This is a genomic window from Acinetobacter sp. ACNIH2, from assembly GCF_002934965.1.
GTDB lineage: Bacteria > Pseudomonadota > Gammaproteobacteria > Pseudomonadales > Moraxellaceae > Acinetobacter > Acinetobacter tandoii.
In genome coordinates, this window is record NZ_CP026412.1 from 1,206,702 (window position 1) to 1,322,044 (window position 115,343).

Annotated in this window: 103 protein-coding genes, 4 tRNA genes, 3 rRNA genes and 4 pseudogenes (2 of these 114 cut by a window edge); 38 read left to right on the forward strand and 76 right to left on the reverse strand. The window is 39.8% G+C overall.

The window, feature by feature from the left end:
• Positions 1–20, reverse strand: partial view of a TorF family putative porin gene (locus tag C3F34_RS05660; protein WP_104442297.1) — the 5' end (the start) only. It extends 751 nt beyond the left edge of the window; 20 of the gene's 771 nt are visible here — the first part of the coding sequence; its start codon is at positions 18–20; the stop codon falls past the left edge of the window.
• 1,228 nt (positions 21–1,248) lie between these two features.
• Between C3F34_RS05660 and C3F34_RS05665 the strand changes: the two genes are divergently transcribed.
• Entirely contained in the window at positions 1,249–2,574 is a 1,326-nt protein-coding gene (locus C3F34_RS05665; protein ID WP_104441225.1) for an OprD family outer membrane porin, read from the forward strand.
• 102 nt (positions 2,575–2,676) lie between these two features.
• Here the strand turns inward: C3F34_RS05665 and ppa are convergent, their stop codons facing one another.
• Together ppa and C3F34_RS05675 are read right to left on the reverse strand one after the other, a co-directional pair.
• Positions 2,677–3,201: an inorganic diphosphatase gene (ppa, locus tag C3F34_RS05670; RefSeq protein ID WP_016168518.1), complete on the reverse strand. Its 525-nt coding sequence runs from the start codon at positions 3,199–3,201 to the stop codon at positions 2,677–2,679.
• A gap of 111 nt (positions 3,202–3,312) precedes the next feature.
• Entirely contained in the window at positions 3,313–3,711 is a 399-nt protein-coding gene (locus C3F34_RS05675; protein ID WP_104441226.1) for an MAPEG family protein, read from the reverse strand.
• Positions 3,712–3,819: 108 nt separating this feature from the next.
• On the opposite strand from C3F34_RS05675, the gene C3F34_RS05680 reads away from it, so the two are divergent.
• Positions 3,820–4,206, forward strand: a complete 387-nt coding sequence (locus C3F34_RS05680; protein WP_016168520.1) for a hypothetical protein — start codon at positions 3,820–3,822, stop codon at positions 4,204–4,206.
• A 46-nt stretch (positions 4,207–4,252) separates the two neighbouring features.
• On the opposite strand, the gene C3F34_RS05685 is transcribed toward C3F34_RS05680, so the two are convergent.
• From C3F34_RS05685 to C3F34_RS05710, 6 genes are all read right to left on the reverse strand, one after another.
• On the reverse strand, positions 4,253–5,929 hold the full coding sequence (locus C3F34_RS05685) for a long-chain-fatty-acid--CoA ligase (protein ID WP_016168521.1): 1,677 nt from the start codon (positions 5,927–5,929) through the stop codon (positions 4,253–4,255).
• Positions 5,930–6,080: 151 nt separating this feature from the next.
• Positions 6,081–8,300, reverse strand: coding sequence for a DNA topoisomerase IV subunit A (gene parC, locus C3F34_RS05690; protein ID WP_044738761.1), 2,220 nt, complete (start codon positions 8,298–8,300; stop codon positions 6,081–6,083).
• Between the two features lie 262 nt (positions 8,301–8,562).
• The gene (locus tag C3F34_RS05695) at positions 8,563–9,882 is read right to left on the reverse strand and encodes an MFS transporter (protein ID WP_104441227.1); all 1,320 of its coding nucleotides are present in this window, start codon (positions 9,880–9,882) and stop codon (positions 8,563–8,565) included.
• A gap of 214 nt (positions 9,883–10,096) precedes the next feature.
• Entirely contained in the window at positions 10,097–10,741 is a 645-nt protein-coding gene (locus C3F34_RS05700; protein ID WP_044738759.1) for a trimeric intracellular cation channel family protein, read from the reverse strand.
• A 63-nt stretch (positions 10,742–10,804) separates the two neighbouring features.
• Positions 10,805–11,272 (reverse strand): YchJ family protein, encoded by a 468-nt coding sequence (locus C3F34_RS05705; protein WP_044738758.1) that lies wholly within the window; start codon positions 11,270–11,272, stop codon positions 10,805–10,807.
• A gap of 71 nt (positions 11,273–11,343) precedes the next feature.
• Positions 11,344–12,927 carry a TerC family protein gene (locus C3F34_RS05710; RefSeq protein ID WP_044738757.1) on the reverse strand — a complete coding sequence of 528 codons (1,584 nt, stop codon included), beginning with the start codon at positions 12,925–12,927 and terminating at the stop codon, positions 11,344–11,346.
• A gap of 329 nt (positions 12,928–13,256) precedes the next feature.
• Between C3F34_RS05710 and C3F34_RS05715 the strand changes: the two genes are divergently transcribed.
• On the forward strand, positions 13,257–13,877 hold the full coding sequence (locus tag C3F34_RS05715) for a TIGR00730 family Rossman fold protein (RefSeq protein WP_026441098.1): 621 nt from the start codon (positions 13,257–13,259) through the stop codon (positions 13,875–13,877).
• A 74-nt stretch (positions 13,878–13,951) separates the two neighbouring features.
• Here the strand turns inward: C3F34_RS05715 and C3F34_RS05720 are convergent, their stop codons facing one another.
• Positions 13,952–14,917 carry a hypothetical protein gene (locus tag C3F34_RS05720; protein ID WP_044738756.1) on the reverse strand — a complete coding sequence of 322 codons (966 nt, stop codon included), beginning with the start codon at positions 14,915–14,917 and terminating at the stop codon, positions 13,952–13,954.
• A 310-nt stretch (positions 14,918–15,227) separates the two neighbouring features.
• Between C3F34_RS05720 and mdtD the strand changes: the two genes are divergently transcribed.
• The 4 genes from mdtD (at position 15,228) to C3F34_RS05740 (ending at position 19,413) form a co-directional block, all read left to right on the forward strand.
• A complete protein-coding gene (mdtD, locus tag C3F34_RS05725; RefSeq protein WP_016168529.1) occupies positions 15,228–16,619 on the forward strand; it encodes a multidrug transporter subunit MdtD in 1,392 nt (463 codons plus the stop codon).
• A 76-nt stretch (positions 16,620–16,695) separates the two neighbouring features.
• Positions 16,696–17,466 (forward strand): GH25 family lysozyme, encoded by a 771-nt coding sequence (locus C3F34_RS05730; protein ID WP_016168530.1) that lies wholly within the window; start codon positions 16,696–16,698, stop codon positions 17,464–17,466.
• 120 nt (positions 17,467–17,586) lie between these two features.
• Positions 17,587–18,642, forward strand: a complete 1,056-nt coding sequence (dinB, locus tag C3F34_RS05735) for a DNA polymerase IV (protein WP_104441228.1) — start codon at positions 17,587–17,589, stop codon at positions 18,640–18,642.
• Positions 18,643–19,056: 414 nt separating this feature from the next.
• Positions 19,057–19,413 (forward strand): RidA family protein, encoded by a 357-nt coding sequence (locus C3F34_RS05740; protein ID WP_044738755.1) that lies wholly within the window; start codon positions 19,057–19,059, stop codon positions 19,411–19,413.
• A 40-nt stretch (positions 19,414–19,453) separates the two neighbouring features.
• Here the strand turns inward: C3F34_RS05740 and C3F34_RS05745 are convergent, their stop codons facing one another.
• The 3 genes from C3F34_RS05745 to C3F34_RS05755 form a co-directional block, all read right to left on the reverse strand.
• Positions 19,454–19,999 carry a DUF2726 domain-containing protein gene (locus C3F34_RS05745; RefSeq protein WP_044738754.1) on the reverse strand — a complete coding sequence of 182 codons (546 nt, stop codon included), beginning with the start codon at positions 19,997–19,999 and terminating at the stop codon, positions 19,454–19,456.
• Positions 20,000–20,322: 323 nt separating this feature from the next.
• The gene (locus C3F34_RS05750; protein WP_044738753.1) at positions 20,323–22,719 is read right to left on the reverse strand and encodes a YgiQ family radical SAM protein; all 2,397 of its coding nucleotides are present in this window, start codon (positions 22,717–22,719) and stop codon (positions 20,323–20,325) included.
• A gap of 271 nt (positions 22,720–22,990) precedes the next feature.
• Positions 22,991–24,358 carry an MFS transporter gene (locus C3F34_RS05755; protein ID WP_104441229.1) on the reverse strand — a complete coding sequence of 456 codons (1,368 nt, stop codon included), beginning with the start codon at positions 24,356–24,358 and terminating at the stop codon, positions 22,991–22,993.
• 246 nt (positions 24,359–24,604) lie between these two features.
• On the opposite strand from C3F34_RS05755, the pseudogene C3F34_RS05760 reads away from it, so the two are divergent.
• Positions 24,605–25,142: pseudogene (locus C3F34_RS05760) on the forward strand (NADPH-dependent FMN reductase).
• A gap of 161 nt (positions 25,143–25,303) precedes the next feature.
• Here the strand turns inward: C3F34_RS05760 and C3F34_RS05765 are convergent.
• The 9 genes from C3F34_RS05765 to def form a co-directional block, all read right to left on the reverse strand.
• On the reverse strand, positions 25,304–25,801 hold the full coding sequence (locus C3F34_RS05765; protein WP_104441230.1) for a hypothetical protein: 498 nt from the start codon (positions 25,799–25,801) through the stop codon (positions 25,304–25,306).
• A gap of 898 nt (positions 25,802–26,699) precedes the next feature.
• Positions 26,700–26,814: ribosomal RNA gene (gene rrf, locus C3F34_RS05770) — 5S ribosomal RNA — on the reverse strand.
• A 213-nt stretch (positions 26,815–27,027) separates the two neighbouring features.
• A 23S ribosomal RNA gene (locus tag C3F34_RS05775) occupies positions 27,028–29,919 on the reverse strand.
• Between the two features lie 395 nt (positions 29,920–30,314).
• Positions 30,315–30,390, reverse strand: a tRNA-Ala gene (locus C3F34_RS05780).
• A gap of 48 nt (positions 30,391–30,438) precedes the next feature.
• Positions 30,439–30,515 (reverse strand) — tRNA-Ile (locus C3F34_RS05785).
• A 61-nt stretch (positions 30,516–30,576) separates the two neighbouring features.
• Positions 30,577–32,113 (reverse strand): 16S ribosomal RNA (locus C3F34_RS05790).
• Together the 16S, 23S and 5S rRNA genes with 2 tRNA genes alongside form the textbook arrangement of a ribosomal RNA operon.
• 728 nt (positions 32,114–32,841) lie before the next feature.
• Complete coding sequence (locus C3F34_RS05795) at positions 32,842–34,884, reverse strand: TonB-dependent copper receptor (RefSeq protein ID WP_104441231.1); 2,043 nt, start codon at positions 34,882–34,884, stop codon at positions 32,842–32,844.
• A 67-nt stretch (positions 34,885–34,951) separates the two neighbouring features.
• On the reverse strand, positions 34,952–35,380 hold the full coding sequence (locus C3F34_RS05800; protein WP_104441232.1) for a DUF2946 family protein: 429 nt from the start codon (positions 35,378–35,380) through the stop codon (positions 34,952–34,954).
• An 89-nt stretch (positions 35,381–35,469) separates the two neighbouring features.
• Complete coding sequence (gene def / locus C3F34_RS05805; RefSeq protein ID WP_044739598.1) at positions 35,470–36,003, reverse strand: peptide deformylase; 534 nt, start codon at positions 36,001–36,003, stop codon at positions 35,470–35,472.
• A gap of 119 nt (positions 36,004–36,122) precedes the next feature.
• Between def and C3F34_RS05810 the strand changes: the two genes are divergently transcribed.
• Genes C3F34_RS05810 through C3F34_RS05820 form a run of 3 tightly spaced genes read left to right on the forward strand, consistent with a single transcriptional unit; the run spans position 36,123 to position 39,043 of the window.
• Entirely contained in the window at positions 36,123–37,277 is a 1,155-nt protein-coding gene (locus C3F34_RS05810; protein ID WP_044739597.1) for a LysM peptidoglycan-binding domain-containing protein, read from the forward strand.
• A gap of 12 nt (positions 37,278–37,289) precedes the next feature.
• Complete coding sequence (gene dprA / locus C3F34_RS05815) at positions 37,290–38,435, forward strand: DNA-processing protein DprA (RefSeq protein ID WP_044739596.1); 1,146 nt, start codon at positions 37,290–37,292, stop codon at positions 38,433–38,435.
• A gap of 38 nt (positions 38,436–38,473) precedes the next feature.
• Positions 38,474–39,043, forward strand: a complete 570-nt coding sequence (locus C3F34_RS05820) for an L-threonylcarbamoyladenylate synthase (protein ID WP_104441233.1) — start codon at positions 38,474–38,476, stop codon at positions 39,041–39,043.
• A 391-nt stretch (positions 39,044–39,434) separates the two neighbouring features.
• Here C3F34_RS05820 and C3F34_RS05825 read toward each other — a convergent pair whose 3' ends face one another.
• Positions 39,435–40,364, reverse strand: a complete 930-nt coding sequence (locus C3F34_RS05825; RefSeq protein ID WP_228155332.1) for a DMT family transporter — start codon at positions 40,362–40,364, stop codon at positions 39,435–39,437.
• 135 nt (positions 40,365–40,499) lie between these two features.
• On the opposite strand from C3F34_RS05825, the gene C3F34_RS05830 reads away from it, so the two are divergent.
• The 4 genes from C3F34_RS05830 to C3F34_RS05845 all read left to right on the forward strand — a co-directional run bounded on the left by C3F34_RS05830 (position 40,500) and on the right by C3F34_RS05845 (position 43,221).
• Entirely contained in the window at positions 40,500–41,258 is a 759-nt protein-coding gene (locus C3F34_RS05830; RefSeq protein WP_104441234.1) for an AraC family transcriptional regulator, read from the forward strand.
• A 106-nt stretch (positions 41,259–41,364) separates the two neighbouring features.
• Entirely contained in the window at positions 41,365–41,910 is a 546-nt protein-coding gene (locus C3F34_RS05835) for a glutathione peroxidase (protein ID WP_016165593.1), read from the forward strand.
• Between the two features lie 171 nt (positions 41,911–42,081).
• A complete protein-coding gene (locus C3F34_RS05840; protein ID WP_104441235.1) occupies positions 42,082–42,498 on the forward strand; it encodes an RcnB family protein in 417 nt (138 codons plus the stop codon).
• 150 nt (positions 42,499–42,648) lie between these two features.
• Complete coding sequence (locus C3F34_RS05845) at positions 42,649–43,221, forward strand: hypothetical protein (RefSeq protein WP_044739591.1); 573 nt, start codon at positions 42,649–42,651, stop codon at positions 43,219–43,221.
• 54 nt (positions 43,222–43,275) lie between these two features.
• On the opposite strand, the gene adhP is transcribed toward C3F34_RS05845, so the two are convergent.
• The 12 genes from adhP to C3F34_RS05905 all read right to left on the reverse strand — a co-directional run bounded on the left by adhP (position 43,276) and on the right by C3F34_RS05905 (position 53,119).
• Entirely contained in the window at positions 43,276–44,307 is a 1,032-nt protein-coding gene (gene adhP, locus C3F34_RS05850; RefSeq protein WP_044739590.1) for an alcohol dehydrogenase AdhP, read from the reverse strand.
• A gap of 230 nt (positions 44,308–44,537) precedes the next feature.
• Positions 44,538–44,831, reverse strand: coding sequence for a hypothetical protein (locus C3F34_RS05855; protein WP_044739589.1), 294 nt, complete (start codon positions 44,829–44,831; stop codon positions 44,538–44,540).
• Positions 44,832–44,909: 78 nt separating this feature from the next.
• A complete protein-coding gene (locus C3F34_RS05860; protein ID WP_016165598.1) occupies positions 44,910–45,329 on the reverse strand; it encodes a F0F1 ATP synthase subunit epsilon in 420 nt (139 codons plus the stop codon).
• A 26-nt stretch (positions 45,330–45,355) separates the two neighbouring features.
• Positions 45,356–46,750, reverse strand: coding sequence for a F0F1 ATP synthase subunit beta (atpD, locus tag C3F34_RS05865; protein WP_004684425.1), 1,395 nt, complete (start codon positions 46,748–46,750; stop codon positions 45,356–45,358).
• Positions 46,751–46,776: 26 nt separating this feature from the next.
• Positions 46,777–47,646: a F0F1 ATP synthase subunit gamma gene (atpG, locus tag C3F34_RS05870; RefSeq protein WP_016165599.1), complete on the reverse strand. Its 870-nt coding sequence runs from the start codon at positions 47,644–47,646 to the stop codon at positions 46,777–46,779.
• Positions 47,647–47,734: 88 nt separating this feature from the next.
• Positions 47,735–49,279, reverse strand: coding sequence for a F0F1 ATP synthase subunit alpha (atpA, locus tag C3F34_RS05875; protein WP_016165600.1), 1,545 nt, complete (start codon positions 49,277–49,279; stop codon positions 47,735–47,737).
• Between the two features lie 62 nt (positions 49,280–49,341).
• Positions 49,342–49,878, reverse strand: coding sequence for a F0F1 ATP synthase subunit delta (locus C3F34_RS05880; protein ID WP_016165601.1), 537 nt, complete (start codon positions 49,876–49,878; stop codon positions 49,342–49,344).
• Between the two features lie 12 nt (positions 49,879–49,890).
• Complete coding sequence (locus C3F34_RS05885; RefSeq protein ID WP_016165602.1) at positions 49,891–50,361, reverse strand: F0F1 ATP synthase subunit B; 471 nt, start codon at positions 50,359–50,361, stop codon at positions 49,891–49,893.
• A 40-nt stretch (positions 50,362–50,401) separates the two neighbouring features.
• Entirely contained in the window at positions 50,402–50,647 is a 246-nt protein-coding gene (gene atpE / locus C3F34_RS05890; RefSeq protein ID WP_000424060.1) for a F0F1 ATP synthase subunit C, read from the reverse strand.
• A gap of 85 nt (positions 50,648–50,732) precedes the next feature.
• The gene (atpB, locus tag C3F34_RS05895) at positions 50,733–51,608 is read right to left on the reverse strand and encodes a F0F1 ATP synthase subunit A (RefSeq protein ID WP_016165603.1); all 876 of its coding nucleotides are present in this window, start codon (positions 51,606–51,608) and stop codon (positions 50,733–50,735) included.
• Between the two features lie 102 nt (positions 51,609–51,710).
• The gene (locus tag C3F34_RS05900) at positions 51,711–52,109 is read right to left on the reverse strand and encodes an ATP synthase subunit I (RefSeq protein WP_104441236.1); all 399 of its coding nucleotides are present in this window, start codon (positions 52,107–52,109) and stop codon (positions 51,711–51,713) included.
• Between the two features lie 170 nt (positions 52,110–52,279).
• Positions 52,280–53,119 (reverse strand): metal ABC transporter solute-binding protein, Zn/Mn family, encoded by an 840-nt coding sequence (locus C3F34_RS05905; RefSeq protein WP_104441237.1) that lies wholly within the window; start codon positions 53,117–53,119, stop codon positions 52,280–52,282.
• A gap of 138 nt (positions 53,120–53,257) precedes the next feature.
• On the opposite strand from C3F34_RS05905, the gene C3F34_RS05910 reads away from it, so the two are divergent.
• From C3F34_RS05910 to znuB, 3 genes are read left to right on the forward strand one after another with little or no spacing between them, the layout of a single operon-like run.
• The gene (locus C3F34_RS05910; protein ID WP_104441238.1) at positions 53,258–53,755 is read left to right on the forward strand and encodes a transcriptional repressor; all 498 of its coding nucleotides are present in this window, start codon (positions 53,258–53,260) and stop codon (positions 53,753–53,755) included.
• Complete coding sequence (znuC, locus tag C3F34_RS05915) at positions 53,728–54,519, forward strand: zinc ABC transporter ATP-binding protein ZnuC (RefSeq protein WP_104441239.1); 792 nt, start codon at positions 53,728–53,730, stop codon at positions 54,517–54,519. The genes C3F34_RS05910 and znuC overlap by 28 nt, the downstream gene beginning before the upstream one ends.
• A 3-nt stretch (positions 54,520–54,522) precedes the next feature.
• Positions 54,523–55,323 (forward strand): zinc ABC transporter permease subunit ZnuB, encoded by an 801-nt coding sequence (znuB, locus tag C3F34_RS05920; RefSeq protein WP_104441240.1) that lies wholly within the window; start codon positions 54,523–54,525, stop codon positions 55,321–55,323.
• A 37-nt stretch (positions 55,324–55,360) separates the two neighbouring features.
• On the opposite strand, the gene C3F34_RS05925 is transcribed toward znuB, so the two are convergent.
• Positions 55,361–55,984: a LysE family transporter gene (locus C3F34_RS05925; protein ID WP_104441241.1), complete on the reverse strand. Its 624-nt coding sequence runs from the start codon at positions 55,982–55,984 to the stop codon at positions 55,361–55,363.
• Positions 55,985–56,148: 164 nt separating this feature from the next.
• Between C3F34_RS05925 and C3F34_RS05930 the strand changes: the two genes are divergently transcribed.
• Positions 56,149–57,069 carry a Dyp-type peroxidase gene (locus tag C3F34_RS05930; RefSeq protein ID WP_044739585.1) on the forward strand — a complete coding sequence of 307 codons (921 nt, stop codon included), beginning with the start codon at positions 56,149–56,151 and terminating at the stop codon, positions 57,067–57,069.
• Between the two features lie 208 nt (positions 57,070–57,277).
• Here C3F34_RS05930 and C3F34_RS05935 read toward each other — a convergent pair whose 3' ends face one another.
• Positions 57,278–57,853, reverse strand: a complete 576-nt coding sequence (locus C3F34_RS05935; protein WP_104442298.1) for a hypothetical protein — start codon at positions 57,851–57,853, stop codon at positions 57,278–57,280.
• A 69-nt stretch (positions 57,854–57,922) separates the two neighbouring features.
• On the opposite strand from C3F34_RS05935, the gene C3F34_RS05940 reads away from it, so the two are divergent.
• Positions 57,923–58,399 carry a helix-turn-helix domain-containing protein gene (locus C3F34_RS05940; protein WP_004677047.1) on the forward strand — a complete coding sequence of 159 codons (477 nt, stop codon included), beginning with the start codon at positions 57,923–57,925 and terminating at the stop codon, positions 58,397–58,399.
• Positions 58,395–58,934, forward strand: a complete 540-nt coding sequence (locus C3F34_RS05945; RefSeq protein ID WP_126038012.1) for an IS630 family transposase — start codon at positions 58,395–58,397, stop codon at positions 58,932–58,934. The genes C3F34_RS05940 and C3F34_RS05945 overlap by 5 nt, the downstream gene beginning before the upstream one ends.
• Before the next feature lie 34 nt (positions 58,935–58,968).
• On the opposite strand, the gene C3F34_RS20540 is transcribed toward C3F34_RS05945, so the two are convergent.
• From C3F34_RS20540 to C3F34_RS05970, 7 genes are all read right to left on the reverse strand, one after another.
• Positions 58,969–60,222 (reverse strand): hypothetical protein, encoded by a 1,254-nt coding sequence (locus C3F34_RS20540; protein ID WP_228155334.1) that lies wholly within the window; start codon positions 60,220–60,222, stop codon positions 58,969–58,971.
• A gap of 245 nt (positions 60,223–60,467) precedes the next feature.
• Complete coding sequence (locus C3F34_RS20545) at positions 60,468–61,247, reverse strand: hypothetical protein (RefSeq protein WP_228155335.1); 780 nt, start codon at positions 61,245–61,247, stop codon at positions 60,468–60,470.
• 77 nt (positions 61,248–61,324) lie between these two features.
• A complete protein-coding gene (locus tag C3F34_RS20550; protein ID WP_228155336.1) occupies positions 61,325–61,501 on the reverse strand; it encodes a hypothetical protein in 177 nt (58 codons plus the stop codon).
• Between the two features lie 74 nt (positions 61,502–61,575).
• Entirely contained in the window at positions 61,576–61,950 is a 375-nt protein-coding gene (locus C3F34_RS20555; RefSeq protein ID WP_228155337.1) for a hypothetical protein, read from the reverse strand.
• A complete protein-coding gene (locus tag C3F34_RS05960) occupies positions 61,937–65,251 on the reverse strand; it encodes a type VI secretion system Vgr family protein (protein WP_104441242.1) in 3,315 nt (1,104 codons plus the stop codon). Before C3F34_RS05960 ends, C3F34_RS20555 begins: the two co-directional genes overlap by 14 nt.
• A gap of 196 nt (positions 65,252–65,447) precedes the next feature.
• A complete protein-coding gene (locus C3F34_RS05965) occupies positions 65,448–67,148 on the reverse strand; it encodes an NAD-dependent malic enzyme (protein ID WP_104441243.1) in 1,701 nt (566 codons plus the stop codon).
• Positions 67,149–67,578: 430 nt separating this feature from the next.
• Positions 67,579–67,863: a DUF2798 domain-containing protein gene (locus tag C3F34_RS05970; protein ID WP_104441244.1), complete on the reverse strand. Its 285-nt coding sequence runs from the start codon at positions 67,861–67,863 to the stop codon at positions 67,579–67,581.
• A gap of 185 nt (positions 67,864–68,048) precedes the next feature.
• Here C3F34_RS05970 and argS point away from each other — a divergent pair, with 185 nt between their 5' ends.
• Together argS and C3F34_RS05980 are read left to right on the forward strand one after the other, a co-directional pair.
• Complete coding sequence (argS, locus tag C3F34_RS05975; protein ID WP_104441245.1) at positions 68,049–69,839, forward strand: arginine--tRNA ligase; 1,791 nt, start codon at positions 68,049–68,051, stop codon at positions 69,837–69,839.
• 246 nt (positions 69,840–70,085) lie between these two features.
• A complete protein-coding gene (locus C3F34_RS05980; RefSeq protein ID WP_044739578.1) occupies positions 70,086–70,700 on the forward strand; it encodes an SPOR domain-containing protein in 615 nt (204 codons plus the stop codon).
• A 51-nt stretch (positions 70,701–70,751) separates the two neighbouring features.
• Here C3F34_RS05980 and C3F34_RS05985 read toward each other — a convergent pair whose 3' ends face one another.
• The 3 genes from C3F34_RS05985 to C3F34_RS05995 all read right to left on the reverse strand — a co-directional run bounded on the left by C3F34_RS05985 (position 70,752) and on the right by C3F34_RS05995 (position 72,828).
• The gene (locus tag C3F34_RS05985) at positions 70,752–71,396 is read right to left on the reverse strand and encodes a glutathione S-transferase (RefSeq protein WP_104441246.1); all 645 of its coding nucleotides are present in this window, start codon (positions 71,394–71,396) and stop codon (positions 70,752–70,754) included.
• 70 nt (positions 71,397–71,466) lie between these two features.
• Positions 71,467–71,865, reverse strand: a complete 399-nt coding sequence (locus C3F34_RS05990; protein ID WP_044739576.1) for an OsmC family protein — start codon at positions 71,863–71,865, stop codon at positions 71,467–71,469.
• 15 nt (positions 71,866–71,880) lie between these two features.
• Positions 71,881–72,828, reverse strand: coding sequence for a pirin family protein (locus tag C3F34_RS05995; protein ID WP_044739575.1), 948 nt, complete (start codon positions 72,826–72,828; stop codon positions 71,881–71,883).
• Positions 72,829–73,132: 304 nt separating this feature from the next.
• Here C3F34_RS05995 and C3F34_RS06000 point away from each other — a divergent pair, with 304 nt between their 5' ends.
• On the forward strand, positions 73,133–74,416 hold the full coding sequence (locus tag C3F34_RS06000; RefSeq protein WP_104441247.1) for a GGDEF domain-containing protein: 1,284 nt from the start codon (positions 73,133–73,135) through the stop codon (positions 74,414–74,416).
• 23 nt (positions 74,417–74,439) lie between these two features.
• Here C3F34_RS06000 and C3F34_RS06005 read toward each other — a convergent pair whose 3' ends face one another.
• The 6 genes from C3F34_RS06005 to C3F34_RS06025 all read right to left on the reverse strand — a co-directional run bounded on the left by C3F34_RS06005 (position 74,440) and on the right by C3F34_RS06025 (position 78,143).
• On the reverse strand, positions 74,440–74,754 hold the full coding sequence (locus C3F34_RS06005; protein WP_044739574.1) for a DUF3861 domain-containing protein: 315 nt from the start codon (positions 74,752–74,754) through the stop codon (positions 74,440–74,442).
• A 187-nt stretch (positions 74,755–74,941) separates the two neighbouring features.
• Entirely contained in the window at positions 74,942–75,019 is a 78-nt protein-coding gene (locus tag C3F34_RS20805; RefSeq protein WP_416333160.1) for a hypothetical protein, read from the reverse strand.
• Positions 74,988–75,173, reverse strand: coding sequence for a hypothetical protein (locus C3F34_RS06010; RefSeq protein ID WP_044739573.1), 186 nt, complete (start codon positions 75,171–75,173; stop codon positions 74,988–74,990). Before C3F34_RS06010 ends, C3F34_RS20805 begins: the two co-directional genes overlap by 32 nt.
• 16 nt (positions 75,174–75,189) lie before the next feature.
• Positions 75,190–75,720 carry a PadR family transcriptional regulator gene (locus tag C3F34_RS06015; RefSeq protein WP_104441248.1) on the reverse strand — a complete coding sequence of 177 codons (531 nt, stop codon included), beginning with the start codon at positions 75,718–75,720 and terminating at the stop codon, positions 75,190–75,192.
• A gap of 247 nt (positions 75,721–75,967) precedes the next feature.
• Positions 75,968–77,536, reverse strand: a complete 1,569-nt coding sequence (gene guaA / locus C3F34_RS06020) for a glutamine-hydrolyzing GMP synthase (protein ID WP_044739571.1) — start codon at positions 77,534–77,536, stop codon at positions 75,968–75,970.
• A 181-nt stretch (positions 77,537–77,717) separates the two neighbouring features.
• Positions 77,718–78,143, reverse strand: coding sequence for a DoxX family protein (locus C3F34_RS06025; RefSeq protein ID WP_044739570.1), 426 nt, complete (start codon positions 78,141–78,143; stop codon positions 77,718–77,720).
• A gap of 190 nt (positions 78,144–78,333) precedes the next feature.
• On the opposite strand from C3F34_RS06025, the gene C3F34_RS06030 reads away from it, so the two are divergent.
• Entirely contained in the window at positions 78,334–78,975 is a 642-nt protein-coding gene (locus C3F34_RS06030) for a DedA family protein (RefSeq protein ID WP_044739569.1), read from the forward strand.
• A gap of 3 nt (positions 78,976–78,978) precedes the next feature.
• On the opposite strand, the gene C3F34_RS06035 is transcribed toward C3F34_RS06030, so the two are convergent.
• The 5 genes from C3F34_RS06035 to C3F34_RS06055 form a co-directional block, all read right to left on the reverse strand.
• On the reverse strand, positions 78,979–79,569 hold the full coding sequence (locus C3F34_RS06035; protein WP_104441249.1) for a LysE family translocator: 591 nt from the start codon (positions 79,567–79,569) through the stop codon (positions 78,979–78,981).
• Positions 79,570–79,783: 214 nt separating this feature from the next.
• Positions 79,784–80,176, reverse strand: a complete 393-nt coding sequence (locus C3F34_RS06040; protein ID WP_104441250.1) for a hypothetical protein — start codon at positions 80,174–80,176, stop codon at positions 79,784–79,786.
• Between the two features lie 14 nt (positions 80,177–80,190).
• A complete protein-coding gene (locus C3F34_RS06045) occupies positions 80,191–81,030 on the reverse strand; it encodes a ParA family protein (protein WP_104441251.1) in 840 nt (279 codons plus the stop codon).
• Between the two features lie 84 nt (positions 81,031–81,114).
• Positions 81,115–81,504, reverse strand: coding sequence for a SirB2 family protein (locus C3F34_RS06050; RefSeq protein WP_104441252.1), 390 nt, complete (start codon positions 81,502–81,504; stop codon positions 81,115–81,117).
• 15 nt (positions 81,505–81,519) lie between these two features.
• Entirely contained in the window at positions 81,520–81,828 is a 309-nt protein-coding gene (locus C3F34_RS06055) for a BolA family protein (RefSeq protein ID WP_016165636.1), read from the reverse strand.
• A gap of 199 nt (positions 81,829–82,027) precedes the next feature.
• Here C3F34_RS06055 and C3F34_RS06060 point away from each other — a divergent pair.
• Positions 82,028–82,103, forward strand: a tRNA-Gly gene (locus C3F34_RS06060).
• A gap of 39 nt (positions 82,104–82,142) precedes the next feature.
• A tRNA-Gly gene (locus C3F34_RS06065) sits at positions 82,143–82,218 on the forward strand.
• Between the two features lie 451 nt (positions 82,219–82,669).
• On the opposite strand, the gene C3F34_RS06070 is transcribed toward C3F34_RS06065, so the two are convergent.
• Complete coding sequence (locus C3F34_RS06070; protein WP_084792783.1) at positions 82,670–82,879, reverse strand: helix-turn-helix domain-containing protein; 210 nt, start codon at positions 82,877–82,879, stop codon at positions 82,670–82,672.
• Positions 82,880–82,989: 110 nt separating this feature from the next.
• On the opposite strand from C3F34_RS06070, the gene C3F34_RS06075 reads away from it, so the two are divergent.
• From C3F34_RS06075 to C3F34_RS06095, 5 genes are all read left to right on the forward strand, one after another.
• Positions 82,990–83,205: a hypothetical protein gene (locus tag C3F34_RS06075; RefSeq protein WP_004684369.1), complete on the forward strand. Its 216-nt coding sequence runs from the start codon at positions 82,990–82,992 to the stop codon at positions 83,203–83,205.
• A 12-nt stretch (positions 83,206–83,217) separates the two neighbouring features.
• A complete protein-coding gene (locus C3F34_RS06080; RefSeq protein WP_104441253.1) occupies positions 83,218–84,402 on the forward strand; it encodes an Arm DNA-binding domain-containing protein in 1,185 nt (394 codons plus the stop codon).
• Positions 84,392–84,643: a hypothetical protein gene (locus C3F34_RS06085; protein WP_104441254.1), complete on the forward strand. Its 252-nt coding sequence runs from the start codon at positions 84,392–84,394 to the stop codon at positions 84,641–84,643. The genes C3F34_RS06080 and C3F34_RS06085 overlap by 11 nt, the downstream gene beginning before the upstream one ends.
• A gap of 65 nt (positions 84,644–84,708) precedes the next feature.
• On the forward strand, positions 84,709–85,257 hold the full coding sequence (locus tag C3F34_RS06090; RefSeq protein ID WP_104441255.1) for a DUF1376 domain-containing protein: 549 nt from the start codon (positions 84,709–84,711) through the stop codon (positions 85,255–85,257).
• 10 nt (positions 85,258–85,267) lie between these two features.
• Entirely contained in the window at positions 85,268–86,014 is a 747-nt protein-coding gene (locus tag C3F34_RS06095; RefSeq protein ID WP_005137612.1) for an ATP-binding protein, read from the forward strand.
• Positions 86,015–86,651: 637 nt separating this feature from the next.
• Here the strand turns inward: C3F34_RS06095 and C3F34_RS20700 are convergent.
• The 12 genes and pseudogenes from C3F34_RS20700 to C3F34_RS06150 all read right to left on the reverse strand — a co-directional run.
• On the reverse strand, positions 86,652–86,819 hold the full coding sequence (locus C3F34_RS20700; protein WP_252149998.1) for a transposase: 168 nt from the start codon (positions 86,817–86,819) through the stop codon (positions 86,652–86,654).
• A 38-nt stretch (positions 86,820–86,857) separates the two neighbouring features.
• Entirely contained in the window at positions 86,858–87,139 is a 282-nt protein-coding gene (locus tag C3F34_RS20705) for a transposase (RefSeq protein ID WP_252717864.1), read from the reverse strand.
• Positions 87,072–87,467 (reverse strand): transposase family protein, encoded by a 396-nt coding sequence (locus C3F34_RS06105; protein ID WP_158654335.1) that lies wholly within the window; start codon positions 87,465–87,467, stop codon positions 87,072–87,074. Before C3F34_RS06105 ends, C3F34_RS20705 begins: the two co-directional genes overlap by 68 nt.
• A gap of 159 nt (positions 87,468–87,626) precedes the next feature.
• A pseudogene (gene ppk1 / locus C3F34_RS06110) lies at positions 87,627–89,705 on the reverse strand (polyphosphate kinase 1).
• 112 nt (positions 89,706–89,817) lie between these two features.
• Complete coding sequence (locus tag C3F34_RS06115) at positions 89,818–91,086, reverse strand: MgtC/SapB family protein (RefSeq protein WP_104441257.1); 1,269 nt, start codon at positions 91,084–91,086, stop codon at positions 89,818–89,820.
• 49 nt (positions 91,087–91,135) lie between these two features.
• Entirely contained in the window at positions 91,136–92,728 is a 1,593-nt protein-coding gene (locus tag C3F34_RS06120) for a Na/Pi cotransporter family protein (RefSeq protein WP_005137626.1), read from the reverse strand.
• Positions 92,729–92,869: 141 nt separating this feature from the next.
• Positions 92,870–93,994: an ABC transporter permease gene (locus tag C3F34_RS06125; RefSeq protein WP_005137627.1), complete on the reverse strand. Its 1,125-nt coding sequence runs from the start codon at positions 93,992–93,994 to the stop codon at positions 92,870–92,872.
• Position 93,995: 1 nt separating this feature from the next.
• Positions 93,996–96,752, reverse strand: coding sequence for a ribosome-associated ATPase/putative transporter RbbA (gene rbbA, locus C3F34_RS06130; RefSeq protein ID WP_005137628.1), 2,757 nt, complete (start codon positions 96,750–96,752; stop codon positions 93,996–93,998).
• Positions 96,749–97,807: an HlyD family secretion protein gene (locus C3F34_RS06135; protein ID WP_005137629.1), complete on the reverse strand. Its 1,059-nt coding sequence runs from the start codon at positions 97,805–97,807 to the stop codon at positions 96,749–96,751. Before C3F34_RS06135 ends, rbbA begins: the two co-directional genes overlap by 4 nt.
• A gap of 18 nt (positions 97,808–97,825) precedes the next feature.
• Positions 97,826–99,223, reverse strand: a complete 1,398-nt coding sequence (locus C3F34_RS06140) for an efflux transporter outer membrane subunit (protein ID WP_005137632.1) — start codon at positions 99,221–99,223, stop codon at positions 97,826–97,828.
• Between the two features lie 4 nt (positions 99,224–99,227).
• Positions 99,228–99,923 carry a TetR/AcrR family transcriptional regulator gene (locus C3F34_RS06145; RefSeq protein WP_005137634.1) on the reverse strand — a complete coding sequence of 232 codons (696 nt, stop codon included), beginning with the start codon at positions 99,921–99,923 and terminating at the stop codon, positions 99,228–99,230.
• A 204-nt stretch (positions 99,924–100,127) separates the two neighbouring features.
• Positions 100,128–100,610: pseudogene (locus tag C3F34_RS06150) on the reverse strand (IS1595 family transposase); the annotation flags it as partial.
• A gap of 47 nt (positions 100,611–100,657) precedes the next feature.
• On the opposite strand from C3F34_RS06150, the gene C3F34_RS06155 reads away from it, so the two are divergent.
• Together C3F34_RS06155 and C3F34_RS06160 are read left to right on the forward strand one after the other, a co-directional pair.
• Positions 100,658–101,134 (forward strand): helix-turn-helix domain-containing protein, encoded by a 477-nt coding sequence (locus C3F34_RS06155; RefSeq protein WP_004677047.1) that lies wholly within the window; start codon positions 100,658–100,660, stop codon positions 101,132–101,134.
• Positions 101,130–101,669, forward strand: coding sequence for an IS630 family transposase (locus C3F34_RS06160; RefSeq protein ID WP_126038012.1), 540 nt, complete (start codon positions 101,130–101,132; stop codon positions 101,667–101,669). The genes C3F34_RS06155 and C3F34_RS06160 overlap by 5 nt, the downstream gene beginning before the upstream one ends.
• 9 nt (positions 101,670–101,678) lie before the next feature.
• Here the strand turns inward: C3F34_RS06160 and C3F34_RS06165 are convergent.
• Positions 101,679–101,870, reverse strand: a pseudogene (locus C3F34_RS06165) (IS1595 family transposase); the annotation flags it as partial.
• A gap of 198 nt (positions 101,871–102,068) precedes the next feature.
• Between C3F34_RS06165 and C3F34_RS06170 the strand changes: the two are divergent.
• The 4 genes from C3F34_RS06170 to C3F34_RS06185 all read left to right on the forward strand — a co-directional run bounded on the left by C3F34_RS06170 (position 102,069) and on the right by C3F34_RS06185 (position 110,243).
• The gene (locus C3F34_RS06170; RefSeq protein ID WP_104441258.1) at positions 102,069–103,487 is read left to right on the forward strand and encodes a phosphate--AMP phosphotransferase; all 1,419 of its coding nucleotides are present in this window, start codon (positions 102,069–102,071) and stop codon (positions 103,485–103,487) included.
• Positions 103,488–104,051: 564 nt separating this feature from the next.
• A complete protein-coding gene (locus C3F34_RS06175; protein ID WP_104441259.1) occupies positions 104,052–104,723 on the forward strand; it encodes a hypothetical protein in 672 nt (223 codons plus the stop codon).
• Positions 104,723–107,047 carry a hypothetical protein gene (locus C3F34_RS06180; RefSeq protein WP_104441260.1) on the forward strand — a complete coding sequence of 775 codons (2,325 nt, stop codon included), beginning with the start codon at positions 104,723–104,725 and terminating at the stop codon, positions 107,045–107,047. Before C3F34_RS06175 ends, C3F34_RS06180 begins: the two co-directional genes overlap by 1 nt.
• On the forward strand, positions 107,031–110,243 hold the full coding sequence (locus C3F34_RS06185) for a tyrosine-type recombinase/integrase (RefSeq protein WP_104441261.1): 3,213 nt from the start codon (positions 107,031–107,033) through the stop codon (positions 110,241–110,243). Before C3F34_RS06180 ends, C3F34_RS06185 begins: the two co-directional genes overlap by 17 nt.
• 571 nt (positions 110,244–110,814) lie before the next feature.
• Here C3F34_RS06185 and C3F34_RS06190 read toward each other — a convergent pair.
• The 4 genes from C3F34_RS06190 to C3F34_RS06205 all read right to left on the reverse strand — a co-directional run.
• Entirely contained in the window at positions 110,815–113,547 is a 2,733-nt protein-coding gene (locus C3F34_RS06190; RefSeq protein WP_158654336.1) for a hypothetical protein, read from the reverse strand.
• A 260-nt stretch (positions 113,548–113,807) separates the two neighbouring features.
• Positions 113,808–114,470 carry an IS1595 family transposase gene (locus C3F34_RS06195; RefSeq protein WP_104440784.1) on the reverse strand — a complete coding sequence of 221 codons (663 nt, stop codon included), beginning with the start codon at positions 114,468–114,470 and terminating at the stop codon, positions 113,808–113,810.
• An 18-nt stretch (positions 114,471–114,488) separates the two neighbouring features.
• Positions 114,489–115,013 carry a hypothetical protein gene (locus tag C3F34_RS20475; protein WP_213064796.1) on the reverse strand — a complete coding sequence of 175 codons (525 nt, stop codon included), beginning with the start codon at positions 115,011–115,013 and terminating at the stop codon, positions 114,489–114,491.
• On the reverse strand, positions 115,013–115,343 hold the end of the coding sequence (locus C3F34_RS06205; RefSeq protein ID WP_104441263.1) for a hypothetical protein. The gene runs 548 nt beyond the window's last position; the window shows 331 of its 879 coding nt (coding positions 549–879); its start codon lies beyond the right edge, outside the window; its stop codon occupies positions 115,013–115,015. The genes C3F34_RS20475 and C3F34_RS06205 overlap by 1 nt, the downstream gene beginning before the upstream one ends.

The window sequence follows — 115,343 nt, forward strand, 5'->3', positions numbered from 1 at the left end:
ACTTTTAATGTGAATTTCATTCTGAGGTTCCCCCACATCGAATTACGACGTTTTGCTGTAATTAATAAACTCAGAAATGTATTAGCAAGCGCTATGCCAACTTTAAAAAATATTTGTACATTGCTGTTCGCTGTCAAATATTGAGAAACTTCAGGCTGAACTATCAATTTCCATAGTGATAGCGTTTTATAAACCATACGCTGTGTCTAAAAAGTTCTGAACTTGATCGGCCATACCATAAAACGACTCAACATATCTGTAACGTAAAAAGACCGTAAATTTCATATAAAATAATAAATAACAAGTACTTACAAAAATTATTCTTTCATTTATTATCAAAACTTCTCAATAAGGCTGATCAATATTCCTCATCGGGATAGCTCAAATGATCAGCATCACCCCCTATCGAAAAAGCGTTGGATACATCACTCAGACCATTCATAGTTCTTATATTGTTCCGTTGAAAAGGCATAACTCGCTAAATAAACAGTATAAAATTTATTTTAAGCTTACCAATCAATAAAGTCGTGTAAGCCCCGTATGGCATTTATATTGTTCTCAATATCATTAAATTCACATTCATCATGGTATTTGTAGCAAAAAAAAAGAGACTGGGGTGATGAGGTACATTTCTGTTTGGCTTTTACAATGAAGAACACATTGGATTGGCAAAATTTAAATCAACAGCGCTAACTGAGCATGAAAATGCTTTATTTTTGTTCACAAGTTAATTTTTACACCCTAAATTGTACAAAATACATGCACTATAACTGACCATGTCCGAATTTAGAATTTAATGCGAATCACAATATAATCCAACATTCCATGCTACGCATTCAGCGCAAATTGCTCTGCACCTAAATGAAACATTTCTCATTTTCATTTAGAAATTGAATTGATTCATAAAAGCAATACACAATCTGAATATAAAACGATCAATTAAGTCGATAATGAAGAAAAAATAAACAAAAGAATATGTGATTTTTCTGTGTTTGATCGAAACAAAAACAGTGGAAATTTTCCATTTAATAAAATATATTTTTATTATGAATTAAAGGCTTAAACATAAATAATGTTTATCACTAGCAAAACAACAAGAAAGCAATTTCGTCAAGTAGCTCGTAACAAGAATGAAATAAAATTAATAAAAATCTATCTTTTTTATAGATTAATTATACAATTTATTAAAATTTCGAGTTATGCCAAAAAACGAAATTCTGAATCTATCTTTTTTTGAGGTTGTTTCTTATGCCAAAGGCGCAAAAACTTACATTAGCAGTATTAATTCAGGCTGCCCTTATTACTACAGCTTATGCAAGCGAACAAAGTGAAGCAAAAGGATTTGTAGAAGATGCTGAAGGATCAGTGTTGTTCCGCACTGGTTATTTATCTCGTGACAAAAAACATGGTACAGCAGATACGAGTTCAGCTGCTCAAACTGCAATGGTTAAAATTGAATCTGGTTATACCAAAGGCCTTGTTGGTTTTGGTGTAGGTGTAATTGGTGATGGTTCATTCAAACTTGGCGAAAATAACCACGCTGGCAATGGGATGATTCCATTACACAATGATGGTGCAAAAGATGCAAATGGTCATGTTGATGCTTATGACCACTGGGCTCGTGGTGGCGGTATCGTAAAAGCACGTATCTCTAATACTGAAGTTCGTTATGGTACTCAAGTACTCGACTTGCCAGTACTTGCAAGCAATACTGCGCGTCTAGTTCCTGAATATTTTGAAGGTGTTTTAGCGACTAGCCGTGAAATTAAAGGTTTAGAGCTTACTGCTGGTAAATTCACTAAAAACCAATATTCAGACCAAGTAACCACTGATGGCAATGAATTAGATCGCGCAGTGGTTTGGGGTGCAAAATATAAATTTAATGATCAATTAAATGCATCTTACTATGGTACTGACATTAAAGACCGTTTAGAGCGTCATTATATCAATACCAATTACAAGCAAGCGTTGGCAAACAATAGCTCATTAACTTATGACTTCAGTGGTTACCACACTGAATGGGATAAGGGCGCGAATAAATATTTGTATTCTCAAATTGGTTCAGCAAACGATTCTTTTGACAACACCATTTTTGCATTTTCTACGACCTACAACACTGGTCCACACAATGTAATGGTTGCGTATCAACAAAACAGTGGTAATACTGGTTATGACTATGGCTTAGGTAAAGGTGTTGGTGATGGCCATCAAACAGTTTACTTACCAAACTCTTACCTTTCTGACTTCATTGGTAATGATGAAAAATCACTTCAACTTCAATATAGCCTAGATTTTGCGAATTATGGTGTACCTGGTTTAACGTGGACTACTGCATTTGTTTATGGTTGGGACATTAAAGCAACTGACAATAAAGGCACTATGATCAGTGATAATGAACAAGAACGTGAATTCTTTAACCAAGTCAAATATACAGTTCAATCTGGTTTTGCTAAAGATTCAAGCTTACGCTTACGTCACTCATACTACCGCGCAAGCGACAACTACCAAAGCAACTACATTGGTGACACCAACGAATGGCGTATCTGGTTAGATATCCCTGTAAAATTCTTCTAATTTGAAGTCATTTTCAGAGATTTAAAAAAACCTGCACAGTGTGCAGGTTTTTTTATGAGTTCAGAAAAATAAATTCATCTAAACCCTTATTTTATTGAGAGATTATTTTGCAGCTTCAATTGCCTTAAGCACTTCTTGCTTAGCAACTTCAGCACCTTCCCAACCTGTTAACTTCACCCATTTGCCTGGCTCTAAATCTTTGTAGTGAGCAAAGAAATGCTCCACTTGCTGAATTAAAAGCGGAGGAAGATCAGTATATTCCTGAACATCTTTATAGATTGGAGTTAATTTTTCGTGTGGAACTGCGATAAGTTTCGCATCGATACCACCGTCATCTTCCATGTTCAATTTGCCCACAGGACGGCAACGAATGACTGAACCTGGCTCAACTGGATGCGGTGTTACAACAAGCACGTCAAGCGGGTCACCATCTTCAGACAAAGTATTTGGTACATAACCGTAGTTCGCTGGGTAGAACATTGCTGTACCCATGAAACGGTCTACAAATAAAGCGTCAGAATCTTTATCAATTTCATATTTGATTGGCGCTGCATTTGCAGGAATTTCAATGATGACATAAATGTCATTTGGTGCATCTTTACCCGCAGGGATATTGCTGTAACTCATAGCATCACTCTTTAACGATTTAAATTATATTGAGACCGAAATTAAAGTCTTCGGTTTAATCACGGAGCGATTATACATCTGCCCCGCAAAAATAGGGAATATGCACGTTCATTAGCTGAGTTTGATCACCAAAATCAGCAGTGAAATTGGACACAATAAAGATAGACACCAGACAATTGAACGCAATGTGGCCCAATTGGCCAAATAACACACCCCATAGATGACACGTAAGACCAAATAAGCAATACCAAAAGTCATAATCACAGATTGTGACACAACCATATATTCCGCCATTAAAACAGCAGCAATAAATAAAGGTAATCCTTCAAAACTATTTTGTTGTGCGGCATTGGCACGTGCAGCAATACCTGTTGAATTGTTCAAAAACTCACGCGGATATTGATTGTCTTTGACCTGAAAACCACTCGCAAGTCTAGCAATAAGACTAAAAACATAAGGTAATAAACATGCAATTAAGATGAGATAGACAATACCGCTAATACTGTGCATCAATTGAGTTCTCGTGAGAGTATTAATTAGCCTTATCATAGCATGGCAATTCTAGAATATTTTTTGTTAAATATAGTGTTTTGATTACCAAGCCATTCGGGAATATCTATGTCATTTAATGCGGAGCAGCACAAACTGTTCGATGAACTGGAAAAACAGCGCCAACATCAACGGCAGATGGATCGTGTACTCGCTATTGTGTTCCCTATTGTTGCTTTTTTACTCACAGTCATTTGTGCCAACATGAATATCTGGTCAACTGTCTGCACCTTTATTTTGCTCTGGGTTGCATTTTGGGCTGTAGGCATTCGTCGCCTGCCCCTCTGGCATTGGGTGCTGATTACCCTGATTTACTGCTTGGTGGATAATTTCTTGAGCTACGGCACTTTTAATCGTTCTGGCTTTAGCCGTCAGTTCGGCACCATCTTTATTTTTATTGGTATTGCAGGTGTAGGCCGCCCTTATTTTGACCGCTGGCTGATGAAGAAAAAATAAGCCATAGCAAAAAAAAGCGCCCTGAGGCGCTTTTTTATACAAAATTCTATGCAGTCTTACGTAAATCTTTACGTAAAATTTTACCTACATTTGATTTTGGTAATTCTTCCATAAACTCTACATAACGTGGGCGTTTATAGCCTGTTAAGTTCTCTTTTGCAAATTCAAGAACTTCTTCAGTGGTTAAAGAGGCATCTTTTTTCACAACAAACAATTTTGGTACTTCACCTGATTTTTCATCAGGTACACCAATTGCAGCAACTTCAAGCACTTTTGGATGCTTGGCAATCACTTCTTCAATTTCAGAAGGATAAACGTTGAAGCCAGACACTAAAATCATATCTTTCTTACGGTCAACAATTTTGGTGTAGCCGCGATCATCCATTACACCGATGTCACCTGTACGGAAGAAACCATTCACCATCACTTTGGCAGTTTCATCTGGACGATTCCAGTAACCTTTCATCACCTGAGGACCACGAATACAGATTTCACCTTGCTCGCCCAATGCAACTGGATTGCCATCATCATCTAAAATTGCAATGTCAGTTAATGGTAATGGAATACCAATCGTGCCACTGAATTCATCCGAAGCAGGTGGGTTTGCTGTTGCTACAGGTGAAGTTTCAGATAAGCCATAACCTTCAATAATGTTCGTACCTGTGACTTTCTTCCACGCTTCTGCAGTCGATGGAAGTACGGCCATACCACCGCCCATAGCCATTTTAAGTTTGCTGTGGTCGAGCTGTTTAAACTCTTCATTATTGACCAAAGCATTAAATAAGGTATTTACTGCTGGGAAGAATGTTGGTTGATATTTGCGTAATTCTTTCATCACCGCAGGTAAATCACGCGGGTTCGGAATTAAAACATTGGCTTGACCTTTATACATACCGTACATAGCACAAACCATAAACGCGAAAATATGATACAGCGGCAAAGCACAGAAAATACGGTCATCTGGCTGACCATCTTGAGCACCAAATTTACTTTGGAAAATACCATCACACTGTAATAAGTTAGCCACAAGGTTACGATGGGTTAACTCAGCACCTTTGGAAACACCCGTAGTACCACCAGTGTACTGTAAAACAGCCGTATCACTGAGGGTTAGATTTGGACGTTTATAGTTGCTTGGGCTTACTTTTGACATAGCCGCGTTAAAACGGATATGACCTGGAATATTCCACGCAGGAATTTGCTTACGTACTGAACGCAACACAAAATTCACTAGAGTCCCTTTTAAAGTACCCAACATGTCACCGACAGAGGCAACCACGACATGTTTTACTGGCGTTTTACCAATAATGCTCTGATAAACCGAAGCAAAGTTTTCAATAATGACTAAAACTTCAGAACCTGAATCATTTAATTGATGTTCAAGTTCACGCGCAGTGTATAGCGGATTAACGTTCACAAGCACCAGACCTGCACGCAATACACCAAGAGCAACCACTGGATATTGGAGAACGTTTGGCATCATGACTGCTACACGAGAACCTTTCGCCAAACCTAAACTTTGTAGATAAACAGCAAATTTACGACTCGCTTCGTCAAGTTCACTGAATGTAAGCGCTTTATCCATAAAGATAAAAGCATCACGTGAACCAAATTTTTGGAAATTACGCTCAAATACATCAACCAAAGAGGTGTTCTCTGGCGGTAATTCTACAGTTTCAGGAATTCCTGTCTTGCGGTATTCAGCGAACCAAATCTTTTCCATAATCCCAATCTCTCCAATCTATAGTCCTTAAAATATGCAGCTTTTTTTTCGGGTTTGTGTGTGTTTATTTAGCTTGTTGATGCACATTCCCGTATCCATTTTCACGAACACAGCCACATATATAACTTATTTCGACAAATACATGCTAGTTTTATCTCTGAACCAACAGTCTATTTGCTTTTTGATATCCACGTGGTAACAGTTGCCCTTTTGTCGCACGCTTGCCCATGTATTTTTGTAAATCATCGCCTTTTATTTTAAGTTGTTGCTGGCCTGCAACCACTTGAATTATTTCATCTAAATTTAAGGTTGTCATAGATATAATTTGATCTTTATCTTCAAGTTGTATCAATTTATTACCTTTACCTTTATTCAGGATTGGTAATTCTGACAAATCGATAATGAGTAACCGTCCAGCCGAACTTAATAATGCCAAATGGGTCGCGCTCTTTAAAGGATATAACGGTAATGGTTTGGCATCCTCTGGAATTGTCAAGAAGGCTTTACCTGCTTTAGCATTGGTATCAAGCTGTTTGGCTTGGGTCTTAAAGCCGTAGCCCTTCGTACTCATCGCTAAAATTTCTGCTTCATCATCTTCTATTAGTACTTGAAGGAAACCTACCCCACTGACAGGTGAAAGCTTGGAACTCAAAGGTTCACCTAGACCACGGGCGGAAGGCAAACTATTAATTGCCAGTGCATAACTGCGCCCCGTCTGATCTAAGATATAAACTTTTTGATTAGACTTGCCTTGTGCGTGACTGCGGTACTGATCGCCCGCACGGAAATTCAGGTTCTCGGCATCAATATCATGCCCTTTCGCACTGCGAATCCAACCTGCTTCTGACAACACCACTGTTACAGGATCAGCAGGCATCAAATCTTGCTCGCTAATGGCTGTTGCTTCCGCACGTTGTACAATTGGCGAACGACGATCATCACCAAAACGTTTCGCATCTTCTTTTAATTCGTTAATAATCAGTGATTTTAAAGATTCTGGATTCGCCAATTGTTCACGAATAATGGCAGCTTTGGCTTCCAGTTCTTCTTGTTCACGGCGAATTTCCATTTCTTCTAATTTCGCCAAATGGCGTAATTTTAATTCTAAAATGGCCTCGGCTTGAATCTCATCAATGCCAAAATGTGTCATCAATTCCGCTTTCGGATGCTCTTCTTCTCGAATAATTCGAATCACAGTATCGATATCTAAATATGCGATGAGCAGACCAGCTAAAATATGCAGGCGTTTTTCAATTTTATTTAAATGATATTGCAGGCGACGTGTGACTGTTTCTTTCCGAATTTCGATCCATTCCAATAAAATACGACGAATCGATTTCACTTGCGGACGACCATCTGCACCAATCATATTCATATTGACGCGATAGCTAGATTCTAAATCGGTTGTGGCAAATAAATGACTCATCACCGCTTCTGCATCAATTCGGTTCGAGCGCAGGACAATAACCAATCGAGTTGGATTTTGATGATCCGACTCATCACGAACATCACTCACCAATGGCAATTTTTTCGCTTGCATCTGATCAGCAATTTGTGTGATCACTTTTGATCCTGACACTTGGTAAGGCAAGTCGGTAATCACAATTTCATTTTTTTCAATGCTGTACACCGCACGCATACGGTAACTACCACGACCTGTAGTTTGAATTTTAAGTAATTCACTCGGAGGGGTAATAATTTCAGCTTTGGTCGGTAAATCAGGAGCAGGAATATATTCTGCGACTTTCTCATCGCTTAAATTTGGGTTACGAATCAGGGCGATTGTACCTTTGACCACTTCACGCAAGTTATGCGGTGGAATGTCAGTGGCCATACCGACCGCAATACCTGTTGTACCATTTAACAGAATATTCGGCACACGAGCAGGCAAATTGACAGGTTCTTTCATTGAACCATCAAAGTTATCTTGCCAGTCACAGGTGCCCTGTCCCAATTCTGCCAACAATACCTCACTGTACTGTGACAATTTGGCTTCGGTATAACGCATGGCAGCAAAGGACTTAGGATCATCAGGTGAACCCCAGTTGCCCTGACCTTCGATAAATGGATAACGATAGCTAAACGGTTGTGCCATCAACACCATGGCTTCATAACATGCCGAATCACCATGTGGATGGTATTTACCCAATACATCACCCACAGTACGTGCAGATTTTTTCGGTTTACCACTTGGTTTGAGTCCAAGCTCACTCATGGCGTACACAATACGGCGTTGAACAGGCTTTAAACCATCACTGATGTGAGGCAAAGCACGGTCCATAATCACGTACATGGCATAATTGAGGTAGGCGCGTTCAGTAAATTCTGCGACGGAGCGGTTTTCAGTTGCGTGATGCGCAAGGTTCGTCATAACAACCTTTCATCCTAATCAAATCGTTTTTTTATCTAAGTTCTTATGCTAAGTCTCAGACTGTGACTGCACAAGGGTGTGCCATCTACTACCACGACAATTTGTGTCTTAATGGGTCTCTGATGTCGTAAAATTATCCACTTTTAAATAAATGATCAACTTATAATTTTTTATTTTCACAGCAATAGGTTTAACACAAGTTCAGCCAATAAGCCAAAATATAGAATGGCGACAATTTTGCCACCCAAACGATCTGCCAATTCTACATGCCAATTGATTCTAAAGTTTTGCCTTTGGTTTCTTCACCTAAAACCAAAATGACCAATGCTACAGCAAGCAAGACTGCGGTAAACATCATAAATACATGATGAAAGCCATTGCTCTGCACCATCATTTGCGTCACTACCAGCGGCGCCACGATGCCGCCCATACGCCCAATCGCAGAGGCCCAACCCGAACCAAAGGCACGAATATTGGTCGGATATTGTTCTGGAGTATAGGTATAGAGTACACCCCATGCCCCCAAATTAAAGAACGACATCAAACAGCCCCAAAACATAATCAAAGTGACAGTATTTGCCTGTCCAAAGAAGTAAGCCGAAACAGCACATAAGCCAATAAAACCGGCCAATGTCCATTTACGTCCTAGTTTCTCGACCAGCCAAGCGGCTGCGATATAGCCTGGAAGTTGTGCCAAAATCATCACCAGTACATATTCAAATGACTGCACAATGCTATAACCTTGTTTGACTAACAGGCTGGGTAACCACGTGAAAATGCCATAATAAGAATAGACAATGCCAAACCAGATCAGCCACAGCATTAAAGTACGTTTTGCAAAAGGGTTTGACCACAGTTGTGAAAAAGATACGCTTTGCTTGGCGGCAACTGGTTTTACTTCAATCTGCTGAATGACTTCCACGCCACATTCACGCTCCAGTTTTTGCACCAAAGCATGGGCTTCTTCAATCCGTCCACGGTTAATTAAATATGGTACTGATTCAGGGACTTTCTTTAAAATCATAAACACATATAGCGCAGGCAAACCGCCAATTAAGAACGCGACATGCCAGCCATAACTCGGAATCACAAAATAAGACACCAAAGCAGCCACTAGCCAGCCCAGTCCCCAAAAACTTTCCAGCAATACAATAAATCGTCCACGCACCTGTGCAGGGATGTATTCACTGACCAAAGTCACCGCAACAGGGAGTTGTCCACCAAGCCCTAAGCCGACAATAAAACGAAATACCAACAACCAAGTCAGATTTGGGGCAAAGGCACACAACGCTGTGGCAATACTAAAAGTGACCAAAGTCACCGCAAAAACATTGCGTCGCCCCCAACGGTCAGCCAATGCTCCTGAACAGACCGCACCTATCGCCATACCGACAAAACCAATCGACACCACCCAGCCTTTTTCTGCGGGACTCATACTCCACTCGGTTGCCATCTTGGTCAGAATGAAGGAAATCAGTCCTGTATCCATGGCATCAAACATCCAGCCCAAGCCAATCACCCACAGCAAGGTATAGTGGAACTTTCCAACAGGTAAACGTTGTACACGTGAAACTAAATCCATAGTGATGACTCAAGTTAAGATGAAGAAAATAACAACATTGAAAAGAACTGCTATGCAATTTTATGTTGTTACAGAAGAAAAAATACCACGCAGTCTATTTTAATAAATTCTGTTGAGCGATGGGGAAATGAAATTTATTTTATATTTTAAGTATATGCCCAAATTTGGCTTTGGGCATTATCATTTTAAATTTTGGCAAAATTGCAATCGTTGATTAATGCGTATCGGTTGAAGAGGCAGAATCGGCATCATCATCTTTATAAATAAATTTCGGCATTTCCAGACCAAAATAAATCGCAATCAGACGTAAAGAAAATCCAAAAATCAGGGTTGAAATCACCGTCAACTCTAGGGATAGTCCAATTTCCAGACAGACCCAATAACAAATCACCGCGACAAAAGAAATACTGGCATAAAGCTCACGACGGAATACTAGAGGTACATCGTTACACAAAATGTCACGCAAAATCCCGCCAGATACCCCCGTCATAATACCTGCCACTGCGGAGACCACAAAACCATGTCCCATCGACAAGGCAATTTGACAACCAATAATGGTAAAGCCGATCAGACCTAATGCATCTAATACCAAGAAAATATTGTGCAAATGGCGCATCCACTTGGCAATCAAAATGGTAAACAACGCTGCACAGCAAGTCAGGACCAAATATTCAGGATGCTTGACCCAAGTCAAAGGATAATGTCCGAGCAATACATCACGGACCGACCCACCACCTAAAGCGGTCACACAGGCAATCAGAATTACCCCAAACCAATCCATACTACGTCGACCTGCAGACAGTGCTCCAGTCATGGCCTCAGCCGTAATCGCAATAATATAAATTATGGTCAGTAACATCGCCCTGCGCTTCCATTGAAGGGTTAAGATGCGGGCTATTCTAAGCCAAATCTAAACTGAACGTTATAAAAATTGTGCACAACATTGCTTAAATTTTTTACCCGAGCCACAAATACAGGGTTGTTTCATGGTGATGAGTTGCTCTGTGGTCGGATCAAGGAAATACCAGTGCCCTGCCTGTTTCACAAAATGTGAAACTTCATGATGTGTTTGGGCCTGTTGCCCATCATGATAATGTGCTTTGAATTCCACTTGGGCATGGCTCTTGTCGAGTTCTTCCTGTGCTTGTACCACTCCTAAACCTAACCATTGATTAGATTCACTCCACGCTTTAATGGCAGGAACATCCAAAGCCTGCTGTTGCCCCAATGCCGTGGTCTGCACAATATAGTCAATCTGCTGTTTGGCAAATGCACTATAACGCGAACGCATCAACTGTTCCGCGCTGAGTGCCGTACGTTGTCCTAAATGCAAAGGCTGACAACACTCGGCATATAATCCTAAGCCACAAGGGCATTGTTCTTCTGACATACATTTTCCCAATAAAATAGCCCGCAGTGCGGGCTATTTTAACTGAAGTTTAAACGCAGGTTTCTATAGCGTTAATCATCTTTTTCCACGATGTGTTTTGGAATCACATGAACTTTCTCAATTTTATGACCATCCATCGTCACGACTTCAAAAATAAAGCCATCAGCTTCAATACTAGAACCATTTTCAGGCAAGCGGCCTAAATGGAACAATAAATAACCCGATAAAGTTGAATACTGTTCTGAGTCATCCACCAAGTTTTTGCCCAATAACAAAGAAACATGGCGAATATCGGTCGAACCTTCCAACATCAAACTGCCATCTTCTAGGCTTTCTGCCGCGGTTTCCAATTCATCTTCATCAGGGAATTCACCTGCAATCGCTTCAAGAACATCAATTGGCGTGGCAATCCCTTCAATTGAACCATATTCGTTCAACACAATCGCCAACTGTAATGGCGCTTGACGCAATTGTTCCATCACCATCAACACTTGTGCATTTTCATGGACGATTACTGGGTCACGTAAATGCTTCTCGAAATTTAATACCCCAGTTTCGATGTATTCATTCATGACTTTATGCGTCAGAACTACACCTGCAATATTGTCCAGCTCACCATGTGCCACAATCAAACGAGAATGGGTCATACTCAACAATTGTTGTTTGATCGCTGCTTCATCTTCATCTAAATCTAGCCATTCCAGTTCAGGACGTGGAGTCATGACAGATTTGACTGGACGTTCGGAAAGCCCTAATACCCCTTGCACCATAACACTGTGATACACCCCATTTTCCTGAGCAAAGACTTCATCAGCAAAAGCGCGGGTTGCCAAGACATCTTCGTTTTGATGTTCAGGTGCATCACTGGCATTTTTCCCCCCCAACATACGCAGTACTGCTGAAGCTGTGCGATAACGTAAATCGTTGGTGGTGACCATTTTTTCCTGATTTTTCTTCACCGTTTGGTTCAGGAACTCGATCATGACCGAGAAACCAATTGCGGCATATAAGTAACCCTTCGGAATATGGTAGCCAAAACCTTCGACCACCAAAGAGAAACCGATCATCATCAAGAAACACAAACACAGAATCACTACAGTCGGATGTCTGTTCACAAAATCCATGAGTGGCTTGGATGCCCACAACATAATGCCCACAGCGATGATGACCGCAATCATCATTACAGACAGATGTTTCACCATGCCCACAGCGGTAATTACGCTGTCTAAGGAGAACACTGCATCTAAAATCACAATTTGGACAATCACCATCCAGAAAGTCGCATGTACAGGATTTTCTTCCTTTAAGACAGGCTTTCCTTCAATCCGCTCACGTAATTCCATAGTGCCTTTAAACAGCAAGAAGACCCCACCCAGCAGCAAGATTAAGTCTCGCCCAGAAAACGGATGTTCAAAAATATGGAATAACGGATTGGTGAGCGTCACCACCCATGCAATCGACGCCAATAAAATTAAACGCATACCTAAAGCTAAAATCAGCCCGAGAATACGTGCGGTATTGCGTTGTTCAGGTGGTAATTTTTCTGCCAAAATTGCAATAAAAACGAGGTTATCAATCCCCAATACAATTTCAAGCACCACTAAGGTCGCTAAGCCTACCCATGCAGAAGGATCAGACATCCACTCAAAAATCATTGAATGCTCTCCTTCATCAGGAATTCAGGATCAATAGGGCGAGTTTTAAGTGCAGATTGGCTCTGCATCTTCTCTCTTATTATGGCAAAAATGTGTGTTCGTTTAGTGCGACAACAGTCACGACTCATGTTGATTCATTTGTTGTAAAACAGAAGCTCAGTATAGGCAAGATCAGTACTAAATTCATCTTTTTTTAGACAATGCATATTTTGCGTCACCAAGCAACAACATAAAAATAGCCACAACAATAATACGCAACATCGCCTTGTCATATTTCTTACATAAGCTAGAGCAGCCAACAAGAAAGTGATAAGGTAAAATAGAGAATGATGAATAGCGTATTAAAAATGACTGTAAAACATGAAAAAGTAACAACGAAAACTTCTCAAGCCCTCATTGCGCTCTACTGCGGTTCACGTTCTGGTAATCATCCCATTTATAAAGAAAAGGCGATTGCACTGGCAAGCGCCATTGCAGAACAAGGTTTCGGTCTCGTGTATGGCGGTGCGAGCATAGGATTAATGGGTCAAGTTGCCGATACTGTAATTGAACATGGCGGTGATACCGTAGGGGTGATCCCTGAATTTATGTTGGATTATGAAATTGCGCATAATCAACTGACAGAATTACATGTGGTCAAAACCATGCATGAACGTAAAGCCATGATGGCAGAGCGTGCCAGCGCTTTTGTTGCCTTACCTGGTGGCTTAGGCACATTTGAAGAAATTTTAGAAATAGCCACTTGGGGGCAACTCAATCAACATCAGAAACCCATGATACTGTATAACGTCAACAATTTTTATGATGCCTTAATTGCTCAACTGGATCATGCTGTACAAGAAGGCTTTTTACCGCCGCAACATCGTGCCAAACTAATTGTGTGTAATCATGCCGAACAAATTTTAAATGCACTGAAGAACCTGCAAGCACCTGTACATTTCGTGATTTAGTCAAATTTACTTATAAAAAAAGCGAGCCCTTCATGCTCGCTTTTTTTGACTTGATTGAACGTTTACCCGAAATTTCAACCTGAAATGTGTTGATACAACCAAGGTAATCCAGTTGCCAACAGTACACTGATAGCCAAGCCAAACATTAATTTCATGGCATCTTTACTAACATTACGTGAAGTCCGATATTTATTGACTTCCGCCAAATGCATGGACAACGCAAACTCACGTCCTGCCAGCAAGCCCAAGAATACCCATGTGGTACTCATTGGGATATTACTCCACTCTTTAAACACCAGCAAAATGATGGCATACATAAAGTCGATAATCGTGGCTGCGCGAATATCTGCGACCCCAGTTTTGGTATCGATAATGTTTTGAATTGCTCCACCACGGCGGTAAAAAATCCAACCGAGCAATACCACAAACACCAAAATGCCAAAAATTAAGAATTCAAATGGCACTTGGCGCGGGACATAAACAAAGATATTGGCTAAATCTTGAATTAGCCACTGGCTCCACAAAAATGCCGTCGACACCCATTGCAAGCCAATCCAAATATGTGAAGGTTCCTTATGACGGGTTTTACTTAAATAGATGCTAATCCCTTTCATCACAAAGCGATAAACCAAAATCGCGACCACAAACGCAACGGCATAACCCATCATCGATTTGGTCAACATAGCGCTTAAGCTGCTCGGAGAAAAAATCGTGAGCACTAAAAAGGTGGTACTGACTGGAATCCCATATTTGGTCAAAATAATCAATAAAATTGGGGGAACAATATACAGCCAAGTAATGCCTGTCTGTGGGAAAGGAATGGTTTCTAAACGTCCATAAGAGGCGTCTCCTGTCCCTGAAGCAAACCAGCCATATAGCAACACCACAACTAGAATACTGCTGGTATACAGCCAAAGGACCCACCAAGGTCGGTGCGCATTGGAGGAAATAAAGGTTCCTAAAGTTTGTGGCACATCATTTCCGACAATTGAGTATGCTGCTAAACAGAAACCCACAATCATCAAAATTTCAATTGTCATAACACCTAAGCCTTTATCAGAAAAATCTACCCTTATGGGGTGGCATTTAAATTATGACATTTTTATTTCATTTTAATGACACTGGTGTGACGGGCAGCACACTTCTCTGAATAAGTAAGCGCTTTGTTGTTGAATTTAATTAGATTATTTACTCATCTATAGGTGAGCAATTTCTAAATGCTCTAAACCCATAGCTTCCCCCTAAGTACGTTCGTTTGATTGCTAATTTATGTGATTTATTGAGCACTGTTTCTCTGTGCTTTGCTATCATGACTTTTAACATTATCTTGATCCATTCCATTTCTAATCTATGAGCCAAGCCATTTCACATCGCGCCTTACAACCTGAATACCGACTCTTGGTTTTCTTGGTGTCGATTGGCTTTTTTATGCAGGCTTTAGATACCACGATTGTCAACACCGCCATTCCTGCAATGGCTAAACACTTACATGAAGACCCCCTGAATATGCACAGTGTGGTGGTGGCGTATGTCTTGGCTGTCGCCGCATGTATTCCTTTGAGTGGTTGGCTTGCCGATCGGTTTGGCGTACGCAATACCTATCTAGCGGCGATTATCATTTTTACACTGGCTTCACTGGGTTGTGGTTTATCGCAGAGCCTCAATCAATTGCTGGTATTTCGTATTATTCAAGGCATCGGGGGAGCATTGCTGTTGCCTGTCGGTCGTTTAGCCATGCTAAAACTGATTCCACGAGATCAATTTTTATCTGCCATGAGTTTAATGAGTCTGGCGGGGTTGATTGGGCCCTTAATTGGACCAACTCTGGGGGGATGGCTGGTTGAAGTTGCCACTTGGCACTGGATTTTTCTGATTAATTTACCGATGGGTGTTTTAGGTATTTTAGTGACCTTAAAAGCCTTACCAAACGCCACTGAACCCAGCGTTCAAGCTTTCGATTTTAGTGGCTTCCTATGGTTAGTCATCGCTATGGTGGGGCTGTCTTTAGGCATTGAAAGCTTTGCCAGTACAGCTCATAGTCATTGGCAAGGACTCGCTTTAATTGGCCTAGGATTATTCAGCTCCGCTATTTATGCCTATCATGCCCATACGCATCAAAATGCCCTGTTTCGTAGTCGATTATTTAAAAACAACATCTATGCGATTGGGATTTTAGGCAATTTCTTTGCACGACTGGGTGGCAATGCCTTTCCCTTTTTGCTGCCTTTAATGTTGCAAGTAGCTTTCCATTTTGAACCCTTCATCACTGGATTGATGATGATTCCTTTGGTCTTAGGTTCATTGGTTTCTAAGCCGATTGTGCGCCCTGTGATTCAAAGATTTGGCTACCGCACCGTACTGGTCGTCAATACGATTCTCGTCGGGAGTGCCCTCGCCAGTTTTGCCTTGACCACGGCGGATACACCACTATGGCTAAGAACACTACACTTTTTCATTTGTGGCATGTTGAACTCGACCCAATTTGTCGCTATGAATACCTTTACATTGAAAGATCTGTCTCAGCAAAATGCCAGTAGCGGGAATAGTTTCCTGTCCATGATCATGATGCTCTCTATGAGTATTGGGGTCGCACTCGCAGGTACATTAATTAACCTCTTTACCGCACATTATGGTGTTGCACAAGTCACGACGGCTTTTCAAATGACCTTTATCTGTCTGGGTGCCATCAATATCATCACTGCTGCAATTTTCTGGAAAATTCCCAAAAACAGCAGCATATAGTACTTTTGCAAAATGCACATGGAGTCAATTTTATGCTCGCGTTATCATAGCGCCACTTGATGAGATTAAAACACGCATGACCAAATCAACACGCATAACAAAATCCAGTTCCTTCATTGCTTCCTGCATTGGTGTCGGGACCGTTTGTCTTGCAGTGATGCTGTATGTTTTTATTTTTCATCAAAATCCCGCTGCCGCGCAAGAATTTCCAGTGCAGGGCTTCGATGTCTCACATCATCAAGGGGACATTAACTGGGAACAGGTACCACATCAAAAATTCCAGTTTATCTATTTGAAAGCGACCGAAGGGGGCGATTTTAAAGACCGAAAATTCCAAGATAATTGGCTAAAAGCCCGTGAACATGGCTTTTTGGTTGGGGCTTATCATTTTTATCGTCTCTGCCGCGATGGCAAAATTCAAGCACAAAATTTTATTGAAACCGTACCGAATAAACCTGATGCCTTGCCGCCAGTCATTGATTTGGAATACGACAGTAACTGTATCAATGCCTATACCAAAGAGCAGTTATTGGCTGAAATTCAAATTATGCATGATCAGCTACAACAGCATTATGGTAAACAACCGATTTTTTATATTTCAAAAACTTTCTATAACATCGTTTTAGCCGGTGAATTCAAAAATACACCGCTTTGGGTGCGTGAATATCAAGGGCAACCTGAACTTAAAGGCAACCCCCAATGGACCTTTTGGCAACATACCAATCAAGGCACAATTCAGGGCATCAGTAAACCTGTCGATATGAACGTCTTTCATGGTTCTGTGTATGACTGGAGTATTTTCTTACAAAAGAACGGGATTCAACCGCTTACCCCCACCACACCATGACTCCATTCATGGATTAGCTCTATGAGCCGTCATGTTCTGTCGCGCTGATGCATGTCGAACTACACAGCTTTGTTGGAGCATGCCATACTCGCAAGTTGAGGTTAGTGAATTTTGGGCGATATGAGAAAAATCATACATATTGATATGGATGCGTTTTTTGCATCAGTAGAATTACGTAGTCGTCCCGATCTGCAACACTTACCTGTAGTGATTTCATCGCATCATCCTCGCGCGGTCATTGCCGCAGCCTCTTATCCCGCACGGAAATTTGGGCTACGTTCCGCCATGTCGATGGCTCAAGCGAAAAAACTTTGCCCTCAAGTCGTGGTCATTGAACCCAACTTTAATCAGTATCGTGAAGTTTCCGCACAAATTCACCAAATTTTTCAACGCTACACGCCACTGATCGAACCACTATCTTTAGATGAAGCCTATCTGGATGTCACCGAAAATTTATATGGTTTGTCCAGTGCAACTGAAGTGGCACAGCGTATTCGCGCAGAAATTTTCCAAAACACAGGTTTAACTGCTTCGGCTGGGGTGGCACCGAATAAGTTTCTGGCAAAAGTGGCTTCGGATTGGAATAAACCCGATGGTCTTTGTGTAATTAAACCCAGCCAAGTACAAAATTTTATTCAGCATTTGCCCCTTAAAAAAATTCCAGGCGTCGGTAAAGTCACTCAAGAAAAATTAAAACAACTGCAATTGGAAACTCTAGGGGATTTACAAAAAATTGAGGAAAGTACACTAATTCATCACTTTGGCAAATATGGTCACCAACTGTTTTTATATGCTCAAGGCATTGATGAACGTCCTGTACAGGCTGAACGTGAACGGCAGCAAATTTCCAAAGAAACCACATTTGATGATGATTTTACTTTACAACAATGTCAGCCCTATTGGGCAAAACTCACGACACAGGTCTGGGAAAGTTTAAATAAAAAGCAGCTTATGGCACGCGGAGTAACGGTCAAACTCAAATTAAAAAACTTTCAGGTGCTTCAGCACAGCAAAAGTTTTAAAATTCCTCTTCATAATCATACCGAGCTGACGCAAGTGTTAGAATTGTTACTCAGTGAAATGTATATTCCTGCCGAATACCAATTCCGCCTGATTGGCGTAGGTGTCTACCAATTAGCCCCTGCCGATGATCTACCCCAACTGAGTCTCTGGTAAGCTCTTCTTGTATCTTTTTTAAGCAAAAGAATAAAAATACAACAATTAACCCTACACTTTTTTTATTTTTAGGTTAACCTATTTCACGCGATACATTATCCATGTAAACGCTGAAATGCTAAAAATCACCTTTACTTTTAGCATGTTGTCCTGTGGTGAACGCGACGATCCAATCCGAGTATTACAGGGCAATTCTGAATATATTACATGGGTTTTGTTGCTCTTCTGATTCAAACAATAAAAAATCAAACTGTATCAATCTTGTTTTTTTTATTTATATTTCCAATCCATATTTTTCCAATAACTATACAAAGAAATTGTCCCTTTGCTTGCTGTATAGGACATACAAAACACCATTTGCAGATCATCACGGATCACGTAAACTGACCGTTCTCTTTACATCATGGAAATCACATGACGGTTCAACGTTTACATGTCGAAAAGCGTTTTTCTGAAATTGCCATTTCAGGTAACTTGGTTCATCTTGCAGGTCAGCTTGCAGCAGATACCACGCTCGATATTAAAGGACAAACCCAACAGACTTTAGACATTATTGATCGTTTTCTTGCCGATGCAGGCACAGATAAACGTCATATTTTGTCGGTCATGATTTTTTTGAAAGATATAGAAAATGATTATGCAGGCATGAATGAAGTTTGGGATGCATGGTGTGCAGATATGCAAGCACTGCCTCGCACCTGCGTTGAAGCCAAAATGTACGCCCCTGATGTACTGGTTGAAATGACCGTAACCGCAGTGCGTCCAGAATAATCTGAACTTAAATCAGCTTGAACAAGCATTCAGGCTGATTTTAACCCCATAGTTTCAACTTACGTTTTTCATGATTGTGATAAAAATTATACTTTTTCAAAGATGTATCTAGTTCTTGTGTATCAGGTTCATGCCACTCTTTACGGAGCTCGCCTAAAAAGTCTCGTCGAATTTGCTGATAACTCGGCACTTCATCGTAACGAATCACACGATAGCCTGCCATCGCCAATAGTGCATCTTTATACTGTGTTTGCTGAAAACGCTTTAACACATTCGGATCATCTAAACCAATAATCGCTACAATCTGATGGGATGCATCGAGCACCACAAAATCAGCCAATAAATTACGATACTTATTTCGAGTACGGCTATATTTTGTCGTCATTAAGGCATCATAAGAAACCTGCGCCAAGATAGTATAGCTTGGAAGAATTTCTTTTAAGCGAGCAAAGGTCAACTGCTGATTTAAACTAAAAACTGCACGCCGCTTAAGCACACTATCCTGTTGTTTTGATTGATTATTAAAACTTTTAAAAATCATGCAACTGAACAACAATAGGAGTCCTATCAGTAAATACATACTCATAAATTTATTCCTTTAATCTATTTTTATAATCCTGCGGCTTTATACCGATTTTTTATGCCGAAAAATCGATTATAGCGCCTCTATTTTTATTCAAACGTTCAAGTTAAAAAACTACATTCATCTTGACGAAATTATTATAAAAAATGACCACACGTCACTTGACGAGAGCCAATTAAATTGCATATTTTTTATACACAAAATGATTGAATAAAATTACTTTAGCTCAATCTCCCTACATGTTGCAATTCATCTTAAGTCTAGCGCAGAACAATTCCGACGAATAGAAGGATAAAAAAAGACGCCGTAGCGTCTTTTCATTCATCTTAAGCCCGTGCTTTTGGGTTTTTTCTTTTCTTTGCTGCATTGGCATTAAAAGGTCGCTTCTCACCTGTTTCACGCGGTGGCAAACCCGTATGTTGGGTCAACACTTGACCTTTTTTCAGACGGTGATTTTGTCCTTGGGCCTGTTGTCCACGTGAACCCGCCGAACCTGTGCGTTTCTGAGAATCACCCGCGACAGTCGAGTTTTTCTTACGCGCAGACTGATACTGACCTTCGGTTCCTTGCGGTTGATAGGTTGGAATTAAATGTTGCTTAGAATTACCAATTAAGTCTTGGCGCCCCATCTCCTTTAAAGCCTCACGTAGCAATGGCCAGTTATTTGGATCATGATAACGCAAAAAGGCTTTATGCAGACGACGACGCTTTTCACCTTTTACAATATCAACATTTTCAGTATAACGTGCCACTTTGGCCAAAGGATTTTTAGCCGTGTAATACATTGTTGTCGCTGTTGCCATTGGCGATGGATAGAAGGTCTGTACCTGATCGGCACGGAAGCCATTCTTTTTCAACCAAATTGCCAAGTTCATCATGTCGTAATCCGTGGTTCCTGGATGCGCCGCGATAAAGTATGGAATTAAATACTGCTCTTTGCCTGCTTCCTTACTAAAACGATCAAACATTTGCTTGAAACGATCATAGGTCCCGATTCCAGGTTTCATCATCTTAGACAATGGACCTTTCTCAGTATGCTCAGGCGCAATCTTTAAGTAACCACCCACGTGATGGGTAACTAACTCTTTCACGTATTCAGGATTCAGCACTGCTAAGTCATAACGCAAGCCTGAACCAATCAGAATCTTTTTGATGCCTTTAATGGCGCGTGCTTTACGATATAACTGCGTTAATGGAGCATGATCCGTATGTAAGTTTTGACATACGCCTGGATACACACAAGAGGGTTTACGACAGTTCTTTTCAATTTCAGGGTCTTTACAGTGCAAACGGTACATGTTTGCCGTTGGACCACCTAAGTCTGAAATAATGCCTGTAAAGCCCGGAGCCGTATCACGAATTTTCTCAACTTCACGCAGAATTGACTCTTCCGAACGGTTTTGAATAATTCGCCCTTCATGTTCTGTAATCGAGCAGAAGGTACAGCCCCCAAAACAGCCACGCATGATGTTCACAGAGAATTTAATCATATCAAATGCAGGGAAACGGGCTTCACCATACACAGGATGTGGTAGACGTGCATACGGCAAATCAAACACATAGTCCATTTCTTCCGTCGTTAATGGAATCGGTGGTGGATTTAACCAAACATCACGCTCACCATGTTTTTGTACCAAAGCACGCGCATTTCCAGGGTTGGTTTCAAGGTGCAAAATACGGTTGGCATGGGCATATAAAACTGGATCATTTGCCACTTCTTCAAATGCAGGTAGACGAATCACTGCCAACTCACGTGGCGGTAATTTATGTTTAATTGCTTTTGACGATGGCTGTAGCTGTACAATTTGTGTGTCTGCATCCAATTGATCGCCTTCACGAACAATCGGGTTGGCAACCAATTCTTTTTGGAAATTTTGGTATTGGGTTAAAGAATTACCCTTATCTTTTTCAATTTCACAGCCGTCTAAATCTTCGGTCATCACATAAGGATTGATGATGGGATCAACACGCCCCACGGTATCTACATCATTAGATGCAATTTCAACAAATTTGGCTTTCGATGCACGATTATGCTTATTAATAATAAATGCCGTACCACGTACATCAGTAATTTCGTGGATTTTTTCACCTTTGGCTAAACGATGCATCACTTCAGTGATCGAACGCTCACCATTACCATACATCAATAAATCCGCTTTTGAATCCATTAGTACTGAACGACGGACTTTATCTGACCAATAATCGTAATGGGCGATACGACGTAAAGAGGCTTCAATCCCACCTAATAATACTGGCACATCTGGAAATGCTTCACGCACACGTTGGCAATAGACTGTCGCCGCACGGTCTGGGCGTTTATTCGGAACATTGTCTGGTGAATAAGCATCATCTGAACGAATCTTACGATCTGCCGTATAACGGTTAATCATAGAGTCCATATTACCCGCGGTTACACCCCAAGCAATATTTGGCTTACCCAAAACGCGGAAGGCTTCAACATTGGTCCAATCAGGTTGTGCGATAATACCAACACGGAAACCTTGCGCTTCTAAAGTACGACCAATAATGCCCGAACAGAATGAAGGATGATCGATATAAGCATCACCACAAACCAAGATAAAGTCGCAACTATCCCAACCGAGTTGATCCATTTCCTCACGCGACATCGGCAAAAATGGCGCAGGTTCAAAGCATGACGCCCAATATTTGTCGTAATCAAACAACGCTGTTGGCGCAGTCTGCATGGTATAAGCAGTAGACATGGCTAGCAATTCTCGGCTGGCAGATGGAAGATCCAAAATAGATCAAAGATGAAAGCCGATCATTTTACCATGAATTAGATTCATCTTGCTTGATTAAAATATATACAAAAACAAGCATCTAAAAATTACTCTTTACTCTAAAATCAAAACCCTGCACCTGCATTACATTTATCTATTTCATATCCATCCATATACAAAAAACCATCCGCTTAATGCTGTAGCATCAAACAGATGGTTTTAGAGTTATACATTTCAATCAGTTCAAACTTTATCAACTGAGTACGGAATCTTTAATGCGCTTTGAAGGTAATTGCTCTTGTTGCGTCCCCTCAACCGAAACTTTTAAATTCACCATAAATACCGCCAAGGCTGCAATAATGCCAGGAATCGCAATCACCAAAAAATTCATCTGATGGGGCAACTGCAAGGTTAATAATGCTCCTGTCAAAATTGGACCCACAATCGCGCCAATCCGTCCAATTCCTGATGCCCAGCCCATGCCTGTAGAGCGTACTGCGGTTGGGTAGAACTGTGCTACAAAAGTGTAGAGTAAAATTTGTGAGCCAATAGTTGCAGCACCTGCCACAGCAATCAAGGTATATAGCACTGCCTGCGGGCTATTAAAACCAAGTAAAATCAAGGCTAAAGCACCTACAGTAAACATAATACTGAGTACTGGTTTCAGGTGAAAACGATCTGCCAAAGCTCCACCCCCAATTGCACCGACCATACCACCAATATTCAAAGCAAACAGGAACAACATACTGGCACCTAACGAATAACCTGCTTGAATCATCAATTTTGGTAACCAGCTACCCAGCGCATAGACCATCAGTAAACACATGAAAAATGCAACCCAGAACATCAAGGTACTGAACATTCGTCCTTGCTGAAATAAGGCACGTAAAGGTGCTTCGTCACCTGCAATAACATCATTTAATACAAATCGTGTCTCTGCATTTAATTTTTGCTCAGGGCTAATTTTTTGCACAATCTCAGCCACTTGCGCTGTTTCGCCTTTTTTGGTCAGAAACATTAATGATTCAGGTAAAAACTTCCAGATAATCGGCAAAGCTACAAACGGAATTCCTGCAATAAAGAACATGATTTTCCAGCCGTGATCTGCAACCAGCCATGCCCCCAATAAAGCTGAAGCCATACCACCAATCGCATAACCACTAAACATGACGGCAACCAAAGTGCTACGAATACGTTTCGGTGCATATTCGGTCATCAAGGCAACCACGTTCGGCATCACACCTCCAATGCCCAGCCCTGCCACAAATCTTAAAATACCAAATTCAACGGGTGAAGAAGCAAAGGCACCTAAAAAAGTAAAACCACTAAAGATGGCCACACAAATCATAATGGTTTTTTTACGGCCTAATTTATCAGACAAGGTTCCAAAACTCATGGCACCAAACATCATGCCAAACAATGCCGTACTGGCAAGTAATCCAGCTTGTACCGCACTCAGCCCCCACTCTTGCATTAACAAAGGTAAGGCAACGCCATAAATGACCAAATCATAACCATCAAAAATAATAATCAATAAACACCAAATTAAAACGCTCCAATGGAAAGGCGTAAATTTGGCTTCATCTACCACGGTATTTATATTTAAAGTTTGTGTACTCACGCTTCACCTCCAACTTGTGAAGTCATCCCAAAATAGACTTACACAATGCGGTAAAGCTGCTTTATTGTCCAAAACCGATTGCATATATAGATATGCCACAAAGGTATGCAATTACTTCATTATTCATGCTTTTATTATCTTTAAGATATAAGTATGTGAAACCTTGACAAGGTCTTAACAAAATTTGACTGGGAATGCATGCCATAAATGGTTAATTTAAATACAAGAATAAAAAATGGAACTCTCATGCTTATATATCTTATTGTTGGTAGTATACGAGAAGGCCGCACGGCCATTAAAGTTGCGCACTGGATCATGAATTGTATTTCTAATTTTTCCCTGCATGACATCGATATCGAACTGATTTTTAAAACAGTGGGATTTACCATTGTTTTCAGGTTCACATCCTCCTGCGACGGGTATTTATGATCAACCCAAACAACAACAATGGGCAGATAAAATTGCCTTAGCAGATGCCTTTATTTTTATTAGCCCTGAATATAATCATGGTTATAGCCCTGCCCTTAAAAATGCCTTAGATTATCTGGGCAAAGAGTGGCAAGGCAAACCTGCTGCATTTATTGGTTATGGTACGACCAATAGCTCTCGCGGCATCAGTCAGATCCGTCAAGTAAGCTCAAGTTTGAATATGGTAGACGCGAATGCAATATTAGAAATTCGCGACATCTTTAAACGCAATAAAGAAGAGAACTTTGAAGCCAATCAGTTTGAAATCGATGGATTAAAGCAAATATTAGAAAAACTGATTAAATATCAAAAATAAAAAATATCATGACCATCTATGCTCAATTAAGCCTCTCATTCAAGAGACCCTGTACCCCAACAGGATTTCTTGAATGAAAGAGTTAGGCAGTCCTTTCAAGTCTTAGACTTTTAAATGCCTATCCATGCTGAATGAACCTCATCAAAAAATTGCCAAAGTATTTATATGTATTTTTCAGACTCAATCAACGCAGCGGATCGCTCGAATGCTTTAGTCACGATCTCACCGATCATGCTCTCTTCTAGTTGGGCTGTGGCTAACCTTGCAGCAAATCCCAGATGAAAATCTAAAAGCCAATTTGTAGGAGGTTCAGGCAATGGTTGTCTTGTAATATCGATCTGAGGAGTTAACCAAGGTATCCTTTTGGGCCATTTTGGATAGGTCGGACACCAATCATCTAGATCATCCAAAATAGAACTGGAATCTAATCCAAAACGGTTTGCAAACCAAACCATCTGTATAAATTCAGAAGCAACAAGTGCACCCAATTCTGAAGGTGGTAATTGTTGTGGACTCACTGCAACTGGAGAATGTTTGCCAATAATCCAAGTTTCAGCAGATGGGCAAGTAAAACGTGGTATAACGATGTCATAAATGGTTGGGTTTCGCTGTGCAATGATTGCGAGTAATCTTGAATTCAGTGTTAATGTTGTTCCCATGGGAAGACCCTCACCCTACTGATTTCAAATACTAAAATCTTTGAAGAAAATACATATCGTCTCATAATCAACTCCTTAAGTTGATGTTTAAGAGGTCATTCTGTCATAACCTCTTAAACAGTAATGTGATTCAATAATAAGGAACTCATGTGTTAAATTTTTAAAATTACGACCAGAGAAATTTTTAATTAAAATAGAACTTTACCTCCTTCATCTTATCCAACATGACCAATTAAACTTCGATTTTTCTAATTTTTTTGATCCTACTATGTCCTCTTCTGTTTGTTGATCGGCTTGTCTTCTTCAAAATCTAAGTTATGACCATACTTATAATCGAACGATTTCATCTCAGAATTGCTTAAATTACCTACTTTTTAATCAATAATAATCACTATAAAACGCTAGAATGATTGAGTCAAAATCGAACTGTGGCTAGGTTTTACTTATATTTGTGATCTATTTCGATCATTAGGATTGAAGCATGCCCTATGACAACATAATTAAACGTATTCTTTTAGATTTGTTTACATTTTAAACAGCATTTTAAAAACATGGTGCTCGTAAAATTAAATGGTATAGCAAAATATACTCTTAACTAAACACTAAACCCTAGATTAAAAATTAAGCTTTGGCGACTACTGAATCATTAGTCGACCCTACCAAAATGAAGGCCTCATACAGTCAGTTCAATCGTCGAAAGCAAATAATACTGGGTAATATAGCTATAAAAAGTCTTTGTGATTTGATTGATATCACGTCTTTTAAGATGGAAACGATGTACAAAGTTATTTATATTTGCTGCTTCGCAGGTATTTTTTAGTCTTTAGCATTTAATTTAAATAAATATTTATATAAAAAAACACCCCCTTCTTATTAGAAGGGGGTGTTTGAATTAATGAGCTGGCGATGACTTACTCTCACATGGGTAACCCCACACTACCATCAGCGCTAAGAGGTTTCACTTCTGAGTTCGGGAAGGGATCAGGTGGTTCACTCTTGCTATTGTCGCCAGCACAACTGTTTATGGACTTGTTCAGGTTTTATGCTCAGATCATTTGATCTTGTTGCTACCCTACTTGGTACCAAATGAGTTATTAACGGATTAGTTAACTGAGTCGAATTTTATGTTCTAGCTTTCACTAAATCAAGTTTTTTGTTTCAGATCAGGGTTAACTGATCTTTTATGAATCGATTATAAGCTTTAAATACAACTGCTTGGGTGTTGTATAGTCAAGCCTCACGAGCAATTAGTATTGGTCAGCTTCACATATCACTATGCTTCCACATCCAACCTATCAACGTCGTAGTCTTCAACGGCTCTTTAGAGGACATAAAGTCCTAGGGAAATCTTATCTTGAGGTAGGCTTCCCGCTTAGATGCTTTCAGCGGTTATCCCTTCCGAACATAGCTACCCGGCGATGCGACTGGCGTCACAACCGGTACACCAGAGGTTCGTCCACTCTGGTCCTCTCGTACTAGGAGCAGATCCTCTCAAATTTCCAGCGCCCACGGTAGATAGGGACCGAACTGTCTCACGACGTTCTAAACCCAGCTCGCGTACCTCTTTAAATGGCGAACAGCCATACCCTTGGGACCTGCTTCAGCCCCAGGATGAGATGAGCCGACATCGAGGTGCCAAACACCGCCGTCGATATGAACTCTTGGGCGGTATCAGCCTGTTATCCCCAGAGTACCTTTTATCCGTTGAGCGATGGCCCTTCCATACAGAACCACCGGATCACTAAGACCTACTTTCGTACCTGCTCGACTTGTGGGTCTCGCAGTTAAGCGCGCTTTTGCCTTTATACTCTACGCGTGATTTCCGACCACGCTGAGCGCACCTTCGTACTCCTCCGTTACTCTTTAGGAGGAGACCGCCCCAGTCAAACTACCCACCAGACATGGTCCTCGTCCCGGATAACGGGACAGAGTTAGAACCTCAACATTACCAGGGTGGTATTTCAAGGACGGCTCCATTGGAACTGGCGTTCCAACTTCAAAGCCTCCCACCTATCCTACACAAGTAAGGTCAAAGTTCAATGTCAAGCTGCAGTAAAGGTTCACGGGGTCTTTCCGTCTAGCCGCGGGTACACTGCATCTTCACAGCGATTTCGATTTCACTGAGCCTCTGCTGGAGACAGCGCCGCCATCATTATGCCATTCGTGCAGGTCGGAACTTACCCGACAAGGAATTTCGCTACCTTAGGACCGTTATAGTTACGGCCGCCGTTTACTGGGGCTTCGATCAAGAGCTTCGCTTACGCTAACCCCATCAATTAACCTTCCAGCACCGGGCAGGCATCACACCCTATACGTCCACTTTCGTGTTTGCAGAGTGCTATGTTTTTAATAAACAGTTGCAGCGGCCTGGTTTCTGTGGCTGCCAATAGCTCAGGGAGCAAGTCCCATCACCGTCAGCAGCGTACCTTCTCCCGAAGTTACGGTACCATTTTGCCTAGTTCCTTCAGCAGAGTTCTCTCAAGCGCTTTGGTCTACTCGACCTGACCACCTGTGTCGGTTTCGGGTACGATTCCTGTGTAACTGAAGCTTAGAGACTTTTCCTGGAAGCATGGTATCAGCCACTTCACTGTACAAGTACAGCTTGCTATCAGTTCTCAGCATAGAGTACCCCGGATTTGCCTAAGATACATGCCTACAACCTTCCACCTGGACAACCAACGCCAGGCTGACTTAACCTTCTCCGTCCTCTCATCGCATTACACAGAAGTATTGGAATATTAACCAATTTCCCATCGACTACGCCTCTCGGCCTCGCCTTAGGGGTCGACTCACCCAGCCCCGATTAACGTTGGACTGGAACCCTTGGTCTTTCAGCGAACGGGTTTTTCACCCGTTTTGTCGTTACTCACGTCAGCATTCGCACTTCTGATACCTCCAGCATACTTCTCAATACACCTTCATCGGCTTACAGAACGCTCCCCTACCACTTGACTAATGTCAAATCCGCAGCTTCGGCACATAGTTTTAGCCCCGTTACATCTTCCGCGCAGGCCGACTCGACTAGTGAGCTATTACGCTTTCTTTAAAGGGTGGCTGCTTCTAAGCCAACCTCCTAGCTGTCTATGCCTTCCCACATCGTTTCCCACTTAACTATGATTTTGGGGCCTTAGCTGGCGGTCTGGATTGTTTTCCTCTTGACTACGGACGTTAGCACCCGCAGTCTGTCTCCCGGATAGTACTCATAGGTATTCGGAGTTTGCATCGGTTTGGTAAGTCGGGATGACCCCCTAGCCGAAACAGTGCTCTACCCCCTATGGTATTCGTCCGAGGCGCTACCTAAATAGCTTTCGGGGAGAACCAGCTATCACCAGGCTTGATTAGCCTTTCACCCCTATCCACAAGTCATCCCCTGGCTTTTCAACGACAGTGGGTTCGGTCCTCCAGTTAGTGTTACCCAACCTTCAACCTGCTCATGGATAGATCGCCTGGTTTCGGGTCTACACCCAGCAACTAAACGCCCTATTAAGACTCGATTTCTCTACGGCTCCCCTATACGGTTAACCTTGCTACTGAATGTAAGTCGCTGACCCATTATACAAAAGGTACGCAGTCACCGAACAAGTCGGCTCCCACTGCTTGTATGCATGCGGTTTCAGGATCTATTTCACTCCCCTCACAGGGGTTCTTTTCGCCTTTCCCTCACGGTACTGGTTCACTATCGGTCAGTCAGGAGTATTTAGCCTTGGAGGATGGTCCCCCCATATTCAGACAAGGTTTCACGTGCCTCGCCCTACTCGACATCATCATGTAAGCCCTTTCGTGTACAGGACTATCACCCACTATGGTTGCACTTCCCAGAGCATTCCACTAAAACTTACATGACTTAATGGGCTTTTCCCCGTTCGCTCGCCGCTACTGAGGGAATCTCAATTGATTTCTTTTCCTAAGGGTACTGAGATGTTTCACTTCCCCTCGTTCGCCTTGCAACACTATGTATTCATGTTGCAATACCTACCTTATAGTAGGTGGGTTCCCCCATTCAGAAATCTCCGGATCAAAGGATATTTGCCGCCTCCCCGGAGCTTATCGCAGGCTATTACGTCTTTCATCGCCTCTGACTGCCAAGGCATCCACCACATGCACTTAATTACTTGACTATACAACCCCAAACAGTCGTTATTACCTACAAGTAGTAATAAGACAGTGATCAATGATCGCTCATTCATCTCTTACAGTTTGTTGTCCGTGCACTTAAGCACTGTACAGCTTCAATCTAAATTCATATACCAAAACGCTTGATTCAGTGTTTTTGCTAGTTCTCAATCAACTTAGATCAAAGAATTACTTCTTCTCTCTTCGTCATTGAGTGAACAATTTATTTCAGACTCAATTTTCTAATCTGTTAATGATTAACTACAGCCTCGTCAGCTTGCAGTAAACTGTGATAAATCACAGAAGTTAACAAGACGCGCATATTACGCTAACTTCTTATTAATTTCTATAATCTAAGACTTCGTTTGCTTGTTTCTTAGCTCATTGCAATGCAATGTGATGGTGGAGACTAGGAGAGTCGAACTCCTGACCTCCTGCGTGCAAAGCAGGCGCTCTACCAACTAAGCTAAGTCCCCAGCTTATCAATAAGTCAATGTTTCTGATCTTCCGTACTTCGTCAGTAGTGGTGGGTCTGACAAGACTTGAACTTGTGACCCCACGCTTATCAAGCGTGTGCTCTAACCAACTGAGCTACAGACCCTCAGATACATCGTCATGAAGAACAACTTGTTGTGGATTCTTACCAATCGTCAATCTTTCGTTAAGGAGGTGATCCAGCCGCAGGTTCCCCTACGGCTACCTTGTTACGACTTCACCCCAGTCATCGGCCACACCGTGGTAACCGCCCTCTTTACAGTTAGGCTAGCTACTTCTGGTGCAACAAACTCCCATGGTGTGACGGGCGGTGTGTACAAGGCCCGGGAACGTATTCACCGCGGCATTCTGATCCGCGATTACTAGCGATTCCGACTTCATGGAGTCGAGTTGCAGACTCCAATCCGGACTACGATCGGCTTTTTGAGATTAGCATCCTATCGCTAGGTAGCAACCCTTTGTACCGACCATTGTAGCACGTGTGTAGCCCTGGTCGTAAGGGCCATGATGACTTGACGTCGTCCCCGCCTTCCTCCAGTTTGTCACTGGCAGTATCCTTAAAGTTCCCACCCGAAGTGCTGGCAAATAAGGAAAAGGGTTGCGCTCGTTGCGGGACTTAACCCAACATCTCACGACACGAGCTGACGACAGCCATGCAGCACCTGTATGTAAGTTCCCGAAGGCACCAATCCATCTCTGGAAAGTTCTTACTATGTCAAGACCAGGTAAGGTTCTTCGCGTTGCATCGAATTAAACCACATGCTCCACCGCTTGTGCGGGCCCCCGTCAATTCATTTGAGTTTTAGTCTTGCGACCGTACTCCCCAGGCGGTCTACTTATCGCGTTAGCTGCGCCACTAAAGCCTCAAAGGCCCCAACGGCTAGTAGACATCGTTTACGGCATGGACTACCAGGGTATCTAATCCTGTTTGCTCCCCATGCTTTCGTACCTCAGCGTCAGTATTAGGCCAGATGGCTGCCTTCGCCATCGGTATTCCTCCAGATCTCTACGCATTTCACCGCTACACCTGGAATTCTACCATCCTCTCCCATACTCTAGCTGACCAGTATCGAATGCAATTCCTAAGTTAAGCTCAGGGATTTCACATCCGACTTAATCAGCCGCCTACGCACGCTTTACGCCCAGTAAATCCGATTAACGCTCGCACCCTCTGTATTACCGCGGCTGCTGGCACAGAGTTAGCCGGTGCTTATTCTGCGAGTAACGTCCACTCATCAAGGGTATTAACCTTAAGAGCCTCCTCCTCGCTTAAAGTGCTTTACAACCAAAAGGCCTTCTTCACACACGCGGCATGGCTGGATCAGGCTTCCGCCCATTGTCCAATATTCCCCACTGCTGCCTCCCGTAGGAGTCTGGGCCGTGTCTCAGTCCCAGTGTGGCGGATCATCCTCTCAGACCCGCTACAGATCGTCGCCTTGGTAGGCCTTTACCCCACCAACTAGCTAATCCGACTTAGGCTCATCTATTAGCGCAAGGTCCGAAGATCCCCTGCTTTCCCCCGTAGGGCGTATGCGGTATTAGCATTCCTTTCGGAATGTTGTCCCCCACTAATAGGCAGATTCCTAAGCATTACTCACCCGTCCGCCGCTAAGCTAAGGTGCAAGCACCCTCGCTCCGCTCGACTTGCATGTGTTAAGCCTGCCGCCAGCGTTCAATCTGAGCCATGATCAAACTCTTCAGTTTAAAATCAATAGTGCTTTATTCTAAACACCAAATCTGGCTCATCAATTTTCTGACATTAATTTCTCAAATAAACTTCGAGTAATTTCTACCATCAATCAATGAAAATAATTTCGATCAATCAATCAGTAAAAATCCACACAAGTTGTTCTTCATAATCTCTTAATGATCTTCTCGATGATTCGTCATCATCAAGCTAGGTCGGCTATGTTACTCTAATCTAAATCAAAGTCAACAGGTAATTTCGATATTTTTAAAACTCATTCAATCAATCTAAAAATTTAACCACCAAGCTAAATCCTTGTTAATCAACAAGTTTTTATCTGCATCACCGCCGATGGATGTGCATTCTACAGCATTTCAGATGTGTTGCAAGCATATTTTAAAATTAATTTCATCGTGTGCATATTTTTCAAACTATAAAAAATCTATGCTATTGTTTTTTATATTTAATTTATTTTAATAAAAATTAATAGTTTTTATTCAGTGCTCTAAAGTACGCTAATTGAGCGCCCCATATTTAGTTTAAGTTATTGTTTTAATTTTAAAATATTTTTTATTTATTTAAATTTATATATTTCTCTAGTTTAAATTGCTTCTTTAATCTTCAATTTATGTGTATTCTCCACCCTAAATGTATATTTTTATATCATTTTCTAGTCATCTTATATTTCAAAAGCAAAACAACCACTCTTAGAAAAGAGTGGTTGTTGTTTATTTTAGGCTTTTCATTAGAACTTCATACTAATGCGTGCCCAATAGTTTCGCCCGATATTATTAAATTGTTCAGTTGCAGCATAGCCAAAGCCTGAACTTCCTAATTTATTCAAATGTTCGGCATAGTTCTTGTCAAAGACATTATCAATCCCCACAGAAAGATCAACGCCTTTTTGCAGGTTATAGGTTCCATTTAAGGACAATGTGCCAAAGCCTTTACTGTCTTCCACATCATAGCCAATAATATTACCTTCGCGATAACTGGTCCGATCTTGTGCTGCAACCACACGCCACAATAAACCAAGATTATATTTGTCTTGAACATAACGTAAATTGAAACGCCCTTCTAGCGGCGCAATTTGCGGTAATGCGCGATGGTCTGTGGTGTTTTCACCCCACGCATACATGGCACTGACATCAGCTTGAATCTGATCCGTCAATTGATAGCCAATGCCTGCTTCTGCCCCTGCAATGGTCGCATTGACATTACGGCTTTTGGCTTCCAATTTTCCCTTAGAACCCGTTGGTGTGTATGACACCAAGATGTAATCTTGAATCAGCCCTGCATAAACCGAAGCCCATGATTTAAATGCACCCTGTTCATATTGATAGCCTGCATCAAACTGTGTGGTTTTTTCATTGTTTAAATGATCGAAGGTTGTCCCTGTTTGATAATAATGGGTACTGAATAACTCCCAGTAATCTGGCACACGCTCAACATAACCCAAACCTGCATAGGTTTTCAGTTCGTCTGCAAATTGACTTTCAAGGCGGATAAATCCACTCGGTAGCGTTTCTTTACGTTCCGTATCCGTCTTCAGATTATCAATTTGAGTTTGATCAATACGTGCCCCCGTGACCAACTTATTCTGATCACTCAATTGATAGCTTAACTCACCAAAAGCACCATAAGATTCAAACTTCATATTGGTTGCAAAAGGAGAATTCATACTCGGCATGGCATACATAATCATATTGCCGCCATGCTTATTTTGCTGAGAATCAATGCCTGTTATTAAGCTGACTTTATCCCATTCAGAGGTCATCGCTGCACGGACATTTAAAGTGCGGCGGGTCACTTCCATTTCCATCTTGTTGGGTACAGTCATACTCATACCATGCATAGTCATGGTAGTTGTTGGCGGCTTTCTTAAACGGAAGTTATCCATGACATGATCGTTATAGCTATAGTCCACTTGAGCTTCGACTTGCTTGACCACATCGCTGATATTTTTCTTTTCAACATGTAAACCTAGGCTTTCTCGCGCAAACTTGGAACCATCCATACTTCGCCCAGCATAGACTGCCTCTCCATCACTCTTGCCACCCTTCAGTTCCACCCACGTATCTTCATTCGGTGTCCAACCGAATGCCAGATCAGCATTCCATTTTTCCCAGTCCGATGGAACTGTATGACCAGCACCATCTTGATAACTATCGGCAACTGAACGGTTGGCATTTAAACGTGCATATTTAGTTTCATCACCCACAGCTGTTTCAACATTATGATCCAGACGTCCATAAGAACCTACCATGACGCTGGCTTGCCCACGATAAGGTTTTTCGCTAGTCAATTTCTCGGGTTCACGTTCAAAAATGACCGTTGCCGCTGAACCTGTATGCGCATATTGCACCGTTTGTGGTCCCTTTATCACGGTAATCTTGTCATAACTTTCGGGTGAAATATAAGAGGTTGGGTTATCCATACGACTAGGGCATGCACCCAAGTTTTCGGTACCATCAGTTAATATTTTAATGCGTGAACCGAACATACCACGGAAAGTCACATCGCCATTTGCTCCGCCATTTTTAATTTGATTAAAACCAACAATACTTTGTAAATAAGCAGCACCATCTATAGCTGGAATTGGCTGTGTCGGTTGTTTTGGATCTGCATGTACAATTAAGCCATTGGCATCATTCCCTTGCTGGGCGGTCACGACAATAGGAGTCAAAATTTGAGCAGGTTGTACTTCTGCACTATAAGTAGTAACTGAATAACATGCGACACAAATCGCAGCCGATAAAGGCTGTAACAAGAATTTAGGCTGAGCCATATCAATCTCTCTAAAACATAAATAACACTGTGCCTAAGTCATAAGACCCAAGCGAAATAAAGTGGATTTATGCCCAGAGTGGTGGTGCCCGTCCTTGTGGAATAAGAAATAGTTGTTGTAGAACAAACCAAACATGCGCAAAGGCTTTCTGAAAAGCAATTAAACGCACTTGAATACGATCAAGTATTGGCTTTACATCAAGTTCAGGCGGCAAGACTAAATTGCCATATACGGTACAGTACTGACATTGATGATTGGCATCATGATGATCATGTGCAAGTTGCTCTTGATGCTGCATGTGCATATGCGAATGCTGATCATGTACAACTGAAGTTTGAACGGCGTGTGCCGCCTGAGAAGGGAGTAATAATGCACGCGTAATGGTTTCACAGACCGGAGCAACTTGATATTGCTTCGGCAACAAAGGCTGTAGAAAAACAGCAATCTGTAAAAAAACTGCGACACATGCCAGCAGCAAACCACCACGGAAAAGCAAAAATAATCATCCTGCAATTTGTGCGGCGCCAGTATAACAAAACCCAATCGGAATTGGGTTCATACTTAAAGATGATTTTTAATGAGAAATTATCCGCGCTTGACTGCAACTTTCTCTTTTTGACGCTGACGCGTCACTTTTTCCACTTTTTCACGCGCACGCTGACGCTTGAGTGGTGATAAATAGTCAACAAATAATTTGCCGTTTAAGTGATCCATTTCATGCTGAATACAAACAGCGAGAAGTTCGTCTGCTTCTAATGTAAAGGACTGACCTTCAAGGTTAATTGCCTCAATTTTTACACGTGACGGACGCTCAACTTTGTCGTATATTTGAGGCACTGATAAACAGCCTTCTTCATAGGGCTGGGTTTCTTCAGTCAATGGGGTAATTTTGGGGTTAATGAACACCATAGGCTGATCTTTATGTTCAGATAGATCCATAACAATCAACTGAATATGGCGGTCGACTTGGGTAGCGGCTAAACCAATGCCTGGCGCTTCATACATGGTTTCAAACATATCTGCAGCTAACTGACGAATTTCATCAGTAACTTCTTCGACTGGTTGTGCAATGGTACGAAGACGGGGATCGGGGAAACTTAAAATAGGTAATAAGGCCATAAACATCCTCACTTATGCCATTGATCAAAAAACCAAATGAAGGAATGCTTGATCAAAAAAATGTGTGTAATATCGTTATTATAACGTAAATTACATACATAATTTTAGGAATTATGATAATGAAAAAGGTTTTGAAGGGCATGCCATCTTTTAGTGCCTTGGGGTTTAAACAGCAATTGTTGGCACTGACTGTCGGTTTGGCGATCAGTGTTGGTTCTATCGCAGTGGTTGAAGCTGCACCAGCTCGTAATGTTAATCCACCTTCATTAAAAGCGGGTGCTCCACAAGTTTATGTAGTGAAAAAGGGTGACACCCTCTGGGATATCTCGGGGAAATTTTTAGATAAACCTTGGCGCTGGCCTGAAATTTGGGCAAGTAACCGTCACGTGAAAAATCCACACTGGATTTTCCCTGGCGATAAACTTTTACTTTGTAGCTATCAAGGCAAACCCCTGATAGGTAAAGATGAAGGTGATGGCTGTGACGGTATTATCCGTCGTTATGCTGGCGGCACCAAACTACAACCTCAGGTCCGCGTCGAATCCTTAAATGATGCTATTCCTGTAATTCCATTGGACAATATTAAACAATGGTTAGAACATTCAACGATTGTTGCTCCTGAGTCAGTAGAAAATACACCTTATGTACTAGGTACTGCTGATCAACGCGTATTGGCAGCCAAAGGGCAAACCATCTATGCGCGTGGCAATGGCTTAGAAGTTGGCCAGCAATATGCAGTTTATCGCGAAGGTGACCCGTACACCCTCAGCAATGAAAAAGGCAAAAAGTATAATGCTGGACTTGAGCTGAATCAGGTGGCGACGGGCATAGCTGTTGCAAGTGAAAATGACATTACAACACTGGAACTCACAGATAGCTTTAATGCCGAAGTACGTCGTGGTGACCGTGTACTCCCTGTTTATGACCCAATGTTGCCTACCCTGTTCTATCCAACCATGGCTGAAGATGTAACGGCTGGAGGACAAATTGTTCGCGTGATGGGTTCTATTGGTACGGCTGCCCAACACAGCGTCGTGACCATAGACCGCGGTAGTTTTGAGGGCGTGCAAGTGGGCCACATATTTAGCATCAACCAAAAAGGTGAACAGGTTCGAGACCCGAAAACCAAAGAAATGGTGCAATTGCCTGGACAAAAAATTGGTAACTTAATGGTGTTCAGAACTTTTGATCACTTTAGCTATGGCTATGTGCTTGACAGTTCCTTACCTATCAAAATCGGTGCTTATATTCAACCACCATTAATGGATGATTAATTCGGAGTTGCTATGCTGAAACCATTATCACAAGTGCAAATGGACACCATTACCTTGTGGTATTTGGTTCAGCACTCGCTCAGCAGTTTTTATAAACTAGAACAACACTTTGGTAGCATCCATAACGCAGTACAACCCCAAAATTTGCAAGATTGGTCAAAATTAGGTTTACATAAAAATCATATTCAACGTGCGCAACAATTTTATACCCCGTCTGAACAAAGCAAGTTTCAGCATCTTATTCAAGAAATTGAGCGACATAGTGATTTCGTACTGAGTTATCACGATCCCGAATATCCACAACAATTGCTGCCTTATAGTGATAAACCCCCAATTCTATTTGGACAAGGACAACTTTCGCTGTTGATGCAGCCACAAATTGCCATTGTCGGCAGTCGTAAACCCAGTCCACATGGTCGCCAAATTGCCTATGATTTTTCGTATTATCTCAGTGAAAAGGGTTTTGTGATTAGCAGTGGCTTAGCACAAGGGATTGATGAGGCTGCACATCAAGGTGCTTTATCTCATCAACGTACACTGGCAGTCATGGGCACAGGACTCGATCAAACTTATCCCGCACAGCATCGGCAACTTCGCCAGCAAATTTTGCAGCATTCAGGTGCCATTATCAGTGAGTTTTTACCCCATACTCCGCCGCTACGACAACATTTCCCACGCCGAAATCGGATTGTCAGTGCCCTTTCTTTGGGAACTCTTGTGGCAGAAGCAGGTTTAAAAAGTGGTTCAATCTCAACAGCCACCTTTGCAGCAGAACAAGGAAAATTAATTTTCGCAATTCCTGGGCATATTTATAGTGAATTCCATCAAGGTTGCCATCAACTGATTCGCGAAGGCGCAATTTTGGTCAGCCATCCTGAACAAATTTTAGAAGACCTTGCTTTACCGACACAATGGCAAACACAGCAGCAATCACAAAACGACTCAACCTCACATTCAGCCCTTGCAAAGCCCGAGATTCCCGAGCATTTAATACCACTTTATAATCAACTGAACTGGACAGGATCTCCGCTAGACCATTTGGTCATTCATCTTAAGCAAGATACCGCGACATTGACTGCCCAGTTGATGGAATTAGAGCTTTTAGGTTTATGTATGCAACAATCTGGAGTGTATTTGCGTTGTCGTCCTAACCAATAAGGTTCAGAATAGGCCTTTGCTTAAATTAGGACAAGAAAATGATTACCACCTCTGTTGCCGAAGCTGCCAATAGTTTAAAACGCGGACAGGTCTTGGCATACCCAACAGAGGCAGTATGGGGATTAGGTTGTGATCCTTATAACGAAGCTGCATTTAATGAGATTTTGAAGTTAAAACAACGCCCTATTGAAAAAGGTGTCATCTTATTGGCTGGGCATATTTCCCAAGTTGAACACTTGCTGGCCAGACTCACTCAAGAGATGCGTGACACCGTGATCGCCTCTTGGAGTAACCGTAGCCCAACCGAGCGTGCTACCACTTGGTTACTGCCTGCGAGTGAAGACATCCCTGCCTGGATCAAAGGTAATCACCCCAAAGTTGCCATTCGTGTGACTACACATCCTTTATGTGTGGCGCTTTGCAATGCCTTTAACGGTTTTATTGTCTCGACTAGCGCAAACCCCGCGGGTCTTGAACCTGCACGTTCGCTGCAAGAAGCCAATAAATACTTTAACCATCATTTAACCTATCTAAATGGTGATTTAGGTTTAAGCCAAGAACCTAGTCGTATTTTAGATGCTGAAACGGGTCAAATTATTCGTGCATAAGCGAATAAAACAATCAATTTTATAGAAAATTTGGACAAAAAAAAGCTCAATCAAATAGGTTGATTGAGCATAAAAAGGATGTGTGTTAATCACATCCAGAGGGTTCGAAAATCTTGCGGAATGTTAGACTTAAAGTATTATTAAGAAATACTTAACTAATCATTCTTGATGTGAACATTATCTAATATTTCAAATCAAAATACAAACCCCTTATCTCCGCCATTTTTTTGATTAAATGCATGATTAAAATGTTAAATTTTCTCAAAAAGTCAAACTATCCTGCTATTTTTAAAATATTTTTAAATAAATAATCATTTGACAGTATGAAAATTTACACTTATAACTGGTAGTTTAGTCCAAAAAAAATAAATCAATAAAATTTACTGTTTGATTATTTATTAATCATACTGGCTGACTCTATTGTCTCAGATTGTACCTGCCGTGCTTTTATTTGTGCCATAACAATCCCCGTAATAATAATAATTCCCCCTATGGTGTGATGCATCGTCCACGCTTCATGCAACCAAAAATAAGCCAATATTGCTGTAAAAATGGGCATCAAATTCATAAAAATACTGGTCCGATTAGGTCCTAAACGCTGTACAGCAAGCATCCATACCCAAGGTGCAATCAGGGATGCAAATAAGCCTGCATACAAAACACTCGCGCTATTCTGCATATCTAAACGGTCTATGCCTAACCAAAGTACAAACGGCAAATGGTAAATCAGAGAAAATCCTATTTGAACGTATAGACTAATCATGAGTGGGACTTTCAGTTGCCATTTCTTTAAAAACACCCCGTAAAAAGCATAAAAGAACACGGCAATTATCATCAGCAAATCACCCCAGTGCCCACCTAAATAAAGTAAGGCCTGAAGTTGTCCTTGAGCAATCACATAGAGTAAACCCAGAAATGACACCAAGCTCCCCATGACAGCAAAACGATTAGGCACTTCTTTTAGAATAATGATGGAAACAAAAATGGTAAAAATTGGAATAAAGGCATTAATAATTCCCATGTTGGTCGCGGTGGTATAATGCGCAGCGCTATACGCTAACCCTTGATAGAGCAACATGCCAAAGGCACTGAGTATTGCAAATTGCCTCCAATGTAATGCAACTAACTGACGCTGCTGCCACACTTTAGGCAGCATTAGTGGCGTGAGGACAATAAAAGCCACTAACCAACGATAAAAACTAATGCTCACTGGAGAAATGTAATCCGCGACATAACGCGTCACTGCGATATTCAGCGACCAGATAAACACTGCAATTAAGGGCAGCATCACTGCCAATTTCACCCATTTGTTTTGCTGCATTTCCCCACTCATTTACAATATCTTGGATGACTATTGTGCTAAAAGTCTGAAATAATAGACATACGTTTTTTCAGACATTGATATGGCAGATTCAACCGTCCGACATCCATTCCTCCTTCATAATGGGCATCTTGCATGAAAAGTTATGCAGACACTGATTTATCTCAATTGATAGAAGTGCATGAATATTTTTATGCACAAAATGATGAAATTGCAGCGCATAGTTGCATATGGGGCGATTTTAATTTTAGTTTAAATGGTATTTTGGATTATGAAATTGAAGGAATACATCATTTATCGCCTCCAAATTACGGACTTTGGATTCCAGCCCATACTGCTCATGCTTGCATTGCGCGTGAGATACAACCTACCCATTATATTTGTATTCATCTCCATCCTGTGCTTTGTAACTACTTTCCCACAACGACAAAAGCCGTCGAAATCAGTCCTTTTCTCCGCCATTTAATTAAAGAGATTCTACGCCAAAAGCCCGTAACAACCGCTGTGGAATACGAACATTTACTTCAGGTTTTACTCGATCAACTGCGTACCGCACCTGCTTATGAGCACTACCTACCACAAACACAACACCGTGTTTTAAAGCCAATCTTACAGCAACTGGCCAATCCACAATGCTTTGCTAAAAGTTTGCAACAAATCCTCCATAAATTTCAGTTTACCGAAAGGCATTTACTCCGCTTAAGCCAACAGGAGCTACAACTCAGTCTCACAGAATGGCGCAATCGGGCAAAAATTCTGTATGCGATTGATCAACTGCATGCAGGATCGACAGTTAAAAAACTGGCTTATGATTTGGGTTATCAACATAGTTCCAGTTTTATTGAATTCTTTAAGCGCTATACAGGACAAACACCCGCTCAATTACGTGAATAAACCAGCAGCTCCACGCTCTTTTTACCTCACTTGCAGGATTCAACTTGAAGTTGACGTGAATTCTCGTTACAACATCTACACCCGATAAAAATCAATGGATCTGTGTATGAACCAGTCTGTATATGACATTCCTGTAAAAACCATTCAGGGAGAGAACATCACCTTAAACCAATATCAAGGCAAAGTCCTTTTGATTGTCAATGTGGCATCAAAATGTGGCTTAACCCCGCAATATGAAGGTTTAGAAAAACTCTATCAGCAACAAAAAGATCAGGGCTTAGAAATTTTAGGCTTTCCTGCCAACAACTTTTTGGCACAAGAGCCTGGTAGCGATAGTGAAATTCAAGAATTCTGCTCACTCAACTACCAAATTGATTTCCCTTTATTTTCCAAAATTTCTGTCGCAGGCGAAGATAAACATCCACTCTATGAAACCTTAATCCATGCTATTCCTGAACGCATTGGTGAAGGCCCGTGGTGGAAAGATTTGGTCGATTATGGTCTCACCCCAAATGAACCACCTGAAGTGTTATGGAATTTTGAAAAATTTCTAGTGAACAAACAAGGACAAGTGGTGGCACGTTTTGCACCCGACATTACCGCAGATGATCCGCGTATTCTGGATGCCATTCAAACTGAGCTACAAAAATAATAAACCATTCTGAGCATCAAGCAGTCATTTATTGGCTGCTGATGCATTAAAAGCCTTCTTAATTTCTTCATGATTTTAATATTTATACAACATTAAATTCAAACTAACTCAAAGACTTACTGCTTTAATAACAAGATCAGAACAAGATAGAAAGTTTAAGGTTGGTAGATTATGAATCGTTTAGTACAAGCTATTGTTTTCTCTTTATCCACTGCATTAGTAGCTGCGCCCGCTTTTGCTGCTCCACAGAATTCGCAAGATCACAAACAACACGCAACTCAGAATCACAATGATGCAAATCATCAAGGCATGCATCATGATTCTTCAAGCTATCATGCACAAGATCAACATAAACCCGCAAGCAATAATAAAACTGGGAATAAACAAATGACTCGCCCATCGGCGACATGGAAACCAGGCAATCCTGTTCCAACGCAATACCGTAGTCAGAGTTACAAAGTTGACCACAGCAAATACAAAAAATTAAATAAGCCAGGCAAAAATGAACAGTGGATCAAAGTGAATGGTGATTATGTCCTTACCAATGTGTTAAATCACAACATTATTAAAATTGTTCCAGGAATGTAAGGTTCCACATAGATCACAAGAGTGCTTTCAGCACTCTTTTTTATATCCAACCTTTTTGTTGTTGCTTTGCAGCCTGACTTTGGAAAATGAGGCTGCCATTTTATAATTCCGTTAAAGCAATTCAATGCTAGATTGAGACCATTCAAGATTATGAAAAAACTTCTGCAAGGTGCCTTACTTCCTTTTGGTATTTTTGTTGCTGCAATCAGCTTACTTGGCTGTAATCAGGCGACAGAACAGGATACTCAAACAGCTAATTCCACTGACGTAGAAGAACACAGCACTTCTCATAATAATCCTGCGACCGAATTAAAAAATGGCAACATGATTTATGTGGTTCGTGATGTTGCCGACATGCAATTAAAAGCAGGGGATTACGTCCAGCAGTTGAAGCAAACTCAAACTGACTTAGAGCAAGCTTTAGCAGATAAAGACCAGCAATCACTCCAAACATCAGTCAATGCTTTACATCAACAACTCACTGACTTCAACCGTGCTTTAAATAGCTTAGATTTAAAAAGTCAGGAAGTTGACTCCATTCGACAAAGCATCATGTCTACTAATCAACAAGTCCTCGATTTACCTTATTTAAATGGTAAAGTTGACCTTCAATCTGTCGATTTGCACAAAATTGAACAACAAATGACATCGGTACAAACAGAAATGCTTAAATTGGCAAAAATGTTACTGTCACAACCCGACTTTAGTGAAAAATCATCATAAAAACATTAGAGGATTCATCTGTTATTTTTAATGAGATGAATCCTCAACCTATATTTAAAGACTAAAATCGATCACGATTCGACCATCAATCTTACCCTGCTCCATCCGCTCAAAGATATCATTGATATGTTCTAAAGGCTCTACATGAATATGTGCCTTTACTTTACCCCGTGCCGCAATATCTAAGGCTTCTTTCAAGTCTAGACGTGTCCCGACAATCGACCCCCGAACAGTAATCCCATCTAGAACCATATCAAAAATAGAGAGGTCAAACTTTCCAGGTGGTAAACCATTGAGTACCATGGTTCCGCCACGACGCACAATTGAAACTGCCTGTTCAAATGCTTTTGGTGATACCGCAGTCACTAAAACCCCGTGACACCCTTCACCCGTCGCTTGCAATACTGCATCTTTAACATTCACGTGCAGTGCGTTCACCGCAACATCTGCTCCTAACTGTTTCGCCAGTTCAAGCTTTGTATCATCAACATCAATCGCCACCACATTAAAACCCATCGTTTTAGCATATTGCACTGCAACATGACCTAAGCCACCAATACCAGAAATTGCAACCCAATCCCCTGCTTTTGCCTCCGTCATTTTAAGCCCTTTATAGACCGTTACACCCGCACATAAAATCGGTGCTATGGCGAGTAAATCAACTCCCTCTGGGATGACGCCAACATAATTACCATCAGCCAAACAATATTCAGCAAAGCTGCCATTAACGGAATACCCTGAATTTTGCTGCTGTTTACATAGGGTTTCCCAGCCTGCATAGCAATAATCACAGTGTCCACATGCCGAATAAAGCCATGGAATACCCACCACATCACCGACTTTTAAATGATGAATCCCTGCCCCTATCTCGATTACTTTACCTACACCTTCATGACCAGGAATAAAAGGGAGATTCGGCTTGATTGGCCAGTCCCCGTGCATGGCATGTAAATCGGTATGACAAACACCCGTGGCGATCATTTTGACCAATACTTTACCCTCACTTATTTTTGGAATCTCAATGTCTTGGATCTGTAAGGGTTGGTTAAATGCCGTGACGACTGCGGCTTTCATTGTATTTGCCATTTTCATTCTCCATATACTCATGTTTGAGTAAAATTCTTATGTAGCAATCTCATTCAGGATTAACATAAAAACTGGAAATGAAAGGTAAGTGTTTGGTGTGTTTTTTGATCAAAATTGCAGCGACCTGCCAAATTAGCACAAAACCTGCATCGTTAGAAACAATGAATGTAGAGCATTCTTACATTTAATGGATGTATATCACTATCAATAACGCTTATGTAAAACTAATTTTAACCCGCTCGCCATTGTTGAAAGGCTGTCTGCATTGCCTGTGTTTGTGCTGAAGACACCTGATGTTGATGTAAATAACTAAAATCACCACGGTAAACAGCATCCACTATAGTTTTGGCTAAAACCACAATGCTTTCTCTACCTTGCAGTCGATAGGCGTGAATCTGTTCAGGAGTTAGAAAAATATCCCAACAAGAAACTACTGAACTCATGTCCACCGCAATTCCCAAATAGTATTGATGATCATCTTGATAAAGTTCCCAAAAATGTGGTTCTTGTTCTATCAGTTCCATGAGTTTGTACTTAGCAAAATTATTTTATAGCATAAAAAAAGCCACCTTTCGGTGGCTTTTTCAATCTTAAACCGTCTCTTATTGAGCGCGGTTTTTGATTTTGCGGATGGTTTCCAACTGAGCAGCAGTTTCTGCAAGAGCAGCCAAAGCAGCAGCCGAGTCCAAATCGCTCTTTTGATTGGCAAGCAATTGTTCGGCGTGTTTACGCGCTTCAAGAATTGCCGCTTCATCTAAGTTTTCTGCACGGACTGCAGTATCTGCAAGAACCGTAACAACATGCGGTTGAACTTCTAGAACACCACCAGATACATAGATTAACTCTTCTGTACCGTTTTCCAACAGAACGCGAATCGCACCCGGTTGAAGTAAAGTTACTAATGGCGCATGACCAGGCATAATACCCAATTCACCACCAGCACCTTTAGCAATTAGCATCGTTACCGTGCCAGAGTACAAAGACTCTTGAACACTTACAACATCACACTGCATAGTCGCCATGAGAATCTCCTAAATTAGGTAACTAATTAAAGTTTCTCAGCTTTAGCAATTACTTCGTCAATACCACCAACCATGTAGAACGCTTGTTCTGGAATGTGATCGTATTCACCAGCTAAAAGACCTTTAAAGCCACGAATCGTTTCTTTAAGCGGTACAAGTTTACCAGGAGCACCAGTAAACACTTCAGCTACGTGGAACGGTTGAGAGAAGAAACGTTGGATTTTACGCGCACGGTAAACAGTCAACTTATCTTCTTCTGCAAGTTCATCCATACCAAGAATTGCGATGATGTCTTTCAATTCTTTATAACGTTGAAGAACGTTTTGAACTGAACGAGCGATCTCGTAATGCTCAGCACCCACAACTAGTGGATCTAACTGACGTGAAGTTGAGTCAAGTGGATCGATCGCTGGGTAAATACCAGAAGATGCGATGTCACGGCTCAATACAACTGTTGCATCTAAGTGAGCAAACGTAGTTGCAGGCGATGGATCTGTTAAGTCATCGGCAGGTACGTATACCGCTTGGATTGACGTAATAGAACCAGACTTAGTCGATGTAATACGTTCTTGAAGAACACCCATCTCTTCTGCAAGTGTCGGTTGGTAACCTACTGCAGATGGCATACGACCTAGAAGTGCTGATACTTCAGTACCTGCTAGTGTATAACGATAGATGTTGTCGACGAACAATAATACGTCACGGCCTTTACCGTTTTCGTCTTTCTCGTCACGGAAGTACTCAGCCATGGTCAAACCAGTCAACGCTACGCGTAAACGGTTACCTGGTGGCTCGTTCATCTGACCGTAAACCATTGCTACTTTGTCAAGAACGTTTGAGTCTTTCATCTCGTGATAGAAGTCATTACCTTCACGAGTACGCTCACCAACACCAGCAAACACAGATAAACCTGAGTGAGCTTTCGCGATGTTGTTGATCAACTCCATCATGTTTACAGTTTTACCAACACCGGCACCACCGAACAGACCAACTTTACCACCTTTTGCAAACGGGCAAAGTAAGTCGATAACTTTAATACCAGTTTCTAAAAGGTCAGTAGAAGCTGCTTGTTCAGCATAAGAAGGTGCTTGACGGTGAATTGGCAAACGCGCTTCAGTCGCTACAGGACCAGCTTCGTCGATTGGGCGACCAAGAACGTCCATGATACGACCTAGAGTCGCCGTACCTACTGGTACAGAGATCGGTGCGTTAGTATTCGTTACGTTCAAACCACGCTTAAGGCCTTCAGTAGAACCCATTGCAATAGTACGAACTACGCCATCACCAAGTTGTTGCTGAACTTCTAAAGTAGTTTCAGTGCCATCAACGTGGAGAGCGTCATAGATCTTAGGAACGCTGTTACGTTCAAACTCGACGTCGATAACCGCGCCGATGATCTGAATGATACGACCGCTACTCATTGCTGTCTCCTCAATTCAAAATAATGTTAAACGGCAGCGGCACCACCAACGATCTCAGAAATTTCCTGAGTAATCGCGGCTTGACGCAGCTTGTTATAAATAAGTTGTAGGCTCTTGATCAATTCACCTGCGTTGTCAGTTGCAGCTTTCATTGCAACCATACGAGCTGACTGCTCACACGCGATGTTTTCGATCACACCTTGGTATACCACAGACTCGATATAACGAACCAATAAGCCATTTAAAAGCTCTTCAGCTTCTGGCTCATAGATGTAGTCCCAACCGTATTGACGGTTAAGGGTCTTGTTTTCTTCAGCAGTCGCTAAAGGCACAAGTTGTTCGATCTTTTGATTTTGAGTCATGGCATTGACAAAGCCGTTTGATACGAGATAAATACGATCTAACTCGCCTTTATCAAACGCATCTAACATCACCTGTACAGAACCAGATAACTGTTCAAGGCTTGGTGTATCACCGACATTTGTCGTAGCACCGAGCACTTTACCGCCGTAGTTTTTAAAAAACGAAACCGCTTTTTGACCAATTAAAGCAAATTGAACTTCAATTGACTGCTCTTGTTGCTGTTGGACGTGTTTAACCACTTTTTTGAACAAGTTAATGTTCAAACCACCAGCAAGGCCGCGATCTGAAGACACAATGATATAGCCAACGCGCTTAACTGGGCGTTCAACCATATAACGGTGTTTGTATTCAGGGTTCGCTTGTACCAAATGAGCAATTACACGGTGCATATTTTCGGCATACGGACGGCCTTGAGCCATGCGCTCTTGCGCACGACGCATCTTAGAAGCTGCTACCATCTGCATCGCGCGAGTAATTTTCTGCGTGCTTTTGATACTAGCTACTTTGGCGCGAATTTCTTTTAAATTTGCCATACGCTTAACCTAGTATTCGAAGGCCCTTTCGAGCCCTCGAAGGTTGATCCGTGAACCAAACCAAAACTAAATCCAACTGAAGTTGAAATTAGTAAGTTTGAGTCGCTTTAAAGCTTTCAATACCTGCTTTGATTGCAGCTTCGATGTCCTTGTTGTAATCACCAGTAGCATCGATGTTTTGCATTAACGCAGCATGTTCTGAACGGAAGTAAGAAATTAATGCAGCATCAAAGTCTACGATTTTCTTCACTTCAACGTCAGCCATGTAGCCTTCGTTAGATGCATAAATTGAAACAGCTTGGTCAGCAATTGAGTAAGGAGCATATTGCTTTTGCTTCATTAACTCAGTTACACGTTGACCATGTTCGAGTTGCTTACGAGTTGCTTCATCAAGGTCAGAAGCGAACTGAGCAAACGCTGCCAATTCACGGTATTGCGCCAAAGCAGTACGGATACCACCAGACAATTTTTTGATGATCTTAGTTTGCGCTGAACCACCAACACGAGATACAGAGATACCCGCGTTCACAGCAGGACGAATACCTGCGTTGAATAATGATGTTTCAAGGAAGATCTGACCGTCAGTGATCGAAATTACGTTCGTTGGTACGAATGCAGATACGTCACCCGCTTGAGTTTCAATGATTGGTAATGCAGTTAATGAACCAGTTTGGCCTTTAACTTCACCTTTCGTGAATTGCTCAACATAGTCAGCTGAAACGCGCGAAGCACGTTCAAGAAGACGTGAGTGAAGATAGAATACGTCACCTGGGTACGCTTCACGACCTGGTGGACGACGTAATAACAATGAAATTTGACGGTAAGCAACAGCTTGCTTAGACAAATCATCATAAATGATCAGTGCATCTTCACCGCGGTCACGGAAGTATTCACCCATTGTACAGCCAGAATATGGAGCCAAGTACAACATTGCTGCTGGATCGGCTGCAGCTGCTGCTACAACAGTTGTATACGCCATAGCGCCAGTTTCTTCTAGCTTGCGTACAACGTTAGCGATAGTCGATTGCTTTTGACCAATTGCTACGTATACACATTTAATGCCAGAGTTTTTCTGAGCGATGATCGCATCGATCGCCATAGCTGTTTTACCAGTTTGACGGTCACCAATGATCAACTCACGCTGACCACGGCCTACTGGAATCATTGTATCTACTGATTTATAACCAGTTTGTACAGGTTCATCCACTGATTGACGCCAAATTACGCCTGGTGCTACTTTTTCAACAGCATCAGTTAATTTTGCATCAATTGGGCCTTTACCATCAATTGGGTTACCCAAAGCATCTACGACACGGCCTAAAAGTTCTGGACCAACCGGAACTTCTAATACACGACCTGTGCAACGTGCTTTTTGGCCTTCTTGAAGGCTTAAGTAGTTACCTAAAACAACGACGCCCACTGAATCCTGTTCTAGGTTCAGTGCCATACCGTATAAGCCGCCGTCGAATTCGATCATTTCACCGTACATTGCATCAGCAAGGCCGTGAATACGCACAATACCGTCGGAAACCATAACAATGGTTCCTTCGTTTTTAGCGGTCGCGCTGGTGTCCAGATCGCCGATACGCTGTTTAATGAGCGCACTGATCTCGGATGGATTCAGTTGTTGCATTGCGCTATACCTCAATCTTTATTAAGTTCAGTCTTCTAATACGCAGCTTTTTTCAAGCCTTATTACGCAAGAAGACGAGTCCGCATTTTTTCAAGCTTGTTAAGCGCAGAATCATCTATCACTTGGTCGCCTGCACGAATAACTACACCAGCAATAAGCTCTGGTTTAACTTCTACAGTTACATTTACCGCAGCTTCGAATTTTTTCTCTAAAGCATGTGCAAGTAATTGTTCTTGTACAGAAGTCATAGGGAATGCAGATTCAATCACTACATCCACCGTATTGTTATTCTGTGATTTGAGCTGTTCGTATTCTGCAGAAATTTCAGGAAGAAGAACCAAACGGCTATTTTCCGCAAGCAATGTCAAAAAGTTTGACACTGCCGCAGTTTGGTCTTCGCCTAATACTTTTGCAAAAAGACTTACCTGCTCAGCAGGAGTAAGCTCAGGGCGAGTTAAGAAAGCTGAAAATGCTTCGTCTTGCACCGCAGCACTGAGCAAGTTCAATGCAGATGACCAAGCGTCAGTTGCATTTTGCTCAGAAGCGTAAGCAAATGCTGCTTTAGCGTACGGGCGTGCCAACGTCAAGAGTTCAGCCATAATCCGCCTCTCTTAAAGTTTAGCAGCCAGCTGAGTCAGCATGGCATTGTGAGCTTCTGCATCAACTTGCTGGTTCAGGATTTTTTCTGCACCAGTAACTGCAAGAGCAGCAACTTGTTGACGTAATTCTTCGCGAGCAGCATTGATTTCAGTGTCAACAGCTTCTTTTGCTTGTTGACGAATACGCTCACCTTCAGCCGCAGCTTGAGTACGCGCTTCTTCTACCAATTGTGCACCGCGACGGTTCGCTTGTTCGATCAATTGAGCCGCTTGTGCTTTTGCTGCATCTAATTCAGCTTTTACTTGAGCTTGCGCATCCGCAAGATCAGCTTTCGCTTTTTCAGCAGCGTTTAAGCCATCAGCAATTTTACGCTGACGCTCACTAATCGCATTGATTAGTGGTGGCCACACGAATTTCATGCAGAATGCGACAAACATCGCAAATGCAATCGCTTGACCAATCAATGTGAGGTTGATATTCATTTCGCTATTCCTCAATAGTTTAATTTAGGAATTAAGCTGATTAACCTACAAATGGATTAGCGAAGATGAAGAACAAGCCAATACCAACACCGATCATAGGCACAGCATCAAGAAGACCCGCGATTAAGAACATACGAGTTTGAAGTTGTGGAGCCAATTCTGGTTGACGAGCAACAGCTTCAAGGAAGCGACCGCCTAAAAGACCAAAACCAATCGCAGTACCTAAAGCACCAAAAGCGATCAAGATAGCAGATGCAATTGCAACTAGACCTAAAGTGAGTTCCATGATAATTCCTCAGAGGTTAGGTTTATACCAAATTAAAGTAAAAAAATTTTAAGCCCAACCATCCTTTGATAGTTAGGCAATACCATTAATGTTTTTCGCTTGCCATGCTCAAGTATACGATAGTCAGCATCATGAAAATGAACGCTTGTAACGTAATAACAAGAATGTGGAAGATCGCCCAAGGCACAGACAGCGCCCACTGGATCCAGAACGGTAATAATGCGATCAAGATGAAGATCAACTCACCCGCATACATGTTACCGAAAAGTCGCAGAGCCAATGAAACTGGTCGTGCAAGGAAGGTTACTAATTCAAGAATTAAGTTCACTGGAATCAGTAACGCTTTTGCAACTGGGTTACTTGGATTAAATGGGTTAAGTGCCAATTCGCCAACGAAACCACCAATCCCTTTTTCACGGATACTGTAGAACAAGATCAGTACGAATACAGATAAAGACATACCAAGGGTAATGTTTGGATCTGTAGAAGGTACAACCTTAAAGTAAACGTGATGAGGATCCATACCAAATACACTTGCACCAATCTGTTGAGCTAAATAAGGAATCCAGTCAACAGGAATTAAGTCCATTGCGTTCATGAGGAAAATCCACACGAAAATGGTCAATGCAAGTGGAGCAATTAAGCGTGATTTGCCATGGAAAGTGTCGCGAACACTTGAGTCCACAAACTCAATGATCATTTCAATTGCAGACTGGAACTTGGTCGGAACACCAGAGTTTGCAGCTTTCGCTACACACCAGAATAACAAACAGAAAATCACACCAAGAGTGATAGACCAACCCATTGAATCCAAGTGAATAGCAGTGAACCCCATCTGTTGAGCTTCAGCACCAGTCTCAGCCAATTTCCATGTCCCGTCTGGCATTTTGCCATAGGTCATATTGGTCAAGTGATGCTTGATATACTCGGTCGAAGTAAGGGCATGTTCTTCAGCAGCCATAAATCACACCTGGTCAATGTCAAATACAAATAGAGTAAGCGAATATCGCATGCTGCGTGATATCTCGCTTATCTCCAAAAAAACTTTTCAATTTAGCTGCGCTTAAACTCGTTTTTGTAGACGTGACACCCAAAAAGGAGCGACCCACGACATGGTTTGAACGAGGATAAAACCACAAAACAACGCCCCCGGAGATAACGGTTGGACATTGCTTAAAATTAAAATAAATCCGACGATCACAATCGTAAACTTGCCCATCATCCCTCGGTACATATTTGAAAGTACCTGTTTGGATGCTCGCGCTCCTGCAGCTCGAAACGACTGCCACGAAAAATAACAACTTGCCAGCCAGCAAACACCCGCACCAAGTGCGGCACTTAAAGCTGCCGTTGCATCTTTCACAACCCACGCTAACAAGGCTGACACAGGAATCATAAATGCCTGCAAGATGACTAATGCTTTCGCTAATCGTCGGTCAATCATGCGACTAGTTCGGCTCATTATTTATCCACTCACAGCATAAATGCTTGACAAGTTTAGCTGATGATCGTTTTTAATCGCAGGCATTATAGAGTTACACCCCTGAACATGCAATCATTTCCCGACCTAAGTCGAGTTTTTTTCAATACAATAAATGTCTAGCAGCTGATTAAATATTGATTATTTTGTCTTCATTGACGCGCAGTTAATACACAATTTTTGACTTGTTGCGCCAAATCTGACCATGCTGAAATGAAGTTATTTTCTGCTGTTAAACTTTCGTCAACCGCTTGAAACACAATAGGCTGAAGTTTTTGATACTGATTGGCACTGGCATGAGCTTCTGCCAATAAGCACATTTTCTTTTGCCCACGATGATCATTCAAATATTTGATTTGTGCCAGTGTTGGCGCAATATGTGGATCATCAGTCATTGATCCAGCAAGTTTTAAGTGTAATGGGCGTTCTAAGTACTGATAAGCATCGTGATAGGCCCAATACGGCTGCACTGCACCTTGATTTTGGAATTTTTGCGCTATACCAAACATCTGCTTGGCAAAGACTTGTGCATTATGCCAATACTTATCACGGTATTGAGGTTGTTGCTGTGAACGTAATGCTGCAATAAAGAAACCAATACGTACCGCATTGTTTGGGTCTAACCACACATGGGTATCGACTGTGTTGGCTAAAGGTGCACCACGTGTACTACGTTGCGGTAAGGTTTTAACTAATCCTGAAGACAAAATAGAAACCGCTTTAGGATTATTATGCAGTAATTTATCCAGTGGAGCTTCATGAGCTTTGCCGAGCCAAATCACCAATCCAGCATCTTGTATCGCCTTGCGATGTGCGGGTGTTAAGGATACATCATGCCCAGTTTGGTTTTCCAAGAGTAAAACTGGTCGCTCTACCCCTTTTGTGACTTCTTGTGCAATCAAATATAATGGATGCGTTGAAACCACAAGACTTTGAGTCCACCCCACAGTACTTAGAATGGACAGTAAACAAAAAGCGAATAGACGAGACATGATCAAACAGCACTAAATTTTATCTAGTGTTATAATATAACAATTTAATAAAAATACCTACGTCTAATCGTAACTTAAAGCGGTTCATGTTAAAATTTAATGTCAATTTTTCTATTTCAAGCCCGAACTGAGGTTGCTATGAGCTTATGTTCGCATGAACATCACAATGCATTACATGGCGTACATGATCATCATAATGTCGCGACACGCCTTGCGGAAGCTGAAAGCCTCTGTGCAGCCACTGGCGCGCGCTTAACCCCACTTCGTAAAGAAGTGCTGGAACTGATTTTGACTGCACAAGGCCCAATGGGGGCTTATGATTTACTCGCAAAAATCAAAAGCGAATCTGATCGCCCAGCAGCCCCACCGACCGTTTATCGCACACTGGATTTCTTATTAGAAAAGGGGCTGATTCATCGGTTGACTTCAATAAACGCTTATATCCCCTGCTGCCACCCCCGCGAAGGCCACCAAGCTGCATTTTTAATTTGCACAGAATGTCATATTGTGAAAGAAGCATCTTCCGAAGGTCTACTACAACAATTAGATGCGCTTGCCACTTCTGATCATTTCACTGCACAACACAGCATTATTGAGATTTCTGGAAAATGTCAGAATTGCAGCCAAGCGAATTAAGCACTCCTGTACTCATTGCTTTAGAGCAAATTAGCGTCCGTATCGATGACCGTGACATTCTGAAACAGATTGACTTTTCAATCCATGAACAAGAAATTGTCACCTTAATTGGCCCTAACGGTGCGGGGAAATCAACCCTAATTAAAGTGCTACTCGGCATTTTAAAACCCAATGCTGGGCAAGTATCATCTACACGGAAGCTTAAATTTTCTTATGTACCGCAGAAGTTTAACCCATCGCACAGCCTGCCCTTACGTGTGAAGGACTTACTTGATTTAGAGTCCTGCCCTGCTGCAATTAAACAAGAAATTATTCAAGACACAGGCATTGCCAAACTACAAGATTCTAAAGTGCAACTGCTGTCTGGTGGCGAACGACAACGGGTGTTATTAGCGCGAGCCTTACTGCGCCAACCTGACCTTTTGGTCCTTGATGAACCAATGCAAGGGCTTGATATTCAGTCTGAAGCTGAACTCTATGATTACGTTCGCAGCCTACCTGAAAAATATCGTTGTGCGGTATTGATGGTGTCGCATGATTTACAGTGGGTGATGCAAGGTACGCAGCGCGTGGTCTGCTTGAATAAGCATATTTGCTGTAGCGGTTTACCTGAGAATATTCAACAGCATCCAGAATACCAAGCCATTTTTGGCACCAATCGTGTGTTCTATCAACACCATCATGATCATTGCGCTCATGGAGATAGTGCCACAGCCTGCCAACATGATCCTCGTCCTCATATTCACCCTGAACCGGAAGCCTAATAGATGTTGGAATGGTTAGATCTGCTATTACCTGCTTGGACCATGGGGACATTATTGGTGTTCTTAACTGCACCTTTGGGCTGTTTGATGCTTTGGCGTCGTATGTCGTTCTTCGCAGACACTATGGCACACGGGACTTTGTTGGGCGTAGCGATTGCAGGTGCCCTCAGTCTACCGTTTTGGGTCGGTGTCACTTTATTGGCATTTATGCTGGTCGCCATTTTATGGGTACTGCATGATCCGCGTTTACCCAATGATGCCTTACTAGCCCTCTGTTCAGCTACCTTGCTATGTGCAGGCTTAATGCTGATTCAACATTTACCAAGTTTAAGACCTGAATTACTCAGTTATTTATTTGGTGACTTGCTCACGATTGCTTGGTCTGATTTACCCATGTTTGCGATTGTGATTGCACTGGCACTGGCAGTACTATTCAAATACTGGAAAGCACAAATCCAAATTGCAATTGATCCTGACATTGCAATTAGTGAAGGCGTGAATGCCAAATGGCAACGTTTGGTATTTATGCTACTTTTAGCAGTTTTCACTGTTTTGGCATTGCGCGCCGTGGGTTCACTGTTAATGGGAGCGCTTTTGGTGATTCCAGCACTTACTGCTCGTCTACTCGCACACTCACCTAAACAAATGGTGATTTGGGCTTTTATTGCAGCGCAATTTGGCGTCAGTGTAGGTCTATGGTCGAGTGCTGCGCTCAATACCCCAACAGGTCTCAGCATTGTGCTGTGTATGGCGTTGGTTTTTGCGCTGATTTTTGCAGTTCAAAAAGTGAGGAAAATGGCTTAATCCATCATCTCTCATACATAATCTTGATCGCTCTCTATTATTGATGCACCAAACTTAAAAGTCCTGCAGCACAACTAAATAGCACAGCAAAAGTACGATTCATGTATTTTTGCTGTTTTGGAGATTTCAACAGTTTCAACACCTTCGCCGCTAAACCTGTATAGCCCGCCATCACAATCAAGTCGATACTGATCATGGTCACAGCCATTATTACATACTGAATCCACTGTGGCTTAGACAAGTCTAAGAACTGGGGCAATACAGCCAATAAAAATACGATTGCCTTTGGGTTGCTCATATTGACCAAGAAACCATAACCCACCAGTTTGGGAATCGACTTTGTTGCTTGTTGTTCTTGCTCAATTTCAATGGACTGTACAGGGGCCTTCCACTGCAAGTAAGCCAAATACAATAAGTAGCCCACACCAAACCACTTCACCAACAGAAAAGCCCAAGGTGTAGTGGCAAAAAGCACCCCGACCCCAGCGGCAACAATCCCAATTTGCACCAACAGCGCTAGTTGCAAACCAATCGCATTCCAGTAACCACGACGAAATCCATAGTTTAAACCACTCGACATCGAGGCAATTGCCCCTGCTCCAGGTGAAACACTAATCACCCAGCATGCCAACATAAACGCCATCCAAACTTGAAAAGACATCGTCACACCACCTCAGAAAAACAGGTCATTATATGACTTTTCACACATTCAATGTGCTGAGAAATTCTCACTCAAGAATAATATAGTTTAGGCTATTCAGCTATGCATGGATCAGGCACAATAAAACCCAGCCACACATTGAATAAAAATCAAAGGAGCTATAAATGACCGCACAATCCGTAATTTTACCCTTACCTTCAGATCATGCCCGCTTTATCGTATTACGTTTAAAAGATTTAACGTTGCCTGAATTAAAAGAAAAGATCGAAGATTTACTGGACACGCGAGATCGTTTAATTACTCAACATCCAACTGCAGAAATTAAGACCGCGATTGCCTTTGGGCCTGAACTTTGGACAAAACTCTATACACAATCTCCTGAGGGATTCAAACAACTTGCTCCAATTCAGGGTGCCTTTGAAATGCCAGCTGTACCCGCGGATGTGCTGATTCATATTGCCTCGCAACGTAGTGACATCTGCTTTACTTTAAGCCAAGCTTTCTTCGATGGGATTCAAGATAAAGTTGACGTTTTGGATGAACGTGTGTGTTTTCGCTATTTTGATGGGCGAGATTTAACAGGCTTTATTGATGGCACTGAAAACCCACAATTTCCTGATGATCGTGCAGAAACAGCACTTTTAGCAGAAGATGCAGGTATTTTTGCAGATGGTTCTTTTGTATTTGCACAGCGCTATATACATGATTTAGATAAATGGAAACGTCTAAAAGTCGACGCACAAGAAAATGTCATGGGTCGCTCAAAACTAGAAAGCATTGAAATGGATGATGACGTCAAACCAGAAAATGCTCATATTGCACGTGTTGTGATTGAAGATGATAAAGGCGAAGAGATGGAAATTTTGCGCCATTCTTTACCTTATGGCGATGGTAAAGGTGAGCAAGGCCTGTTCTTTATTGCTTATACCAAAAACCTTGCCATCATTGATAACATGTTAGAACACATGTTTGGCACAACTGGCGATGGCATTCATGACCGCCTATTGCATTTTGTGACCGCGGTAGATGGTGCTTACTTCTTTGCTCCGAGCGAGGAGTTATTGGAAGAGGTTTTGGCGGATTAACTAAAAAATTATGAATAAGCAGTTTATTTCTACTGCTTATTCAAAAGCCAATATCATTTTTGATTATATTTTTAAATAAAATATAAGTAAACACTGATTTTAAAATAAAAATTTTATTACATTTAAATACTCATCTTAACCAAAGATAATTTATAACTAATAATGTAAGTACAATTAATCTCACACTAGTATTAGAAAAGCCTCTGAGTCAATTGACTTCTTTAAAATAAACTTTTTTACCATCCGAACACACTCCATAAAAAACCCCATAAAAGTTATCTTTTACAGATAAGTTATTTAAATAACTATTGCATTCTAAAACTAAATCTCCGGCAATTTTCTTAAAAACTATTTTTTGCTTTTGATAATATGGAGCACCTTCATAATTATCATCTAAATAATAGAATCCTGATTTAAAGTTCTTTGATTCAGCTTGTTTAGTTGCATATCCATTCTTTATAAAATCAACCCCACCTAAGGCCAAGTTAATTTTATCAATATTTAAATTCAACTCATTATTATTTTTATCCACTTTAGCTTTTGCCCATCCAACTTGAACATCTTCACTATAAACATTTTTATAATATAAAGTAAAATTACCATTATTATCTTTTATGTAAAATTCATCATATGCAGGATCAAGTCTTTTAAATAAATAATCATCTACTTTTTTTGTAGGTGTAAAATTCTTACATTTTCCTGACTTTTCACAGATTCGATATGAAAAATAAAGTTTTGTATTACTTGACTTATGTTGAACTGCCTCTGTTGTACACGCATACATCAAACTAATTAAGTTGACAAAAACAACTAAACATGCGAAAAGACATTTTTGGTTAACCGATGTTTGCACATGCCACGGATTGTTACCGTCCCACTCAGCTTAGAACAGCGTGCACAACTAATTCTCCTGACCAAGCATGCAGCACATTGGCGTGAAAGACAACGTGCCCAAACCATTCTCTGGCTTTCCGAAGGTAAAACTGTTGCCGAAGTTGCTGCGTTACAAGAGCGTATCCCAGAAACCATAAGGCTACAACGCCGACATTGGGAGCTACATCAGTTTGAATCGATTCAAGAAGGTCATCGCTCAGGCCGTCCCAATACACTGACCTCAAACTATCAGGCTCAAATCTTAGAGTGGGTCAACACAAGTCCACTCAATGCAGAACAAATCCGAGTCAAACTGCATGAAAAACACGGTGTATCCGTGTCTGTTGAAACTCTTCGCAAGTTTTTGCGAGATTCAGGCATGGTCTTCAAACGCACCCGCCACAGCTTGAAAAAAAAGAGACCCGACCGCATTTGGACAAGCGCAACAGCAGATTGAAGCATTACGTGAGCAAGCGGCACGTGGTGAAATTGTATTGGGCTATGTGGACGAAACAGGATTTTCGGCTACGCCAGATAATCGTTATGCATGGACAAAGATAGGCGATGTTCATGCGGTTGATGCTGTAAGACTAAAGCGAGTTAATGTGATGGGTTGTCTGCTGTCAACGGGTCATCTGATCACCAGTTGCCTACAGGAGTCCGTTAACAGTCGCTGGTTTTATGCCTATTTGATGGGTGTAGCAGCACAGGTGAAACGCAGCTATCAAGTTCCTTTGGTGTTGATTGTTGACAATGCCTCGATTCATCGCAGCAAACAGATGGTAGATTGGCGCAAGCTTCTTGTACAAGAGTATTCAACGACTTTGTATTTTCTACCTGCGTATAGTCCTGAGCTGAATAGAATTGAGATGGTTTGGAAGCAGATGAAGTATAACTGGCGGGATTTTAAGGTGATGAAGGCAGATCAAATAGAGCGTTGGGTTGGGCAGATTTCAAAGGGTTTTGGTAATGAATACATGTTTACTTTTTAGTTGATACTTACAAATAAAAGAAATAATCTATTCATCATTGCATAATCTCTATGTGCATGGCGCCTTCACCAGGTACATCTGCTGAAATAAAACCTGAAATAATTCCATCTTTTAAAGCTTTCTGACAAACTTCTTTAAATTTTTTTCCTACACTGTTCAAAGTATTTCCTGTCCCAAAACCATTACTGTTCGTACCTAAATCAATAATATTATTTTTTCTATATTGCTCTTCTGAAACGCAATGTTTCGAAACTCTCTGCCCTTTTTTTTGGAACTCAATAATTTTATCAACCATTTTCTGAATAGTTTCTTCTTTTCCAAGCCCCTTAGCAATACAATCTGCTTTAACTTTTTTCACAGCCTCCCCAGGTCCTGCATATTGCGTTGCCTTCAAATACATTGCTTCTGCTTGAGCTCTTGGGCTCCTTATTGTACTTGTAATAAAAAGCCTATTCATATTTGCTTCTTTAGCTAAGTAAGCTAGTACATTTTTCGTTTTCTGGCTGACGATTACTTGTCTTTCTTGCTCATTAACACCTTTAAACCCAATGGTTACATCTGATACATTCGGGATAGCAGGTCTATCTAATTTTAACTCAAAGGCTTTCATTCCTTTGCTAATTTCGCCATCAAAAAAAATATATTCCCTTCCCGCACTAATCACTGTAATTTTTATCTTTTGACCAATTTCACCTTTATGTATTTTCTTACCTAGACCATGCATGCCACTTGAGTGGCTCTTTTTCTTATCTTTATATTCAATCGAATAATTTCCTCCACTAAATAATTGATTAGTTTTTTGATCGTATGTATATACTGTAAATTCAGTTTCACCATTGTCATTAACTAAAGTTTTTGGGTGACCATCATCACTCGTTGATTGCTTTTGATCTCTTCTAAGGGTCTGATCAGCTCCTGACTTTGGTCTAGAGACTAATGTAGATTGAGTTGTATTACTTTTTTGTGGAGTATTTTTACTAACATCTGTCTTTAACTTTTCTGATGCTGATTCAATAGCACCCTTTTCAATATAAATCTCCCTTTGTGCTTTATTCTTATCTACTTTTAAAGTACTAATATGAGTACCATCTCTTAATTTATAATTTAATTCAAATCCAGGCATTGCCTTGACTGTAATTTTACCATTACTATTAGTAACTTTAGATTTAGTTTTTCCTCTATAAGTCTGTACTAAATTTAAATTACTTATAGGCTTCTTTAAGTTATCATCATGATAAAATATTATATCAAATGAATGTAAATCTATTTTTATTAATTGTTCTTTCATTCCTTGTGAAACAGTAAAAGATTTAAGAATTTGACGAGAATCCTTCCCACTTATTTCAACAGAAATTTTCTCTCCTGATGTAGCAACTATATTTTTTTCAATCCCATCAATTCCAACTGAATGCTTTTTATCATTTCCTTTATATTTTATTAAATATGAAAAATTGGGTATTATCTTATTTTCACTATCTATTAATTTAAGATCAAAAATAACATCTGATATATTATTAAATATTTTATTTTGATCTATTTTTTCTCATTGCTCTGAGAGTTATCCGTACTTATGGATTGTTTGGATAATGGAGATGGCGTTTGATTATGTACATCTGTTTTCGACTTAATACCACCCTTCCCATTATTTACTACAATAACTGATGCATAATTTTTTCCATCACCCAATAAAGAGATTTCCTTATTATTCTTATCTTTTACTAAAATACCATTAACCTTAAACCTAGCACCCATATAGCTACAAACCTTAACCTTCTTTATCTTTCCTTTTTTATCTGTAATTAAACCCTTGAATAAAGGTACTGGTTCTTTATCTTTATATACCACATCAACTGTTACACCAACTAATGGATTACCAGCATTATCGACAAATGAAACATCGAATATTGAAGTTATAACTTTATACCAACGCATATCATCTTTTTCAGTCCCTGATATTTGAACTTGTTGAGTAGGATTCGATTTACTTACTACAAAATCAGGAACTAAAGAAGGGTAATTAGAAGGGTCAGATTTATGTAATTGTGCCTGTGCCTTAGGACTATAATAATATACAACACCACCTGTAAAATCAGGCTCTGTTCCATTAAATATAGGTTCTACTGCTTTAATCAAACTCATCAGCTTAGATGAAATATCACCCGAATCTAAAGCTTTTTTTGCTCTTTTATAAGGTGAATTTTTCTGAGTATACGCATCGTATCCTGTTTTTGTAACGATTTGGATAATATTGCTCCAGGATTTCCAGTTTGCAAACCCATTCTGTTTCTCATTGTATGGGCAATAACTTTCCATGAAGTTTCACTACAATTTTCAGCTTCACCATTAATAGTTGCAACAAATATTTTAAAATCTTCGCTATAGTTCATTTATTACTCACAAGTTTTCTTAATTATTTTATTAAAATATAAACTATTACCATTTTTATCTACATCCGCTAGCATTGCTACTAAATGTAATTTTCCTTTATCATCAAAATATGATTTTTCTTGAAATGAATTATATATAGCGCTATCTATTGGAACACTATTAAATTCTTTATTTTTCAAATTAGCTATTATTTTTTTATTTTTATTAAATAACTTTCTAGCATAGATAATATTTTTCTTAGAATCACTTTCAATTAAACAATTATTTTTTTATCTATGACAATAAACTCTTTAGTTTGATCTTCCTGTATCTTACTTATAAAAAAATGATATTGACATGGTGAACCACAACTACCATAAGCATGAAAAACATTTTCATTTACTTTATCAACTTCAGGATATCTCATATTTCTTAAAATGAAAGTAGTTTTATTATCAGAATTTTTTACAATATCGCAATATTCTTGATCATGCCCTTTACATTTCAATTCAACATTAAATATATCTTTTGCATAGACAGTCGAACTAATAATAATTCCACAAAAAGCAAGAGCTAAAATGATCAAGCTATTAATATTAAATAAATAAAATTGTGATCTCTTACTTTGTAAAATTTCAATCATGTTCATGCTCTTCTCCACAACCACAGCTATCAATATCTTCATCATCTAATGATTCAGCTTCCTGTTCAGAAATTAACTCTTTAATTTCTGTTAAATAAACTCCTGGTACTAAAGTGAGTTCTACATTATCAACAGAATCACTATAAACTCTTGCGCTACTTTCTTGCTCAAACTCATATACAGCTTCAATTTTCTTAGAATGATTAATTAATTTATATTCCATATTTTTTAATATTTTAGTATCAAATATTTGACCTAAATCAAATCTCATACTGTACATTCCCGTTTCCGGCATTTTCGGCAACTCAGCATTTACTGTTGCCCCACTCGTAAACAAATGCTGCCCAGCTTTACTTTCAAACTTACCGCCTGTTGTTGAAAATACGCCATCTGCATTAATTTTGAGCTGAGACCCACCCGCTGTTAGTACAATTTCTTTTGGACTTGTAAGTTCGATTTTATCTTCAGTAGAAATCAGTTTAATGACCTTCTTGGCGATTGCCTCAATCGCATCATCTTGTGCTTGTAACTCCAACTTTCCTTTTGCGGCATAAGCTTTAAAGCCCTTTTGTGCGGCAAACAAACTGATTTTATCCTGTGCATGCCCAATAATATTTTTCTGAGCACTTAGGTTAATTGAACCACTGGCACTCTCCGCAATATCCTGCGAAGCTTGCAGAATAATGTTTTCAGGTGTTGTTAAAGCAATCCCATTAGGTGATGCTAATAACATCAATGCCTGTCTAAAAATCTTGCCTTGTTCTTGCTGCTTTGCATCAGAACTACTTTCTAGACCTTGGGTATACCCCTCCATAAAGCCTTGCAAAGAATCTAATGCTGTGGATGGTGTAACTTCCAATTTATTTCCTTTGCGAAAAGTTCCACATGCACTCATCAAGTCAAAATCTTGAATATCGACATTGGCTAAAACTTTTCCTACTTCCTGAATACTCTCAAAAGGGTTTTGCTGAATTCGATCCTTGATACTTGCCAGTTTACCTTTAACCAGATCAGCACCATGTTCTTCAACATTTTCAATAAATGCTTTTAAATTTTCAGCAGCATCTTTGGCATCACTAAAGAATGCATTGAACTCCTCTACAACGGTTTTGGTATCGCTCCCTAATGCCCCGATGTCCGCAATAAAACCGCCACAATCTTTTAATGCGTGAATTGGATCTTTATTCATACTTTCTTTGAACAGATTTAATGTGCTTTCTAGCGCTTGCCCTGTGGTTTTTAACTCGAGTGATTGAATAAACTTCGGCAACCGATGAATTACATTCAAGGCATCCGTTTGCTGTTTCACCGCAATTTCGCTCAGTACATTCATACTGTCATAGCCCTGTGAAAGCAAAGACTGCGCTTGGGCTGCTTCTAAGTGGTCAGCAATCGCTTGCTCTTGTGCATAAGTACTAATCAGTATGCCTTTGCCAGCACGCACCGCTCCCCAAGCATCAGTTCTGAGTTCGAAGCCCTCGCCTCGACCACTGCTTTGCTCAGTTTCTTTAGGATGACTTAGATTACCCAAATTCAGCTGGGTTGCAGCATGGCTACTTTGCAACTGGGCACTGATCTGACCCGTCGTATCATCAAAACGCAACTGATTAAAACCGCTTCCGTCCACTTCTTGAGAACGTATTCCACTTAATTTCTTCGTCGAAGGTAATTGTCCTTTTACATCAAAACGCGTTGGATAACGTTCAGCTTCATGGATACGTCCAGTGACAAAAGGCCGATCAACGCTGCCATCAAAGAAGTCAATCACCACCAATTCACCGACACGTGGTAGAAAACGGACACCATAGCCTTCACCTGCCCATGGCGTTAAAATATCCACCCATGCTGAATCCGTGTCATTTTGATTACTACCTGCACCTTCGTCATGCTGATGATCGGAAGATTGGGTAAAGAGAAAACGAACTTTAATTCGCCCCCATTCGTCCACATAAATTTTCTCGCCTTCTGGTCCAACTACACGAGCATGCTGCGGGTAGGCCACGGGGCGATGTGTTAAAGGATTGTATTCAGGTAAAACTCTTATTTGTCGACGGACCAGTGTCAGCTCATTGGCTTGACGCTCTTCAGATGATCTGCGAGAAAAATGACTAGATTCGAGCAAATGACGCAATTGATTGTGTAATTCAACGGGCAAATTGTTTTGGTTATAAAACTGCTTTTCGTAAATCAAAAACTGCTTATCGGCACCTGTGTGTTGGTCAATTTCAGGATGTCCTTGCAATTCAAACCAATACCCCACTTGCGCATCACGCACGCTCGTCTGCGCTTTAAAATATTTAGCGCAAGCAGCTTGATACTGCCCCAAATTCGCATTGAGTTTTTCTAATTGTTGCGTCCCCGATGCCGTGGTCTGATCGGCGCCTGTCAGGTCTGAAATCCAAGCAGGCGTAATTGACCATGCCTGTTCCAAACTCAGGCTTTCATTGGCATAACTTTCACTCTGCTGATGACTGCTCAACAATGAGCCACTTCCATCATCCTGTTGCAAAGTATCCGCTTGCCAACGTTGAACCGAACTGGCTGTCGACTGTAATTGTCGATGCGCCACCAAACTGGTCATACTATCAAAACGCTCGGTAGCATGACTGCGATGAAAACGGATAATGCCCCGATTCAAAGCAGTAAATTGCAACTGATCATCTATCAATCTTAACTTTTGTGACTCAATCGCTTGCAAAGCATGGCTAACGATCAGACTGGTTTCATCGACCAGCCAATTAATACCCTCACTACGCCATAGACGGGTTAAAAAATCATAATCGGTTTCGTTCGCCTGCATCACAAATGGACGAACATCATAATTTTGAGTTAAACCTGAAAGATCTAGACTCAGGCTAGCATTAAACAGCGTGCTTTTTTCCTGCCATTCCTTAAATAGAATTTCACTAATTTCAGGCACGCTTTTATTCATAAATACTCGACTGTTACGTCGCTTATGCCAAAGTGCCGTTGCATCTTGCAACACCAATCGATAAACCGTAAAAGCACCATCGCTTTGTAATTGGCTGGCTTGGGTAATGATGCCTGTGATCCGTGCCAATTGCCCCATATCGGTCACTTGGTCAACTGCCACTTGGCAACCTATAAATTGCTTTAAGGCCAGATGAGCATTGGTCGATAAACAGATTAATTCGAGTTCTAAGCCAACATTGAGCGCATGTTTCCCCTCAACACGCTGTAGAAAGACCTGCGTATTCAACTCCGCATTGGAAAATTGGACGTGAATAGCCCTTTTTAGTGTCGTTAGACCCAATTGGTCTAAAACACGATGAATATGATTCAACATAGTTGTAATTCGTTATTAAAAGTTATACGTATATTAAGCGCGACATTCTAATGAACCGCTCAAATCAACGTCTAGCTCTTTTTGTAGTATTTTTATTCCATGTTTAAACATACTTTCGAGAAATGTTTTAGGCTCAACACCTATCCATAAAAAAAAGAGACTTACGCCTCTTTTTTATTAAAACCTTTTGATAAGTTTAAAAGGTAATCCGACGATATTGGCGGTATTCTGGTTTCCAGAAATTCGCTTCAATCGCTTCATGTAATAATTCATCGCTGACCATCGGTGCAACGCCTGCATCCATGGCTGCTTTTGCCACTTTAAATGCAATGATTTTAGAAACATTTTGAATATCATTAATATCTGGCAGTAAATCTGCATCAGCGTTACTGAGTTTAGGGGAGCAATCTGCCAAGGCATTGCTTGATGCCATGAGCATACTGTCCGTTACACGAGTTGCGCCTGAAGCTACCACCCCTAAACCAATCCCTGGGAAGATATACGAATTATTGCATTGTGAAATGTTATAAATCTTACCTTGATAATTCACAGGTGCAAAAGGACTTCCTGTGGCAATTAATGCACGCCCTTCGGTCCACTGCACAATATCGGCAGGCACGGCTTCTACACGTGAGGTTGGATTCGACAATGGCAATACAATTGGCGACTCACAATTACTCGCCAAGGTCTTAATCACTTCTTCAGTAAATAGACCTGGTTGACCGGAAACACCAATTAATACCGTCGGTTTAGCCTGCTTAACCACATCCAATAAAGAAATATGTTCTTCGGCATTACCCCAAGTCGCAATCACTTCAGGTTTTTGCGCCAATTTACGTTGGAAATCAAGCAAGTTAGGCTGATTTTCAGTGATCAAACCAAAACGATCCACCATGAACACACGCCCACGTGCCTCAGCTTCAGTTAAACCTTCTGCTACCATTTGCGCAACGATCTGCTCTGCAATACCACAACCTGCTGAACCTGCACCCAAAAAGGTAATAATTTGGTCTTTGAGTTGCTTGCCTGCCGCACGCGATGCCGCAATCAAACTGCCCACTGAAACCGCTGCGGTGCCTTGAATATCATCATTAAAGCAACACACCTCATCGCGGTATTTGTTTAACAATGGCATTGCATTATTTTGCGCGAAATCCTCAAACTGAATTAGTGCTTTTGGCCAACGGCGTTTGATCGCTGCCATCACTTCATCCACAAAGCTATAGTACTCTTCACCACTTATTCGTGGCTGACTCCAACCCATATAGATAGGATCATTCAGCAATTGTTGATTGTTGGTACCCACGTCAAGCGTAATTGGCAAAGTATAAGCTGGGCTAATTCCGCCACATGCAGTATAGAGGGAAAGCTTACCAATCGGGATGCCCATACCACCAATCCCTTGGTCCCCCAGACCTAAAATACGCTCACCATCGGTAATCACAATCACTTTGACATTCTTTTTATTTACATTGTGTAAAATATCATCGATATGTGCACGATCAGGGTATGAAATAAAAATCCCACGATGACGGCGATAGATATCTGAAAAACGCTGACATGCTTCACCCACAGTCGGTGTGTAAATAATTGGCATCATCTCACTTAGATGATTTTCAATCAGGTGATAAAACAAAGTCTCATTGGTGTCTTGAATATTGCGCAGGTAAATATGCTTATTAATTTCATCATTGAAAGCACAGTATTGTTGATATGAGCGCTGACTTTGCTCTTCAATCGACTCAATCACATGCGGAACCAAGCCATGTAAATTAAAGCGTGTGCGTTCTTCTTCTGTAAAAGCAGAGCCTTTATTTAATAGTGGGAGTTCTAACAGAGTGTTTCCAGCGTACGGGATATATAAAGGGTGTTTCGTCTTCAATTGTGCAGTTGTCATAACCAGTCTCAGTGCGCGCAATCCTCTCAGCAGGATTACTTTACGTCATCAAATTTCTTTTGATTCGGTGTATAGCTTAGACCTATTTCCCCAGCAACGTATATTTAGATACGTGATAATACTATTAAGATAATTTCGCTATTAAATGGAGCATTATTTATTGTTTTTTTATATTTAAAATACATGCCGACTTCATTAAAATTGCTGATATATTTATAATATATAGCTATTTTAGCAAGTTAAAGCTTAAATACACCTAAATCAATTATCACTATTTTCTATAATTTAATTTTTTACATTTAATTCCATTTAATTCACTTAGTATTTTTTTAAATGATATTAAAATTCAAATGAATAAAAATATTATTATATAAAACAAATATTTATAAAGATTAAGACTTTTGGCTAATTTCTTCTTGAGTTTTCATCCTTATTTGGGTGGTTGATTAGGTGGCATCTCTACAAATAGTGCAGTCAACTTACGCACCAATGGCAACATCACCAAAACTACGGGATAGGCAATAGCCCATGACATCATCCACGCTGAAAACCAAAGTGATAAAAAGGTATCACTCCAACCCAAATTACGTAGCATATTAATAAAGGAAATAATGCCACTCATTAAACAAGAGAGAAAAAAGGGCATCACCCAGCCCGCAAATTTGGCTGGCAGTTTAGGGATATTTCCAATGATTTTAGGCCGTTCTGTCATCATCTGTTGATTCCAAGATTTTGTATTTACTCACTATGCCATAGTTTCTCTGACAAGATGTGATGCAGCTTATAAAAGCCTGATGAAAAATTTCAAGGCGAATAAAAAACATTCTATAGAAAGGACTCACCTTATGGTCCGAAATTTGCTATATTTGCTGTTTTTCTGCGACATTTATTTTCGACTCTATGAACACGGCAATACAAGCAGCGCTCGATCATGCAGTGCAATCCCTTCAAGCGGAAGGCGTACTCCCATCTGACTGGAATAACAACAGTACTTTGACGCGTACCAAAGACCGAAGCCATGGGGATTTCGCATCAAATATCGCCATGATTGGTGCAAAAGCTGCGGGTATCAAGCCACGTGATTTGGCCGAAAAAATTCTCGCAGCACTGCCTGAAGTAGCTGACATCAGCAAAGCAGAAATTGCAGGTCCAGGCTTTATTAACTTCTTTTTAAATGCCGATCAGCGTTTTGCTGTACTTGATCAAATTCAAGCACAAAACTCACAATTTGGTCGCACTCAAGTGAATGCAGAAAAACGCATCCAAGTCGAGTTTGTTTCCGCCAACCCAACATCTAGCCTGCATGTAGGCCATGGTCGTGGTGCGGCTTATGGCATGACGGTTGCAAACCTGCTTGAAGCTACAGGTGCAAAAGTTGACCGCGAGTATTATGTCAATGATGCAGGCCGTCAAATGGACATTTTGGCAACCTCCACTTACTTACGTTACCTAGAGTTGACAGGTCAGGAACTGGTGTTCCCCAAAAATGCCTATCAAGGTGACTACGTTAAGGAAATTGCACAAAGCATTATTGATAGCGATGGCAATGCCTATGTTCACCCTGTAGCAGACGTCTATAAAGATGTACCTGAAGATGTGCAATATGCTGAAGAACTCGATGCGGAAGGCAATAAAGTTGTCCTTTCTGGCGACAAAGAAAAGCATATCGATGGTTTAATTTTTAATTCACAACAATTGACGGGCAAAGGCTATCGTGTTTTCCATCAAGCGGCATTGAAAGCGATCTTAGATGACATCAAAGATGATCTAGGTGAGTTTGGTGTAACTTTTAATCACTGGTTCAGTGAAGCCTCTTTAACTGAAAAGATTGATGAAGCACTGCAAACCCTTGATCAGCGTGGTTTCCTCTACGAAAAAGAGGGCAATATCTGGTTTAAATCGACTGAATTTGGCGATGAAAAAGACCGTGTGGTCAAACGCCGTAACGGTCAAACCACGTATTTTGCCTCTGACATTGCTTACCACCTAAACAAATTACAACGTGGTTATACCGACCTGCTTGATATTTGGGGTTCAGACCACCACGGTTATATTTCACGTGTAAAAGCTGCTATTGATGCAATGGGTTATGACTCGAAGAAACTGACTGTCCTTTTAGTTCAGTTCGTGAGCTTGTGGCGTAGTGGTGAAATGGTGCAAATGTCTTCGCGTTCAGGTCAATTCGTGACTTTACGTGACCTGCGTAAAGAAGTCGGCAATGACGCTGCACGTTTTTATTATGTGATGCGTAAGTCTGAACAACACATTGATTTTGATTTGGATCTTGCAGTTTCACAAAGCAAAGACAATGCGGTGTACTACATTCAATATGCCCATGCCCGTATCTGCCGTATGCGTGAAAAAGCTGCTGCAACAGGTATCAATTTCAATGCTGAAACTGCCCGCCAATTTGCCAATAAGTTGGACTTGGATGCAGAAACAGAAATTCTTGCCAAACTTGCTGCTTACCCAGAAGTGGTTGCACGTGCTGCCAATGCTTACGAACCACATCAGGTCGGTAACTACTTGAAAGAATTGGCTGCTTTATTCCATGGTTGGTATAATGAGCACAAAGTACTGAATGATGATGCTGAACTTACACAAGCACGTCTATTGCTTTCAGTAAACGTACAACAAGTATTACGCAATGGTTTAGAATTATTAGGTGTATCTGCACCTGAGACGATGTAACAGGTAAAGTAACGCTTTGCACATCGTCGGATCAGGAGCCATGCCTGAACTGTAAGACCGAAAGCTACGCACTTGAAAGTGGCTATGTAAACACTGATGTATTTCTCGCTTTGTGAAACTTGAGTTTTGCAAAGCGATTGTTTATTTTGATACGACACACCTCTCTCAATCCATTGAGGCCGTGTATTAAAATAAAGAAATAATAAGTCAGTCCTTTGTATTGATGAGAAGAAAAGAGGTTTCCACGTGTTTGGAAAAACGCAACGCGGTGTTTCAGAACGACCAAATAAGCCGAAAAAACCACTGATTCCAGCGTGGTTAGGTACGCTTGTGGTTATTCTTATCGTACTTAGTTTTGCAGTTGCTTTAATGCTATGGAAACCGTGGGCACCTGTTCAACCTAAAAATCAGGTGACATCTGAACACTATCAGGAAGAAACCAACAAGGATTATCGTTTTTATGATTTGTTGCCACAACAACAAGTCACCCCGATTCCCGAACAGGCTATTCCTGAAAATAAAGATTCAGGCACTGTGGTGATTGTGGAAGCACCTCAAGCAGAACAAGCGGCAAGCAGCACCGCAACTGATGCTACAGAAGCTCAAATCAATCCAACACCAGCAGAACGTACACCAAGCTATATTTTACAAGTTCGTAGCTACCCCGATCCTGACAGTGCTGATGCGCGCCGTGCTGAAATTATCTTGAATGGTTTATCCGCGGATGTGGTGAAAACTGTTGAAGGAGGTAAAACTTGGTACCGTGTGGTATCTGGGCCTTATGACTCACAAGAAGCAGCCGTCATTGCACAACAAACTTTACAACATAGCGGTATCGACTCCATTGTCGTCAAACGCTAAGTAACATAAAAAAAGATGCTGATGTAGCATCTTTTTTTATGCCCTCAACCCTTATAAGGCTTGCTCTTTGCTTTGTGCACGGAGATAGGCTGGACGCTGAGCAATACGCTGGATAAAGGCTTGAATATTAGGATATTTCCCCTGAGTTCTCGACACTAATGCCTGCAAAGGAAAGCTCATCTGAATATCTGCAAAAGAGAACGTACCTGCAAAATAATCATGACTAGCCAAATAGCTTTCTAAAAATTGCACATGATCTTTTAAGCGGGGTTGAATAAATCCTGCTTTCACCCCCGCAGTAATTTTTTTCGCGACAGGCTTAATCAAAAAAGGAACATGCTGCGGTACATTGGTCATCACCAATTGCATCACCAACAGCGGCATTAATGAGCCTTCTGCATAATGCATCCAATAACGGTATTGTTGTTTATTGGCATGATCCTGCGGTTTGAACTGTTGCTGTGTATCATATTGTTCTTGTAAATACTCTAAAATCACAGCTGATTCAGCAATACTCTCCTCCCCATCCGTTAAAACTGGGGCCTTACCCAAAGGATGTACCAGTTTCAGTTCAGGAGGTGCAGCAAACGTTGCTAAACGGCGATAAAACTGAATCTGATAATTCAGGTTTAACTCCTCCAAAGCCCACAAAATGCGAAAAGAGCGAGATTGCTCCAAATGATGTAAGGTAATCATGCCCTAGCCTCAATTTGCCAATATCAGAATTGCTTAACCTCAGCAATTCTCCCGAATATAAAAAGCCTGATTACATCAGGCGAGTGCGTATTTCCAAACTACGTAATAAAGTTTTGGTGACAGGAGTCTTTTCACTAATCTCAAGGACTTTCTGTTGTAATTCTTCTGATAAAGACTGTTGAAAGGATAACCGACGCTCAATCCATTCCTGCCCATCCTTATTACCATGAAACTCGGCTTCCACGCTAAAATCACCCAAATCAATTTGCTTATGCTGTGCATACATACGCAAAGTAATCATGGTACACGACACCAAACCTGAACAAAGAAAATCATAGGGTGCTGGTCCCAAATCTTGCCCCCCAAATGAGGCAGGTTTATCTGTGAGAAAATGATGTGTCCCACTTGAGATGTCACCTAACCAATGTTCCGCACGTGTGCGAACCTGTGCTTGCGCAATAATACTCATCTTATTGTTCCTTTGTTATTTTGATGCTTTCATTTTATCTGGGAAAACAGGGGCTTCTAAACGCGGTCCATCATAATCAGGAATACTTCCAAAGCGCTCATCTTGATTGACCCACTGTTCACGTGCTAACTGCAACTCTTCTTGAGTACGCCCTACAAAGTTCCACCACAGTAAAATTGCCGATTCAAAGGGTTCCCCGCCAAGCAACAAAATACGCGCTCCCTCATGCAATTCCACTGTAATTTCTGTTACACCTGGTTCTAATGCCAACATGTTGTCATCATTTAATTCATGACCATTAACAACAGCGGTGCCTTCTAATGCTAAAAAACCATATTCAAACTTTGGATTTAGTCGCAACCGTGTTGTGGTCGACGCCAAGGCTTTCATATCGACACCCAACAGTTCGGTATGCACTTTTACAGGGGAAACTACATTTAAGAACTCACCCACCAACACCGTAAATTCAACTTGGTCTTGTTCTAAAGTGGGTAATTCTGGGTAATGATCGAAACGCGGTGCCATATTCTGCTTGTCATCAGGCAAAGCAATCCAGAGTTGCGCTGCGTGCATATGGGTTTCTGTCGCAGGAGCAACTTCGGTATGTGAAATTCCATAACCCGCGGTCATTAAATTCACCTGTTTCGGGCGAATTAGCTGTTTCGAACCTAAACTATCCGTATGCATCATGGTGCCTTCAATCATCCATGTGAAAGTTTGCAGACCAATATGTGGATGAGGTCCTACATCCAAACCATCCCCTTGAGGAAAACTGACTGGGCCTGCATGATCCAAGAAGCACCATGCTCCAATCATGCGTTTATGACGACTTGGCAAAGCACGTTTAATAACAGTTCCTTGACCAATTTCTGCTGAACGTAGCGGAAACTCTTGAATAAATTGGTTAATATATTTTTCACAATCATCTGAATCTGAAAGTTCAATATAGTTACTATTCGTCATATTGTTATCCTAAAACTATGTTTATCCAATCACATCAGCATAGCGATAACCTCTACAAACGACCAGTTCAATTTAAAATTTACATGTAAATCTTTATCTGAAAGATAAAATTTCCATACAATAAAATACAGCTGTCTATATAATGCATCGCATATATCGAATAAAATGAAAAAATATGAACAAGAACAAAGAATTTAGTTTTACATACCTATTCCAATGAAAAATGTGCATTTTATATACAAAACTGTGATTAATGTTTATTATTTCATAAGAATGCATTGTAAATACAATGGAGCAGTAGCCTATGATTAAAGGAGGATATGGACAGACTGAATTGGGTCATAAGCACAACATCGAATTAGAAAACCGCCATAAAATTCAGCATAGCCCTGACAATACTTACATTTTACCCTCCCAATTATGCGAACCTGAAAATCGTGCGGCAATCGTCAATGCATTACAAGATCGTAATGCCCCCATTCCGCCACAATTTGAAGAGTGTTATTACAGTTATCAAAATGTGCATCAACGACATCATTTAAGACAAATTAATTTTTTAGCACAACTGTCCTTTCTCTGTTATTTTTTTGCGGATTGGTTTTTATTGCCAGATATTGTCTATATTTCAGGCATAGCACGTACAAGTGCAGTATCAAGCTTTATGCTGTTGAATTGGGCGATGTTTAAATACTGTAAAAACATTCTAACTTTAGACTTATTGCTACCGATCTCGAGTGCTTTCGCTGCCACAGTCTGGTTCTGGCTACTCCATCAATCCGAAAACTCGAGTGTTTATTTTTATCAATATGCTTCAGTCATTTTTATCTTATTGGGTTGTTTATCTATTCAAGTCCGCTTTCGGCCTTCAGTATTAACGGCATTACTCATCAGTGCTGTCATTATTTCTGGCGTCATACATCTTAATAACACACTACAACAAACGATTATCTTTTTACTGGTCTATATTCCAATTCTTATCTTTAGCTTATATATCAGCTGGAATAACACTTTAAATGCGCGCCGCACCTTCTTACGCTCTATGTTAGAAGAATGGGATCGTCACATGTTGCGTGAGCTGGCACATACTGATGAACTCACCCAATTAAACAACCGTCGCCAATTTGAATTGATTGCTGATCAAAAAATCCATCAATGGCCACAATATCAATCTATTTGTTTGCTCATGTTTGATGTCGACTTTTTTAAACGCATTAATGACAGCTATGGTCATGATATTGGCGATCAAGTTCTACAGAATATTGCGGAAATCGCACGCAAAGAAATGCGGCGTGAAGATGTCTTAGCACGTTTTGGTGGCGAAGAGTTTGTTGCGCTTCTTCCCGAAACTGCACTAGAAGATGCTATGATGATTGCCAACCGATTAAGACAAAAAATTGAATCCTCTACGGTGTATATTGGCAATAATATTCAACTTAATTTCACCATTTCAATTGGTGTTTCACAACTTGATCCTGAAGACGTCGATTTACATCTACTGATTAAAGAAGCCGACGTTGCCCTTTATCGCGCCAAACAGAATGGGCGCAATCAAGTAGTCTGTTTTGATTCTTTACCGAATGAAGTCTAAGTCCATCCTAGATTATTCTTCTCTTACTCTTGAACTGTGGTCTGTTGTGCCAATGTGTATTTAAGCTGTTTCATAAATTGCCCAAACTGCGGTAATAGCTGTTCAAATAAAGGATGCTGACGATTTTCCAACAGTGTTTCACCAAACAACTTTAATCCAAGTGCAAATGCAGCAGTGGCATCTTTATCAAACAATTTTGCCTGTTGCATACGCTCGACAATCGCCAAAATATCATCATGATTACCTACATTGAATGCCAATTTTTCAGTATAGGTTGAGGGTTGTCCCTTGGCATCACAAAGATGTTGCACTGTAATATGATATTGATGTTGTTTCATTTTATTGTCCTTTTAACGAATAAATTTAAAACTCAGCTTTAGGTTGTACATGTAAGATGAGTTCAACCTTGACCAGTTGCTGTTGCATAACATCAGTCAACTGGTTCAGATAGTTGGATAAATCTTGATGTTAAAATACTTCGACTTGCCCATTTTACAAATATAAGATTTGAAACTGCGTTCGTTGTTACCGTATTACAAAACTGGCTTTGGCGCGTTGATGGTATTGTCGTTCAATCAATTTTGCTTGTTCTAGCTCTGTCAGTACGCGATAGATAGTGGCCAAACTCAAACCACTTTTGTAAATATAGCTGTTCTGCACTACACGCTACTGTGGCATCCAATAATTGCTGCAAAATGGAAGTGCGAGCTGAAGAGACTTTTAAATGTGCCTGTTTTAATAATTCCTGACTTTGCATACTAGGCTCGAGATCCTTAAAGTCGACCAATTGCCACGGCAGCAGCATCAATTTGTGCAGCAATCTGACGCACGGTTTCAGCATCAAGAGGTTTAGCATTTAGTTTTAGGCGTAGTGAAGTTTTTAAGTTTTCCATAGCACGATGAATATCCATCAGCTCATCTTTATTTTGTATATCTCGCTTGGTTTCCAACTTATCTAATAGCTGCTGAATCACGGAATGCTGTTCTTTTAAATGTATTTTTCCCGCATCCGTAATATAGAACTGCTTACGATCCCCTTCTGTCAGTTGCACTTGAACAAAACCCATATCTTCTAAATATGTTAAAGTCGGATAGATGGTGCCTGCACTTGGACTATAACCGCCTCCTACCAATTCACTAATATCTTTAATCAGTTCATAACCATGTTTGGGGGCTTGGGCAATCAGATATAGCACCAATAATTTCATTCGACCTGCTTCAAATAAACGACCACGACGTCCACCATGCGGGCGTTCTGTATAATGGGAGTACGACTCATAGTCATGATGGGAACCCTGTTTCATAATATTTATTCGCTTTATAGATGAATTTATACTTATTAAGATATATCTTTATATATCTTAAAGCAAACACTCTTTGTTTTTATGTACTAAGAATTTTGTTCTAAAGGTGAGTTTTTTTAAATAGATCTGCATCTCAAGCAATAAAAAAAGAGCGCCTAAGCGCTCTTTCTTAAATCATTCTATTTTGCCGCGAGCATAGCTCTTGGCGTAATTCAGGCAAGAAGCTTCGCTTCTTGAAATCTCTGAATTACTCCCACTCAATTGTTGCTGGTGGCTTAGATGACACGTCGTAAACAACACGTGAAACATCTTTGATTTCATTCATAATACGCGTTGAGATTTTGTCGACCAATTCATACGGTAAGTGCGCGAAACGAGCAGTCATGAAGTCCACAGTTTCAACCGCACGAAGTGCAATTACCCATGCATAACGACGACCATCACCGACTACACCAACTGATTTAACAGGTTGGAATACCGCAAATGCTTGTGCAGTTTTGTCGTACCAACCGCTATCACGAAGTTCTTGCATGAAAATGTCGTCCGCAAGACGAAGAATATCTGCATATTCTTTTTTCACTTCACCCAAAATACGCACGCCCAAACCTGGACCTGGGAATGGATGACGGTAAATCATGCTATGCGGCAAACCTAGAGTTGTACCTAGTTTACGTACTTCATCTTTAAACAAGTCACGTAATGGTTCAACAAGGTCAAATGCTAAATCTTCTGGTAAACCACCCACGTTGTGGTGCGATTTAATCACATGTGCTTTACCTTGCTTGCTTGCAGCAGATTCAATTACGTCTGGATAGATCGTACCTTGAGCCAAGAATTTCACGCCATCAAGTTTACGTGCTTCTTCTGCAAATACTTCAATGAACTCGCGACCAATGATCTTACGTTTTTTCTCAGGATCAACTTCACCTGCCAACGCTGTTAAGAAACGCTCTTCTGCATCGGCACGGATCACACGGATACCCATGTTGTCTGCGAACATTTGCATCACTTGATCACCTTCGTTTAAACGAAGTAAACCGTTGTCTACAAATACGCAAGTCAGTTGATCACCAATCGCTTTATGTAATAAAGCAGCCACAACTGATGAATCTACGCCGCCAGATAAACCAAGTAGAACTTTTTCATCACCAATCTGTTCACGTAGTTGTTCTACACGAAGATCGATAATGTGTTCTGGTGTCCATAAACCGCCACAACCACAAATTTTGTGAACAAAGTTAGATAATAACTCTGCACCTTTTGCAGTATGCGTAACTTCTGGGTGGAACTGCACGCCATAGAAACGACGGCTTTCATCAGATGCCGCAGCGAATGGGCAGCTTGGTGTACTTGCAGTTGTTGTAAAACCTTCTGGAAGACGGCTCACTTTGTCACCGTGGCTCATCCACACGTGTAATTGGTTTTCACGGTCTTGAAGCTGACCAATTAAGTGATCGCGCTGTTGAATATCAACTTCAGCATAGCCAAATTCGTGTACTGTACCCGCTTCAACCTTACCACCGAGTTGTTCAGACATGGTTTGGAAACCGTAACAGATTCCCAATACAGGCACACCTAATTCAAACACCACTTGCGGTGCACGTGGACTGCCTTCTTCATGCACACTTTCAGGTCCACCCGATAAAATAATACCGTTTGGATTAAACGCACGGATGTCTTCTTCAGACATATCGTAGGCATACATTTCAGAATATACACCCGCCTCGCGTACGCGACGTGCAATAAGCTGACTATATTGAGAGCCGAAATCCAAAATAAGGATACGATCTTCAGTAATTTGAGAATTGGTAGTCATGACAAACAACTATGATAGGCAAACGAATATAAGCGCCATATTCTACCATTTTTCCAGTTATTAAGCACACTATTTGGACAACCAATAAATATACATATAAAACAAATATTTAAATAAAAAGCACCGAACTTATCGGTGCTTCTGACTTGCAATAGGATTGCTGAATCCTACAGCAAATAATTTAAACCTCTGATTTTTCAATAAGGGCATCTAGACTGAACTTGCCTGCGCCATGCAGCATCAAGAAAAATAAGCCACCTGCCATAGCAAAGTTTTTCATAAAATTAATGGCATCGTCTGCACCACCGTGGAAAATGAACGCGGTAATAAGGCTAAATATACCTAGACCGAGTGCAGCAAAGCGCGCTTGGAAACCAAATAACAGTGCCAAACCACCGCCAAATTCAACCAAAATAGTTAAAGGCAATAATGCACCTGGCACCCCCATTGCTTCCATATAACCAACGGTAGCGCTATAGGCGGTCAATTTACCCCAGCCCGCAACCAAAAAGATATACGCGAGGAGTACACGGGCGATTAAACTCACAGCGTTATCAAACGCAGGTTGAGTCACGATATTTTTCACAACAACATTTGGATTAAACATAATTGAACCTTTTCTTAATTTTGTGGATAGGCACAGCTTAGTTTTTGTTGATAATAGAATAAATATGCATTTTTCAGACTTATCGTTTTATATTTGAAACAATAGATAGCTAAAATTAATTACGTTTTTATACTGACTTTCCGTATATGGACTGCTAGGATTTGGCTACATTTTCGCGATGTTTTACCCCATGGAACTCATTGATTTTATTTTACACGTAGATGACCATTTACTCGAATTTATTACAAATTATGGGGTATGGATTTACGCTATTTTATTTCTAATTATTTTTGTCGAAACAGGTTTAGTGGTCATGCCATTTTTACCTGGCGACAGCTTGTTATTTGCTGCAGGGGCATTGGCAGCATCTACAGGAGCAATGGATCCTTGGGTCTTGGGCATTTTACTGTTTATTGCAGCAGTTTTAGGTGACACCCTGAATTACCATATTGGTAAATATATTGGACCACGGGTATTTGAACTTGATTCGCGTTTTATTAATAAACAGCACTTGATTAATACCCAAAAATTCTTTGAAAAACATGGTGGTAAAACCATTATTTTTGCCCGCTTTGTACCTTTTGCCCGTACCTTTGCACCCTTTGTCGCAGGTGCAGGAAAAATGAATTATAAATTCTTTTTAACCTATAATTTAATTGGTGCTTTTTGCTGGATTGCCTCGTTTATTACACTCGGCTATTTATTTGGCAATATGCCTGTAGTCAAAGACAATTTCACCCATTTAATCTTCGGGATTATTATTATCAGTATCTTACCAGGCATTATCGGTTTTATTCGTCAGAAACTAGCAAAAAATAAAGTAAAAGCATAAGCGTTAAAAGAATCGAATTACCACTGGCAACATACAGATAATCAATAACATGGCCGATCCTTTATATAAATGATCGGCTTTTATTTGCTTTAAATTTCCCGCCAAAATCGCTTTGCCAAAGACCATCCAGAACAGCGCAACTGGAATCAAAATTAAAGAAAAGACTAAAAAGACCAAACCTGCACTCAAACTACTATTCCACATTTCTAATGGTAAAATTCCAGCAGCGAAAAGTAGTGCTTTCGGGTTTTTAAGCGTGGAAAAAAACAGTTGATGTGGTCGAATATGAGGATGCTTTTGATGATGCGATTGCAAATGCGTCGACTTCCATAAATGAAATGCGATCCAGAACACATATAATGCACTCAACACATGCAGCAAGGTAATCAAATGAGGCCAGACAGGATAGGTCAAATGGATAAACAGCGACCACAAGCTAATTGCATAGATGTAGCCCAATAATTCGGCCGGAATAAGTAAACTGGTTTTAGGAATACCTTGTTGATGCGCAGAGCTTGCCAGTAATGCATTGGTCGGTCCTGGAATCAGGAACACCGCAATCATCGCAAATACAAATAGCCAACTCTCAATCATAAAAACCTATTACTCAAGCTTAAAGTGTTGCACACCTTATCTGAAACCCACCCTAAAGGACAAGCCGAACCTAGTCTAAATTGAGAACCGTTAAGTTGTATACAATACAATAAACCAAGATAAGTCTTTATTTATATTATATTTTATATTGAAATATTTTGAAAAACTTTCACCCTTCATCCTTTCAGTGGTGCAATGATAAAGGGTGAAATAGCTATTTTGCAGTTCTTGGTACTACTTTAATTGGACAGTTTTTAAACTGAGCAGCTTGTACAATAGCATCTTGCTGGCCCATCAAACGGGAAATCTCGGTCTTTTTGGTATTTGAAGACTGTCCCATATTTAATGAAACACTTGGACCAAAGCCCCAGCCTCCTCCACGGCTCCAACCACCACCTAGTCCAACATCGACTCCCATTCCCGTACTTTTGGGTACTGAAACACCTTGGTCTAAATATTGTTGAATACGGTCATACTCTGCCTGTAATTGTTGACAGTTCAATGACTGATATTGTGTAGGCGAAACATAAGTCGGTTTAACCGTGGTTGCACACGCTGTCAGCAATAAACCACTTGCAGCAAGGATAGATAAAGCAATTTTTTTCATCTGTTTTCTCAATCTTATTTTTGCTCAATTTCATTGAACAATGAAAGATAGGCCTGCGTCAATTTATGATCTTTAGCTAAATAGATTAATGGCTGGTTTTGATGATGGGATTCTTTCATCAGCACTGAAGGTGGCAACATATTTTCCAATACTGGCAAGCCTTCATCTTTTAGTTGCTGCACCACTTCACGCGGCAACTTAGCTTGTGCTTGGTACTGATTCACCACAATGCCTTCAATTTCCAGTTGGTCATTATGATCATCTTGGGTTTCAATCACATTTTCAATGAGGCTTTGTAGGGCGCGTTTTGAGAATACATCACAATCGAACGGAATCAACACGCGATCTGCGGCAATTAATGCCGACAGAGTAAAAAAATTGAAGGCTGGTGGAGTATCAATATAAACACGGTCATATTTGCCTTCGAGTAACTTCAAAGCATCCCGTAATTTGTAAATTTTATGTTTGGCTTCTAAAGCATGTGCCAAAGCCCCTAAACTCGGACTGGCTGGAATCACATCAAGTTGCTTAAACGGGGTTTGATGCACATAACTTTCCAAACCTTTGGAACGATTTTTTAGTAAAGAGCCAATCGCATTGCCCAGTAAACCTGCTTTGCTTTGGGTTGTTCCCAACACTTCTTCAAAATAGTTTTCGATATTCGGTTCTAATGCAGGTTTATCCACCGAATAAGTCGCATCATCCCCCAATAAATACTGACTGGAGTTAGCTTGCGGATCCAAATCAATCACCAGTGTTTTTAAGCCCTGATAAGCACTAATCGCAGCCAAATTGACTGTAATACTCGACTTGCCTACACCACCTTTCTGATTAAACACCACACGTGTCCGCATATTCCCCCCTCCCTCAATTCTTATCTGTGATCGTTCAGCAGTGTAAACGATCATTTTTTTATCGTTATCGAAAATGTCTGACAATCAACCAAAATTTGGCTGAATCATCACCAAGCCCAAAATTGCAACAAACGCCACTACGGCTAAAAACAAGCCAGCACGGCGTTGTGCCAAAACGATCTGATCCTGCTTCTTATAGGCTTTGCTTAAAGAAGATAACAGTACGAAAAACAGAATGATTTTGGCATAAAACCAAGACTGTACCTCAAAACCTTTCATCACCAACAAGGCAACACCTGTCAAAATCAACAAGGTCATAGTACTGTGCTGAAAAGCCACAAAGAATTTACGTGCAGATGGATTCGGCAAATTACCTTCGGTGCCCGAAAATAAACTCCGCGCGCGAATCACAATTGCAACACCCGCCAATACAACAGCCAACCAATGCAGCGTTAACAACATTTGAGCATCCATAACAAGCCAATATCCTTAATGCTTAGGTGCATGTGCACATTCAGGGCTTGACGTGTCTTGTCCCTGCCATTCCGATTCTACAAAGGCATGAATTGCCAGTGCATGAATGCGACTCGGTGCCAATAAATCCCCCACAGCGGCATATACTTTTTGATGACGTTGCACTAAACGTAAGCCATCAAAGGCTTCGCTGACAATCACCACTTTGAAATGGGACTCTTTGCCAGGAAAATAACCACCATGCCCCGAAGATTCATTCACAATTTCTAAATAAGTCGGTGCCAATTGCTGTAAACGGTCACGCAGTTGTAATTCTAAGCTCATGAGAATCTGCCTTTATCTTATCCATTGTATACAGTATAGCTGTTCTACCTCTATGTTTTGTATTCAGAGGTGACTTTTAGGGTTTCAACCGTAATTTTTTAGAAAATCCGGCATAAAATGCTTGTATTTTATGCAATTGATACAAGTTTTTTCAGAAACATATTGACCATCATTTTTCATACTGTATTATACACGGCATGCGGGAATAGCTCAGTTGGTAGAGCACAACCTTGCCAAGGTTGGGGTCGCGAGTTCGAGTCTCGTTTCCCGCTCCAAATTTTTTAGTGTAAGTTTTAGAAAAAACTGCTCAATATGCGGGAATAGCTCAGTTGGTAGAGCACAACCTTGCCAAGGTTGGGGTCGGGAGTTCGAGTCTCCTTTCCCGCTCCAGATTCAAAAAAGCCCTGATCGAAAGATTGGGGCTTTTTTATTGTTGATTTTATTATATTTTTTAAAATAAGAAAGCTTTTTAGACTGCTTTCAAATAACGTCTATCCCAACGTCTTCAATTTGCAGGTGACCATAAGTGACCAAAAAGTGCCTTCAATAAATCAAAAAGATAAGAACCCCTTTCTAAAACTGCTTAAAAAATTATTCCACCGAAAATTTCTATGTCATTAGACTTCTATTATTTTCAATTCAATATTTTTACAAGATCAAATAGGATCGTGACCAAATTTGGTCACGCAATAAAACTCTCGACAAATACAGATCATTTTAAGTTTTTAAAATTCAGCCCTACTTAACTCAACATCTACATACTTGTCCCACAATCAAAAATACTCTAAAAAAATAAGGTGACCAAATTTGGTCACCTTAATTTCATAAATATTTCATCGTCTTAAGATTCTTCAGCTTGTAATTTCAGAAGATCTCCTACCTCTACATTTAATAATAAACAGAGCTTCTCAATAGTTTCAAAATCAATACGAGTCGATTGACCATTATAAAGTTTATGCAGAGTGGTTTTACTCATCCCTGTTTCACGCGCAACATCCGCAACCTTCATTCTGCGTTCTGCTAATAAGACTGGCAAATTGCAAACTATCATTAATTACCACCATTGTGTAATAAAGTACTTGCATGATGTATTAAATGCTTATAGTATTGCATTGTAATCTTAAATAACATCATTGTGATACTTTTTAAAAGGATATACATATGAACTTCACGTATCTTACTACAAAAGAACTTTCGGAACGAATTCATTACAACGAGCGTACTATCCGAAATCAACTCAAAGATAGCGTCTTACTTGAAGGCGTTCATTACATTCGCCCATTTGGTGGGCGCAAAATTCTTTTTGTTTGGGAACGCATTGAGGAAGATATGACAAAAACCTCGTTCGGCTCTCTTCATAGCCTACAACTACAATAGGAGTTCAATCACATGGCCTCAATCCGTACAAGATACGGCAAGCTTACAATTGATTTTCGGTACTTAAATAAGCGTTGCCGTGAAACAACTGCAATGGAAGATACACCTAACAATCGTAAAAAACTTGAAAAAGCGATTGAACGTATGGAAGCTGAAATGCTCTTAGGTGTATTTGATTATGCAAAATATTTTCCCAAAAGTGCTCGACTGGCAGAAATTAAAGCTGCTGAAAACCAAATCAATGCAGTGAGTTCTAAAGCACCTGTTTTTTCTAAGTACTGTGAAATATGGGTTGCTGATAAAGAAATAGAATGGCGTAGCAGCTATGCAGAAAAAATTAGGATTGTTATTCGAAAATATTTAACTCCATATTTCGGAACAATTCCTGTTATTAACATCAAAAAGTCAGACATCCTTGGATTCCGTTCATCCCTCGCCAAAGTGACATACGGAAATAACCAAGAATGCCTTTCACCATCACGAATCAACCAGATTATGACAGTACTTCGTATGATACTAGATAGCGCATCCGAACGATATGATTTTGATAGCCCTTACAAAAACATAAAAAGTTTGAAAGAAGGTCGGATTGAAGTCACGCCTTTCTCTCTTGAAGAAGTTCAGCGAATTATTACATCTGTTCGTGACGACTTTAAACCTTATTACACCATCCGCTTTTTTACGGGTATGCGCACCAGTGAAATCGATGGCCTTCAATGGAAAAATATCGACTTGCAACGTCGTGAGATCCATATCCGTGAAGCGTTAGTGAATGGTGTTCTTGGTGGAACCAAAACGTATGGTTCTGACCGCACGATCCAGATGAATGACCGGGTGTACCAAGCCTTTCTGCAACAGAAAAGCCTCAACAACGGAAAATCGGACTTCGTCTTCTGCAACCGTGATGGTGGTCCTCTAGACTACCGTTTAGTTAATAAGCGTGTATGGCACCCTATCCTGCGCTTTTTAGGATTAACGCCTCGTCGTGCTTATCAGACACGTCACACAGCTGCCACACTTTGGTTATCTGCGGGTGAAAATCCTGAATGGATTGCACGTCAGCTAGGTCATTCGACCACTGAAATGCTGTTCCGTGTTTACAGCCGCTACATTCCAAACGTCACACGTCGTGATGGCAGTGCTTTTGAAGCCATGCTGGAAAGACTAAATACAGAGGAGCCTGCTCATGAACAGTAAAGCTTTCTTTGGCGGTGTAGTCGTCAGTCCTGAAGCAGATTTGGTCGCTCGTGAACTCATTCATGAGTTACACATTCCCAAACTGCACAATCTGGCCTTTTTGCTGGAAATCAATAAATGCTTCGATGATCACCAAGCATTGAGACTCTGGCTGCAGCGAATGCTGGATGAAGGGCAAGCCCATTACGATGACTTGGCCCAACAGGCCCGTCTCCGCTTAATGAGTCTCGCTCACTCATAAAACAAACATACAAGGTCATCCAATTGATGACCTTAGCCCCTCTATACCCATAAAAAGGTAAACCCATGCATAAAGATATTTCAATTTGGATGCCACTCTATATTGGCGACTTACAGGCAAAATTTGCACGAATGACTGCAGAGCAAATCGGTGCAGCACTGCTGTTAATGATGGATTTCTGGAAAAATGGAGCTATTCCTCATGATTTAGCAACGGTATGCAGCATCACGAAATTACCGCAGCATACCAAGGCTAAAACTTTGTTGAATACGCTGACAGCATTGGAATTATTTGAAGTCGAATCTGAACAAATTCTTTCAAGTTTTTTAACCAGTTTAAAAAACCAAGCGCTGCAAAATCAACAGATGAAATCTGATAAAGCTAAAAATGCAGCTCAAGCACGCTGGAATAAATCCGCAAGTAATGCTCAAGCATCAACAAAGCAACGAAAAGTAAGTGCTCAAGCAGCTCCTGAGAAGAGCCCGAGTATTACTCAAGTCATGCTTGAACCATGCCCTTCATCTTCATCTTCATCTTCATCTTCATCTTCATCTTCATCTTCAAATTTTGAAGAAAAAAATGAGGTTTTTTTAGAAAATTCCAAATGGATTTAGGAGAAGGATCATGAATACCATGCTTAAAACGCTCCAGTTGAGCGTAGAAACAACAGAAACACTTTGCCCTATCCATCATATACCCCTGATGGAAATTGCCGGTCACAGGCTCTGTAAATTGTGTGCGAAAGAAACCGTCCATCACTCACATGCAGCCTATGCAGATGAGCTGCAACAGCGATTGCTACAACAGAAAATCAAAAACTCAGGGCTCAATAAACGCTACCTGGATCGTGGCTTCAAGAATTATGTAGTTGCCTGTCCTGCACAAGACAATGCCATCAAACTATGTCAGGCCTTTGCACAGCAGATTATTTCTGACCACAACCCGAACATGTTGATGATTGGTACACCGGGTACAGGTAAAACCCATCTGAGTGCATCAATTATTCGCAACATTCTGCATAACAGTACAAAATCTGCACGCTACTATACCAGTGCAGAAATTGCTCAAAAAATGATGGACACCTGGTCAGATTCTTCACGCTCTGAAAAGGAGGTTATCGAGCATTTCTCCGGTTTTGATTTATTGGTGATTGATGAATATGGCCTGCATGACCGGCATGAAAAACGTCTGGAGATGGTACATAAGGTTTTATATAGCCGTTACGACAACATGAAGTCCACGCTGCTAATGTCCAATTTCACATTACAGAATATACAGCGGGATTTAGGTGTCCGATTATGGTCACGCTTACACGAGAATAATTTAATTACGATACCATGCTATTGGGAAGACAACAGGCTTCTTCCTTAAAAGAAGCAATCATAATAAAAGTGTAAAACCATCCAATATGGTTTTACACTCTAAAAGGCTTTGTTGCACAACGATTTCATAACTATATGATTTTAAAAGTTTTGATTGTTTTTTGATCCAAAATTAAATTTATTTAAATCAGATGCTTACATATTTATGCAACAAAGCCACTCTAAAATCTATTAAATCATCCATTGTAAAAATAATTATATTTAAAAAAAGTTGCTTTAAAGCAACTTTTTAAATCAACTAAAAATTAATATAATGTTTACCATATTTATAAAAATGCAATATACTTATAATATATAAAATATTAATTTCTAGGAAAAAAGATGAAATTTACTGCGAACAAACTCTTAATTCCATTAAGTCTAATTATATTACTAATAAGTTTTTTAATCATTTTATACCGACTTTCCATAAATTAGATAAAATAATTCAACATACTTAACCTGAATCTCGGATAAGGATTTTTCTTCAAAAATAAAAAGATAAACGTTATTTTAGGATTAACTTTTACAGATATTAGATTAAATTGCAGAGCTTTTTATGATCAAAATGATCGATCAGCTCAAAGATGAATGGTCTTAACTCCTTAAGCAGGATTCAGATTACTTAATTAGATCTCTTTCATAAGTCATTTTTCACTCAATTCCATATGGTAAATTCCAGCGATTAAGTTGAATCTCAGACCGAGTCTCTTACCTCTATTTCGGTAACGGTCAGCTAGAATTTTAAAGGTCTTAAGTCGACCAAATACGTGCTCAATCCCGATTCTTCTTCTGTTAATCTCTTGGTTATACATTTTAAGCTGAGGATCTAACTTACAGTGCCGTTTGGCTTTTAACGGCAATAGGCTCTTAGTGTAAAAACAGCATAAATTCCTTGATAGCCTTTATCTGCAAGGATAAAAGTCCCTTCAGGAATTTGATTTAAATTGCGTTTGAGCAACTCGAAATCATGCACTGCACCGGGACTGCTACATAAACTCAGAATTTGCTGAGTTTTATAGTGAATCATGGCCTGTACTTTAAAGGTATGCGTCTTTTTCTTGCCACTATAGCTTTTCTTCTGTTTTTTTAGGTCTTTGTATTGGAATTTCTGTGGCATCCACGATGACAACATTCCAGTCTATACCTTCACCTGCAGGTAAATTCTTCGGTAAATTGAACAGGTTTGACTGAATTAAGCAGTCTTCCACATGACGTACAATTCGCGAAACTGTTGGCTCTGAAACACCATAGCTTGTTGCAACGTGAAATAAAGTTCGATACTCGCCCCAATAGCTCAGACACAGAAGAACCTGGTCTTCGAGACTTAGCTTGGATGGTCTACCTTTAGCAGGAACCTGCTTCTGTAATTGTTCCACCATTACATAAAAGGTTGACCATGAGATGCCTGTATATCGCCTAAACTGTGTTTCAGAAAGCTTCTTCGAATCGATGTGTTTCATCAGCAGATTATGCATTAATGCTAAAAAATCCGGGGTACAAATATTAATCAAAAAGATGATCGCTTTTTTGATTTATGAAAGAGATCTATTAACTTGAAATTTTTACGCATCTTAAATTAATAAAATCCGATTTAACCAATTTAAAACCGGATTTTTTTATCAAATAATATCACCTAATAACGTCTGTTGTGCATTATGAGGCTTTTGATCTTCTGTCGAGATGTTACGGCACCAACTACCATCACTTTGCAATAACCATGATTGCTGATTATCCATTAAATAATTTTCTAACCCTTGCTGATAAATTCTTTTTTTGAGTCCAGTATTTTCAATAGGAAAGCACACTTCAACACGTTTAAATAAATTACGCTCCATCCAGTCAGCACTAGAACAATACACACGTGTATCACCATTATTGTAAAAATAATAGACACGAGTATGCTCAAGAAAACGCCCTACAATTGAGCGAACACGAATATTTTCTGATAAGCCAATTAGGCCTGGACGTAAACAACAAATAGAACGAATGATTAATTCTACTTGTACACCTGCTTGAGAAGCCTCATATAATTTATTTATTAATTGAACTTCTGTCAGTGCATTAACCTTAATGATAATTTTTGCAGGTTTACCTTGTTTAGCAAGGGTAATTTCATTATCAATAAATACAATTAACTGGCTATGTAGAGTAAAAGGTGCATGTAGAAGTTTCTTTAACTTAACCATCTTCCCCATACCCGTCAATTCTTGAAAAATACGATGTACATCTTCACATAAGTCTTGATTTGTAGTTAATAATCCATAGTCTGTATAAATTTTAGCATTCCCTGCATGATAATTCCCTGTGCCTAAATGTGCGTAGCGCACCAATTTTTGATTTTCTCGACGCACGACCAAAATCATTTTGGCATGTGTTTTATAGCCCACAATACCATATACCACAACAGCACCGGCTTCTTGCAATACATTAGCTACAGCAATATTGGACTCTTCATCAAACCGTGCACGTAACTCGATTACTGCAGTGACTTCTTTACCATTTCTTGCTGCTTCAGCCAAAATTTGTACAATTTCCGAGTCCGCTCCACTTCGGTACAAGGTCTGTTTAATAGCTAAAACATGCGGATCTTGCGCAGCCTCACGTAATAATCGAATTACAGGTTTGAACGACTCAAAAGGATGATGCAGTAAAATATCTTCTTTCTGCATCGCACTAAAAATACTGGCAGATTTTTTAAGTATTTTTGGTATCGCAGGAGTATGAGGTTCATAACGTAAAGATGGGCGTTTAAAATCCGAAACTAATCGAGCTAAATTAACTGGCCCATCGACACGATACAATTGATGTGCATGTAAATCGAATTCTTTGAGTAGGTATTCATAAATATGTAATGGACAATTTTTATTGACCTCCAAACGTACTGCCCGACCAAAACGGCGTGAACTGAGTTCGTCTTTTAAGGCTTCCGCTAAGTCTTCAACATCTTCAGTTAACGTTAAATCTGCATTTCGGGTTACTCTAAATTGATAGCAACCCGTTGCCGTCATTCCCGGAAATAAATCAGACACATGAGTATGAATAATTGAAGAGAGCATCACATGATGCTCTTTGCCTTCGGTCAACTCATCTGGCAAACGCACCACACGTGGCAATGAACGTGGTGCAGGAACCACTGCCAAATCGATCTGACGGCCAAAGGCATCCTTACCATCCAAAGTCACAATGAAATTAAGTGATTTGTTGACCAAGCGTGGAAAGGGATGCGCAGGATCTAAACTTATTGGTGTTAAGGCTGGTACAACCTGTTCCTGAAAATATTTTTTGACCCAATTAGATTGTGCTTGAGTTAACTCTCCACGTCTTAAAAAGCTGATGCCTTCTTCTCTTAACTGCGGAAAAATTTGCTCATTTAAAATTTGATATTGGCGTTCAATCGCAGCATGTGCTGTCTCCGAAATTTGATGTAAAATTTCTTGTGGGGATAAACCATCAGCCGTTTGTATGTCTCGCTCTTGAACAAAATGTTCCAACATAGTTGCAACACGAATTTCAAAAAACTAATCTAAATTTCTAGAAAAAATTAATAAAAAATTCAATTTTTCTAAGAGTGGATTTAAAGGATCGACCGCTTGTTCTAAGACACGTAAATTAAAATCTAAAATTGACAACTCGCGATTAATATATCGCTCAACTTGACCATATACCGGGGGAGAGGCTTGTGTAACTACGGAATTCATATACTACCCATATTTCTTAAAAGCAATGCCATTTTTAGTTGGCTAAAAATAAATAGAATTACAAAACAAAAACTTAAATATCATTCTAAAATATTGAAAATAAATCCTAAATTTACTGAATAACCATCCAAAGTACCGCCATTAAAATCGCCATATGCAGCATTTGTGCGGGGGCAAAATATAGAAAATATTTCCCGCCACCAGTTAAAAATGCATTGATGCTTTTAGAAAATGCATGTGCAGCCAAACCAATCATCATAGCGTAGACCAACGTCATCTGCTGTGGTGTTCCTTGCATCACCACCGTTGCCATGGCGGCATGCACTTCAAATAAAGAAGCGAAGAATGCCCCAATAATCAAACCGCTATCACCCAACACTACATTCAAGCCATATACCGCTGCTTGAATCACTGTCAGTGTTACCACAATGATCAAGGCTTCCTTAATGCTGAACATACGACTGTCCATATGCGTAATATCATTTTGTGGTGTAGCCTGTTGACCCATCGTCGCTTTGGATGAATGAATTAACATCAAGGCAATGATCAAAAGCACTGCAATGCCAATACTGCAAGGCAACAATAAAACCTTAAACCAAGCAAAATTAATCCCTGCGACAATAATCAGCAGCTGTAACAGGGTCGCAATACAGGAAATTAAGCCTGCACCAGCATTAGATTTGGCTTCTGCTTTGCCTGAACGGACTTCCATGCCCAAACTGGCAATAGTTGCGGTGCTAGAAACAAAACCGGATGCCAAAGATGACAACATCAAGGCTTTATTGTTTGGCAAGAGACGTTTAGCAATATGTGCCAAGGACTGTACGCCTAAAATCATGATCAGCAGTTTTAGAATCACATATGGATTGAGTACTGTGCCCCACATTGCCTGATCCGGCATCAGTGGCAAGGCAATTAAAATCAGTGCCAGTAAAAACAAACCGTCACGCAGTTCAAAATGCTGAATCCAATTGCCAGCAAAATAATGCAATGACTGCTTGCCAATTAAAATCAGACACAACACTACCGCTAACCCTGCAGCAAGCGGCACATTAAACACACATAATGCACCAATCAAATAGGTCATCAAAAATGCCAGTTCAGTGGTCGCACCAATATCCTGTTTTTGTTTAATCAGGCTATAAACACAAAAAGTCGTGACTGAAAATGCACCTAAGATACCTACTGCAAGATGTAGTAAAAAACATACTGCCCCAAGCAAGGCGCAAATGGTAAATGAACGCAGTCCGGCAAAACTGGGTTCACTTTCTTTACGATTATGCTTTTCTCGTTCTAAACCGATTAATAAACCGCAGCCTAATGCAGATACCATGACTCTCAATAATTCTTGAAAGGACAAATCTAGTAATACAGTATTCAATGTCTTAGCCTCAGCACAGCTGGATAAAAAATGCGATGAACCACATTCATCAAGACTCCTCTAAAAGACGCTCATACATCACATTTGAGAAACGATAGCTATGTGCAATTAAGCGATCCATCCAACGCTGTGCAGCTAATAATTCCACCCCTTTGGACGCGCTTAATTGATTTACTTCGGTATATTCCATGACTTTTTCGCGCATTTCGGCACGATGGCTACTGGTCCATTTTTTTAAGTGATTTAAATCGGCTCTAAGACTTTCAATGACTGACTGATCTGCTAACTGTTCTATATTTGAAAAGTAACTTTCTAAAATATTGCAATAATCTAGTGCTAACTGAAAAATTGCCGGTTGTGTTCGTAGCAATATCGCATTATCTAAACGCTCTAAATCATTATGTAAGACACGTACATAGACCATTACTCGCAGTAATGATAAGAATTTTTGTTTGAGTGCAGGATGCTCAGGAATCGCTATTTTTTCTAAATACTGCTCAATATGCTGAATAATCTCATTCAGCGTATTCAACTGTTGCTGTCTAGGTAATGTACCGGTCTGAAAAACCATTTGTAGAATTTTAAAAATCTCAAATATGCTGAAATATACCGCCTTTTCCGCGGCCTGTACTGCAATGGCAGGTACTTGCAAACTTGCATCATCCAGACTGTCTAAAATGGCAGGATTATTACTTGGCAACCATTGGATAATTTTCTGTTCTAAAAATTTCAGACTTGGCATAAACATACATGCCCCCAACACACTGAATGCTGTATGAAACATCGCGAGCATAATCACCTGATCAATGCTGCTGAAAAATGCACTGTGTTTAATCAACCAAAGAAAAAACGGTGCTAACAGGAAAAATGCAGCAATCGCACTCACGAGATTAAAAATCACGTTCACAGCAACTGTACGTTTGGCATTGATCGAAGCGCCAATCACCGAAATCACGGTAATGCTGACTGCTCCAATATTTTGCCCAATCACCATATATAGCGCCTGCGGCAAGTCAATCGTACCACTGACTAAGGCAGCCATAGTCGCTGTAATAGATGCACTAGAGGACTGCAGCAGCATTGCCATAATGATGCCGATCAGCACCAATAACAATTGTGACCACAAGCTGTCATAACCAAAAAAGGATAAATCTGAGTGTGCAGCAAACCCCGCCATGGCTTTTTGCAAAACATCGATGCCAAAGAAAATCAGACCAAAGCCTGCAATCACAAGGCCCAATAAAGCCATTTGGCCTTTAGCGATGAGTTTAAGCAGAGCGCCTAAAGCAATCATCGGTAATGCCAACATGGAAATGGAAAATTTCATGCCCAAAAATGCCACAATCCAACCAGTACTGGTTGTGCCGATATTAGCACCAATCACCACACTCATGGCTTGCGTGAAACTGAGTACCCCTGCTCCGACAAAACCAATGGCGGCGACAATTGTTGCTGTAGATGAATGCACCAGCAATGTCATACCCAAACCTGACAGCATGGCTTTAAACGGCGTTGCCGTAAACCTTGTCAGTAACTCCTTCAAGGTCTGACCTGCAATTTCTTTAAGGCTATCAGTCAGTAACGTCATACCAATTAAAAATAGACCGACACCGCCGCATAGTTCAGAGAGAATTTGAAGCACTACATTCCCCTATAAATTTCAAAAAAATTATGCTATTCAATGACATTTATTTAAATCTTGCGCCATTGAATTATTATCAAAGAATAAAAAAAAAGCAGGCAGACTATTCAGGGAGTCATCTGCCTGCAAAAGGGAAACCCTTTACGCCATGGTATGAATCGTGTCTTTAAAGCGCTTCCAAGACACATAAAAAAACACTGACGCAATACCTAACAACCATACAAATGATGGCCACACCACATCGAATCCTGCATTACGGTATAAAATGGCCTGAGCCAAAGAGACGAAGTGTGTAGTTGGGGCAATCATCATGACCTGCTGCACTATTTCCGGCATGCTTTCACGTGGGGTTAACCCACCTGACAACATTTGCATTGGAATTAGTACCAACATCATTAGCAAGCCAAACTGCGGCATGGATTTCGAAACGGTTGCCATATAAATACCCATCGAAGTAGTTGCAAACAGTGTGAGTAAGGCGCCAAAGAAAAATAGCGGCAAACTGCCGTCAATCGGTACATGCAATACACCTTGAACCACGACTTTTAAGCCAACAAATGCAGCGATTAATACCACAAGACTCATTGACCAGACTTTGGACATCATGATTTCAAATACCGTTACTGGCATTACCATCAAATGTTCAATGGTGCCATGCTCACGTTCACGAATCAGCGCTGCACCAGTCAGAATAATTGAAAGCATTGCCACGTTATTAATAATCTGCATGACACTCATAAACCATTGCTTTTCAAGTGTTGGATTAAAACGCGAGCGTATCGCCAAATCTATAGGCAGATTAGTGACTTCACGGTTACGCAGCACATATTCATTCACTTCAGACTGAATTATCTGCTGAATATAGCCTGCACCCGACATAGCTTGAGTCATACGGGTTGCATCAACATTGACTTGAATCTCCGCACTTTCGCCAGACAACACATCTTGCTGAAAATTGGCTGGAATATTTACTGCAAAAGTAAACTCACCTGCATCCATACCCTCATCCATCGTGTTCAGCGTTGTCGTTTTACTGGTAAAATTTGGAGGATAAAATGCTGAAGAAATCCGTTCAGACAAAGTTGAATGATCCTCATCAACAATCGCAATCGGCGCCATATTCAATGTTTCTTTTACAGCAGTTGATGATGTGTAAACTGATACAGTAAAAGTGTAAATAATTAACACTAGCATGATTGGATCACGCCAGAGACTCCAAAGCTCTTTACAGCCGAGCTGATAGATATTCTGTAATTTTGTGAACATCTTATTGCTCCTGTTTCTTCAGCAAGGCAATAGCAGCAAACATTACTACCGGAACAGCCATGGCAATGATCCAAATGGCCTGTTTCAAATCATCAAAGCCCAAACCTTTATTAAAAATTCCACGACTGATATTGACCATATGCGTTGCCGGATAAATTTCCCCAAACCAGCGTCCAAACCCTTCCAAAGACGATACAGGATTGATAATTCCAGCAAACTGCATAACTGGTATCAAAGTCCCAATCATGACTAAAAACATTGAAGCAATCTGGCTTTTGGTAATAGTAGATGCCAATAGGCCCATACCTGTGGCAAAAATTACAAACAAAAAAGAAGTTAAGGTCAGAGCAAAGAAGCTACCTTTTACAGGTACATCAAATAAAGTAACCATGACCAAACACATAAGGAAATAGTTCAGCATTGCCAACAAAATATACGGAATCTGTTTACCAATTAAAAATTCTGTTCGCGTCACTGGTGTGACATACAAATTCACAATCGAACCTAATTCTTTTTCTCGCACCACAGATAAAGCAGTCAGCATGGCAGGAATCAACAGCAGTAATAAAGGCAGTACTGCGGGCGACATTGCTGGCAAACTTTTAATATCTGGGTTATAGCGGTAGCGGGTTTCAACACTCACAGCGCTAGATGTTTTATAACCACTTTGTTCTAATGCTTTTTGCATCAGCCAATACGTGTGAATCCCCTGCACATAACCTTGCACAGTTTCTGCACGCTGTGGCATCGCACCATCAATCCACGCAGCGACTTGCACCTGTTCACCACGAGCAACATCACGAGCAAAATTTGGCGGAATTTCTATCGCCAAGGAAATATCCCCACTACGCATACGCTGATCAATATCATCATAGCTTTGCAGCGATGGCTGTTCGATAAAATAGCGCGACCCTGCAATACTCATGCTGTAGTTTTGACTTAAGCTCGTTTGGTCACGATCCAGCACAGCGAATTTGAGGTCTTCAACATCCATGGTGATGCCGTAGCCCATGACCAGCAGTAAAATTAATGACCCCATTAAAGCCATGGTTGCGCGAATCGGATCACGCGCCAACTCCAAAGATTCACGCCAGGCAAAACTCAATAACCGGCGCAAACTGAATTTTTTTGGCTTGGCATTCAGTTCTTTACTGCCATTTGTTTCAGCAATACTTTCCGCCAAATCATTGGGCTGATCTTTAGTGCCTGCACCAGCATCAATCAAATAACCGATAAAAGCTTCTTCAAGTGTTTCAGCATGGCGGTTTTTAATCAGCTGTGCTGGTGACGCACTGTCAAGCACCCGTCCAGCGTGCATCATTGACATTCGGTCACAGCGCAAGGCTTCATTCATAAAATGCGTTGAAATAAAGATCGTGACCCCATCATTACGCGACAAATTGATTAAATAGCGCCAGAAATTATCACGCGCAATCGGGTCAACCCCAGATGTTGGTTCATCCAGAATTAAAATTTCAGGATTATGCACCAGTGCCACTGCGAGTGATAAACGCTGACGAACCCCCAAGGGCAAATCATCAGGCAGTTTTTCTTTCACATTCTCAAGATCAAAACGCTCGAGCATCAGTTGTACACGCGGCTCAATTTGCTCTTGTGGCACATGAAATAATTTGGCATGCAATACCAAATTCTGCACAATAGTCAGTTCGCTATACAGGGAAAAAGCCTGCGACATATAGCCCACACGACGCCGGGTTTCAATATTGCTGCCTTCAACGGGCTGACCAAACAGCCATGCCTGCCCTTCCGATGCTTCTAAGAGGCCCGTCAGCACTTTCATGGTGGTAGATTTACCGCAGCCATTTGAACCTAGAAAGCCAAAAATCTCACCACGTTTAATTTGAAAATTAACATGATCTACAGCAGTAAAATCTCCGAATTTTACTGTTAAATCTTTCGCTTCAAGTGCAAAGGTATCTGAACCATAATCTGGCAAGGGCGGGATCACGACAGGTTCATAACCGGCTTTTTTTTCTTCTGGCAGCAATTTAATAAATGCATCTTCTAAGCTGATGCTTTGGGTTTGACTGAGCAGCTCCTGCGGTGTGCCAGTTTTTAAAATTTCCCCATCATCCATCATTGCAAGCCAGTCGAAACCTTGTGCCTCATCCATATAAGCAGTAGCAACAATTACACTCATATGTGGACGAACTTTGCGAATACGGTTAATTAATTCCCAAAATTGCGCTCGTGCCAAAGGGTCAACCCCTGTTGTAGGCTCATCTAAAATCAGAAAATCCGGATCATGAATTAAAGAGCAGCATAGACTCAATTTCTGCTTCATCCCGCCAGAAAGTTTTCCTGCTGGGCGATCTAAAAAATTGTATAAACCTGTACTCTTGGTCAGTTCATCAATTCGTTTGCGGCGCTCGATGGCATCATGTCCAAATAACCGGGCCACAAATTGTAAATTTTCTTCAACAGTTAATGTTTTATAGAGGTTTTTTCCTAGACCCTGCGGCATATAGGCAATATATGGGCAGACCTGAATTCGATGATATTTATCTGCAATATCACCACCCAAGACTGTTACTTTCCCCTGCTGCACAATTTTAGCACCTGACAGCAAAGCCAATAAGCTAGATTTACCTACCCCATCTGGACCGATCAAACCAATCATGCAACCTTCAGGTAACGTTAACGACACTTTATTAAGCGCGACTGTTTTTCCATATTTCAGGCTGACATTTTCAATTTCTGCAACAAACGATCCTTTTTCAGATTGTTGTGTCATCATTTAGCTTTTTTCTCTAAAAATGTCGGCCACACTGCCTGATCATCAATTTTGATATATGCCACACCCGGCAAACCTGTTTTGACTTGTTCAATATTATTGTTTAATAAAGTCGGATCAATTTTCGCTTTAACACGGAACATCAATTTTTGGCGTTCGCTTTCAGTTTCCACCGATTTTGGTGTGAACTGTGCAGTATCTGCAACAAATGACACTTTGGCAGGAATCACCACATTTTTTGCGGCATCCAACACAATGCGAACTTCTGTACCAATGGCGATATGCCCTGCGACAGTTTCCGGCAAAAAGAAGGTCATATACACATCAGACAGATCAATCAGATTTAAAACACGTCCACCTGCTGCCACCAATTCACCCGGCTGTGCAACACGGAACTGCACTCTTGCTTTTAATGGAGCACGTAATTGCGCATCATCCATATCAAATTTAATACGTTCAATCGATGCTTTGATTGCGTCAACTTGAGAATGAGCCGCTGAAACTTGACTTTTAGAGGCCACGATCGCACCTTGCGCACTTTGCACTTGTGCTTTAGCTGCGCTTAATACCGCTGCTACTTGCTGCGCAGAGGCACGTTCATCATCGAGTTGCTGCTTTGATGAGGCTCCCTCTTTGGCTAAAACCTCAGTACGCGCCAAACGGTTTTTAGCGGCCATCAATTCGGTTTCACGCTGCTGTACCATTGCCTCAGCAGCAGATTTTTCACTAATGCGCATTGACACTTGTGCTTCAGCAGTGGCAATTGCATCCTGTGCTTGACGCTGCTGGGCTTCCAATTCACGCAATTGGGCCTCTAAAGCAGAAATTTTAACCCGCGCCAAGATTTGACCAGGCTCGACAAAGTCACCTTCTTTAACCAAAATTTCTTCTAACTGACCAGATAGCTTACTAGATACGTTAATTTCAGTGGCTTCAATACGTCCATTGCCACTGACTAAGGCATCAGTGTCTGGCTTATTCATATTTTTCCAGATCAGATAAGCGACCAACCCTAAAACAACGATGAACCCAGCAATGGTTATTTTCTTAAAATTCATGTTTAATTACCCAATATTTTAAATTTTTTTTGCAAATGCGGTGTCACCACCCAAGGCAAAATAAAGACTGACATAGGACTGCATTAAGCTACTTTGCGTTTCAATCCATTGCTGTTCTGCACTAAGTAAATTGCGCTGTGCATCCAAAACGTCTAAATATCCCACAGCACCGTTGTCATAACGCAGTTGTGCCAGCCGTGCAGTTTCCTGGAAAGCACTGAGTCCTTGTTTCTGAATCCGTAATTGTTGATCTAAATATTTCTGTTGAACCAGTGCATCAGAGACTTCACGGAATGCGTTCTGTACCGTCTTTTCATACTCTGCCACAGCAATCTCTTTACGCACTTCTGCTAAGGTCAAATTATTTTTTAGACGACCCGCAGTAAAAATCGGCACACTGATACTTGGAGCAAACGACCAAACACTGCTGCCAGATTTAAATAAATCGTCTAAATCTGCACTGGCTGTTCCAAAACTGCCCGTCAGTGCGATACGTGGAAAAAATGCTGCGCGTGCCGCATAGATATTGGCATGCTTAGATTTAAGCATTGCTTCCGCAGCATGAATATCAAAACGGTTCAACAATAAGTCTGAAGGCAAACCCGTTTGTAGCATACTTGTTTTAAAAGTCACTTGATCTAAATCTGTTTTAGGCAAAGAAATCGGCTGTCCCACCAATTGCACTAAATAGTTTGCAGTCAGTGCACGGGATTTCTGTAATTCAGCCACTAAAGCTTGACCATTGCTGAGCATTGTTTTTGCTTGCATGTATTCCACTTTAGAGCCTGCACCCACCTCAAAACGGCGCTTAAAAATTCGTACTGATTTTTCATAATTCTGTACAGAACGCTGAGCAAAATGGATACGTTTATCTAGTTCAGACAGCGTTAAATAACTTTGAACAGTCTGCTGCATAATACTATTGCGTGCTGCATGCACATTGCTTTCAACTGCAAGAAATTGCTGCAAAGCCGCTTCATTCAAGCTGCGGATACGACCCCACAAATCCAGCTCCCATTGGTTCATGCCAAGACCCACAGAATACTGACTGGATGTCACTTCTCTACCGACATAAGATAAGTCGGCAGGCACATGACTGCGTTCCATGCTCGCAGTACCACCTATATTCGGAAAAAGTTCAGCACGTTGAATGTTATAAGCCGCTTGTGCTTCATGCATACGTAATGAAGCAATCTTTAAATCCTGATTCGCCACTAGTGCCAGATCGACAATATTAATAAGTTGTTGATCTTTGACATAATCAATCCAAGAAAGTGCTTGGTAAGAGTGCTGAGTTTGAATCGGATAATTATGAGATAAAGAAATTTTAGGCTGTTGATAAGGATCTATTTGTTGACAACCAGTAATACTGAATATAATTAAAAAACTACTATATTTTAATTGGGTAAATTGCATAATATTATTCACCCCAAAAATTAACAGAATGATACAAATGAGAATTTGAAAACATATTTTTCAAATGAATATAAACTAACTGCTTCAATCTAATTTCAATATTAAAATTAGGATCTACCATCCAGTTATGAACTAAACCCATCAATGATGTTTTAAGAAAATCATGTACCATTTCAATATCTACATTTCGTGATAATTCCTCTAGAGCTAATGCTTCTTTAAGCCATTTAATAGTGTTTTCCTCACGAATATTACGAGATTTTACCAGACATTCATTTAAAATTTTATTTTGTTCTAAACCATAAAATCTCAACCAAAAATATGCTCTATATTTTTCACGATACAAATAAAAATCATCTGAAATACTTAAAATTAATGAATTAATAGCATCTAAACCATATTTATTATTAGTTGCAATTTTAGATTTCTCATTTAACCAGTTTTCCAAATAATTTAAAACTCGAACAAGTAATTGATCCTTAGAACCATAGCGCCTAGAAACTAAACCGCGACTGTATCCAGCATTCACACCTACTGCCTCTAATGTAACTGCATTAACGCCACCTTCTGATAGAAGCTTAATAGTCTGATTCACCATCTTAAAATCAGATTCAATTGCTCTAACCTGTGTCTTTTTCTTAAAAAAAGCATTATTCAAGTTTTCTTTATGTTCTAAAACAGTTGAAATCTCAAGACTCACAACAGCCCCCTCCAAAGACATATAAAAATATTGCTATCAACAACTCTTTCTTATAAAGAATATAAACTTAAAATAAAAAAAGGTCAAAAATTAATATTTTAATATTTTAATATTTTAAATACTAATAAATATTAATAAATAACAATAACTTATATTAATCATACTAATAAAAATGGCTCTAGACTAGCAGATTTATACTTAATTTTATCTAATGATGTTCCACAACTCAGTTGCTAACTCATTAGGTTCTCTCATCCAACGCCATTCAGACTCCTTCAGATGGTAGTCAAAATAATCTTTTGAGATACCATTGAACTTGGATAATCTTCGTTTACAGAAACTCCAAAATGATTCTATTCCATTTATGTGACATTGTCCTCTAGCAAACTCATTTGCTCCGTGATTTACCCTGAAATGCTTTGAATAACCAACATCAACTAGACCATTATAGCCTCGCCATCCATCACTATAAATGACACTTTCTAGTGCCACCTTACCTAAGATAACCTTTTGTAAAGTCTTCATTTTACAGTCAGGAACGATTTCAGTATAAACACGCCCATCCCGTTCAAATATTCCAAATACGGGTTGTTTTAAAGTGCCACGACCACGTTTTAACTTCCCATGAAAACCACGTTGTCGTTTAGCGCCAAAATAGCTTTCATCCACTTCAATAAGTTGACAAAAACAACTAAACATGCGAAAAGACATTTTTGGTTAACCGATGTTTGCACATGCCACGGATTGTTACCGTCCCACTCAGCTTAGAACAGCGTGCACAACTAATTCTCCTGACCAAGCATGCAGCACATTGGCGTGAAAGACAACGTGCCCAAACCATTCTCTGGCTTTCCGAAGGTAAAACTGTTGCCGAAGTTGCTGCGTTACAAGAGCGTATCCCAGAAACCATAAGGCTACAACGCCGACATTGGGAGCTACATCAGTTTGAATCGATTCAAGAAGGTCATCGCTCAGGCCGTCCCAATACACTGACCTCAAACTATCAGGCTCAAATCTTAGAGTGGGTCAACACAAGTCCACTCAATGCAGAACAAATCCGAGTCAAACTGCATGAAAAACACGGTGTATCCGTGTCTGTTGAAACTCTTCGCAAGTTTTTGCGAGATTCAGGCATGGTCTTCAAACGCACCCGCCACAGCTTGAAAAAAAAGAGACCCGACCGCATTTGGACAAGCGCAACAGCAGATTGAAGCATTACGTGAGCAAGCGGCACGTGGTGAAATTGTATTGGGCTATGTGGACGAAACAGGATTTTCGGCTACGCCAGATAATCGTTATGCATGGACAAAGATAGGCGATGTTCATGCGGTTGATGCTGTAAGACTAAAGCGAGTTAATGTGATGGGTTGTCTGCTGTCAACGGGTCATCTGATCACCAGTTGCCTACAGGAGTCCGTTAACAGTCGCTGGTTTTATGCCTATTTGATGGGTGTAGCAGCACAGGTGAAACGCAGCTATCAAGTTCCTTTGGTGTTGATTGTTGACAATGCCTCGATTCATCGCAGCAAACAGATGGTAGATTGGCGCAAGCTTCTTGTACAAGAGTATTCAACGACTTTGTATTTTCTACCTGCGTATAGTCCTGAGCTGAATAGAATTGAGATGGTTTGGAAGCAGATGAAGTATAACTGGCGGGATTTTAAGGTGATGAAGGCAGATCAAATAGAGCGTTGGGTTGGGCAGATTTCAAAGGGTTTTGGTAATGAATACATGTTTACTTTTTAGTTGATACTTAGAACCTACAAATTTAGTTCTTAAATCTGTTTGATGATCATAAATAGCTTCCCTAAAAAGCATGTACCAATAGTTGATCGTATTACGATTTAAATTGAGTAATAATGCAGTTTTAGAAGCGGGTATATCAATGCAAAAGCATTGAATGATTTTTTTAATCTTGTAGTGGCTTAATTTACTGTTTTTAATCATGATTACAGACCAACATAACTAGTCTGCTAGTCTAGAGCCTAAAAATAATAATTAAAAAAATACCGATCTTTTTAGTTGGTTTTGTTTTACTGGCACAAAAAAAAGTTGTTGCAAAACAACTTTAATCATAAAACAATAACATTGACTACAACTGAATTTATAATTATTTTATTAAAAATTTTTTAAACGAGACTTAAAATGAATTATCAAGACCTCTCCATTAAATTAATTCAAGAACAATATAAACTCAAGAATTCTAAATCAAAAAGTATATTAGTAATAATTGGCGGAATTGAACTAACGCGAAAAAATGAATCAATCAAAAAGCTAAGTGAATTAATGGATCCTAGATATTTAAAAATTAAGGCTGAAATCCCAAATAGAGTAAAAGAAAATAAATTAATTTGGCAACCATACATAAATGACATTCCAAAAAATGGACAAATTATGTTTTTTTATGGAAATTGGTATACTGATTTACTAGCGTCAACTATATTAAATGATGAAAAAATACAAAATAATGCATTCAACGAACACTTAAAGCGTATATATGAATTTGAAAGTTACTTAAAAAATAATAATGTAGATATTATTAAAGTTTGGTTTGAAGTTTCATGGAGCAAAGTAAAAATTTGCACAAAAAATATTGATATTATTAATAAAATCCAAAGAGTTCCACGTTTTACATGGGATGATTTTCCACAAAAAAAATGGAAAACTAAAACCTTATACAATCAAATTAAGACTTTAAGAAATAGATTCACCCACGATTGGGTAATCATTAATAGTGAAAACAATATAGAAAGAAATACACAGTTTTCTCAATTAATACTTAAACATCTAAAACTACCACCTGTACAAATTAAGAATAAATTAAAATATCAGGCGGCACCTATTCCTTCAAGTTTAACTCAAATAAAAAAAAGTGAAATTAGCCACATAGAGTATAAAAAAACCATTAAACAACTAGAAAGGAAAGTCGCAGATGTTCTACGTTATTCATCACATAACGTTGTATTAGTTTTTGAAGGTATGGATGCCGCAGGTAAAGGCAGTTCAATTAAGCGCATCATTAAATTTCTAGGGCTACACGAATATAATATTCATAGTATTTCAGCACCAGAAAATTTTGAACGATTACGTCCTTATTTGTGGCGTTTTTGGAATAAGCATTCAACGAATGGGGCACTTAATATTTTTGATCGCAGCTGGTATGGACGTGTACTTGTAGAACGTGTAGAAGATTTAATTAACCCAATAGAATGGCAAAATGCTTATGAAGAAATAAATCAGTACGAAAAACAACTGTCTGATACGAATACAATTGTTATAAAATTTTGGCTAGCAATTTCAAAAGATGAACAATTACGTCGTTTTTACATGCGAAAAAATACACCTCAAAAAAACTTCAAATTAACAGAAGATGATTGGCGTAATAGAGAAAAGTGGGATGCCTACTTACAAGCAGCATCAGATATGTTCAAATACACGAGCACAGATATTTCTCCTTGGTACATCATTGCCAATGATAGTAAATATGCTGCACGAATTGAAATTTTGCAAACTATCCTTCATAGCGTACAAAATAAAAATTTAGGTCACTTAGAAAACTTATAAGATTATATAAAGATATTTTATAATCAAATCAGGTGCCATTAGCATCTCGAAAGAATGAGTCCAAAAGCATTTGAAACAGCTTCAAAATGAGGCTGTCTCATACTGGGATAACTAGAGCTGCCCCCTATGAACTCAAAATAATAGCCCTCTAGGTAAAGAGGTCCATTTTAATTTTGAGGCTGTATTAATTTAATATTCAACTTCTTTCAGTTCTTTAGCTATTAAAAATTTTCAAGCTCCGTTTTTATCAGGCTTGAAACTATACCTCTAATGTGTAAATTAGGCTGAAAACTCGAGTGGGAGATTGATTGCTTAGAATATTTGTAACAATTTCTACCTGTTTCAATTTTTTAATTTCCTAAGTAAGAACCTCTATATCTTTAAATATACAGCATGTTATAGATTGTTATTTAGTTCTTAAAATTATATAAAAATAACAACATATTGTATATTAATTGTAAATATACACAAAATATAGGGTGAATCAACCTTGTTTAATATTTCAAAAAATTATAAGAATATTCACTTGATTATTTTTTAAACTTTTTGGGGACTCTCATTTTTATGGGAACAACTTTTGATTTTGATGAAGAATTTGGCATACCAAAAAAATTGTTGTGCAAAAATTTTAATAAAGTCCAAATCAGTGTACATCCTTATTTTTCTGGAATTTATCTTTGCTATCAAGAGGCTTTTAAATCCTTAAAAACTGATTTGTCTACATTAAATCCAAGTCTCGAACTTCATGTATGGAAAGATCCTAATATCTCTAGTTTTACCATTACAAATAATTTTCAGTGGTTTATATATTGGTCTCAGCACATACCAAAAAGTATTAACTTACTTGTTCATTCTTTCCCTCAAAATGAGGAGAAAGTTGAACTATTAAAAAAAGAGGCAAGTTTGGAATTCATGAAATTTCTGTCCTCTTATCATCATGATCTGGATCGAATGAACCCTGCAAAAATGCAATCGCTGATCAATGCCCATATTTCATCTGAAGTTATCCTGGCTTTAAACAAAGAAAATTCTTTTAAACCTCACCGTACTATGAGCTTAGATCTGCTAGCAAAACTACTCTCATACACACGAAATCAACTGAATTATCGCAATAAAGTTATAAACCGGAAAAGACAGAATGTGCTTGATCAATTGCAACAAACCAGTGGAATTGTGAAACAGCTTCTAAACAATCCTGACTTCGTTCTAACACCAGATCAGCTATGGAAAGCATAATGTCAGATTCTACCCCAAGCCATCAAAATGCTGCTGATATTTCACGGGTATCATTAAAACAGACACTGGAAAAACTCTTTGGTGACGAGCAGCTCCAACGTACCAAACATATTCAATATGTTGCTGATTTACTGACTTCACATCCAACTGATCAATGTCTGGAAGGGCTGAATCTCGATCTATTAGATTTTGATCTAGAAACCAATTCTGTTGTTGCTAGACCAGCTGCCTTGGTCTCCTCTCGAAAACATACTGTTAGCACAACACCAGTCATTTGGTATGTGAACTCAATTGCACAATTAGCAGAGTCAGAAGAAAATGCTTTAATCTGGAATATCCTGGCCTTAAAAGCAGCAATCTATTTAATTGCACTACCAGACATTAAACCTGAACTTTTTGAAGATGACCATACTGAGCATTTCAATACTGTAAAACGTTTATTCCAACGCTTCCGTACAGCCAATCGGGTTTTGAATTCTCATAAAACATATGAAAATACTCCTGAATATATGCTTCTTTGGGAGAGGCATCTTAAAAATCCTATACTTTCTTTAGCGAATTTCGTTCAGTATTTGAATGATGTCATTGATAAAAATAGTAATAAAGCGTCTAATGATTTTATGCAAAACCTGCTAAAAGTGATCCGCATCACCTTTAATTATGTTTTGGAAAATAAGGCAAAAATTGCCAAAGGGAGCATCGAGACTCAACTGCAACATGAATTTTTAGACGAAGATCAGCTGATTGTAGAAAGTTCAGAAATTAAAAAAGGGCAAAAGTCCAAAGCTCTCAATATAGAAAAACAACTAGATGACCAAGATACACGTCAAATACTTGTAGACCCAACCATCGTTACCCCTCTTGCTGCATATTCAGAATCCAGCCAGAGCTATGTGCTGCCTCTGGTTGCCAAGCATATTCAACGAAAAGAACATTTGCTGCCATACAGCAGCCTCTTTCCTCATATCACAAGTATAAGTGCTCTACTTACTGAACTATATAAAAATTACATTGTTGAAATTGAAGAGGACTCTAACGATAAGGATAAAGAAACCCAAAAAAAGAAGGCATCCTTGATCCTGATGCTGTCATTTCTGACCGGAAATAAAATCCAGGAGTGGCTACCTCTACAAAGTAAACGTGCTAAAAATTTAAATGCTCGCCAACAGATCAAGCAAAGCAATGGGCAATATTTTCTGAGAAGTAAATTTTCAATTTTTGAAAATAAGGATTTTGCTTATCCAGATGGTTTGCTCAACCAAACAGTCTATCTGGATATCCCAATTCCAAATTCATTTATTGCTTCACTACGTGATGGTAACACCGTTACGGAAGAGGAGCTTCAGCAACATTTGAAACAGCTGAGAGCCAAACTTTATATTCCAAAATTATCATTGATAAGAATTAGCTCTCTTTTTCATCAGACTATTTTGCAACGCACTGGAAATAAACAGCTTGCTGACCTTCTCACCGGTATTGATGCAAACAAGTCTTCTTCTACTTCTTATTGCCATCAGAATATTCAGGCTTTACAGACCGAGTATATCTCAATTTTAAAAGAGCTGTGTGAGTCGTTATCCGATGACTACCAGAATATCGAATACGCTGTAGAAAAAAACTTTGGTAGCCGCAAAGCACCTACGTCAAATGTGATTCAAAATATCTTTGCTACACTCAAATTCAGAATAATTTCACAAAAAGAAGACGACTGGATAGCAATTTTCAATCATTACAATCTATGGATGTGGCACTTCTTGTTACTCTTTACTGCTGCACGACCCGTCGCTGAATTTCCAGGTTTTTTAAAAAGCTTTAACCTGAAAAGAAAAATATGCATGGTTTCTGATAAAGAGGTGGGTGGGCGTCAAGGCTATGGACGTTTAATTCCACTGGGTCATTTTGTTGTACAAGAACTCCAGAAATTCATAGATTTTTTACATTATTTTAAAACTCAAATTGCTCCTAGTCAGCCAGAAATTCCACAACATATTCAACAAATTTTAGAGAGCAAGCTCCCACTGTTGAATATCTTTCAGGATGGTCAATGGCAACCCTTAAAGCCATCGATTATAAAAAAATTTAATCCTGAGTTAGGTTTGCATCATGAAAACTGGCACCGGCATACTGCCCGTGCATTTCTCAGCCATAAAATTAGCGAAATTGAAATTTTAGCTTTATTCGGTCATGAACCGATGCAGCAAGAAGCTGCTCATCCTTATTCCAGCTTATCTATTTCACAATATTCAAGCATTGCTCATATTCTTGAACAAATGAAAGATTATTTTAATATTACCGGTATTGAACTCGATGTCCTCAATCAATAAACGTACTAAGCAAATTCAACCACTATATGCAGAAGAACGTAGAAAACGAGACCGACTCGATCAGGAAAAACAGCTTCGAGCAAATGTAGAACAGGAACTAATTCAATATTTCCAAGAACAAGATTTGGAACAAAAAGAGCACCTTGAATCCTTCTATCCAGCAATTTATGAGTTTATTAAACGCAAAGCTCCAAGCTTGGCATGGAAAAAATATGCGCATGAATTTTTTCGGTCATATATTAAGCGAATCAATTTAAATCGTCGTGAGACTTTGCCCCTACCGAATCTGACATTTGAGATGCAGCGTGATCAGCCGGTTTTTACAATGGACTGGATCGAGAAGGGACATCAGGTTGATGAAGTTCTTGATAAGCTTTGGGACTACTGGATTCTAGCGAAAGATAGCCAGGCATTTTCTGATGATGAAATCATTGGAAATATTGTTATTTCTGCCCTGCTTTACTCAGGCTTAAATCAAAAATCCTCTTTAGAAGCTTTGCTTGAACACTTAAAATATCCGGCAAAAATCAGAAATATCGAAGATCTGAACATTATATTTTTAGAACCGCTCTCCCCTTCCTATGGAGATCTATATATTGATGAAAAAACTATCCGTAAATCACGTAATTTTATTCCTGATCAAATCACCCGATTATGGCTAGTTCATTTCAATAGCAGAAGTATTCGCAGAGTAAATCAGAATGTAGAAGATTATCTACAGCTTATTTTTAATAAGATTAAGTTACCATTTAATCTCAAAACTTATAAATTATTACGCGACTACGCCAGCTTCAACTGGATGCAACTCCCGAAAGTTGACATTGATCCCGCTCTCTCACAATGTCTCATTGAAAATACTGCAACCTGTGGCTTATCAGAAATAGAATTTGAAAGATTTCTTCACCCAAAATTTAAATATCAGCAGGATACTCTTACTGATGCAGATGTAGATAGATCACCATCTGTTGTGAATCAAACCTACTCAGGTGATATTCAGCAAGCATTGGATCATGTCATAAAGATTCACAAAGATCTTTTACAATTGATTCGTACCACACAAACTGATCAAAGCATTGATGCACTAATTATTGAATATTGTCTTGAAAATGCCGATAAATTTAATGAGTACAGTAAACATATTGCCTTATGGCTCATCAGCCTTTATAAACCAGCACTGGAACAAATTCAGCCTCTGGCTGAACGTTTTAATTTTTGTGTAAACAAATTTCAAAAAGCGTTTCAGAAGAATAGACCGTTAGCAGATAGTTCCATTTACACTTATTACTCCCGTATTGCTGAGCCCTGGCTCACCCATTCTTTACAATATCTAGATAGTGAAGATGATTTGAATACGAACCTAGCGAAGATCTACCCACAAATCATCACGAATACCCGACTCGCAGATGAAGCAGGCCAACCTGAGTTTAAAAAATCCAGTGGTCAGACCGTCAGGATGTTGAAGCGCTTCCAGAGCTTTCAACAAACAGTTTTCGAAGCTGAATCTCTCGAATTAGAGTCAATTGCCATACAAAATAGGCCTAGAGCCCGTATTATTGGTCCTTTGACTTATCAAGCTTTCATGAACAAGTTAGATACCTTATTTTCAGGTCCTAATAGTCAAGAAAACACTTACAAGACATTAAAAATCATCTATATCTTAGCTTACCGAACCGGTATGCGTATTAATGAGATTCTAGGCTTACGTGTGCGGGATATCGAGGGCTTGAGCTGTCTATCAGTATGGATTCAGCCCTACGGCTCAAAAAAGAAAGGAAACTTACATCAACTTAAAACAGATAGTGCTGAACGCAAAGTCCCTGTACATTGCTTATTAAAAGCTGATGAATATCACTTATTCCATAGCTATGTGGTCGAACAACGTCTACTCAATCAACAAAACTTATACCTATTCCGTAATTGGAATGAAAATAGCAAGCTGAACAAACATACGGTGACAACACCTTTTAGAATGCTTATGAACGAGCTTTTCAAGCATCATGATTATTCTTTTCACTCATTTCGACACACGGCTGCCAATCACCTATCCGTTGTTCTCAACTGTAATTACGCTCCACTCGTCAAGAATCTGACGGATTATACCGAAGAAGAATATCAATCTATCCGAACAGAATTACTCCGTCATACGCATGGTCAAAATCATTGGTTTATGATTGCCCATTTATTGGGTCACATTGATCCTACAGAAACCTTTAAAAGCTATATTCATCTGAGCTACCTGATCGCTGGGCATAAAATACTGCAATATCATCCAAACATCGATACTCAATTAGCAAAGAAGATGATGGGCTACCTACCTTCTTTCAAATTTTTAAACACAGTAAAAGATTCTTCTCCATTCAATTTTGAAAAGCATGCTATGCATTTAAGTCAACAGTTACTCAACGATCAAACTGACTGGTTAAAAAGTAATGTAGAAGATATTCTAAATGAAAGTTCTTGTAACACTCCTCCTCATGACTTTTTTAAATACTTCGCGGGAACAAAAGAATCTAAAGTTTCATTTGCCCGTTTTTTTAAGTGCCTAAATTTACTGGAAATTCATAATGATCCAGATCAGGTCTCAAAGAAAATGTGTTTACCTGTAGAACTGGTTAACTATTGGTATGAAAATGCAAAACTATTAGGCCAACTCAAGTCTCAAAAAAATAACCCAAGATTATTTGATCTCAATAACACAAATCATCTAAAAAATCCTCTGAAACCAGCCATGATCGATACTGTTGAAGAGCGCACAGCAAGAAATTATTTCTTTGAAAATATTCAAAATGTATTTGAAAAGAAACCAGATCAAATCAAAGTTGTGCTTGAGACGTTTTTAAGTCGTGTAACAGTCTCTCATACAGGTATTCATTATCGATGGAATAAAATCGATCAATTAGAATCATTTTATTTCAAGGTAAAAGACCTGTTTCCCCGTCAATTTTGGCATTTGCTTGGACAAGACTTGTTAAAATTGTTAGATACCAAAAAACAGCCTTTATTACTGAAGCTGGCTAAATCAAGCACAACAGAGCATCCTACAACTCAAGAAGATTATGTCCGCCTCCAGCTTTATTCCACTAAAGAGCGTAAAGCACTTGCAGCTTTTAAATTCTGTTTACATTTAGCCTGTATTGGCAAACCTCAATCTCTTGAACTGCAAGTTGAAGGTCTAGAAATCACTACATGCTGTTAAAATAATTTAACCGTTGTTTCCTTATCTAAAGTCAAATTTAATATATCTTTAGTAAAAATTGGATGTCTAATCAACGATGATTAAATCGTATAAACTCTATGAATTAGCAGCGTCTGAAATAGGGATCGGTCATGCTTATAACATCAGAAAAAACTGCAAAATAGAAACCGTAGCCCCCAGACAACACCACTCTCATCACAAAATTATACCAATCAGTAAAATACCTTTAGATTAAGCATTTGTATGTTGGTTATTATTGTTGATTATCACAATAAATTAGTGACCAAAAATCAAAGTACCCCACCCTACCTTAAATTACACCACACAAAATCAAAAACTCTATATAACTGTTATATATAGAGTTTATTGAAATATCAATTATGTTATTTAGTGTATTTTTAGGGGGGATTGCCAAGTGACTTAACTATTTGCACGAGTATTATCATTACACTCTCCAAATCCAAACTTAAAAAGTATCAACTTTTTAGAATAAGATAACCATATGAATAAAACATAAATCATGCCATCCATAAAGTAATATTTATTACAAAATTACTCCATTTATTTGACTTTATTTCAATTGAATCATCTGACAATGAGACATTTGCCCAATATGATCAACTGTTACCGCTAATCCAATTTCAATACTATCTGGTGACATAATTCGTCCGAATACTTTTTTACCTTGTATATCACTGCCTGAAAACTCAATATCCTGTTCCTTCAAACCATTCGTACCTCGCTCTATACCGCTCAATGCTTGAGATTGAGTGGTATAGAGCAATGGGAATACTCCTGCACGTATAGGCCCTAATTCCTGCCATTTTTCATAAGCATCACCACGTTTAATTGATGCAGTAAACATCCCTCTACGATGAGTACCAACAAAAAATTGGAATGGACTATCAACATTATTTTGTTGAGCATGATTAATCACTTTGAGTGTTTCGCCAGGCGATACACGTAATAATCCTAATGCAACGCCAGTTTTTGTTGTTGGTTTAAACGGATTTGTTTCATCTGTCTGTAATGGCAAGTGCACTTCAAATGCTGGAACATTTTCCCAAAATATTTCAAGTAAATCATGTTGAAACAACTCTTTTAAAGTTTGAGCTTCATCATCTTCTAAGCAACCCAACAATCCCAAAACAATTCTTGAACGACTTGAATTACCAGCCAATAAAATATGAATTTCATCGGGTAAATACTTTAGATGGTTTTCAAATGAGGTTTTAAGTGCCGTAAAGAAATTCTTTAAACCATCACGAATTCGAGCAATTAACCACTCTATTAATTCATGTTGAGGAATTTTTATTTCACACTCAACTCTTTGTCCATCACGATTCAATAAAGTAAGTGATAGTACTCCACTATCATCCTGATTAAATATCCCACCTTCCCATAATGGACGTAATTTTGACATAAGAAGTGTCGTGTTGGTATAAGCTGCCTGAGTCTGCATAATCAATAGTTCTGAACCTACAAATCGATCGGCATCTATTGGCTTAGTAAAACTGATTTCCTTTTCACGACATAAATTTTGATTATACTTAAATACTTGGTAAGCCATATTTTCCAATAAGTTTTCACCACCTAAATATTTGTCTCCTGCTGATCCAAAGTGTTCAAGCACATCATCTGTACCTTCATCTTCTTCTTCTAATGTTGCTAAGCGGTAAATTCCGTAATCAAAATCAGTTGTTCCCCCACCAAAATCAAAAACAGCATAAGGTGTACCATTTTCAGTAGGCTCTATATTTAATGCATTTAATGCAGATGCAGCAAAAGCAGCAGGTTCAGACGCGAGCTCTAGGACAGAAAACTCATTAAAACGTTCTGAATACATTAAACTTTCAGGAAAACTTCTGACTAAACCTCTTCTGAAAGAGGCAAGAATTTTTTCTTTTACTTCATTTGGATATGCAACTGGAAATGTCATAAAGTATTTTAGATAAATACCACGTTCTCGCCAGTTTATATTCATTCCTAAAAACCAAGCATATAACTCAATAGGATCGAGCTGAGGATAGTCTTTTTGAATATTCAGTGATTGTCCCTTGATTGGATTCAGTTCAAATAATGGCTTAAATTCATATTCATGATTCTTTTGATCTGTAATTCTAACTCTAGCTTGCTCTGCTTCACGTAATGCCCATTGTTTTAAACGTGCAAAAATACTGCTAACAATTTTAGGATCACTGTCATTATCTCTAAATCGCAAACGAGCTTCATGTGAACAATGTACAGTATTCCAATCTATCAATGGGCGATATACTTCACTTCCCCATGCATTTAAGACTTCTTGAATATCAAGAAATTCTAAAATAGTCGGATTTTCAAAATCATTATCAGAAATCGAATGCTTTTTAAAATCTTCTTCTTGTAAACCTATTCTCAGTAGCTCATCTTTACCATTTGAACGAATTGCAACAACAGTACTACTTGTACCAAAATCAATTGCAACCTTAGCATTTCGGATATCAAGTTCAGGATTACGATAGCGTATTGCTTGCTCTGTATCTACTTGTAGATATTGCTCTTGTAAACTTTGATTTTGTGTATAAAACTCCCACATTCCCTGATCAATGTCAGTAAAGCGTAAATTTTCAAGTTTAGGGAGACGAGTAGAAATATAATCTACATTTTCCCAAATAGAGCTTAAATCAATTTTGGGTTCAGCATTCTCATAAGTATTTTTATACCAAATTATTTCTTCTAAATTTGCAAGAAAAAATTGATAATCTATTTCAGATTCATTTACTGAACACGGTAGTAAATTCCATCCAAATTGATCTAAAGTTAGTAAAATTTCAGTAATATTTTTATTTCTAAAATATGAACTAATTGCTAGGATTAAAGTATCCCCCTCGAAGGTATTTGGATAATCTCGATCAAGCCACATACCATTTGAATCAAGTTGTATTGCGCTATATCCTAAAATATATTTAGCACCAGATCCTTTTAATAAAGGAAATGTTCTATCCTCTACAACATTTTTGACGTCGTCAATATTAGGCAATCGCCAAATAATCGAAGGTTTTAAATTTTTATCTTTTATATATTTTTTTGCTACTATACGACTCCCTGATATCACAGCTTTAGGATTTTCCCATAATAGTCCTGTTGTAAAGTCTAAAATCAGTTCTCCATCTAAGATACTCCACCAACGATGTTGCTGAATATATTTTTCAACAGCAGTTTGGACCGTTTCAAAATCTACTTGATTTTTTTCTTTATCAATTCGTATAGCCGATTCTAATAATTTCTGGTGTTTTAACTTTGGTACAAAAATCATATTAGTCACAAATATTCCCCAACACTTAAACTGTAATCACTAAAGCCGATTTAACTTTCTCACCTGATGCATTATATAATCCAGCGAGTAATACTTGTTTAATTTGACTACCTGAACCTGCGATCTGATTATGAATGTTATAGTCATACTTTGTATTTAAATCAGGAAACTTCAACTCTGCTTTAGAACTTGAAAGTGTGAGGTTATAAAGATTAATTGCATTTTCTAATAATTTAATTGGCTCTAGACTAGCAGATTTATACTTAATTTTATCTAATGATGTTCCACAACTCAGTTGCTAACTCATTAGGTTCTCTCATCCAACGCCATTCAGACTCCTTCAGATGGTAGTCAAAATAATCTTTTGAGATACCATTGAACTTGGATAATCTTCGTTTACAGAAACTCCAAAATGATTCTATTCCATTTATGTGACATTGTCCTCTAGCAAACTCATTTGCTCCGTGATTTACCCTGAAATGCTTTGAATAACCAACATCAACTAGACCATTATAGCCTCGCCATCCATCACTATAAATGACACTTTCTAGTGCCACCTTACCTAAGATAACCTTTTGTAAAGTCTTCATTTTACAGTCAGGAACGATTTCAGTATAAACACGCCCATCCCGTTCAAATATTCCAAATACGGGTTGTTTTAAAGTGCCACGACCACGTTTTAACTTCCCATGAAAACCACGTTGTCGTTTAGCGCCAAAATAGCTTTCATCCACTTCAATAGAACCTACAAATTTAGTTCTTAAATCTGTTTGATGATCATAAATAGCTTCCCTAAAAAGCATGTACCAATAGTTGATCGTATTACGATTTAAATTGAGTAATAATGCAGTTTTAGAAGCGGGTATATCAATGCAAAAGCATTGAATGATTTTTTTAATCTTGTAGTGGCTTAATTTACTGTTTTTAATCATGATTACAGACCAACATAACTAGTCTGCTAGTCTAGAGCCTTTAATTTTTTCAGGTTCAATCTCTTTTTGAGAGCTTTTACATTGCTCAGCTAATCTATCCCACAAGCGGACAATATTGGGCCACTGTGAACTAGAGCTTATAAACGCTAAAATTTTTGTAGTAACATCTTGCTGATCAGTATTAAAAATACTTTGTAGTTCATGAAATTGTACTAAAGAATCTAAATATGTTTTCTGTTCTTCCAAACCCAATGTCCAAATCGGTGGGACTTCGATTTTTTTTTCAACAATTTTTTCAATCGGAACTTCAACTACTTTTTCTTTATAAACAATTTTTTCAACTGGAACTTCTATTATTTTCTCAACAATTTCTTGTCGCGCAATTATTTCCTGTAGTTGATGATCTACTTTTTGTGAAGATTGCGATATTTGTTCAGCCCCTCCCCCATCCCAATGACGTTTGATTGTCTGAATCAGCTTTTTCAGCATGTTACTACTCTCTAATTGCTCTAATAATTTATCAATATCAGTAAATTTAGCCATCAGTCCAATGCTCCAATAATTGGTTGAAATTCAAGATGAAGATGCAAATCATATTGCTGCTTTAATTGCTGACAGAAACCAATAATTTTTTGTTGTTCACTTTCTTCCAATATTAAAAATTGCCGTTTTTTTGTCCTAACTGCTGCTATACTTGGATTATGAAATGGTGATGAAACTTGTGGAACATCTAATAAGCCAACGATATTTACTAGCTCATCCGGGCGAACTGTATTCCAAAAATTTTTGAATATGCTCGGTAAAAAACTTAAAAGATTTTCTAAGTTGGGGCGTTGCACAGAAACCAGTTGTTGCTGAATTTGCTGCAACTCA

Excerpts from the sequence above, each read along its gene's own strand:
- C3F34_RS05700 (WP_044738759.1), bottom strand. The coding sequence starts at position 10,741 with ATGTTACTGACCATAATTTATATTATTGCGATTACGGCTGAGGCCATG.
- C3F34_RS05965 (WP_104441243.1), bottom strand. The coding sequence starts at position 67,148 with ATGACAACTGCACAATTGAAGACGAAACACCCTTTATATATCCCGTAC.
- C3F34_RS06135 (WP_005137629.1), bottom strand. The coding sequence starts at position 97,807 with ATGAATTTTAAGAAAATAACCATTGCTGGGTTCATCGTTGTTTTAGGG.
- C3F34_RS06070 (WP_084792783.1), bottom strand. The coding sequence starts at position 82,879 with ATGATAGTTTGCAATTTGCCAGTCTTATTAGCAGAACGCAGAATGAAG.
- C3F34_RS06175 (WP_104441259.1), top strand. The coding sequence starts at position 104,052 with ATGGGAACAACTTTTGATTTTGATGAAGAATTTGGCATACCAAAAAAA.
- C3F34_RS05985 (WP_104441246.1), bottom strand. The coding sequence starts at position 71,396 with ATGATTACCTTACATCATTTGGAGCAATCTCGCTCTTTTCGCATTTTG.
- mdtD (WP_016168529.1), top strand. The coding sequence starts at position 15,228 with ATGAGCCAAGCCATTTCACATCGCGCCTTACAACCTGAATACCGACTC.
- C3F34_RS06170 (WP_104441258.1), top strand. The coding sequence starts at position 102,069 with ATGAATTATCAAGACCTCTCCATTAAATTAATTCAAGAACAATATAAA.
- C3F34_RS05840 (WP_104441235.1), top strand. The coding sequence starts at position 42,082 with ATGAATCGTTTAGTACAAGCTATTGTTTTCTCTTTATCCACTGCATTA.
- C3F34_RS05715 (WP_026441098.1), top strand. The coding sequence starts at position 13,257 with ATGAATAGCGTATTAAAAATGACTGTAAAACATGAAAAAGTAACAACG.
- C3F34_RS05665 (WP_104441225.1), top strand. The coding sequence starts at position 1,249 with ATGCCAAAGGCGCAAAAACTTACATTAGCAGTATTAATTCAGGCTGCC.
- C3F34_RS05960 (WP_104441242.1), bottom strand. The coding sequence starts at position 65,251 with ATGTTGAATCATATTCATCGTGTTTTAGACCAATTGGGTCTAACGACA.
- C3F34_RS06050 (WP_104441252.1), bottom strand. The coding sequence starts at position 81,504 with ATGGATGCTCAAATGTTGTTAACGCTGCATTGGTTGGCTGTTGTATTG.
- C3F34_RS05940 (WP_004677047.1), top strand. The coding sequence starts at position 57,923 with ATGCCACGGATTGTTACCGTCCCACTCAGCTTAGAACAGCGTGCACAA.
- C3F34_RS05935 (WP_104442298.1), bottom strand. The coding sequence starts at position 57,853 with ATGTATGCGTGTACAACAGAGGCAGTTCAACATAAGTCAAGTAATACA.
- C3F34_RS05930 (WP_044739585.1), top strand. The coding sequence starts at position 56,149 with ATGACCGCACAATCCGTAATTTTACCCTTACCTTCAGATCATGCCCGC.
- C3F34_RS05705 (WP_044738758.1), bottom strand. The coding sequence starts at position 11,272 with ATGTCAGAAGAACAATGCCCTTGTGGCTTAGGATTATATGCCGAGTGT.
- C3F34_RS06045 (WP_104441251.1), bottom strand. The coding sequence starts at position 81,030 with ATGCGGACACGTGTGGTGTTTAATCAGAAAGGTGGTGTAGGCAAGTCG.
- C3F34_RS06125 (WP_005137627.1), bottom strand. The coding sequence starts at position 93,994 with ATGTTCACAAAATTACAGAATATCTATCAGCTCGGCTGTAAAGAGCTT.
- C3F34_RS05925 (WP_104441241.1), bottom strand. The coding sequence starts at position 55,984 with ATGTCTTTTCAAGTTTGGATGGCGTTTATGTTGGCATGCTGGGTGATT.
- atpA (WP_016165600.1), bottom strand. The coding sequence starts at position 49,279 with ATGCAACAACTGAATCCATCCGAGATCAGTGCGCTCATTAAACAGCGT.
- C3F34_RS05745 (WP_044738754.1), bottom strand. The coding sequence starts at position 19,999 with ATGAGTATGTATTTACTGATAGGACTCCTATTGTTGTTCAGTTGCATG.
- C3F34_RS05685 (WP_016168521.1), bottom strand. The coding sequence starts at position 5,929 with ATGGAAAAGATTTGGTTCGCTGAATACCGCAAGACAGGAATTCCTGAA.
- C3F34_RS20475 (WP_213064796.1), bottom strand. The coding sequence starts at position 115,013 with ATGGCTAAATTTACTGATATTGATAAATTATTAGAGCAATTAGAGAGT.
- C3F34_RS06075 (WP_004684369.1), top strand. The coding sequence starts at position 82,990 with ATGAACTTCACGTATCTTACTACAAAAGAACTTTCGGAACGAATTCAT.
- C3F34_RS06195 (WP_104440784.1), bottom strand. The coding sequence starts at position 114,470 with ATGATTAAAAACAGTAAATTAAGCCACTACAAGATTAAAAAAATCATT.
- C3F34_RS06185 (WP_104441261.1), top strand. The coding sequence starts at position 107,031 with ATGTCCTCAATCAATAAACGTACTAAGCAAATTCAACCACTATATGCA.
- rbbA (WP_005137628.1), bottom strand. The coding sequence starts at position 96,752 with ATGATGACACAACAATCTGAAAAAGGATCGTTTGTTGCAGAAATTGAA.
- C3F34_RS05970 (WP_104441244.1), bottom strand. The coding sequence starts at position 67,863 with ATGATGACAGAACGGCCTAAAATCATTGGAAATATCCCTAAACTGCCA.
- C3F34_RS05710 (WP_044738757.1), bottom strand. The coding sequence starts at position 12,927 with ATGATTTTTGAGTGGATGTCTGATCCTTCTGCATGGGTAGGCTTAGCG.
- C3F34_RS05990 (WP_044739576.1), bottom strand. The coding sequence starts at position 71,865 with ATGAGTATTATTGCGCAAGCACAGGTTCGCACACGTGCGGAACATTGG.
- C3F34_RS06180 (WP_104441260.1), top strand. The coding sequence starts at position 104,723 with ATGTCAGATTCTACCCCAAGCCATCAAAATGCTGCTGATATTTCACGG.
- C3F34_RS05830 (WP_104441234.1), top strand. The coding sequence starts at position 40,500 with ATGAAAAGTTATGCAGACACTGATTTATCTCAATTGATAGAAGTGCAT.
- C3F34_RS05825 (WP_228155332.1), bottom strand. The coding sequence starts at position 40,364 with ATGCAGCAAAACAAATGGGTGAAATTGGCAGTGATGCTGCCCTTAATT.
- C3F34_RS06055 (WP_016165636.1), bottom strand. The coding sequence starts at position 81,828 with ATGAGCTTAGAATTACAACTGCGTGACCGTTTACAGCAATTGGCACCG.
- C3F34_RS06085 (WP_104441254.1), top strand. The coding sequence starts at position 84,392 with ATGAACAGTAAAGCTTTCTTTGGCGGTGTAGTCGTCAGTCCTGAAGCA.
- atpG (WP_016165599.1), bottom strand. The coding sequence starts at position 47,646 with ATGGCAAATTTAAAAGAAATTCGCGCCAAAGTAGCTAGTATCAAAAGC.
- C3F34_RS20540 (WP_228155334.1), bottom strand. The coding sequence starts at position 60,222 with ATGAAAGAACAATTAATAAAAATAGATTTACATTCATTTGATATAATA.
- C3F34_RS05740 (WP_044738755.1), top strand. The coding sequence starts at position 19,057 with ATGACGGTTCAACGTTTACATGTCGAAAAGCGTTTTTCTGAAATTGCC.
- C3F34_RS05910 (WP_104441238.1), top strand. The coding sequence starts at position 53,258 with ATGAGCTTATGTTCGCATGAACATCACAATGCATTACATGGCGTACAT.
- C3F34_RS05900 (WP_104441236.1), bottom strand. The coding sequence starts at position 52,109 with ATGAGCCGAACTAGTCGCATGATTGACCGACGATTAGCGAAAGCATTA.
- dinB (WP_104441228.1), top strand. The coding sequence starts at position 17,587 with ATGAGAAAAATCATACATATTGATATGGATGCGTTTTTTGCATCAGTA.
- guaA (WP_044739571.1), bottom strand. The coding sequence starts at position 77,536 with ATGACTACCAATTCTCAAATTACTGAAGATCGTATCCTTATTTTGGAT.
- C3F34_RS06140 (WP_005137632.1), bottom strand. The coding sequence starts at position 99,223 with ATGCAATTTACCCAATTAAAATATAGTAGTTTTTTAATTATATTCAGT.
- C3F34_RS06030 (WP_044739569.1), top strand. The coding sequence starts at position 78,334 with ATGGAACTCATTGATTTTATTTTACACGTAGATGACCATTTACTCGAA.
- C3F34_RS20555 (WP_228155337.1), bottom strand. The coding sequence starts at position 61,950 with ATGAACATGATTGAAATTTTACAAAGTAAGAGATCACAATTTTATTTA.
- C3F34_RS05880 (WP_016165601.1), bottom strand. The coding sequence starts at position 49,878 with ATGGCTGAACTCTTGACGTTGGCACGCCCGTACGCTAAAGCAGCATTT.
- C3F34_RS05860 (WP_016165598.1), bottom strand. The coding sequence starts at position 45,329 with ATGGCGACTATGCAGTGTGATGTTGTAAGTGTTCAAGAGTCTTTGTAC.
- C3F34_RS20705 (WP_252717864.1), bottom strand. The coding sequence starts at position 87,139 with ATGTTGTCATCGTGGATGCCACAGAAATTCCAATACAAAGACCTAAAA.
- C3F34_RS05680 (WP_016168520.1), top strand. The coding sequence starts at position 3,820 with ATGTCATTTAATGCGGAGCAGCACAAACTGTTCGATGAACTGGAAAAA.
- C3F34_RS05695 (WP_104441227.1), bottom strand. The coding sequence starts at position 9,882 with ATGGATTTAGTTTCACGTGTACAACGTTTACCTGTTGGAAAGTTCCAC.
- C3F34_RS05730 (WP_016168530.1), top strand. The coding sequence starts at position 16,696 with ATGACCAAATCAACACGCATAACAAAATCCAGTTCCTTCATTGCTTCC.
- C3F34_RS05765 (WP_104441230.1), bottom strand. The coding sequence starts at position 25,801 with ATGGGAACAACATTAACACTGAATTCAAGATTACTCGCAATCATTGCA.
- C3F34_RS05885 (WP_016165602.1), bottom strand. The coding sequence starts at position 50,361 with ATGAATATCAACCTCACATTGATTGGTCAAGCGATTGCATTTGCGATG.
- C3F34_RS05810 (WP_044739597.1), top strand. The coding sequence starts at position 36,123 with ATGAAAAAGGTTTTGAAGGGCATGCCATCTTTTAGTGCCTTGGGGTTT.
- C3F34_RS06005 (WP_044739574.1), bottom strand. The coding sequence starts at position 74,754 with ATGAAACAACATCAATATCATATTACAGTGCAACATCTTTGTGATGCC.
- C3F34_RS06105 (WP_158654335.1), bottom strand. The coding sequence starts at position 87,467 with ATGAAACACATCGATTCGAAGAAGCTTTCTGAAACACAGTTTAGGCGA.
- C3F34_RS05835 (WP_016165593.1), top strand. The coding sequence starts at position 41,365 with ATGAACCAGTCTGTATATGACATTCCTGTAAAAACCATTCAGGGAGAG.
- def (WP_044739598.1), bottom strand. The coding sequence starts at position 36,003 with ATGGCCTTATTACCTATTTTAAGTTTCCCCGATCCCCGTCTTCGTACC.
- ppa (WP_016168518.1), bottom strand. The coding sequence starts at position 3,201 with ATGAGTTACAGCAATATCCCTGCGGGTAAAGATGCACCAAATGACATT.
- C3F34_RS06025 (WP_044739570.1), bottom strand. The coding sequence starts at position 78,143 with ATGTTTAATCCAAATGTTGTTGTGAAAAATATCGTGACTCAACCTGCG.
- C3F34_RS06090 (WP_104441255.1), top strand. The coding sequence starts at position 84,709 with ATGCATAAAGATATTTCAATTTGGATGCCACTCTATATTGGCGACTTA.
- adhP (WP_044739590.1), bottom strand. The coding sequence starts at position 44,307 with ATGGCAAATACAATGAAAGCCGCAGTCGTCACGGCATTTAACCAACCC.
- C3F34_RS06035 (WP_104441249.1), bottom strand. The coding sequence starts at position 79,569 with ATGATTGAGAGTTGGCTATTTGTATTTGCGATGATTGCGGTGTTCCTG.
- C3F34_RS05855 (WP_044739589.1), bottom strand. The coding sequence starts at position 44,831 with ATGGAACTGATAGAACAAGAACCACATTTTTGGGAACTTTATCAAGAT.
- C3F34_RS06000 (WP_104441247.1), top strand. The coding sequence starts at position 73,133 with ATGATTAAAGGAGGATATGGACAGACTGAATTGGGTCATAAGCACAAC.
- C3F34_RS06080 (WP_104441253.1), top strand. The coding sequence starts at position 83,218 with ATGGCCTCAATCCGTACAAGATACGGCAAGCTTACAATTGATTTTCGG.
- C3F34_RS05720 (WP_044738756.1), bottom strand. The coding sequence starts at position 14,917 with ATGACAATTGAAATTTTGATGATTGTGGGTTTCTGTTTAGCAGCATAC.
- C3F34_RS06155 (WP_004677047.1), top strand. The coding sequence starts at position 100,658 with ATGCCACGGATTGTTACCGTCCCACTCAGCTTAGAACAGCGTGCACAA.
- C3F34_RS05750 (WP_044738753.1), bottom strand. The coding sequence starts at position 22,719 with ATGTCTACTGCTTATACCATGCAGACTGCGCCAACAGCGTTGTTTGAT.
- argS (WP_104441245.1), top strand. The coding sequence starts at position 68,049 with ATGAACACGGCAATACAAGCAGCGCTCGATCATGCAGTGCAATCCCTT.
- C3F34_RS06040 (WP_104441250.1), bottom strand. The coding sequence starts at position 80,176 with ATGAAAAAAATTGCTTTATCTATCCTTGCTGCAAGTGGTTTATTGCTG.
- C3F34_RS06010 (WP_044739573.1), bottom strand. The coding sequence starts at position 75,173 with ATGCAAAGTCAGGAATTATTAAAACAGGCACATTTAAAAGTCTCTTCA.
- C3F34_RS05905 (WP_104441237.1), bottom strand. The coding sequence starts at position 53,119 with ATGTCTCGTCTATTCGCTTTTTGTTTACTGTCCATTCTAAGTACTGTG.
- C3F34_RS05820 (WP_104441233.1), top strand. The coding sequence starts at position 38,474 with ATGATTACCACCTCTGTTGCCGAAGCTGCCAATAGTTTAAAACGCGGA.
- C3F34_RS05795 (WP_104441231.1), bottom strand. The coding sequence starts at position 34,884 with ATGGCTCAGCCTAAATTCTTGTTACAGCCTTTATCGGCTGCGATTTGT.
- C3F34_RS06095 (WP_005137612.1), top strand. The coding sequence starts at position 85,268 with ATGAATACCATGCTTAAAACGCTCCAGTTGAGCGTAGAAACAACAGAA.
- C3F34_RS06015 (WP_104441248.1), bottom strand. The coding sequence starts at position 75,720 with ATGAAACAGGGTTCCCATCATGACTATGAGTCGTACTCCCATTATACA.
- C3F34_RS05675 (WP_104441226.1), bottom strand. The coding sequence starts at position 3,711 with ATGCACAGTATTAGCGGTATTGTCTATCTCATCTTAATTGCATGTTTA.
- C3F34_RS20700 (WP_252149998.1), bottom strand. The coding sequence starts at position 86,819 with ATGTATAACCAAGAGATTAACAGAAGAAGAATCGGGATTGAGCACGTA.
- atpD (WP_004684425.1), bottom strand. The coding sequence starts at position 46,750 with ATGAGTAGCGGTCGTATCATTCAGATCATCGGCGCGGTTATCGACGTC.
- dprA (WP_044739596.1), top strand. The coding sequence starts at position 37,290 with ATGCTGAAACCATTATCACAAGTGCAAATGGACACCATTACCTTGTGG.
- C3F34_RS05845 (WP_044739591.1), top strand. The coding sequence starts at position 42,649 with ATGAAAAAACTTCTGCAAGGTGCCTTACTTCCTTTTGGTATTTTTGTT.
- parC (WP_044738761.1), bottom strand. The coding sequence starts at position 8,300 with ATGACGAACCTTGCGCATCACGCAACTGAAAACCGCTCCGTCGCAGAA.
- znuC (WP_104441239.1), top strand. The coding sequence starts at position 53,728 with ATGTCAGAATTGCAGCCAAGCGAATTAAGCACTCCTGTACTCATTGCT.
- C3F34_RS20545 (WP_228155335.1), bottom strand. The coding sequence starts at position 61,247 with ATGGAAAGTTATTGCCCATACAATGAGAAACAGAATGGGTTTGCAAAC.
- znuB (WP_104441240.1), top strand. The coding sequence starts at position 54,523 with ATGTTGGAATGGTTAGATCTGCTATTACCTGCTTGGACCATGGGGACA.
- C3F34_RS05995 (WP_044739575.1), bottom strand. The coding sequence starts at position 72,828 with ATGACGAATAGTAACTATATTGAACTTTCAGATTCAGATGATTGTGAA.
- atpE (WP_000424060.1), bottom strand. The coding sequence starts at position 50,647 with ATGGAACTCACTTTAGGTCTAGTTGCAATTGCATCTGCTATCTTGATC.
- atpB (WP_016165603.1), bottom strand. The coding sequence starts at position 51,608 with ATGGCTGCTGAAGAACATGCCCTTACTTCGACCGAGTATATCAAGCAT.